Below are 115343 nucleotides of genomic sequence, written 5' to 3'. Positions count from 1 at the left end.
ACGGGCGCAAGCCGTTCGTCATCGCGTCGATCGTCGTGTTCACGGGCGCGTCGGTGCTGTGCGGCGCGGCCAACAACATGCTCTTCCTCGTGCTCGCGCGCGGCCTACAAGGCATCGGCGGCGGCATGCTGGTCGGCACCGCATTCGCCTGCATTCCTGATCTGTTTCCCGACTCGGTCGTGCGTCTGCGCTGGCAAGTGCTGATGAGCTCGGCGTTCGGTATCGCGAACGCGGTGGGACCGTCGCTCGGTGGTTTCCTCACGCAGTATTACGGCTGGCGCTCGGTTTTCTATGTGAATCTGCCTGTCGGCCTGCTGTCGCTGTTCTTTGTCTGGCGCTTCCTGCCGCATCTGCGTCATGTCGAACACGAAGGCAAGATGCGGCTCGATTGGCCCGGCGCCGTGTTGATCGCCGTGGCGCTCGGCTCGCTGCAACTGTTCGTCGAATTGCTGCCGAAGCATGGCGTGACCTTGAGCGCGTTGGCGTTGCTCATCTTGAGCGTCGCGTCGGCTTACGCGTTGTGGCAATGGGAAAAGCGCTGCCCGACGGCGATCCTGCCGGTCGACATGTTCCGCAACCGCAGTCTCGCCGCGCTCTTCACGCTGGCCGTGCTGGGCGGCTTTTCGATGTTCTCGCTGCTGTTCTACGCGCCGTTGCTGTTCCAGGGCGGCTTCGGCATGTCGCCGAAAGAAGCGGGCCTCGTCATTACGCCGCTGGTCGTGTTCATCACGATCGGCAGTATCGCCAATGGGCGCATCGTCTCGCGCGTGCGCAATCCGAATCTGATGCTGTATATCGGCTTTACGCTGCTCGCGCTGGCGTGCCTCGGCGTGGTCGTCGCGACGCGCGCCATGCCGCAATGGCTGTTGATGTCGTTCATGATCGTCGGCGGTTTGGGGCTCGGTTTCGTCATGCCGAACCTGACGATCTTCGCGCAGCAAACGGCCGGCCGCGAACACCTCGGTATCGCGACGGCGCTGCTGCAGTCGCTGCGGATGATCGGCGGCATGATCGGCACGGCGCTGACCGGCACGTTGGTCAGCCATATGTATGCGAGCGGCGTGCGCAGCGCGTTGGACAACGATCACGCGTCGCACTGGTTCGCGGATCTCGGCGACCCGCAAATTCTCATCAATCGCGATGCGCAAACCACTTTGCTCAGCCAGTTGACGCATGCTGGCCACAACGGCGCGATGCTGCTCGAGAGCGCGCGAGAAGCGCTCGTGTCAGCGATTCATCTGGGTCTCGCCATGGCGGCGATCATCGCCGTGGTGTCGGTCTGGCAAAGCCGCCGTGTGCCGCCGATCAAACTCCAGCGCAAGCTCGAACCCGTGATTCACGCGGACTGATTTTTCGACTCACCGTTTTACAGACAGATCATGGAAGAACAGGACCGCGTCGCCGTCATGCAGCAATTCGGCCGCACATATCGGGCGTTCATGTCGGCTTTCGAGGCGCACGTCGGCCATCCGTTGCCGCGTTGGCGCATTCTGCTCGCGCTGCACGAGCAGGCTGGCGAGTCGTCGCAGAAGCGGCTGGTGGAGCGCTTGCGCGTCGATCCGGGCGCGTTGACACGGCAACTGAAAACGCTGGAAGGTATGGGCTGGATCGCTCGCAGCATGGATACGCGCGATAACCGCGTGACCAACGTGCGCCTGACCGAAGCGGGCCAGTCGGCGACGGAAGCCAGCTTGCCGCGTCGCAACGCGTTTATGCATGACACGATAGCCGTGTTGCCGGACGACGCGCTGAACGCGCTGTCGGGTGCGCTGAAAATGCTCGAGGCGAGGATCAGCGAAGTGGCGGCGACGGCCAGCGCAGTTGAGGCTGTCGCTCAAACATCCGAGACAGTGGGCAGTGAAGCGCCACGCCAGCCTTGATTTGCCGGACGGGCACGGTTAAACAAAATCACCTCGCCGGAGCGGCGCGAAAAACCCGCCCTTCCGCAACGCCACGAAAGGCGCGCCTCGTTGCCCGAGAACGCGCCGTTCGCAAAACCCATCAGAAGAACGTTTCAATCACTTCCGTGACGCGATACGCCGGATCGACCACCAGCACCTGACGCCATTTGTCGAACGTCAGACACGGATGCGAGATGTCGAACGCGATCATGTCGCCCACTTTCAGGTCAGCGCCTGCGGGAATCCGCAGATACGCGTGCTGGTCCATCAAGCCGAAAATCTCCCAGCCTTCGTTTGCCGCGATGTCACGCGGAGCTTCGTTGCCGGGACGATAGTGGCGCGCCGGTTCCGGCATGCCGGCGTCGAACGCGGAATCGCGCTTGCCGAGACCGATGATCGCGCGATCCGGTTCCGGAATCGACTGTACATACGCCCACAATTGCAGCGCGGGAAGCAGCCCTTCGCCCATTTTCTTCGCGACTGGATTGCGCGCGAAAATTTCCGTCTGCGCCTTGCGATAGATGCCGACGTCGTGCGTCAGATAGCAGCCGGGACGCAATACGACCTCGACCTTGCCGGTCTCCGACGCCTTCACGAATTCTTCCGCGACCACGTCGTACCAGGCCGAACCCGCGCCCGACAGCACCGCCGGCGTGCGCGCAAAACGGCCTTGCTCGACGAGTTCGCGCGTGACCGCGACCGCGCTTTGCAGAAACTCGCGCACTTCGTGTTCTTCCTTGAGCACGCCTTCATACAACTCGACGCCAGCGAGCTTCAGCGTGTCGGGATAACGTGCAATCGCCTCGAGCACTGCGTTGCGCTGCGCCGCGTCGCGCACGCCCGTGCGGCCACCCGGCACGCCGAGTTCGAGCAGCACTTGCAACTGCTTGTTGACCGACTTGAAAAACTCGCCCAACTGCTCGACGCCTTCAACCGAATCGACGAGACAGAAGAATTCGAAATCCGAATCGCTCAGCAACTCGGCAACCATCATCATGTTGTGACGGCCGACCAGCTGGTTGGCCATGAGAACACGCGAAACGCCGCCGTGATAAGCCGCGCGCACCTGATGCGCGGTGGCGAGCGTGATGCCCCACGCGCCGTTTTCGAGCTGACGGCGAAACAGCTGCGGCGCCATGGTGGTCTTGCCGTGCGGCGCGAGCTTGACACCGTATTCCGCGACGAATGCCTGCATCCACTTGAGGTTGTGCTCCACGCGGTCCGCGTACAGCACGGCGGCCGGCAGGCTCACGTCTTCGTTCAGCAGGTTCCACTCGAGGCGCGCGGCATCCGTGAGTTGGATACTGGTGCCCGGAACCATGCCCAAGCCCTTGCTATGAGGATCAATCGTTGCGCCCTGATAGTTTGTAACTTTCATGTCTCCCTGCTCCATCGTCCAGTTAAATTGAATCAAAGTTGACTTTACCATGTTACCGAAAGTACGATGGATGAAGAAATGTTATTTAGTACCACGGTCGGGCGGAAGCGGGTTATAAGCCTTCGCGCGGCCTCCCACAGTCTGCAATGAACTTAACCGCCGAACCGCTGGCTTTCGACATCGTCGCGCGCATTGCCGAATGCGCGCCGGAACTGCGCTCGGCCGAACGCAAGGTCGCCGCGCTGATTCTCGACGATCTGACGGGCGCCTCGCGCGCCAGCATCGGCGCGCTCGCGCAGCAGGCGGAGGTGAGCGTCGCGACGGTGACGCGCTTTGCCAAGGCGGTCGGCTGCCGCGACGTGCGCGAGCTCAAACTGCGGCTCGCGCAGGCGGCCGCCGTCGGGCAGCGTTTCCTGAAGGCCGGCGGTCCGAACGACGCGCCCGAGCCGATCGCGACCCGCGTGTTCGACGAATTGCAAACCGCGCTGGCGCACAACCATCAGTTGCTGCGCCAGGCGCCGCTCGGCGACGCGGCCGCCGCCTTGCGCGGCGCGCGCATGATCTACGTGTTCGGCATGGGCGGCGGCTCGACCGCGCTCGCCGACGAGATGCGCTTCCGGCTCGTGCGTCTCGGGCGGCCCGTGGCGACCTATCAGGACGGCTTGCTGCAACGCATGGTGGCGAGCACCGTGTCGCGCGAATGCGTGGTGATCGCGCTCTCCACCACCGGGCGCGTGCCCGAGATGGTCGAGAACTGCAAGATCGCGCGCAGCTACGGCGCAACCGTGATCGCGCTGACCGCGCCGGCTTCGCCATTGGCGCGACTCGCCGATTGGGTGATTCCGATCGTGGCCTTTGAAACTGATTTCATTTACAAGCCGTCGTCGTCGCGCTACGCGATGATGATGGCGCTCGATGTGCTCGTCACCGAACTTGCCGTCAGTCAGGGTGACGAGAGCCGCGAATTGCTGCGCCGCATGAAACATGCACTCGACACGCACCGCGGCGGCGGCGATCGACAACCGTTAGGAGACTGATCCATGCACTCGCATCCCGAAGCCGCCGACACGCTGATCGTCGGCGCGCAACTGTATGACGGCACGGGCGCGCCGCCTGTCGAACGCGACGTCGCGGTTCGTGACGGCCGCATCGTCGCGATCGGCAATCTGTCGAACTGGCTCGCCGAAGAAGTGATCGAGGCCGAAGGCCGCGCGCTGGCGCCGGGCTTCATCGACGTTCACACGCACGACGACACGCACGTGATCCGCTCGCCACAAATGCTGCCGAAGATCACGCAAGGCGTGACGACGGTGATCGTCGGCAATTGCGGCATCAGCGCGTCGCCGGTTGCGCTGAAGGGCGATCCGCCCGATCCGATGAACCTGCTCGGCGAGCGCGACGCATTCCAGTATCCGACCTTCGCCGCGTATGTCGAAGCGGTGAACGCGGCGCAGCCGGCGGTGAACGTCGGCGCGTTGATCGGGCACACGGCGTTGCGCAGCAACCAGATGGACCGGCTCGACCGCGCGGCCACGCCGCAGGAAATCGACGGCATGCGCGCGCAGCTCGAAGAAGCGTTGGCCAATGGCGCGCTGGGTCTGAGTTCAGGGCTCGCATACGGCTCGGCGTTTTCGGCGCCGACTGAAGAAGTGATGGCCTTGGCCGAACCGCTCGCCGCGGCCGGCGCGTTGTACACCACGCACATGCGCACCGAATTCGACGCGATTCTCGACGCCATGGACGAGGCGTATCGCGTGGGCCGTCACGCGCACGTGCCGGTGGTGATTTCGCATCTGAAGTGCGCGGGTCCGTCGAACTGGGGACGCAGCGAGGAAGTGCTGAATTCGCTCGAAGGCGCGCGCCGTCTGCAGCCGATCGGTTGCGATTGCTATCCGTACAACCGTAGTTCGTCGACGCTCGACGTGAAGCAGGTGACGGGCGACATCGACATCACGATTACGTGGTCCGAGCCGCATCCGGAGATGGCGGGCAAGCTCGTGAAGGAGATCGCGGCAGAGTGGGGCGTCTCGCAGCAGGAAGCTGGCAAGCGTCTGCAACCGGCGGGCGCGGTGTATCACAACATGTCCGAAGAGGACGTGCGGCGCATCCTCTCCCATCCCGCGACCATGGTCGGCTCAGACGGGCTGCCGAACGATCCGCTGCCGCATCCGCGCTTGTGGGGCGCGTTTCCGCGCGTGCTCGGCCACTACGCGCGCGACGCGGGCTTGCTGCCGCTCGAAGAGGCGGTGCGCAAGATGACCAGCTTGTCGGCGCGTCGCTTTGGTCTCGCGCAGCGCGGCGAGGTGCACATCGGCTATCACGCCGACCTGGTGCTGTTCGACCCGGCCAAGGTGCGCGACGCGGCGACGTTCGAGAACCCGCAGCAGGCCGCCGACGGCATCGACGCGGTGTGGGTGAACGGCGTCTTGACGTATCGCAATGGCGAAGTGACGGGCGAGCGCGCCGGGCACTTCGTGGCGCGCGGCGCGGCATCGAAGGGTGACGCGCACGGCGCGTTCTGATTATTTGCCCGATTGCATGATTAATTGATTGATTGCGGCGCGCGCGGCGATTCTGCCGGACGCGTGCCGGACTTTTTGAGGAGTGTGATGATGAAGCGATATGGTGTTGAAGGCGGGAAGGGAACGGGCGGTCAGCATATGCCGTTTGCGCGTGCAGTCGAAGCGGACGGCTGGCTGTTCGTGTCTGGACAGACGCCGATGGAAAACGGCGAAGTGATCAATGGCGGCATCGTCGAGCAATCGCACAAGGCGATTCAGAACGTGTTCGCGATCCTGAAGGAAGCCGGCTATGGCGCGGAGCATGTGGTCCGCTGCGGCGTGTGGCTGGATGACCCGCGCGACTTCGCGTCGTTCAACAAGGTGTTCCGCGAGTATTTCGGCGAGAACCCGCCGGCGCGCGCCTGTGTCGTTTCTTCGATGGTGATCGACTGTCGCGTTGAGGTGGACTGTGTGGCTTATAAGAAGCCCACGGCCTAACTCTGAATACTTAGCCAGTTTCATTCGCCGCGGAATCGCATCGGATTCCGCGGCGAACAAGCTGCTATTTACTGCCGCGCCAGCCGCATATTGTCAGGCATCGGCAAGTTGTAATTCGTGCGGAACGGATTGATATCCAACCCGCCGCGCCGCGTATAACGCGCATACACCGCGAGCTTCACCGGCTTGCAGGCCTTCAGCACATCGATAAAAATCCGCTCGACACACTGCTCGTGAAAACCAGTGTGATTCCGATACGAGATGATGTAGCGCAGCAAGCCCGCGTGATCGATCTGCGGGCCCACGTAATGAATCTGCACGCTGCCCCAATCGGGCTGCCCGGTCACCGGGCAATTCGATTTCAGCAAGTTGGAGAACAGTGTTTCTTCGACCGGTGCCTCATCCAGCGCCGCTTTCAGCAAGGACGCGTCCGGCTGATAAACGTCGGTATCGAGATCCAGCCGATCCAGCGACAAACCCTCGAATTCTTCCATCTGCAATTTGCCGAACTCATACGGCGCGGCCAGATGAACGGACACGCTCGCACCGCACGACGCGGACACATCGCGCTTGATCGTGTCGCGCACCGCCTCCATCGACCCGAACGCGGTCTGCGCGAATGAGCCGAGGTAGAGCTTGAACGATTTCGACTCGACGATATTCGGCGAATCCGCCGGCACGAAGAACGTCGCCACCGCGATTTGAGGTTTGCCGCGCGCATTCAGCCACGACAACTCGTACGCATTCCAGATGTCCGTGCCGAAGAACGGCAACTGCGCGCCGATGCCGATCGCCTCGCGCGCATTTTTTCGCGCGATCGGAAACAGCAAAGAAGCGTCGTATTGTTCGGTGTAAGTGGAGGCCTTACCCAGCGGTGATTGTTCGGGTGTCATGATGCGTTCACGATGCCACTCAGCACGTGCCCCGTCGCCGTCACGACGCGGGCCGATTCGCAGTGGCCAATTTGGTCGTCGAAGAAAAAGTCCGGCTCGAACTCGCGCAGGAATGCGCTCTTGTCGAGGCCGCCGAGGAACATCGCTTCGTCGATTTCGATGTTCCACGCCATCAAGGTGCGGATCGCGCGCTCGTGCGCGGGCGCTGAGCGCGCCGTCACCAATGCCGTACGAATATGCATCGGCGCGGCTTCATCCGCGAGTTTTTGCAGCCGGTGCAGCGCTTCGAGCAACGGCTTCAAGGGGCCATCCGCGAGCGGCAGATCCTTGTTGTGAATCTCGTGGCCGACAAAAGCGCGCAAGCCGTCCTTCTGGAATACGCGCTCGGCTTCGTCGGAAAACAGCACCGCGTCGCCGTCGAAGGCAATGCGGATTTCGTCCGGATACTTGCTCGCCATTCTCGCCGATTCGGGCAAGACTCGCGCGGCGGGAAATCCGGCGGCCAGCGCGTCGCGCACGTCCTGCTGATTCGCGGACAGAAACAGCGACGCGTTCAACGGCTTCAGATAGCCGAACGGCGCGCGTCCGCGCGTAAACACTCCGCGCTCGATGGCGAGCCCATGCTCGCGGCACGAGTGGAACGCGCGCAGTCCGCTGATCGGATCGCTGCGCGAAAGAATCACCACTTCGACGCGATGACCGCTGGTGTTCAAGGCCAGCAGCTTGCGGATCAGCGGAAACGCCACACCCGGTTTGGCGGGCACGGTCAGGCGGTCGCGCTGCAACGCTTCATAGGCCTGCAGGTTGCCTTCCTCGTACACGCGGTTCTCTTCCTCGAAGTCGAACAGCGCGCGCGACGAGATTGCCACCACCAGTTTGTCGACAAGCGAAAGAGCCATCTGCGCGTTTCAGTCCTAAGTAATCAAGCGAGGAACAGGCGATACACCGGATTCTGCGTCTCTTCCCAGTTCGGATAGCCGAGCGTGGCGAGAAACTTGTTGAACGCTTCATTCTCGCTGTCCGGCACCTGGATGCCGACCAGAATCGAACTATAGTCCGCGCCCTGGTTGCGATAGTGGAACAGGCTGATGTTCCAGTTCGGCGCCATCGACGAGAGGAATTTCATCAGCGCACCCGGACGCTCGGGAAACTCGAAGCGGAACAGACGTTCGTCGTGTGCCAAAGGCGAGCGCCCGCCGACCATGTAGCGGATGTGCTGCTTGGAGAGTTCATCGAACGTCAGGTCGACGGTGGCGAAGCCGTGCGCTTCAAACGCGCCCGCGATCTGCGCCGACTCGCTGCGATTCCTGATCTGCACGCCCACGAAGATATGGGCGGAGTTCGCGTCCGCAATGCGGTAATTGAATTCGGTGACGCTGCGCGTGCCCACCAGTTCGCAAAAACGGCGGAAACTGCCACGCTCCTCGGGAATCGTCACGGCGAACACCGCTTCGCGCGCTTCACCGACTTCGGCGCGCTCGGCCACGAAGCGCATGCGGTCGAAGTTCATGTTCGCGCCCGACGTGATCGCGATCAGCGTCTGGTTCTCGATGCCTTCGCGTTCCGCATACTGTTTCGCGCCAGCCACTGCGAGCGAGCCGGCGGGTTCCAGCACGCTGCGGGTGTCCTGGAAGACGTCCTTGATCGCGGCGCATAACGCGTCGGTATTCACGAGCAGCACGTCGTCGAGATATTCGCTGCACAGGCGGAAGGTTTCTTCACCGACCAGTTTCACCGCCGTGCCGTCCGAGAACAGACCCACTTCGTTCAGCGTGACCCGCTCACCGGCTTTCAGCGACGCCGCCATCGCGCACGAATCATCGGTCTGCACGCCGATCACCTTGATCTCCGGGCGCACCGACTTCACGTACGCGGCGACGCCCGCGGCCAGTCCACCGCCGCCGATCGGCACGAAGATCGCGTGAATCGGGCCCTGATGCTGGCTGAGAATCTCCATCGCGACGGTGCCCTGGCCGGCGATCACGTACGGATCGTCGAACGGATGCACGAAGGTCAGGCCGCGCTCTTCCTGCAGTTTCACTGCGTGTCCGTAGGCGTCGCTATACGATTCGCCGAACTGCACGACTTCGACAGTGGGACCGCCGTGCGCGCGCACCGCATCGACCTTCACCTGCGGAGTCGTGACAGGCACGACGATGATCGCCTTCACGCCCATACGGGCCGCCGACAGCGCCACGCCCTGCGCATGATTGCCCGCCGACGCCGTAATCACCCCACGCTCCAGCGCTTCGGCCGGAATATGCGCCATCTTGTTGTACGCGCCGCGCACCTTGAACGAGAACACCGGCTGGTTGTCCTCGCGCTTCAGATAAACCGGATTGCGCAGACGTGCCGACAGATTCGGCGCGCGTTCGAGTTCGGTCTCGCGGGCCACGTCGTAGACGCGCGCGGTCAGGGTTTTTTTCAGGTAGTCGTGGGAAGCCATGCGGGTGGCGCGGAGCGCTTGGTGAGACGGGAAAGGGTCAATGATAGCGCCAACGGTGTACGCTCAGGCCCTCGGCTGATGCACTGGCGCCGCGCCGTACAGCGCCGCCCGACCGTTCGGTTGGTCAATCCGGCAGGTGGGCGCCACCTTACGATTCGCCACGAAAGTGCCCAAACCCCCGCCGCTGTTCCGATTTCAGCCGTCAACGCGTGGCGGGATCATGCGGTAGAATTCCATTTTGGAATAAGGATCGGAAGATGCACTGGCAGCCTCGGATCGCCCACTTGATGCCCGCCCCGCGTGAGTCTTGCCCCGCGGCGGAGCGTCACGTCCGCCACGCACGATCGTGTAGTTATATCTGAGCGCCGCGAAGCGACCGGTGTGGGTTTGGCCGTCGGTCGTGCTTCGCTCCCCAAGAAGATTTCCAGCATTGCGCGCCACGCGCACCGTCAGCCGACGCCTCATCGATGAGCGCGCCGGGTTGACCTACCGAGTCGTCCGAACATGAACGCACCTCAAGTTTTCGATCCGCACGGGGCCGCCGCCGCGGTGGCCACCGATCCCGAAGCGCGTCTGCGCGAAATTCCCTACAACTACACGTCGTTTTCCGATCGCGAAATCGTCATCCGTCTGCTCGGCGACGAAGCCTGGGCCGTGCTTGCCGAATTGCGTGCGGAACGCCGCACCGGCCGCTCGGCACGCATGCTGTACGAAGTGCTCGGCGACATCTGGGTAGTGCGCCGCAATCCTTACCTGCAAGACGACCTGCTCGACAATCCGAAGCGCCGCGCGATGCTGATCGAAGCGCTGCATCACCGTTTGAGCGAGATCGAAAAGCGCCGCCGCGCCGATCTGACCGAACACGGCGATGAAGCGGGCATCGATCGCGCCGCTCGCGTGGAAACGCTGGTGCAGGCCGCGCGCCGCGCCGTCGACGAATTCGCCAGCGAATTCCAGAAGACCTACGATCTGCGCAAGCGTGCGACCAAGGTTCTGGGCAAGGTCACGGAAAAGGACAACATCAAGTTCGACGGCCTATCGCGCGTCTCGCACGTGACCGACGCGACCGACTGGCGCGTCGAATACCCGTTCGTTGTGCTCACGCCGGATACCGAAGCCGAGATCGCCGGCATGATCAAGGCGTGTTTCGAACTCGGTCTGACCGTGATTCCACGCGGAGGCGGCACGGGCTACACAGGCGGCGCGGTGCCGCTCACGCCGTTCTCGGCCGTCATCAATACGGAAAAGCTCGAACAACTCGGCGCGGTCGAAATGACCGAATTGCCAGGCGTCGACCGTAAAGTCGCGACAATTTTCTCCGGCGCGGGCGTGGTTACGCGCCGCGTGACCGAAGCGGCCGAGCAGGCCGGCTTCGTGTTCGCCGTCGATCCGACCTCGCTGGATGCATCCTGCGTGGGCGGCAACGTCGCGATGAACGCGGGCGGCAAGAAGGCGGTGTTGTGGGGCACGGCGCTCGACAATCTCGCCTGGTGGCGCATGGTCGACCCGGAAGGGAACTGGCTCGAAGTCACGCGCCTCGAGCACAACATGGGCAAGATTCACGACATTGAAGTCGCGCGTTTCGAGCTCAAATGGTTCGACGGCAACTACGCGCCGGGCGAAAAACTGCTGCGCACGGAAGCGCTCGACATCAAGGGCCGCGTGTTCCGTAAGGAAGGTCTCGGCAAGGACGTCACGGACAAGTTCCTCGCCGGTCTGCCGGGCGTGCAGAAGGAAGGCTGCGACGGGCTCATCACCTCCGCGCGCTGGGTGCTGCACAAGATGCCGGCGCACACGCGCACTGTCTGCCTCGAATTCTTCGGCCAGGCACGCGACGCGATTCCGAGCATCGTCGAAATCAAGGACTACCTCTTCGAAACGTCGAAGCAGGGCGGCGCGATTCTCGCCGGCCTCGAGCATCTGGACGAGCGCTATTTGCGCGCGGTCGGCTACGCGACCAAGAGCAAGCGCAACGCGTTTCCGAAGATGGTGCTGATCGGCGACATCGTGGGCAACGACGCGGACGCGGTCGCGCAAGCCACCTCGGAAGTCGTGCGCATGGCCAACGGCAAGAGCGGCGAAGGCTTCGTCGCGGTCAACGCCGAGGCGCGCAAGCGTTTCTGGCTCGACCGCAGCCGCACGGCCGCGATCGCCAAGCACACCAACGCGTTCAAGATCAACGAAGACGTGGTGATCCCGCTCGATCGCATGGGCGAGTACACGGACGGTATCGAGCGCATCAACATCGAGTTGTCGATCAAGAACAAGCTGCAACTGGTCGACGCGCTCGAAGCGTTCTTCCAGGCCGGCAAGCTGCCGCTCGGCAAGAGCGACGACGCCAACGAAATTCCGAGCGCCGAACTGCTCGAAGACCGCGTGCAGCAGGCGCTCGATCTGCTCAAGCGCGTGCGCACGCGCTGGGAATTCCTGCGTGACAAGCTCGACCTGTCGCTGCGTGAGGCGCAGCACTATCTGGTCGGTCTCGGCTACGAAGCGCTGGCGGAGAAGTTCGCCGACCGCGCGGATGCGCAGCCCGACGCCACCGTGTTCCATGTCACGCAGGACCGTACGATCCGCGTGTCGTGGAAGCAGGAGATCCGTGCCGAACTGCGGCAGATCTTCAACGGCGGCGAGTTCAAGCCGATCCTCGACGAAGCCCAGGCGATCCACAAGCAGGTGCTGCGTGGCCGCGTGTTCGTCGCGCTGCATATGCACGCGGGCGACGGCAACGTCCACACGAACCTGCCGGTCAACTCCGACAACTACGAGATGCTGCAGGACGCCCACACGGCGGTCGCGCGCATCATGAAGCTGGCGCGTTCGCTCGACGGCGTGATCTCCGGCGAGCACGGCATCGGCATCACCAAGCTCGAATTCCTCACCGACGAGGAGATCAGCGAATTCCGCGCTTACAAGCAGCGCGTCGATCCGCATGGCCGCTTCAATGCGGGCAAGCTGCTCGAAGGCGCCGACCTGCGCAACGCCTACACGCCGAGCTTCGGCCTGATGGGCTATGAATCGCTGATCATGCAGCAGTCCGATATCGGCGCGATTTCCGAGTCGATCAAGGACTGCTTGCGCTGCGGCAAGTGCAAGCCGGTGTGCGCGACCCACGTGCCGCGCGCGAACCTGCTGTACAGCCCGCGCAACAAGATTCTCGCCACTTCGCTGCTGGTTGAGGCGTTCCTGTACGAAGAGCAGACCCGCCGCGGCGTGTCGATCAAGCACTGGGACGAGTTCAACGACGTCGCCGATCACTGCACTGTCTGTCACAAATGCGTGACGCCGTGTCCGGTGAAGATCGACTTCGGCGACGTGACCATGAACATGCGCAACCTGCTGCGCAAGATGGGCAAGAAGAAGTTCAACGCGGGCAACGCGGCCGGCATGTTCTTCCTCAACGCGACCAACCCGCAGACCATCAACCTCGCGCGCACCGCGATGATGGGCATCGGCTACAAGGCGCAGCGCCTCGGCAACGACGTGCTGAAGAAGTTCGCGAAGAAGCAGACGGCGCACCCGCCGGCAACCGTCGGCAAGCCGCCGGTCACGCAGCAGGTGATCCATTTCATGAACAAGAAGATGCCGGGCAACCTGCCGAAGAAGACCGCGCGCGCGTTGCTCGACATCGAGGACAACAAGATCGTCCCGATCATCCGCAATCCGAAGACGACCACCGCCGACACGGAAGCGGTGTTCTACTTCCCGGGCTGCGGCTCGGAGCGGCTGTTCTCGCAGGTCGGTCTCGCCACCCAGGCCATGCTGTGGGAAGCGGGCGTGCAAACCGTGCTGCCGCCGGGTTACCTGTGCTGCGGCTATCCGCAACGCGGTTCGGGCCAGTACGACAAGGCCGAGCAGATCGTCACGGACAACCGCGTGCTGTTCCACCGCGTCGCCAATACGCTGAACTACCTCGACATCAAGACGGTGGTGGTGTCGTGCGGCACGTGCTACGACCAGCTCGCCGGGTACGAATTCGAGAAGATCTTCCCGGGTTGCCGGATCATCGACATTCACGAGTTTCTGCTGGAGAAAGGCATGAAGCTCGACGGCGTGAACGGCGTGCGCTACATGTACCACGACCCGTGCCACACGCCGATCAAGACGATGGACCCGGTCAAGCTCGTCAATCAGCTGATGGGCTCGGAGAAGGACGGCTACCAGATCGAGAAGAACGATCGCTGCTGTGGCGAATCCGGCACACTCGCGGTCACGCGTCCGGATATTTCGACGCAGGTCCGCTTCCGTAAGGAAGAGGAGATCCGCAAGGGCGCGGCGAAGCTGCGCGGCATTCCGCTCGTCGCTGAAGCGGGCGCGAACGGGATCAATCCGGCCAATGCATCGGCCGGCTCGGCGGGTGCGCCGAACGGCTCCGTGCTCAAGGCCGGCGACGGCCCGCAGCCGAAGGGCGCCACCGACGTGAAGATCCTCACGAGCTGCCCGTCTTGCCTGCAAGGTCTGTCGCGTTACAACGAAGATGCGGGCATCGAGGCGGATTACATCGTCGTCGAGATGGCACGTCACGTGCTCGGTGAAGACTGGATGGTCGACTACGTGCAGCGTGCGAACAATGGCGGAATCGAGCGCGTGCTGGTTTAATGGCACGACCGACGATTTTTGCCTGAGGACGACGATGGATTGCGTTTTTTGCCGTGAAGATGGCGGCGATGTGCTGTGGCACGACGACACCTTGCGTGTCGTCCTCGCCGACGAACACGATTACCCGGGCTTTTGCCGGGTCATCTGGAACGAGCATGTGGCCGAGTTTTCCGACCTCGACGGAAACGACCGCGATCGCGTGATGAAGGCCGTGTATGCGGTCGAGCGCGCGATCCGGCGCATCCTGCAGCCGGTCAAGGTCAACCTGGCGAGCCTTGGCAACCAGGTTCCGCACGTGCACTGGCACGTGATTCCGCGTTTTTCGAACGACGCCCATTTTCCGCTGCCCATCTGGGCGCCGCGCCAGCGCACGGTGTCCGAAGCCATGCTGTCGTCGCGCCGCGCGCAAGCCACCTTGCTGCGCGAAGCGGTGCGGCAGGAAATCGAACAGGCGCTGGGTTGAGCGACCGCGCACCTATCGTGTCGTGCGTTTGCGGCCGAGGGAGCAGGGAAACTTGAGACGGCGTTTTCTATGAGGTCAATATGAGTGGACTGACTCCCGATACTCCGGTGCCGACCGGCGTGGTCGTGCATTCCAAATCGCGTGTGCTCGAATTGCAGTACGCAAACGGCGAATCGTATCGCCTGCCGTTCGAACTGCTGCGCGTGTATTCGCCGTCGGCGGAAGTGATGGGCCACGGGCCCGGCCAGGAAACCCTGCAGACCGGCAAGCGCGACGTGACGATCACGATGATCGAGGGCGTCGGCAACTATGCCCTGCAGCCGACTTTCTCGGACGGACACGCCACCGGCATCTATTCGTGGGACCTGCTGTACGACATGGCCGTGCGCCAGGATGAACTCTGGCGCGACTATCTCGCCAAACTTCAGGCGGCCGGCGTCGACCGCGATACGCCTATGGTTCAAGCCGGCGCTGCGCACGGGCACTGTCACTGATACGATTCGCCCCGATCGCCGCACTGATGCGGCGCAACATTCAGAATACGCGAAAGGACAAGCGCGATGAGCAAAACCCACTTCGGCTTTCAATCGGTCGACGAACAGGACAAGGCGCAGAAGGTGGCGGGCGTGTTCCACTCGGTTGCCGCCAACTACGACTTGATGAACGACCTGATGTCGGGCGGGTTGCACCGGGCGTGGAAGATGTTCACGATCGCCCAGGCCAACGTGCGGCCGGGCTACAAGGTGCTCGATATCGCGGGCGGCACGGGCGATCTGTCGAAGGCCTTCGCGAAGCAGGCGGGCGAAACCGGCGAAGTCTGGCATACCGACATCAATGAATCGATGCTGCGCGTGGGGCGCGACCGCTTGCTGGACAAGGGCGTAATCACGCCGGCGCTGCTTTGCGACGCCGAGAAAATCCCCTTTCCGGACAATTACTTCGATGTGGTCACGGTGGCATTCGGCCTGCGCAACATGACGCACAAGGACGTCGCGCTGGCGGAAATGCGGCGCGTGCTGAAACCGGCGGGGCGTCTGCTGGTGCTGGAATTTTCGAAGGTATGGGATCCGCTCAAAAAGGTCTACGACGTCTATTCTTTTAAGGTGTTGCCGTGGTTGGGCGAACGCTTTGCGAAAGATGCCGAGAGCTACCAATACCTCGCGGAATCGATCCGGATGCATCCGGACCAGGAAACTTTGAAAACAATGATGGAACAAGCAGGCCTGGACGGCGTCAAATATTACAATTTGTCAGCTGGCGTGGTAGCTTTACATGTGGGGACCAAATACTAGGGTTCCTAACCCATCGATTTTTAAAGGAAAGTACGAAAATGTCCGATTCAGGTGTGTTATCTCCCCGTAAGGTTGGGCGGTCGCTGGTGAGAAGAATCGGACTGATCGCGATGGTCGGCCTGATCATGGCCGGCTCCCTCGCTTCGCTCGATGCGGAAGCTCGCCGCATGGGCGGTGGCCGTAGCATCGGCCGTCAGTCGAATAGCGTGACGCAGCAGTCCGCGCCGTCGCAACCTTCCCAAGGCAATCAGGCCATGCAGCAGCGTGCGCAGCCGGCACCGGCGCCCGCGCCGACACCTGCCGCGCAACCTAACCGTTCGCGCTGGCTCGGGCCGATCGCCGGTTTGGCGGCCGGTCTCGGCATCGCCGCGTTGCTGTCGCACTTTGGCCTGGGCGGCGCGTTCGCCGGCGCCATGGCCAATATCATCGTGATTGCGATTATCGCGATGATCGGTATCTGGCTGATCCGCCGCTTCATGGGCCGCAAGCGCGACTCGGCGCAGCCGGCGTACGCGGGCAGTTCGCCGTCGCTCAACTCGGTTGGTACGGGCTACTCGCAGGAACCGCGCTATAACGCGCCGCCCACCGGCTCGTATCTCGAACCGCAAGGCAATCCGCTGAGCACGCCGACCATCAACGCCGTGCCTGTGGTACCGGCCGGCTTCGACTCGGAAGCGTTCCTGCGTAACGCCAAGGTCTACTTCGTGCGTCTGCAAGCCGCATGGGACGTCGGCAACATGGACGACATCCGCGAATTCACCACGCCGGAAATGTTCGCCGAGGTGAAGGTCGATCTGTCGTCGCGCGGTGCGCAGACGAATCAGACGGACGTGGTGCAACTGAATGCCGAGTTGCTCGGCGTGGAAGAGCGCGCGAACGAATACTTCGCCAGCGTCCGCTTCTCCGGCCTGATTCGCGAAGCGCCGGGCGCGGCGGCCGAGCCGTTCGTCGAAGTCTGGAACCTGTCCAAGGCGAACCGTGCCGGCGAAGGCTGGCTGCTGGCCGGCATCCAGCAGGTCACGCAGCACTGAAACAGGCGGTGCGATAGAGGCCGCGCGACGGATCAGCGCGTTCTTGAATCGCACCTGGCGTTGGCCGTTCGGCATAGCAAGCCGCAAAGCGAACGGACGTTACAATAGGAACCCGCGCGGGCACCTCGCTCGCGCGGGTTTTTTCTTGCCACTTTCAATGACCCTCGCCGCCAAGCCCTTCGCTGCTGCTGTCAATCATCTGCTCGCCCGCGAATCGTGGGCTCGTGAGCGCCTCGCCCCCTACGCGGGCAAGACCGCGAGACTGTCATGTCCGCCGGTCGTGTTGATGCTGCTGGTGCAACCGGACGGCTATCTGAGCGCGGTTGCCGCCACCGAGGCGCAGCAGTTCGACGTGACCATCTCGGTGCCCTCCGACGCGTTGCCCGCTTTCGTGCAAGGCGGCCAGGCGGCGGTGATGAAGCACGTGAAGATCGAAGGCGACGCCGAATTCGCCACCGTGATCGCCAAGCTCGCCGAACATCTGCGCTGGGAGCCGGAAGAAGATCTGGCCAAGCTCATCGGCGACGGCCCGGCGTGGCGGGTGGCGTCGGTCGTGCGCACGGTCGGCGAACATGTGCAGCGCACCGGGCGCAATCTGCTCGACACCGCCGCCGAGTATCTGCTCGACGAGAATCCGCAACTGGTGCGCCGCGCCGCGCTGGAGGATTTCAACGTTGAACTGGCCCGCGCGCGCGACGCACTGGCGCGCGTGGAAAAACGCCTCGAGCGTCTTGAACAGAAGGTCGAAGCCCGCGGCGCCGATGCGCCGGGCGGCGCCGCCACGTCGCGCGGCACGCGCTAGTCACCGGGCACAACTATGCGTTTTCTGCGTTTCCTCAAGATTTTTTTCACGGTCATCCGCTTCGGTCTCGATGAGATGATGCTCAGCCGCATCAACGACCGGCGCGTGCGTCTGCTGCTGCGTATCACCACCATCGGGCGCAAGTTCGATGCGCCGCCGGGCGTGCGTTTGCGGCTCGCGCTCGAAAGCCTCGGGCCGATCTTCGTCAAGTTCGGGCAGGTGTTGTCCACGCGGCGCGACCTGCTGCCGGTGGATATCGCCAACGAGTTGGCGAAGCTCCAGGATCAGGTGCCGCCTTTCGATTCGGCGGTGGCGATCGGGCTGGTCGAGAAGTCGCTCGGCGCGCCGGTCGACGTGCTGTTCGACGACTTCGAGCGAGTGCCGGTGGCGAGCGCCTCGATCGCGCAGGTGCACTTCGCCACGGTGAAGGCGGGGCAGCACGCCGGCAAGGCCGTCGCCGTGAAGGTGCTGCGCCCGAACATGCTGCCGGTGATCGATTCCGACCTTGCCTTGCTGCGTGACATCGCCGTGTGGGCCGAGCGGCTGTGGGCCGACGGCAAGCGCCTGAAGCCGCGTGAGGTGGTCGCCGAATTCGACAAATATCTGCACGACGAACTCGACCTGATGCGCGAGGCGGCCAACGGCAGCCAGTTGCGGCGCAACTTCGCCGGGCTCGACCTGCTGCTGGTGCCGGAGATGTACTGGGAGTTTTGCACGCCCACGGTGCTGGTCATGGAGCGTATGGTCGGCGTGCCGATCAGCCAGGTCGAGACGCTGCGCGCGGCCGGCGTCGATATTCCGAAGCTGGCGCGCGAAGGCGTCGAGATTTTCTTCACCCAGGTGTTCCGCGACGGCTTTTTCCACGCCGACATGCACCCGGGCAACATCCAGGTGAGTCTCGATCCGGCCCACTTCGGCCGCTATATCGCGCTCGATTTCGGCATCATCGGCGCGCTGTCGGACTTCGATAAGAACTACCTCGCGCAGAACTTCCTCGCGTTCTTCAAGCGCGACTACCATCGCGTCGCCACGCTGCATCTGGAGTCGGGCTGGGTGCCGCCGACTACCCGCGTCGAAGAACTCGAGAGCGCGATCCGTGCCGTGTGCGAGCCGTACTTCGACCGCGCGCTGAAAGATATTTCGCTCGGCCAGGTTCTGATGCGCCTGTTCTCGACCTCGCGCCGCTTCAACGTCGAAATCCAGCCGCAACTGGTGCTGCTGCAAAAAACCATGCTGAACGTGGAAGGCCTCGGCCGCTCGCTCGATCCCGAACTGGATCTGTGGAAGACGGCCAAGCCTTATCTCGAACGCTGGATGAACGAACAGATCGGCGTGCGCGGCTGGTACGAGCGCCTGAAGATCGAGGCGCCGCAGTGGAGCAAGACGCTGCCGCAGTTGCCGCGCCTGATTCATCACGTGCTGGCCGAGCGCCACGACAACAAGCGCGGCACGAACGACGACATGATTCTCCAGATTCTGCTGGAGCAGAAACGCACCAACCGGCTGTTGCAAAGCTTGCTGCTGTTCGGCGTGGCGGTCGGTGTCGGCGCGGTGCTGGCGCGGGCGTTTCTGGTGCTCGCTTACGGCGGTTGATTGCGATCCCTGCGAGGTAACCAATGAGCGACCCGACCCAACCCTCCGCGCCCGACTTCGAGAGCCGCGACCCCAACTCGCCCGAGTTCTGGAACGAGCGTTTCGAGCGCGGGTTCATGCCGTGGGATCAGGCGGGCGTGCCGTCCGCGTTTCAGTCGTTTGCAGCTCGCCACAGCGGCGCGGCCGTGCTGATTCCAGGTTGCGGCAGCGCGTACGAAGCGGTCTGGCTGGCCGGACAGGGCAACCCGGTCCGGGCGATCGACTTTTCACCGGCCGCCGTCGCGGCGGCGCATGAGCAGTTGGGCGCGCAGCACGCGCAACTGGTGGAACAGGCGGATTTCTTCACGTATGAGCCGCCTTTCACGCCGGCCTGGATTTACGAGCGCGCGTTCTTCTGCGCGCTGCCGCTCGCGCGCCGCGCGGACTATGCACGACGGATGGCCGAGCTGCTGCCCGACGGCGCGTTGCTCGCGGGCCTCTTTTTCATCGGCGCGACGCCGAAAGGGCCGCCGTTCGGCATCGAGCGCGCGGATCTCGACGCGCTGCTCACGCCGTATTTCGAGCTGATTGAAGACGAAGCGGTGCATGATTCGATTGCCATTTTCGCGGGACGTGAGCGCTGGCTAACCTGGCGCCGCCGCGCCTGACGATGCGGCTGCGGCGCTCCACGGCAACGCGCGCCGTACTTGATTCGGCCGCGGCCGCCCCCACTTAAGCGAGCGGCGGCTGCGTCGAGCGCTTGTCCCCAAAATCCGGGGGAGGGGAATCGTTTGCGGCTATAATTCAAGGCTTTGCAAGCGTTTACTAGATTTCAGTAGGGAAAAGATCATGCCGATCTACGCTTATCGTTGCGAATCGTGCGGCTTCGGGAAGGACGTGCTTCAGAAGATCAGCGACCCCCAGTTGACGCAGTGTCCCGAGTGCGGGAAAGACACATATCGCAAGCAGGTCACGGCTGCAGGCTTCCAGTTGAAGGGCTCCGGCTGGTACGTGACCGATTTTCGCGGCGGCAATGGCGGCAAGAGCGCGCCTGCCAAGCCCGACGCCAACGGCGCCTCGAATGGCGCTTCGGGCGAGAACGCGGGCGCCAATAACGGCGCCGCGCAATCCGACGCGGCGCCGGCCAGCAGCACGGCTGCAACGCCGTCCGCGCCTGCTGCCGCACCGGCCGCTTCGGCGAGTTCGAGCGATTCCGGCAGCGCCTAGCAGGACTGCCGCCCTTCGGGGCGGCGCACACGCCGCACGTTGGGCTTCGGCCCGCGCGGCTTTCTGGCGGTACACATGACGACGAAAAAAACGACGCTCAAATCGGTGTTCCTGACTGGCCTGCTGGTGCTGGTGCCTTTGGCCATCACACTGTGGGTGCTCGGTCTGATCATCGGCACGATGGACCAGACGCTGTTGCTGCTGCCGCGCGCGTGGCAGCCGGAGCGCCTGTTCGGCTTTCGCCTGCCCGGCCTCGGCGCAGTGCTCACGCTCGCCTTCATCTTTGTCGTTGGACTGTTGACGCAGAACTTCATTGGGCAGAAGCTCGTGAAGTGGTGGGAAGTCGTGGTCGCTCACATTCCGGTGGTCGGCCCGATCTACACCAGTGTCAAGCAGGTGTCCGATACCCTGCTGTCGAGCAGCGGCAACGCGTTTCGCAAGGCGCTCCTGATCGAGTACCCGCGCCGCGGCTCCTATACGATTGCGTTTCTGACCGGCATTCCGGGCGGCGACGTCATCAACCACCTGAAAGAAGATCACGTCAGCGTGTATGTGCCGACTACGCCGAATCCAACTTCCGGCTTCTTCCTGATGGTGCCCAAGAGCGAAGTGATCGAACTCGACATGACGGTCGACGCCGCGCTCAAGTACATCGTCTCGATGGGCGTCGTGGCGCCGTCCGCGCCGCCGGCGCCGGTGCGCCGCACGACAGTCGAGCCTCCGCTGTAACGCGGCACGTAGCGTTTTAATGCCACGCGCCGTTCAACCAATGCAAAACGAAAGACAAACATCATGTCGATGAGATCTCAATACTGCGGTCTGGTGACCGAAGAACTGCTGGGCCAATCCGTCTCGCTGTGCGGCTGGGTGAGTCGCCGCCGCGACCATGGCGGCGTCATCTTCATCGACCTGCGCGATCGCGAAGGCCTCGTTCAGGTCGTCTGCGACCCGGACCGCGCGGAGATGTTCAAGGCGGCCGAAGGCGTGCGCAACGAGTTCTGCCTGCAGATCAAGGGCGTGGTTCGTGCCCGTCCGGAAGGCACCACGAACGCGGCGCTCAAGAGCGGCAAGATCGAAGTGCTGTGCCACGAGCTGATCGTGCTGAACCCGTCGATCACGCCGCCGTTCCAGCTCGACGACGACAACCTGTCGGAAACCACGCGTCTCACGCACCGCGTGCTGGACCTGCGCCGTCCGCAGATGCAGCACAACCTGCGTCTGCGTTACCGCGTCGCGATCGAGGCGCGCAAGTACCTCGACTCGCTGGGCTTCATCGACATCGAAACGCCGATGCTGACCAAGAGCACGCCGGAAGGCGCGCGCGACTACCTCGTGCCGTCGCGCACGAACCCGGGCCAGTTCTTCGCGCTGCCGCAGTCGCCGCAACTCTTCAAGCAACTGTTGATGGTGGCGAACTTCGATCGCTACTATCAGATCGTCAAGTGCTTCCGCGACGAAGACCTGCGCGCCGACCGTCAGCCGGAATTCACGCAGATCGACTGCGAAACCTCGTTCCTGTCGGAACAGGAAATTCGCGATCTGTTCGAAGACATGATCCGTCATGTGTTCAAAGAAACGATCGGCGTCGCGCTGGACGAGAAGTTCCCGGTCATGCTGTATTCGGAAGCCATGCGCCGCTTCGGTTCGGACAAGCCGGACCTGCGCGTGAAGCTCGAATTCACAGACCTCACGGATGCGGTCCGCGACGTCGACTTCAAGGTGTTCAGCACGCCGGCCAACACGAAAGACGGCCGTGTCGCGGCAATTCGCGTGCCGAAGGGCGGCGAGCTCTCGCGTGGCGACATCGACAGCTATACGGAATTCGTGCGCATCTACGGCGCGAAGGGCCTCGCGTGGATCAAGGTCAACGAAGTGGCGAAGGGCCGTGACGGTCTGCAAAGCCCGATCGTCAAGAACCTGCACGACGAAGCGGTCAAGGCGATCATCGAGCGCACCGGCGCGCAAGACGGCGACATCATCTTCTTCGCGGCGGATCGCGCGAAGGTGGTGAACGACAGTCTCGGCGCACTGCGTCTGAAGATCGGCCATTCGGAATTCGGCAAGGCCAATGGTCTGGTCGAGTCCGGCTGGAAGCCGCTGTGGGTGGTCGACTTCCCGATGTTCGAATACGACGAGGAAGATAACCGCTACGTCGCCGCGCATCACCCGTTCACTAGCCCGAAGGACGAGCACCTCGAGTATCTGGAAACGGATCCGGCGCGCTGCCTCGCGAAGGCCTACGACATGGTGTTGAACGGCTGGGAAATCGGCGGCGGCTCGGTGCGTATTCACCGTGAAGAAGTGCAGAGCAAGGTGTTCCGCGCGCTGAAAATCAACGCGGAAGAAGCGCAAGCCAAGTTCGGCTTCCTGCTCGACGCGCTGCAATACGGCGCGCCGCCGCACGGCGGTATCGCGTTCGGTCTGGACCGCATAGTCACGATGATGGCCGGCGCCGATTCGATCCGCGACGTGATCGCGTTCCCGAAGACGCAACGCGCACAGTGTCTGCTCACGCAGGCACCGAGCGAAGTGGACGAGCGCCAGTTGCGCGAGTTGCACATCCGTCTGCGTCAGCCGGAACCGAAGGTGTAATGGCTTGAGGCCAGTCAGTGCTGTCTGAAAAACGACAGCGGAAGCAATCGAAAAAGGCGCGTCATGCGCCTTTTTCGTTTTTTGCGTTACAGTCGATGCAACTGCGTTCGACCGTTTCCTGGACCAATCTCCGACATGTACCGCGCAAGCGTTGCGCCCAGTTTTCACGCCATGCCGAAACCGCCGAAGATTCCGCAATCCGTACTCGTCATCATCCATACGCCCGCGCTTGACGTGCTGCTGATCGAGCGCGCCGATCACGCCGGTTTCTGGCAGTCGGTCACGGGTTCCAAAGACCGGCTCGATGAGCCGCTCGCCGAGACGGCGACGCGCGAGGTCGGCGAAGAGACCGGCATCGTGGTGGGCAGCGCGCAAGTGCCGCATAGCGCGTTGTTCGATTGGCAATATTCGATCGAATACGAGATCTACCCGGAGTTCCGCTATCGCTATGCCGAAGGCGTGATCCACAACACCGAGCACTGGTTCAGCCTGCAAGTGCCGGAGCAACTCGAGGTCACGCTGGCGCCGCGCGAGCACACCGCATTTCTGTGGCTGCCGTATGACGAGGCGGCGTGGCGCTGCTTTTCGTCGTCGAATGCCGATGCGATCCTGCAGTTGCCTAAAAGGCTGCATGGGCGGTTCAGTGGGCGTCCCGACGTTGGGCATCCCACGGAGCGTGGCCGGTGAGCGTCGGCGGCGCGCGCCGCTTCGCCCGACTGCGGCAATCGCTGCTCGGCCGCCGCTATTGGCAGCGTTACCGCTTCACCAGCGGCAACGACGTCAAGCTGCTGCGTTCCGGCGATGAGTTCTTCAGCGCGCTGATCGCGCGTGTGGATGCCGCGCAGAGCGACGTGGTGCTCGAAACGTATATCTTCTGCTACGACAACGCCGGGCAGGCGGTCAGCGCCGCGTTGCTGCGCGCCGCCGCGCGCGGCGTCAAGGTGCGCGTGATCACCGACGGCATCGGCACCGAGCGTTTGCCGATGTTTAACGAGTGGCCCGTCGCCGGCATCGACCATCGCATCTACAACCCGCACCTGTTCGGCCGCTTCGGCTTCTCGCGCACGCATCGCAAACTGGCGGTGATCGACGATCAGTTCGCGTACTGCGGCGGCATCAATATCGTCGACGATTACGAGAACAATGGCGAGAAGCTGCCGTACCGGCGCTGGGACTTCGCGGTCGAATTGCACGGGCCGGTGGTCGCCGATATCCGCCAGGCGTTCGAGGTGCAGTGGCGGCGGATTCGACTTGGGCATCGGCCGATCGAGTCCATGGAGCCGGACCTCGGGCCGAAGACCACGGCCTCGCTCGGCAGCCTGCGGCGCAGGCGCCGGCGTCGTAACGAGGAATTGTGGGCGGGCGGTCAGCCCTGTGTAGCGTTCGTCGCGCGCGACAACCTGATCAACCGGCGCGCTATCGAGAAAGCGTATCTGGCGGCGATCGGCCAGGCGCGCACCGAAGTGCTGCTCGCCAATCCGTATTTCATGCCGGGGCGCAAGCTGCGGCGCGCGCTGGTGTTCGCGGCGCGACGCGGTGTGGTGGTGAAGCTCATCATCGGGCGCAAGGAATTCAAGGCGCTCGATTACGCGGTGCCGTTTCTCTATCGCGCGTTGCTCAAGGCCGGCGTGCAGATCGCCGAGTACGAGAAAACGCTGCTGCACGGCAAGGTCGCGGTGGTGGATTCGAACTGGGCGACGGTCGGCTCGTCGAACCTCGACGCGCTGAGCCTGATGCTCAACAACGAAGCCAATGTGGTGCTGGTGAACGACCCGTCGATCGACGCGTTGCGTGAAGCGATCCTCGTCGCCTTCAAGGACTCGCGCCGTATCGACGAAGCGCGCTACGACGCCCGGCCGGCCGGTGAGCGCGCGCTCAACTGGCTCGCCTACACGACCTACCGGGCCGTGATGAAGTTGCTGACGGTGGGTGGCTACGACTGACTCGCGGAAATGCGTTTGCGACCAACGCCTAGTAGGCACGAAGCGGCTCGAGCGCAATGCTTGGGCCGCTTTGCTTTGCATCGAAGGACGGCGGGCCGCAGTGATCGCCGTCGATACTTCGGCAGCCCATCTTGCCGCGGCGATGGGTAAAGCCCCGGTCTAGCTGCTCAACCGTTTCGCGGGAAGCTGGCGCTGGCTGTATGGCGGGGACGACAGCCCGTGGTATCCCGGATTGCGTCTTTTCACCCAGATGCGGCGTGGTGACCGCAACGATGTGCTGACGCGAGCTGCCGCGGCGCTTACGCAAACTTTCCCAGCGCACGACAACGCGTCCTGACGCGATCTTCTTTCATCCTCCATGTTCCGATCGAGCAAGCCTGACACGGCGGCAACGCCACGTCAGGCCTGCGTCTAACGAAACTATCGACGGCCATTCCACCCGGCAATCCCAGCACCGCGTCGTCCTTCCAATACCCGCGATACGTCAAACGCTTCTGCATTCGCACCGACTTGCTGCATCATGTCGGCCGGCTGCGTTAATCAGAAGAAAGCGTGCACTTAGGCGGGCAACCCCTGTCTCAAGGCAAACTTCAGGCAAACGCCTCTAAAAAATCTCATTCCTCTGATTGACGGATGCCGCAGAATTGAAACCAGGTTAGAAACCGGTTTCTAATAAAGTCCTTGTTTCGCGGACGGCGGCACTCAATAATAGTACGGCCGTTCGATTTTTCTTTCGGTCACATTAGAACGGTAAAAAGCTATGCGAAAAGGCGAACAGACGCGAGCCGCAATTCTCGACGCAGCACTTGACCTGGCAAGCCGCGACGGACTGGAAGGTCTGACGATCGGGCTGCTGGCTGAGCGCATGCAGATGAGCAAAAGCGGGGTGTTCGCGCATTTCGGGTCGCGCGAGGACTTGCAGGTCGAAGTCGTGCGCGAATATCACCGTCGTTTCGAAGACGAGGTGTTTTTCCCGAGTTTGCGCGAGCCTCGTGGATTGCCGCGCTTGCGCGCGATGATTTCCCGCTGGATCGAGAAGCGCATTCAGGAAGTCACCACCGGTTGCATCTACATCAGCGGCGCCGTCGAGTACGACGACCGCGCGGATAACCCGGTGCGTGAGCAACTGGTGTCGAGCGTGACGGTCTGGCGTGCGGCGCTCACGCGCGCGATTTCGCAGGCAATGGAAGAAGGGCATCTGCGTGCCGACACCGATCCGCAACTGATGCTGTTCGAACTGTACAGCTTCACGCTCGGTCTGCATCACGACGCGCGCTTCCTGCACTTGCCGGATGCGGTGCGTCTCACGTGGGCCGCGCTGGAAAAATTGATTGTTTCGTATCAAAGCGAAAGCCGTTAGCAGCGCCGCCGCCAATCAGGCGGATTCAGCGGCGCAGAAAGCTCCGATCCACGGACTCGGCTAACGGCCTGGCTTCTTGTCAAACTTGGGAGAGAGTCATGGGACAGTACGCCGCGCCGCTGCGCGACATGCAATTCGTGTTGCACGAACTGCTTAACGTCGAAGCCGAAATCAAGCAGATGCCGAAGCACGCGGATCTCGATGCCGACACCATCAATGCGGTGCTCGAGGAAGCCGGCAAGTTCTGCTCGGAAGTACTGTTCCCGCTCAACCACAGCGGCGATCAGGAAGGCTGCACGTACGCCGGCGACGGCGTCGTGACCACGCCGAAGGGCTTCAAGGAAGCCTACAAACAATACGTCGAAGCCGGTTGGCCCGCACTGGGTTGCGATCCGGAATATGGCGGCCAGGGCCTGCCCGCGTTCGTCAACAACGCGCTGTATGAAATGCTGAACTCGGCGAATCAGGCGTGGACCATGTACCCGGGCCTCTCGCACGGCGCGTACGAATGTCTGCACGCGCACGGCACGCCGGAGCTGCAACAGCGCTATTTGCCGAAGCTGGTCGCGGGCGTCTGGACCGGCACGATGTGTCTGACCGAGCCGCATTGCGGCACCGACCTCGGCATTCTGCGCACCAAGGCCGAGCCGAACAGCGACGGCTCCTACGCGATCAGCGGCACGAAGATCTTCATCTCCAGCGGCGAACACGATCTCGCGGAGAACATCGTTCACCTGGTGCTCGCGCGTCTGCCGGATGCGCCCAAGGGCACCAAGGGCATTTCGCTTTTCATCGTGCCGAAGTTCGTGCCCAACGATGCGGGCGAACCGGGTGAGCGCAACGGCGTGAAGTGCGGCTCCATCGAACACAAGATGGGCATTCACGGCAACGCCACCTGCGTGATCAATCTCGACAACGCCAAGGGTTGGCTCGTCGGCGAGCCGAACAAGGGCTTGAACGCGATGTTCGTGATGATGAACGCGGCGCGCCTGGGCGTCGGCATGCAGAGCCTCGGCCTGACCGAAATCGGTTACCAGAACTCGCTGACGTACGCGAAAGAGCGTCTGCAAATGCGTTCGCTGACCGGCCCGAAGGCGCCCGAAAAGGCGGCCGACCCGATCATCGTGCACCCGGACGTGCGCCGCATGCTGCTCACGCAGAAGGCCTACGCCGAAGCCGCGCGCGCCTTCTCGTACTGGTCCGCGCTGCATATCGACAAGGAACTGTCGCACGCTGACGAATCGGTGCGCAAGGAAGCCGCCGACCTCGTCGCGCTGCTGACGCCGATCCTGAAGGCGTTCCTGTCGGACAACGCGTTCGAGAGCACCAATCACGCCATGCAGATCTACGGCGGCCACGGCTTTATCGCCGAGTGGGGCATGGAGCAGTACGTGCGCGACGCGCGCATCAACATGATCTACGAAGGCACCAACGCGATCCAGGCGCTCGACCTGCTCGGCCGCAAGATCCTCGGCGACATGGGCGCGAAGATGAAGAAGTTCGGCAAGCTGGTGTCGGATTTCGTCGAAGCGGAAGGCGTGAAGCCGGAGATGCAGGAGTTCATCAACCCGCTCGCCGACATCGGCGAAAAGGTGCAGAAGCTGACGATGGAAATCGGCATGAAGGCCATGCAGAACCCGGACGAAGTGGGCGCCGCCGCCGTGCCGTATCTGCGCACCGTCGGCCATCTGGTGTTCTCGTATTTCTGGGCCCGCATGGCACGCGTCGCGCTCGACAAGGAAGCCTCGGGCGATCCGTTCTACAAGGCGAAGCTCGCCACGGCTCGCTTCTACTTCGCCAAGCTGCTGCCGGAAACGGCGATGACGATTCGTCAGGCACGCGCCGGCTCGAAGTCGATGATGGACCTCGAAGAAGCGCTGTTCTAAGCCGCTGTTTTCAAGCGCCAGGCAAACACATCAAGGCAGGCGCCGCGCGTGTCGAACCCGCGGCGCCTGCCGTCAGCCACACATCGCGAAGCGTCCCATGAAGCTTCGCGACATCGCATAACTCCCCGGAGGAACGACGTGAGCAATCTGATCATTCGCAAGGTAGCCGTGCTCGGCGCCGGCGTGATGGGCGCGCAGATCGCCGCGCACCTGATCAACGCCAAGGTGCCCGTGCTGCTGTTCGATCTGCCTGCAAAAGAAGGCCCGAAGAACGCGATCGCGCTGAAGGCGATCGAGAACCTGAAGAAGCTGTCGCCGGCGCCCTTCGGCGTGAAGGACGACGCGCAATACATCCAGCCCGCGAACTACGACGACGACATCGAAAAGCTCGCCGAATGCGACCTCGTGATCGAAGCGATCGCCGAACGCATGGACTGGAAGCACGACCTGTACAAGAAGGTCGCGCCGCATCTAGCGCCGAACGCGATTTTCGCCACCAACACGTCGGGTCTGTCGATCACCGCGCTCTCCGATGGTTTCTCGGATGAACTGAAGGCGCGCTTCTGCGGCGTGCACTTCTTCAATCCGCCGCGCTACATGCACCTGGTCGAACTGATCCCGACCGCGACCACGCGCCCGGAAATCCTCGATCAACTCGAGTCGTTCCTGACCAGCGTGGTCGGCAAGGGCGTCGTGCGCGCGAAAGACACGCCGAACTTCATCGCCAATCGCGTCGGGATTTTCTCGATCCTCGCCGTCGTGACCGAAGCCGCCAAATTCGGCCTGCGTTTCGACGAAGTGGACGACCTGACGGGAGCGCGTCTGGGCCGCGCGAAGTCGGCCACGTTCCGTACCGCCGACGTGGTCGGTCTGGACACGATGGCGCACGTCATCAAGACGATGCAGGACACGCTGAAGGACGACCCGTTCTTCCCGGTCTACGAAACGCCGGCCGTGCTGGCCGAACTCGTGAAGAAGGGCGCGCTGGGTCAGAAGACCGGCGGCGGCTTCTACAAGAAGGAAGGCAAGGCGATCAAGGTGCTCGACCCGAAGACGGGTGAGTACGTCGACGGCGGCGCCAAGGCGGACGAACTGGTCGGCCGCATTCTGAAGCGCCCGCCGGCGGAACGTCTGAAGCTGCTGCGCGAATCGCAGCATCCGCAGGCTCAGTTCCTGTGGGCGATTTTCCGCGATGTGTATCACTACATCGGCGTGCATCTGGAATCGATCGCCGACAACGCGCGCGACGTCGATCTGGCGATCCGTTGGGGCTTTGGCTGGAACGAAGGTCCCTTCGAAGGCTGGCAGACGGCCGGCTGGAAGCAGGTCGCCGAATGGGTGCAGGAAGATATCGCGGCCGGCAAGGCGCTCTCGAACGTGCCGCTGCCGTCGTGGGTGCTGGAAGGTCCAGTGGCCGAGCAGGGCGGTGTGCATACGAACGAAGGTTCGTGGTCGCCGGCTTCGAAGACCTTCGTGCCGCGCTCGTCGCTGTCGGTCTACGACAAGCAGGTGTTCCGTGCACCGCTGGTCGGCGAAACCGCTGATCCGAAGACCTACGGCAAGACGCTGTTCGAAACCGACGCTGTGCGCGCCTGGGTCGACGATCGCGCCGGCGAGAACGACGTGCTGATCGTGTCGTTCAAGAGCAAGATGAATACGATCGGACCGTCGGTGATCGACGGTCTGACGCAGGCGATCGAACTGGCCGAAAAAGACTACAAGGGTCTCGTGGTGTGGCAGCCGACGTCGCTGAAACTCGGCACGCCGGGCGGCCCGTTCTCCGCGGGCGCCAACCTCGAAGAGGCAATGCCGGCGTTCATGATGGGCGGCGCGAAGGGCATCGAGCCGTTCGTGAAGAAATTCCAGCAAGGCATGCTGCGCGTGAAGTACGCGAGCGTGCCGGTAATCTCGGCCGTGTCGGGCATCGCGCTCGGTGGCGGCTGCGAGCTGGCGCTGCATAGCGCGAAGCGGGTCGCGCACATCGAAAGCTATCTCGGTCTGGTGGAAGTCGGCGTGGGTCTCGTGCCCGCGGGCGGCGGCCTGAAGGAAGCGGCATTGCGCGCGGCTGAAGCCGCGACGCAAGTGGGCGCGACCAACGACCTGCTCAAGTTCGTGCAGAAGTCGTTCGAAAACGCGGCGATGGCGAAGGTCTCGGCCTCCGCGCTCGACGCCCGCGCGATGGGCTATCTGAAGCCGTCCGACACGATCGTCTTCAACGTGTTCGAACTGCTCGACGTCGCGAAGAAGGAAGCGCGCGCGTTGTCGGCGTCGGGTTATCGTCCGCCGCTGCGTGTGACGCAGGTGCCGGTGGCCGGCCGTTCGGCGATCGCGACCATCAAGGCGTCGCTCGTCAATATGCGCGATGGCCGGTTCATCAGCGAGCACGATTTCCTGATCGCGAGCCGTATCGCGGAAGCGGTGTGCGGCGGCGACGTGGAGGCGGGCAGTCTGGTCGATGAAGAATGGCTGCTACAACTCGAGCGTCGTGCGTTCGTTGATCTGCTCGGCACGCAAAAGACGCAGGAACGGATCATGGGCATGCTGCAAACCGGCAAGCCGGTGCGTAACTAAGCGACCAACGCGATAAGACTGCATGGGACCAGAGTAAGCGCTAAAGCGCTAACTCTGGTCGACCGCGATGAGACTGCATGGGACCAGAGTAAGCGCTAAAGCGCTAACTCTGGTCGACAAAGGAGCTTCAAATGGCAAAGCAATTGCAAGACGCATACATCGTCGCCGCGAGCCGTACGCCGATCGGCAAGGCGCCGCGCGGGATGTTCAAGAACACGCGCCCGGACGAACTGCTAGTGCACGCGATCAAGTCAGCCGTGGCGCAAGTGCCCGGCCTCGACACGAAGGTGATCGAAGACGCGATCATCGGCTGTGCGATTCCGGAAGCGGAACAAGGGCTGAACGTCGCGCGCATGGGCGCGCTGCTGGCCGGTCTGCCGAATAGCGTCGGCGGCGTGACGGTGAACCGCTTCTGCGCATCGGGCCTGACCGCGCTCGCCATGGCCGCCGACCGCATCCGCGTCGGCGAGTCGGACGCAATGATCGCGGGCGGCTGCGAGTCGATGAGCATGGTGCCGATGATGGGCAACAAGCCGTCCATGTCGCCGCATATCTTCGATCGCAATGAAGACATCGGCATTGCCTACGGCATGGGCCTGACAGCGGAGAAAGTCGCCGAGCGCTGGAAGATCAGCCGCGAGGCGCAAGACGCGTTCTCGGTCGAATCGCACCGCCGTGCGATCGCCGCGCAGCAAGCCGGCGAGTTCAACGACGAAATCGCCGCCTACACGATCACGGAGCGCTTCCCGGATCTCGCCACCGGCGAAGTCCGCGTGAAGACCCGCGAAGTGTCGCTCGACGAAGGTCCGCGCGCGGAAACCTCGCTCGAAGGTCTGGCCAAGCTGCGCGCGGTGTTCGCCAACAAGGGTTCGGTGACGGCGGGCAACAGCTCGCAGACGTCGGACGGCGCGGGCGCGTTGATCGTGGTGTCGGAAAAAATGCTGAAGGAATTCAACCTGACGCCGCTCGCGCGTTTCGTCAGCTTCGCCGTGCGCGGCGTGCCGCCGGAAATCATGGGCATCGGTCCGAAGGAAGCGATTCCGGCCGCACTGAAGGCCGCCGGCCTGAAGATCGACGACCTCGACTGGATCGAGCTGAACGAGGCATTCGCCGCGCAATCGCTAGCGGTGATTCAGGACCTCGGTCTCGATCCGGCGAAAATCAACCCGCTCGGCGGCGCGATCGCCCTCGGCCATCCGCTGGGTGCGACGGGCGCGATTCGTGCGTCGACCGTGGTGCATGGCTTGCGCCGCCGTAACTACAAGTACGGCATGGTGACGATGTGCGTCGGCACGGGCATGGGCGCGGCGGGCATCATCGAGCGCCTGTAAGCATGTTCACCCCGGCGTTCACTCCGGTGGTCGCTTCGGTTCCAGAGGGAAGCCCAAGGGCGACCCGCTAAGAACCGCGGAACGGTTCGCAGGCCACCCAGCTTGCGAACCGTTTTTACATTTTCAGCAGGAGGACGAGGAGATGACGATGGATATCCTGGTCGAGCGCGCCGACGGCGTGCTGACGATTGCCTTCAACCGGCCCGACAGGAAAAACGCGATTACGGCCGCGATGTACCAGACGATGGCGGACGCGCTGGTCGAAGCGCAAGGCGACGCGTCCGTGCGCGCCATCCTGATTCGCGGCAGCGCGGGTATTTTCAGCGCCGGCAACGATCTCGAAGATTTCATGAAGACGCCGCCGATGGGCGAAAACGCGCCGGTGTTCCAGTTCCTGCGCGCGATCAGCTCGGCGGAGCAGCCGGTGGTGGCGTCGGTGGCGGGGCCGGCGGTCGGCATCGGCACGACCTTGTTGCTGCATTGCGACCTGGTCTACGCGGCCGACACCGCGAGCTTCTCGCTGCCGTTCACGCAACTCGGCCTCTGTCCGGAAGCGGCGTCGAGCCTGCTGTTGCAGCGCGTGGCCGGCTACCAGGCGGCGGCGGAGAAACTGCTGCTCGGCGAAGCATTCGACGCCGCCGAAGCGCTGCGCATGGGTTTCGTGAATCGCCTGCTGCCCGCGGTCGAAGTCGACGCGTTCGCTGTTTCGCAAGTCGCGAAGCTGGCTGCGTTGCCGGCTTCGTCGCTGCGCGTGACGAAAAGTTTGATGAAGCGCGCGAGCCATCAGGAATTGCGAACGCAGATGTCCGAAGAAGCCGTGCATTTCGGCAAGATGCTGCTCGCGCCCGAAGCACGCGAGGCGTTCAAGGCGTTCTTCGAGAAGCGCAAGCCGGACTTCCGGCAATTCGACTGAGTGCCGTGCCTGAGCGCGTCGGGCGCTTAGGTATGCAGCCGCTTCAACCGCTCAAGGCTGCGCCGGCTGCAACGTATCGTAGTCGACGTAGCTTTTCTCGCGGCAGAAGCTCACCAGCCGCACGCCCGCCTTGCGGGCAATCGCAATCGCCAGCGACGACGGCGCCGAGATCGTGGCGACCATCGGCACGTCGACGCGCGCGGCCTTGCGCACCAGCTCGTAGCTGGCGCGGCTCGACAGAAACACAAAGCCTTCCCTGGTATCGACGCGATCGAGCACGAGCTGGCCGATCAGCTTATCGAGCGCATTGTGGCGGCCGACGTCTTCGAACGCATAGCGGATCGCGCCCGCCGCGTCGCACCACGCGGCGGCGTGCAGGCCGCCGGTCAGCCGCGTCAGCGCCTGATGCTCGGGCAATTCGCGGGCGGCGCGCGCGATCGCGTCCGGCGCGAGCCGTTGCAGAAAACCGGTGTCCGGCACACGCTCCGGTTCCAGATCCAGCAGATCGATGCTTTCGATGCCGCACACGCCGCAACCGGTGCGCCCGGCGAGCGCGCGACGCTTTTCCTTCAACGCGACGAACGCCTGCTGCACCACCTGTAACTGCACTTCGGCATGCGGCAATTCGCCGTCATCATGCAGCTCGACCTCGATGTCCTGAATGTCGCTGCCGCGCCCCACGATCCCTTCTGAAATCGCGAATCCGACCGCGAACGCCTCCAGATCGCGCGGCGTGCACATCATCACCGCGTGCGAAATGCCGTTGAAGACGAGCGCGACCGGCCACTCCTGACCGACGTGGTCGGTGACGGTTTCGACCGCCGCGCCGCGGTGCCGGCGCACCTGGCGCTCCACGGCGCCCGGCTGCCCGGCTGTTTCCAGTTCGTTCAAGCTAGTTCACTCCTTTGCCATGCTGCGCGCGTGTGGGCGGTTGGCGGCCCGGTATGTTGCCGCCGGCCATGCCGCCGTCGCGCGAATAAGGTTCTAAAATACCCCAAGCTGGGCTTGCGTGTTGCCCGCCATCCACGAGGGACATTGTCATGGGACTCAACGAAGCACCGCTTCTGTTCAACTTCGAGGTCGAGTCTTCGGAGAATTTCACCTACATCCCGATGTCGGTACGCTTCAATCTCGACCGGTTCGGGCTGCGCATCTCGCTCGATCAATGGCAAACGCTGCCGCTCGAAGACCGCAAGCTGCTGGCGCGTTTCCCGGTCGAGGAAGACGCGGAGATCGAGCCGAATTTCGATCATGCCCTGTTCGAAATGCTGCGTACCCACGCGAACATCGAGCCGGAGTGGTTCACGCCCGAGGACGCGCCCGCCTGGCGCCGCACGGACAGTGTGCCGGACGGCATCGCGCATCAGGCGCAACTGGCCGGTCTCGCCGCGCCGGGCGTCGCCCAGTGGGCCGAACTGGAGCCTTTCAAGCGCTACGTGCTCGCCAAGCTGTCGCGCAAGCCGGAGGCCAATCACGACTTCGTCCCGGCCATGAAGGAATTCGGCGCGGCCGGCTAGGCGCGGCCGGCTAGGCGCGGCCGGCTAGGCGCGACCCGCCAGTTTTTTTCACTCGTTACCCTCAATCTGTTCCGAACTCTGCCGTTATCCATGGGTTGGCGCGTAAAGAGTCTCGGTATCGATGCGGCCCGACGCATCGAAAGCGACCGCGCGCTCCCGCCCGTAGAACGATTGACGTTCGGAACCCATGACTCCTTTTTTATCGAAGCGGCTGCTGATCAACCTGGCGGTCGTTGCCGCGGCGATCGGCGCGAACGCGTTCGTCGCTTATACGCAGATTTGCGGCCAACGCGACGCTGATGCGCGCATGCTGCGTTCGACGAGCGTGCGCGAGGATCTCGACGCCTACCGGGCGGTGCTTGACGGCGGCCTTGCCGCGCTCGGCCGCTTCGAGGCGTCGGGCGAGGCGGCGCCGGCTGGCGCGGCCACCGCCATGGCGACCACGCTCGCGGGTCTGGAGCGCGATCTGCGCCGTGAACTGGCCGGCGAGCCCGCCATGCTCGACGCACTCGCGAAGCTGAGCGCGGACAGCCACGCGTTGCAACACGACATTGACGACGCGCTGCTCCAGAGCGGCAATGCCGTGCCGGACGCCTCGCGTGCGTGGGCGGCCTCGACTTACACCCATCTCGGGCTCGGCCTGGATCGCGTCGAAGACGGCCTCGCGGCACTGCGCGGCGCGGAGAGCCGCGCCTTGCAGGCGTCGCTCGCGGCCTCGGCGAGCGAAACGCAGCGGGCCATGTTCCTGCTGATCGTGACCATGCTGGGCGGCAGCGTGCTGCTGATCTTCACGTTCGGCGCCCGCGAAAACAGCGCGCGCGAGAAGCTGCGCACCGTGCGCGCGCTCGGCCGCCACGACGAACGCTTTCGCGGCCTGTTCGACGACCATCCGGTGCCGATGTACATCTTCGATCGCGAGACGCTGCGTTTTCTCGCCGTCAACGCGGCCGCGATCCAGCAATACGGCTACACCGAAAGCGAATTTCTCGGCATGACGATTCGCACGATCCGGCCGAACGGCGAAATCTCGCGTCTCGAATCGCATATGCAGCGCAGCGACGCGGGCCAGCACGGCCGCACCATGGCGGGCATCTGGCATCACCGGCGCAAGGACGGCTCGACGATCAGCGCCGACATTTCGTATCACGCGCTGAACTTCATGGGCCGCGCCGCGTTTTTCGTGCTGGCCGACGACGTCACCGACCAGATCAACGCCGAAGCCGAAGCGCACCGTTCGAACCAGATGCTCGAAGCGGTGATCGACAATATTCCGCAGCGCATTTTCTGGAAGGACATGGAGTCGCGCTATCTCGGCTGCAACATGGCGTTCGCGCGCGATGCAGGGCTCGCATATCCCGAGCAGGTGGTGGGCAAGAGCGACGCCGACATGCCGTGGCGCGACTTCTCGACGCTGCTGAACGACCACGACAAGGAAGTGGTGAGCACCGGCGTGCCGAAGATGAACTTCGAAGTCGATCTGGTGATCGACGGCGTGCACCGCACCACGGTCACGAGCAAGCTGCCGTTCACCGACGGCGACGGCCGCGTGATCGGCGTGCTCGGTTCCTACACGGACATCACCGAGCGCAAGCGCGCCGATCTTGCCTTGCGTCTGCAAAGCCGCGCGCTCGATGCCAGCGTCAACGCGATTCTGATCACCGCGCCGTCGCCGACCGGCAATCTGATCGAGTACGTGAACCCGGCGTTCATGCGCATTACCGGCTATGACCCCGCCGAGGTGATCGGCCACGATTGCCGCGTTCTGCAGCGCGACGACCGCGAGCAGGAAGGCGTCGCGCTGATCCGTCAGGCGCTCGCGGCGAACCGCGAAGTCAGCGCGGTGGTGCGCAACTATCGCAAGGACGGCGCCCTGTTCTGGAATCAGCTTTTCATCGCGCCGGTGCCGAATCAGGAGGGGGTGATCACGCATCACATCGGCGTGATCAACGACGTGACCGATCTGATGCGCTATCAGGAACAGCTCGAATACCAGGCCAACTACGACAGCCTCACGCGCCTGCCGAACCGCAATCTGCTGCGCGACCGCTTGCAGCATGCGTTGATCGTCGCGCAACGGCATCACAAGGGCGTCGCGGTCGTGTTCATCGATCTGGACGGCTTCAAGAACGTCAACGACAGCCTCGGCCACAGTGTCGGCGATCGTCTGCTGAGCGTGGTCGCCGAGCGTCTCGCGCGCTGCACGCGTACCAGCGACACGGTGGCGCGGCACGGCGGCGACGAGTTCGTGATCGTGATGACCGACACCGTCGACGAACAGTCGCTGATCGCGTGGATGGAGCGGGTGCGCGCGTCGATCTCCGAGCCGGTGTGGCTCGACGGCACCGAGCTGTATGTTGGATGCAGCATGGGTGCGAGCCTGTTCCCGCAAGACGGCGAGGACGCCGAAACGCTGATGAAGAAGGCCGACCTCGCGATGTATCGCGCGAAGGACATGGGCCGCAACACGTTCCAGTTCTATCAGCCGGAGATGAACGCGAGTGCGGGCGCGCGCCTGAATCTGGAGCGGCGTTTGCGCCGTGCTTTGCGCGACAACGAATTCCTGTTGCACTACCAGCCGCAAGTGGATATCGAGAGCGGACAGATTGTCGGCACCGAGGCGCTGGTGCGCTGGCGCGATCCGGAAGTCGGACTGGTGCCGCCGTCGTCGTTCATTCCGGTCGCGGAAGAAAGCGGGCTGATCGGGCCGCTCTCGGAGTGGGTGCTGCGCGAGGCGTGCCGCCAGAACAAGGCCTGGCAGGACGAGGGTTTGCCGCCGGCGCGGGTTTCGGTGAATCTGTCGGCGCGGGTGTTCCAGCAACGCGATATCGCCAAGCTGGTCATGCAGGTGCTGGCCGAGACCGGCCTCGAGCCGCAGTACCTCGAACTCGAATTGACCGAAAGCACCATCATGCGCAATGCCGAAGAAGCGGTGTCGATGCTCAACGAACTGCATGCGCTCGGCATCGGCCTTGCCATCGACGACTTCGGCACCGGCTATTCGAGCCTCAGCTATCTGAAGCGCTTCCCGGTGGATCGGCTGAAGATCGACCGCTCGTTCGTCTCCGACATCGGCGTGTCGGGCGACGACGAGACGATCACCTCGGCGATCATCGCGCTCGCGCATTCGCTGAAGTTGCAGGTGATCGCCGAAGGCGTGGAGACGTCCGCGCAACTCGACTTCCTGAAAGAGCGCGCGTGCGACGAGATGCAAGGGTTCTACTTCGCGAAGCCGTTGTCGACGGACGCAATTTCCGAGTTGCTGCAAGGCGCCGTGGGGCGCGAGCTCGCGACGGTTTGAGCGCTCGCGCGGCGGCGCTTACTCTGCCGGTGTGTCCAGGAAAACCGGCAGACCTTCCGCCAGTTCGGAGAACGACTGCAGGAAGGGATGCTCCGTCTTGCTGACCATCCCCGGCAGCATCATCTGCGTGAAGTGCCAGGCGACCGCCACGGTGACGTCGGCTGCGTCGAACTGGCTGGCTTCGATCGGCAGCGCCGCCGCCGCGAGCTCGCGTTCGAGTTCGGCGTAAGCGGCGAACAACTGCGTGCTCACGCGATCCACCCACGGCTCATGCTGCTTCTCCGCCGGCCGCAGATTGCGTTCGTAGACGATCTGCACGCTCTTCTCGCACGCGGCGAGCGCGAGGCCCGTGAGGCGGGCGGCGCGCAAGGCGGCGTCGGGCCGCGTCGGCAACAGCCGCTGGTTCGGCCCGGCGAGCGTGGCGAGGTACTGGAGAATCACCGTCGAGTCCATCACGGTCTGCCCGTTGTCGGCGATCAGCGTGGGCGCCTTGACGACAGGGTTGATTCTCGCGAACTGGTCGTAGGTGCTGAACACCGAGATCGACTCGTGCTCGAAGTCGAGCTTCAGCAACTTGAGGCAGATAGCGACCCGGCGTACGTAGGGCGAATCCAGCATTCCGATCAGTTTCATCTCATTCCCGTTAGAACATCTATCATGGCGCGCCCGAGCCTCGTGGCCGCGTGGTTCCCCTGCCTACATGGGGCAGGGCGCATCGAACCGATAGATTAAGCATCTCCGCACTGCAAAAAAAGCGACAATTAACGACGATTTACGTCAGAATTTCTTACATGAAGCCGATCCCGCCGTTGACCGCGCTGCGCTGTTTCGAGGCCGTCGCTCGCCTGGGCGGCGTCACGCAGGCCGCGCGCGAGTTGCATGTCACGCACTCGGCGGTGAGCCAGCAGATCAAGGTGCTGGAAGATTCGATGGGCGTCGCGCTCTTCATGCGTGCGGCGCGCGGGCTGCGGCTGACCGAGGAAGGACGGCTCTACGCGCTCGACATCCGCATGGCGCTGCGCGACATCACCCATGCGACACGCCGCGCACAGGCGCGCCCACATGAGAGCGAACTGGTGATCACCACCTTGCCTTCGTTCGCTCAGCATTGGCTCGTGCCGCGCCTCGCCAGTTTTCGCGACGCGCATCCGTACTACCGGATCCGCTTGCAAACGAGCTTGCAGGTCGAGGATTTTCGCCAGGGCGCGAGCGACATCGGCATCCGCATGGGGCAGGGGCATTGGCCCGACGTCGCGCAACAGAAACTGTTCGACGACGAGATGGTGGTGGTCGCCGCTCCGCATTTCGCACTGGCGCCGCATGGCCGCTTGCCCGTCACCGCCGAGGACGTGTTGGCCTGTCCGCTGCTCTCGAGTCCCGATACGCCGTGGCATGACTGGTGTCAGGCAGCTCAGGTGGCGGAGCCGGCCGAGGGAGCCGTGGTGCTGTCGGCGAACGACTCGAATATCGTGATCGGCGCCGTGCTGCAAGGCCAGGGCGTCGCGCTCGAAAGGCGCAGCCTGGTCGCGTATGCGCTGGCGCGTGGCGAGCTGGTGCAGATCACCGATATCCGCGTGCCGTACCGTTATCCCTACTGGCTGGTCTGGCAGCAACGCGAAATGCTCAATGCCTCGCAGGCGCATTTCGCGCAGTGGATCGAAGGGCAGGTCGACGCTTATCTGCGCAGCAACGGCGCGCCTGCGGTCTCGAGTCGTGCGGGTTAGCGCGGAATCGTGCGCGTAATCGATTTGCGCGGGCGTTTCGGTCGGATATATTCGTAATTCCCGACTCAGACTGCGCTGGGAACCACGAAGCACCGATTCACGCGGCGTTGCGCCCGATTTTCGCTGCTCGCACCAGGTCATGGGCGGAGCCAGTGACCTTATACCAAGCCTGAAGAAACCGAGGCGCCGCGGCGCCTCGTTTTTTTACCGCGACCCGCTCAATCCAGCAGCGGCAACGCGCGCGGGCGCCGGTCGCTATCGGTGGCGACGTAGGTCAGCGTGGCTTCGGTGACCTTCACGAGATCTTCGGTGAGGCTCATGCGCTGCGCGTAGACCTCGACCGCCACCGTGACTGACGTATTGCCCGTCTTGACGATGTCCGCGTAAAAGCTCAGCAGATCGCCGACGAACACCGGCTGCTTGAACACGAACGAATTGACCGCGATGGTCGCTACCCGCCCGTTGGCGCGGCGGCTTGCCGGAATCGAGCCGGCAATGTCCACTTGCGCCATGATCCAGCCGCCGAACACGTCGCCGTGGACGTTCGCGTCCGAAGGCTGCGGCACCACGCGCAGCGCGCAGTGCTTTTGCGGGAGTTGAAGAATATCGGTCATCGGGGCACCCTTGAGAAACGTGTTGGCTCGGTCGGCTCGACCGGCAGGCGGGGCATTTCACGACAACGGTACGGCACGCACCGCGCGGCCAACGTGCCACCCACGGCGGGCCAACCCATGAAAAGCGGCGCCAGCCGGCTTCTGCGACAATAGAAAGATCAGGAATTGTACGGGAAAGCGCCCAGCCGGGTCGCGCGACCAAAAGCAGTATGCCGAGCCGGCATGCCGCGGTCGCCGCGCCGCTGCGAACTCCGGCATCTCCACACTCTCCCCAGCCGATCTCCATGCGCCGCACGCCCTCGTCCGAACCCTCGCCGATCTCCACCCAGCCGCGCAACGACTGGCAGACGATCCTGTCGCTGCTGCCGTATCTCGCCACGTATAAATGGCGGGTCGGTTTTGCGCTGAGCTGCCTGATCGGCGCGAAGGTCGCCAACCTCGGCGTGCCGATCGTGATGAAGCGGATCGTCGACAGCCTCGCCTCGGTGCAGCATCTCACCGCGCTCGGCCGTGCTCACGATTCGCCGGCCATCGTATTGCTGGGCGGCGTCGGCCTGCTGGTGGTCGCGTATGCGGTGGTGCGGCTGTCCACGTCGCTGTTCACCGAACTGCGTGAGATTCTGTTTTCGAAGGTGACCGAAAGCGCGGTGCGCCAACTCGCGCTGAAAGTGTTCCGCCATCTGCATGCGCTGTCGTTGCGCTTTCACCTCGAACGGCAGACGGGCGGCATGTCGCGCGACATCGAGCGCGGCACGCGCGGCATCACGCAACTGATCTCGTACTCGCTTTACAGCATTCTGCCGACGCTCGTCGAAGTCGGGCTCGTGCTCGGCTTTTTCGTCGTCAAGTACGAGGCGTATTACGCAGTGGTCACGTTCATTGCGCTCGCCGTCTACATCGTCTTCACGGTGAAGGTCACGGAGTGGCGCACGCATTTTCGCCGCACAATGAACGATCTCGATTCGAAGGCGAACTCACGCGCGATCGATTCGCTGCTGAACTACGAGACAGTCAAATACTTCGGCAACGAAGAGTGGGAAGCGAGCCGTTACGACGAAAACCTCAAACGCTATCGCACGGCGGCGATCAAGTCGCAGCGCTCGCTGTCGGCGCTGAACTTCGGGCAGCAGGCGATTATCGGCACGGGGCTCGTGTTCATTCTGTGGCGCGCCACGCAAGGCGTGATGGCCGGGCGTCTCACGCTCGGCGATCTGGTGCTGATCAACACTTTCATGCTGCAGCTTTATATTCCGCTGAATTTTCTCGGCGTGGTGTATCGCGAGTTGAAGCAAAGCCTCACCGACATGGACCGCATGTTCACGCTGCTCGGCGCCGCGCGGGAAGTGCCCGACCTGGAAGGCGCGCCCGCGCTGCGCGTGAACGGCGCGCAGGTGCGCTTCGAGCGCGTGAACTTCGCGTACGAACCGGCGCGCCAGATTCTGCACGACGTGAGCTTCACGATTCCGGCGGGCACCACCACCGCAGTGGTCGGCCATAGCGGTTCGGGCAAATCGACCCTCGCGCGGCTGATGTTCCGCTTCTACGATCTTGACCGCGCGACGGGCGGCGCGATCACCATCGACGGTCAGGATATTCGTGACGTCACGCAGGATTCGTTGCGCGCGTCGATCGGCATCGTGCCGCAGGATACGGTGCTGTTCAACGATTCGATCTACTACAACATCGCCTACGGCCGTCCCTCGGCAACGCGCGAGGAAGTGATCGCGGCGGCGCGCGCGGCGCATATTCACGAGTTCATCGAAGGGCTGCCGAAAGGCTATGAAACGCCGGTCGGCGAACGTGGCCTGAAGTTGTCCGGCGGCGAAAAGCAACGCGTGGCGATTGCGCGGACCATCCTCAAGAATCCGCCAATCCTGTTGTTCGACGAAGCGACCTCCGCGCTCGATTCACGTTCCGAGCGCGCGATTCAGCATGAGCTCGATCAGATCGCCCGCGAGCGCACGACGCTGATCATCGCGCACCGGCTTTCGACGGTGGTGCACGCGCAGCAGATCATCGTGATGGACAAAGGGCGGATCATCGAGCGCGGCACGCATGCGGAACTGCTGCGCGCGAACGGCCTGTTCGCGCAGATGTGGGCGTTGCAGCAGCAGCGCGCGGCCGAGGCGCCGGAGGCGGTGGAAGCAGTGGGTGCGGGAGAGGGTGGGCAATAAAACTTGTGCGGTGGTTTTTTGCGTTGTCGCTCGGCAATGCAGCGTGATGCGAAATTCTGGCGCCGAACGCGTCGCGCTCAACGCGTGCGCAAACGCTGATCGAGCTCGCCCAACTGCGCCGGCGTGCCGACGTTCTCCCACAAGCCCTCATACAACTCGCCGCTCGCGAGACCGCGTCCGATCGTGTCGCGGTAATACGGCGTGAGCGCGCGCCGCGTGCCGCGCGGCAGATCGCGGAACATGCGCGTGTCGTACAGCCCGATGTTGCCGAACGTGAACCGTGGTCGGGCGTCGAGCGAGAGCGCGCCGCCAACCAGACCGAAGTCGCCATTCGGATGAAACGCCGGGTTCGGCACCATCACCAGATGCATGCCCGGCTCGCGCAAGGCCCGCAATCTTTCGGCGTGTACATTCAGCGTGGCGTAATCGAAGTCGGCGTACACGTCGCCGCTGACCGCGACGAACACTTCGCTCGCGCCGTCATCCTCCAGCAGCGGCAACGCCTGCACGATGCCGCCCGCGGTCTCCAGCGCCTCGTTCTCGGCCGAGTAGCGCAACTGGACTTGCCAGCGCGAGCCGTCGCCGAGCGTGGCTTCGATCTGCTCGCCGAGCCACGCGTGGTTGATCACAATGGTTCGAAAGCCCGCAAGCGCGAGCCGTTCGATCTGCCACACGATCAGCGGCTTGCCGCCCACGTCGAGTAAAGGCTTGGGGCATGTGTCGGTCAACGGACGCATGCGCTCGCCGCGGCCCGCGGCGAAAATCATCGCTTTCTTCAGGGACATCGTCATCGGTCAGAAGGTGTAGCCGACTTCGTTCGCGCGGCCCTCGAGATCGTCGAGGAGCTTCGCGAACGGACGCAGCGGTGCATAGCGCTCGGCAACCTTGCGCGCATAGCCGATGAAACGCGGCAGATCCTTCATGTAGTGCGGTTTGCCGTCGCGATAGTTGATCCGGCAAAAGAGCCCCAGCACCTTGATGTGCCGTTGCAGACCCATCCATTCGATCTGGCGGTAGAACTCGCCGAAATCAGGATCGACCGGCAGGCCGGCTTTTTTCGCCCGCTCCCAGTAGTACACGAAGCAATCCAGCTCGAACTCTTCGTCCCAGCTCAGGAACGCATCGCGCAACAGCGAGGCGACGTCGTAGGTGATCGGACCGTACACCGCGTCCTGGAAGTCCAGCACGCCCGGGTTCACCGGATTCGGCTCGGCGGCGAGCATCAGATTGCGCGGCATGAAGTCCCGCAGCATGAACACCTGCGGCTGCGCGCGGGCGCTCGCGATCAGCAGCGCGAACGTGCGATCGAGCACGCCGCGTACCTTTTCGTCCGCTTTTTCGTCCGTCCCGCGGCCCAGATGCCGGCCGAGGAACCACTCCGGCATCAACTCCATCTCGCGGCGCAGGAAGGCTTCGTCGAACGGCGGCAGCACGTCTTCGCGCGAGGTGAGTTGCCAGCGGATCAGCGCGTCGAGCGCGTCGCGCATCAGCGCACGGGCACGGCGCGGGTCGTCCGCGTTTTGCGCTTCGGTCAGCGCGCCGAGGTACGAAGCCGTGCCCAGATCGGTGACGAGCATGAAGCCGGCCTCGAAATCGACCTCCAGCACGCGCGGCACGTGCACGTCGGCGGCCGCGAGCAACTGCGCGACCTGCACGAATTCGCGGCACTTTTCGGGCGGCGGGGCATCGACGGCGATCAGCGTGCCGTTGCTTTCGCCTTCCGCCGCCTTACCGGCCAGGCGGAAATAGCGGCGAAAACTGGCGTCGGACGAAGCCGGGACAAGTGTGTCGAGCTCGAGCGCATAGCGCGCCACGTGGCCTTTCAGCCAGGCTTTGAGCAGTTCGAGACGGGTATCGGTGGAGTCTTGTGATGAGGGCAGCGTCATGAAAACCGGCGGCAAATTCAGAGGGGCAACGTCTTGCCATATAATACCCCACGACTTTTTTGACGCGGCTCACGCCAGCTTTCGCGTATTCCGCTTTACCGCCCGCCTCATCGTTCGACAGATTGTAAATATTGATGTGCAGCCGACTGTCACGGTCGGGGTGTGCAGGCGGTGGACCGTGACTGCAGATGCTGACGGACGAGCCGATTCGCCAAACGATACATGCCGCCTAGACAGCTTTCCCAAACGACTCCCTCTTGTGCCGTTGTGCCGCGCAAAAGGCGGCTCGTCGCGGCGTTGATCGCCGTTCCGGGCCTGATGCCCGCGCTTGCGCACGCCCAGTTGGTGGGGGAAGCCGCGCAGCCGCAACCTATCGACGCGCCCTGGGGCATGCAGCTTGCCCCGCAGCTGGAAGAACGTCCGTTGCAGCAGGGCCAGAAACCGGCCACGTTCGTGCTCGGCGACACGACCACCGGCACCACCGACCAGGACATGGCCGCCAAGGGCTCGGCCGAGGTGCGGCGCAATACGGTCGTGATCAAGGCCGACGCGCTGCATTACGACCAGGATACGGATATGGCCGACGCGTACGGCCAGGTCCACGTAGTCAACAACGGCAATTCGTTCGTCGGCCCGGAAGCGCACATGCGCGTGGATTCGAGCGAAGGCTTCATGACCGCGCCGAAGTACCACTTCAACGTGACCGGTGGCTCGGGCAGCGCGGAGCGCGTCGACCTGCTCGACAACGAGCGCTCGGTCTTCACGAAGGGCACCTACACGGCCTGCGCGTGCGCGGACGATCCGGCCTGGTACATCAAGGGCAGCGAGTTCGATTTCGACACCGGCGCGGACGAAGGTGTCGCCTACAACGGCGTGCTGTTCTTCCAGGGCGTGCCGGTGTTCGCCTCGCCCTGGCTGTCGTTCCCGCTCTCGGGCGAGCGGCGCAGCGGGATTCTGCCGCCCACGTTCTCGCTGAGTTCGTCGAACGGCTTCGAACTGTCGGTGCCGTATTACTTCAACATCGCGCCGAATCGCGATCTGACGCTCACGCCGCGTCTGATCTCGAAACGCGGTGTGCAGACGCAGGCGTCGTTCCGTTACCTGTCGCCCACGTATTCCGGCTCGATCACCGGCGAGTTCCTGCCGGACGACCATCTGACCAAGACCAACCGCTACGCGCTGTACATCCAGCACAACCAGAACTTCGGCAACGGGTTCGGCGGCTACATCTACTACAACAAGGTTTCGGACAACACGTATCCGGAAGATTTGTCGTCGTCGGTCAATCAGTTCATGAACGGCACCCAGCTCCTGTATCAACAGGAAGCCGGGTTGACCTACAACAATGGCCCGTGGTCGGTGCTCGCGCGCGAGCAGCACTGGCAGACGCTGACGCCGTCGGTCGCGCCGTACGGCCGCGAGCCGCAGTTGAACGTGAAGTACGCGAAGTACAACGTCGGCGGCTTCGACTTCGGCGCGGAAGCCGACTACACGAATTTCCGCATCACCACCGCGGACATGACCGAAGGTCAGCGGGTGATGTTCAACCCGTACATTTCGTATTCGGTAGTCGGGCCGGGTTACTTCGTCACGCCGAAGGTGCAGTGGCACTTTGCGTCGTACAACCTGCGCAATATCGGCGACGACGTGCCGGTCGGCACGCCGAAGAATTTCACCGAATCGATCCCGACGCTGTCGTTCGACACGGGCCTGATCTTCGACCGTTCGGTGCGGATCTTCGGCGAGGATTACATCCAGACGCTCGAGCCGCGCCTGTACTACGTGTACACGCCGTTCCGCAATCAGGAATCCGCGCCGCTGTTCGACACCGCCGACTCCGACTTCGGGCTGGCGGAAATCTTCACGCCGAACACCTTCGTCGGCAACGACCGGATCGCCGACGCGAACCGTCTGACGGCTGCTCTCACCACGCGCTTCATCAACGCGGCAACGGGCGACGAACGGGCGCGATTCGTGATCGCGCAGCAGTATTACTTCCAGGACCAGCGCGTCACGCTGCAGCCTACCCAGACCAGCGCGCAGGCCACGCACTCGGACCTGATCGCCGGGGCGTCGTTCAAGCTCGGCGCCGGTTTCGCTTCGGAAACGGCGTTCCAATATAATGCCGACAACAACCAGTTGGTGAAGACGAGCGTCGGCTTCGGGTTCAGTCCGGCCACCGGCAAGGTGATCAACGTCGCGTACCGCTACACGCGCGCGAACACCACGCTGGACAACCAGCCGATCAATCAGGTGCTGATTTCGGGCCAGTGGCCGCTCACGCACCGGGTGTACGGCGTGGGCCGGTTCAATTACGACCTGGGCGGCCACCGGATCGTCGACGGTCTGGTCGGCCTGCAGTACGACGCCGACTGCTGGACGCTCGGGGCCGGGATCCAGCGCTACGCGAACGGTCTGAACACCTCGGGGCAGAATCAGTCGAGCACGCGGTTCCTCGCGCAGTTGACGTTCAAGGGCTTGTCGAGCGTCGACAACGGGCTGATGACCGCATTCCGCGCCAGCGTGGCGGGCTATACGCCGTTGCCGCCGCCGCCGCCGCCGGAGTCGCGGTTCACCAACTACGAATGACGCATCGTTTGACGAATGGCGCATCATTTATAAAGTGCGAAAAGACGGGCCAGGCGCGCCCGACATCATTGGAGTATCTGTGGCAATCATGAAAAAGCTTCGCTTGGCAACGCTTGCGGCCGGTATTGCCGCCGCGGCGTCTTTCCTGTCGGTTGCGCCGGTGCAGGCGCAGGCGCTGGGCGGCAGTAGCGGCCAGACGGTCGACACCATTGCCGCAGTGGTCAACAACGGTGTCATCACGCGGCGCGAGCTCGACGAACGCATGAGCCTGATCACCCGCCGCCTGAACCAGCAGAACGCGCCGGTCCCGCCGATGGACCAGTTGCGCCAGCAGGTGCTCAACCAGATGGTGCTGGAACGCATCCAGTTGCAAAAGGCCAAGGAAGACGGCATCAACATCGACGACGCCACCGTGCAAAAAACGCTCGAACGGCTTGCCGCGGCGAACAACCTGTCGCTCGACGTGTATCGCTCGCGCATCGAGGCGCAAGGCGTGCCCTGGAGCACGTTCACCAGCGACGCGCGTACCGAACTGACGCTCTCGCGTCTGCGCGAGAAGGAAGTGGACAGCAAGGTCACGGTGTCGGACGCCGAAGTCGCGAACTACATCGCCAGTCAGCGTGGCCCGAACGCCGGCCTGACGAGCGATCTGCATCTGCAGCACATTTTCATCAAGGCGCCGCTGAACGCGTCGGAGACGGATATCGAAGCGGCGCAGCAGAAGGCGCAAGCATTGCTCGCCGAAGCCAAGGGCGGCGCCAACTTCGAAAAGCTGGCGAAGTCCAATTCGCAGGCGCCGGATGCATCGAAAGGCGGCGACACGGGTTTCGCTTCACCGTCCAAGCTGCCGCCTGAATTCGTCAAGGCCGCTTCGACAATGCGTCCCGGCGAAGTCAATCCGGATCTGATCCGCACCAACGACGGTTTCGAAATCGTGCGTCTGGTCGATCGCCGCGCGGGTCAGGGCGCCAGCTCGGATGCGCCGAAGCTCGTGCAAACGCACGTGCGTCACATTTTGCTGCGCGTCGGCGACGGCATGTCGGAACCGCAAGCGCGTCAGAAGCTGCTCGAAATCAAGAGCGAAATCGCTTCGGGCGGCGACTTCTCGAAATTCGCACACACTTACTCGCAAGACGGTTCGTCGTCGCAAGGCGGTGACCTCGGCTGGATCAGCCCGGGCGAGACGGTGCCGGAATTCGAGCGCGCCATGAACAGCCTGCAGGACGGCCAGATCAGCGACCCGGTTCGCAGCGAATACGGCTACCACCTGATTCAGGTGCTGGGCCGCCGCGAATCCGAAGGTTCGGTCTCGCAGCAGATGGATCTGGCGCGCCAGGCCATCGGTCAGCGCAAGGCGGAACAGGCTTACGCCGACTGGTTACGCGAACTGCGCGATACCGCGTACGTGGAAGTGAAGCCCACTCAGTCGAGCATGCAATAACTGTCATGACAAGCGCCGCCCAGTCCGCCCGCCCACCATTGCAGATCGCGATCACGACCGGCGAGCCCGCCGGCGTGGGCCCCGAATTGACGGCGCAGGCACTGGCGGGCGCGGCGGCGCATTGGCCCCACGCGCAGTTCACCGTGTTGGGCGACGCGGACCTGCTCGCCGAACGCGCGCGTGCCGTCGGTGTCGATTGGAGCGCACTGGTGGCGGATGGCAAGCGCGTGCGCTTGCAACACCGGCCGCTCGGGGCGCCTGCCGTCGCGGGCAAGCTCAACGCGGCCAACGGCCGCTACGTGCTCGATCTGCTCGACAGCGCGATCGATGGCGCGCTAGCCGGCACGTTCGACGCGATCGTCACCGCGCCGCTGCAAAAGAGCACCATCAACGATGCCGGCGTGCCCTTCACCGGCCACACCGAATATCTCGCCGAGCGCACGCACACACCGCGCGTGGTGATGATGCTGGCCGGCACCGGCAAGCGTCCGTTGCGCGTCGCACTGGCGACCACGCATCTGCCGCTCAAGGATGTCTCCGCCGCGCTTTCGATCGAAGGCATTGTCGAAACGCTGCGCATCATCGATCACGATTTGCGGCACCACTTCGGTTTGCCCGCGCCGCGCATCCTCGTGACGGGGCTGAACCCGCATGCGGGCGAAAACGGTTATCTGGGCCGCGAGGAAATCGAAGTCATCACGCCGGCGCTGAACCTCGCGGACGCTCAAGGCATCGACGCGCGCGGTCCGTATCCGGCCGACACGCTGTTCCAGCCGCGCTATCTGGATGAGGCCGACTGCGTGCTGGCCATGTTCCACGACCAGGGCCTGCCGGTGTTGAAGTACGCCACGTTCGGGGAAGGCATCAATGTCACGCTCGGTTTGCCGATCATCCGCACCTCGGTCGATCACGGCACCGCGCTCGATCTGGCCGGCACGGGCCGCGCCGACGCGGGCAGTCTGATCGCCGCGATCGAGACGGCGGTGTCGATGGCGCAGCACCGCCGCGCGGGCTGATTCGGCGCTGTCGCGCGGCCTGTGCGCGGCGTCTCGCTGGTATCCTGCCGCTAGCTATGTATGCGGCATGGCGAGCACATGTCGAGCAAGCGCGCGCCGCTCAGCAGGTTCCTTTTCTTAAGCAGTTCTCTTTCTTAGCGTTTCTTCGATGTCCACCAGCAGACAGCAACAGGGCCGGCACCAGGGTCATATCGCGCGCAAGCGTTTCGGTCAGAATTTTCTGGTCGACATGGGCGTGATCGATTCGATCGTCGATGTCATCCGGCCGCAACGCGGCGAGCGTATGGTCGAGATCGGGCCGGGCCTCGGCGCGCTCACCGAACCGCTGATCGAGCGTCTGGCGACGCCGGAAGCGCCCTTGCACGCCGTCGAACTGGATCGCGATCTGATCGGCCGTCTGAAGACGAAATTCGGCGGCCTGCTCGAACTGCATGCGGGCGACGCGCTCGCGTTCGACTTCGGCTCTTTGGCCGCGCCCGGCGACAAGGCGTCGCTGCGCATTGTCGGCAATCTGCCGTACAACATTTCGAGCCCGCTGCTGTTTCATCTGACGTCGTTCGCGCATCGCGTGATCGATCAGCACTTCATGTTGCAGAACGAAGTGGTCGAGCGGATGGTGGCGGAGCCGGGCACCAAGGCGTTCAGCCGTCTTTCGGTGATGCTGCAATATCGCTATGTGATCGACAAGCAACTCGACGTGCCGCCCGAAGCGTTCAACCCGCCGCCGAAAGTCGATTCGGCGATCGTGCGGATGATTCCGTACGAGCTGCATGAACTGGCGCCGGTGGACGAGCGCGTGCTCGGCGAAGTGGTGACGGCCGCGTTCTCGCAGCGTCGCAAGATGTTGCGCAACACGCTCGCTGCGTATCGCGATTCGGTGGATTTCGAGGCGCTCGGCTTCGACCTGCAACGTCGCGCCGAAGATGTGCCGGTGGCCGAGTACGTGCGCGTGGCGCAGATCGTGGCGGCCAAAGCCTAAGTCTTGCGGCTTGGGCTCTGACGGGCCGAGGCTCTAGATCGTCACCCGCTTCGCAGGTGCGTTGACCAGCGCGATGCCGGTCAACACCAGCACCGCGGCCATCAGAAAGCGCAGGCTGAACGATTCGCCGAGCAGCAGCACGCCGAAGGTCACGCCGAACAGCGGCGTGAGGAACGAGAACACTGACAGGCGCGACGCGATATAGCGTGTCAGCAGCCAGAACCACACCAGATAGCTGACGAACGCCACGATCACCGCCTGATACGCGAGGCTCACCACTGCCAGCGGCGTGACGGTGGCCACATGCGCCTGGCCGAGCCCGAGCGCAAGCGCGAGGAGTACCACGGCCGAGACCGTCAGTTGATAGAACAACGTCTTGCTGGCGCTCGATTGAGCGAGGCGCGTGGCGCGCACCACCACGGTGGTCGCGGCCCACGCGACGCCGGCCAACACACCGAGCGCGTCGCCCACAACACCCGTGAGCAGCGAACCGCGCGCGGCGTGGCCGTGCAGGAAGCCGTCCGCGAAGGCGAGCGACATGCCCGCGAACGCCACGACGATACCGAGCCACTGAATCCGCCGCATGCGCTCGCCGTCGACGAACCAGTGCAGCCCGAGCGCCGTGAAGCATGGCGCGGTGTACAGAAAGACCGCCATGCGCGACGCGCTGGTCAGCGTCAGGCCGAGAAAAATGCACACGAACTCGCCCGCGAACAGCACGCCCGCGAGCAGGCCGGCGCCCAGGGTGCCGTCGTCGCGAAAGAGCGGCGTGCCGCGTGAGCGCGCCCAGCCCCATACCAGTACCGCCGCAATCGCCGAACGCACGCCCGCCTGAAAGACCGGCGGCAGCGTCGCGTTGGTGCTCTTGATCGCCACTTGCTGGAGACCCCAGATCGCGCACAGGCCGATCATCAACAGGATGGCGAAGCTATCCGGGGAGCGGCGTGCGGGCAGGGCGGAGGTGCTCATGGGGTGGGTCGAGTCGGGAACAGCCCGTACGATATCAAACCTGCCCGAGCCGCCCGCCGATGACCCCACCGCCTACGCGTGCTTCTTACGGGCCGAAAGCAAGCCGGCAAGCGTTTTTGCTGACTTAACAACACCTGCTTCAGACTAATTTCGCACGGGTGCCGTTTCGCGATAAGGTTCAGCCACAAACGTTTCGTCAGGACATTCAAGGCACGAACTATCCGCGCGATGCGCAGCCTGTACGAGGAGAAGGCATGAAGAACGTAGGCAGGTGGGCAGCGGCCGCGGTGCCCGCGGCATTGGCGTCGTTGGGGTGTCAGATGGCGCACGCGCAATCCAGCGTGACGCTGTACGGCGTGGTCGACGAAAGCGTGCGCTATCTGACTCACGTCAACAAGGCGGGCGATTCGTCGATCGGACTCGGCACCGGCGGCATGACGCAAAGCCGCTGGGGGCTGAAGGGCGTCGAGGATCTCGGCGGCGGCTGGTCTACCTTCTTCAAACTCGAAAACCGCATCTATATCAACACCGGACAAAGCGATCCCACGCTGCCGTTTTTCAATGAAGCGCAGGTCGGCGTGCGTTCGGATTCGTACGGCCAGATCATTCTCGGCCGTCAATACAACGTCGTGATCGAAGGCGTTACGGTGGCTGGCTACGGCAGCAATTCCTGGATCCCGTACGACTTCAGTTTTCAACCTGAAATCACAATGACGGGCGGCATCTGGACCAGCAACCAGGTGCAATATCAGGCGAGATACAACGGCTTCACGTTCGCGGCCGGCTACGCGTTCGGTGGCAACGCGGGCAATTCCTATGGCAGTCAGATCGGCGCGGCCGCGGCTTATAAGCCGGTAGGCGGTCCGTTCAGCGTCGGCGGCGCGTACGAAGTGTCGAAAGATTCGGTCAACGGCGCGGCCGCGAAGACGTGGACGTTCGGCGGCTCGTATACGTGGAACCTCACGCGCTTTTCCGCCGGCTACATCGTCAATCAGAACGACCCGGGCTTTTCGAATTTCGCCAACGGGCCGTTCACCGCGCCCGTGCTGGCGGCGCTCAAGTACACGGACTTTGCGCGGCGCCGCATGATCATGGGCGGCATCACGCAACAGGTCAGCAACAAGTGGCATTTCGCCGCGAACGTCTGGCGCACGCTGCAGGACGGCAAAACCGCCGCGCAGGACGGCTCCGCGTGGCAGTACCAACTGGTCGCCGACTACAACCTGTCCCGCCGCACGGACGTCTATCTGGAAGGCGATTATTCGCTGTACCGCGGCGACCTGATCGGCGCGCAACTGCAGGGCGTCAACAGCGTCGGGCTCGCGCAGAAGGGTTCGCAGATCGGCTTGATGGCAGGCGTGCGGCATCAATTCTGAGTACTGATTCACCGAGGGCACTCTCTGCAGCGTCGCGGGATTCCGGGTACATTGACGGTCTCGTTACCACGCAACAGGGAGTGCATAATGCGCCTTCTTCACACTATGCTCCGGGTCGGCGACCTGGACCGTTCGATCGCCTTCTACACCGAACTGCTCGGCATGAAACTGCTGCGCCGCGATGATTATCCGGACGGCAAATTCACGCTGGCATTCGTCGGTTACGAAGATGAACGCAACGGCACCGTGCTCGAACTCACCCACAACTGGGACACGCCCACCTACGACCTCGGCACCGGCTTCGGCCACCTCGCTGTCGAAGTGGAAGATGCATACGCCGCATGTGACAAAATCAAGGCACAAGGCGGTACGGTCGTGCGCGAAGCCGGCCCGATGAAACACGGCACGACCGTGATTGCTTTCGTCACGGACCCGGACGGCTACAAGATCGAGTTCATCCAGAAGAAGAAATAAGGCAGGCGGCAGGGCGAGGTCGAACAATGAATAACATCAATCCCTACTTCAAAGAACTCGACGAGATCCACGTCGAAATCGAAGCCCTGTTCGACGGTTCCGCGGACGAAGGCGCGCTGCAGCGAATCATGGCGCGCTTCGCGCCGCAGTTCACGCTGGTCATGACATCGGGCATCGCGCTGGATCACGCCGGCCTGCGCGAGATTTTCTCGAAGCTGCACGGCGCGCGTCCGGGCTCGCAAATCGCGATCCGCGACAAGGAGATCGTCGCTGAGTACCCGTCAGGCGCGGTGGTGAAATATCGCGAGTATCAGCGCGACAACGCCGGCAACGCAAACGTGCGGCGCTCCACGGCGGTGATGGATCTCGACGCGCATGGCAAGGTGACGTGGCGTCATCTGCAGGAAACCTTCTGCTCCGAATGAGCGGCAGTGCGTGACAAACCGGCGCTTCAGGCTGAAGCGCCGGTTTCATTCAAAGCGTGAGGAAGGCCTCAAAGCGTTGGCAGCAATTCCGGCGGATGCGACTTCAACGTCTGGCGCGCTTCGCGGAATTCCGGAAAGATCGATTCGACTGTTTGCCAGAAGCGTGGGCTGTGATTCATTTCACGCAGGTGCGCGAGCTCGTGCGCGACCACGTAATCGATGATGGAAAGCGGGAAGTGAATCAGCCGCCAGTTCAGGCGAATCTTGCCGTCACTCGAACAACTGCCCCAACGCGTCGCCGCTGACGAGAGCGCGTATGCGCGATAGTTCACGCCCAGTTTCTCCGCGTAAATCGCGAGGCGCTCGCCGAACAAGCGCTTCGCTTCACCCTGCAGCCAGCCTTGCACGCGATCCTTGATCTGCTGCGGATCCGCCTGCAAGGGCAGCGGCACTTGCAACGCCGCATCTTCCGCGCTGAATGCGAGCGTGCCTTGCGGCGCGCCGAGTTTCACGCGCACCGGCTGACCGAGATACGGCACCTCGGCGCCGTCTTTCCAGTCGACCTTCGGCAACGCGCGCTGCTCGACACGCGTCTGCCACTCGATCAGCTTCGTGAAAATCCAGCGCTGCTTTTCGGTGATCGCGGTTTCGATATCGGCGAGCGTGACCCAGCGCGGCGCGGTGATCGTCAGACCGGTGCTGTCGATCGCAAAGCCGATCGAGCGGCGCGCCGAACGCTTGAGCGCGTAATGGAGCGTGCGTGAGCCGATCGCGAGGCTGCGCAACTTGCTGCCATCCGGCGCAAGCGGCACGGCCGGCTGCTGGCCGCCTGGCGAACTCTGCGAAGCACCGGGCGTTGGTGCGGAAGGTGAAGGGGACGACGACGTCGACCCCGGCTCGGCGAAGAGCGGGAGATCAAGTTGCCGGTTATCGAGCGCCGCAGCGGGCTGTGGCGTGGGAGACTTCTGCATCGGATTCGGCTTCGCGCAAATACGCCTTCGAGGGCGTGGGCGCGTCAGATTGGTGCGGCGGCGGAACTGCTTTCCGCCGCGCGGTACGCGGTAGGATCGATGCGACGCATTTCAGCTTCGATCCACTGTTCGACGCGCGTGTTCACTTCATCGGGCGTGAGCCCCGTCGTGTCGATCGGCTTGCCGATCGACACTGTGACTATACCCGCATATTTGAGAAACGAGTTGCGAGGCCACACACGTCCTGCGTTGTGCGCGATCGGCACGACCGGCGCGCCGGTGGCCGTCGCGAAACGCGCGCCGCCGGTTTTGTACTTGCCTTGCTTGCCGGTCGGCGTGCGCGTGCCTTCCGGAAACATGATGACCCAGGCGCCTTCCGCCATGCGTGCCTTGCCTTGCTTGATGACCGATTCGAACGCGTACTTGCCTTCCTTGCGATCGATATGAACCATCTTCAGCATGCCGAGCGCCCAGCCGAAGAACGGCACGTACAGCAGTTCGCGCTTGAACACGTAGCACAGCGGCCGCGGCATCAGCGCCGGAAACGCCAGCGTTTCCCATGCCGATTGATGCTTGGAGAGCAGCACGGCGGGACCGTTGGGCAGGTTCTCGAAGCCTTCGATGTTGTAGCGGATACCGTTGAGCCAACGCACCGTATGCAGCGTCGCGCGACACCAGCCGGCGGCCATCCAGTAGCGATTGTCGGCGCGCATGAACGGGAATGCGATGAAGCATGCAGTCGCGTACGGCACCGTGAACAGAACGAAGTAGATCAGCAGAAGCAAAGAACGGATGAAGCGCATCGGCGTGGTCAGTGAGGGATGGGGACGCGCGTGGCGCGCGTCACTCTTGAGCGTCGGCGAGGAAGTCGAGTGCGAATGCGCGCAGGTCGTCGTGCACGATCGTGCCTTCGGGCAAGCCGCCGGCCGCAAGTGTTTTGCGGCCCTTGCCGGTCAGCACCAGATGAGTCGGATGGCCGAGCGACGCGCCTGCTTGCAGATCGCGCATGGCGTCGCCGACCACCGGCGTATGTTCCGGGTCGACCTCGAAGCGCTCGGCGATCATCTTCAACATGCCGGGCTTAGGCTTGCGGCACTCGCAATGATCTTCCGCCGTGTGCGGGCAGAAGAACACCGCGTCGATGCGCCCGCCGACCGCTGCCGCCATGCGATGCATTTTCAGATGCATCGCGTTGAGCGCGTTCATGTCGAACAGGCCGCGGCCGATGCCCGACTGGTTGGTCGCAATCGCCACGCGATAGCCGGCCTGGTTCAGACGCGCGATGGCTTCGAGCGAACCGGGCAGTGCGACCCATTCGTCCGGCGACTTGATGAACGCGTCGGAGTCGACGTTGATCACGCCGTCGCGGTCGAGGATCACCACTTTTTTGGTTGGCATGGCGCGGGGCTCAGGCGGCGAGTCGGGAAATATCGGCGACGCAGTTCATCTGCTGATGCAGTGCGCCGAGCAAGGCCAAACGGTTGGCGCGCAATGCCGGATCTTCGGCGTTGACCATCACGTCGTTGAAGAACGTGTCGACCGGTTCGCGCAACGCGGCGAGCGCGGTCAACGCGCCCGTGTAGTCGCGTGCGGCCAGTTGCGATTGCACGCGCGGCGCGACCTGTTCGAGTTGCGCATGCAAGGCTCTTTCCGCCGCTTCGATGAGCAGCGTGGCCTGCACGCCGCCGGTCGCCGCGCCTTCCGACTTCTTCAGGATGTTCGAGATGCGCTTGTTGGCCGCCGCGAGCGAGGCCGCTTCCGCCAGCGACGTGAATTCACGCACGGCATCCAGACGCGCGACGATGTCGTCCAGACGCGTGGGGTTCAGCGCCAGCACCGCGTCGATTTCGCCCGGCGCATAGCCGCGCTCGCGCAGCAGACCGCGCAGGCGGTCCATGCTGAACTCGTAAATGGCTTGCGTGGAATCGGCGACGTTCGGCACCGCGGCGAATTGCGCGTAAGCGGTACGCAGCAGTTCGACCAGATCGATCGGCAGTTGCTTCTCGACGAGAATGCGCAACACGCCGAGCGCGTGACGGCGCAACGCGAACGGGTCTTTCTCGCCCGTGGGTTGCAGGCCGATGCCCCAGATGCCGACCAGCGTTTCCAGCTTGTCGGCCAGTGCGACGACAGTGCCGGTTGCCGTGGAGGGCAACGCGTCGCCGGAGAAACGCGGTTGATAGTGCTCCGAGCACGCGAGCGCGACTTCTTCCGGCTCGCCGTCGTGGCGCGCGTAGTACGTGCCCATCGTGCCTTGCAACTCGGGGAATTCGCCGACCATGTCGGTGATCAGGTCGGCCTTGGCCAGACGCGCGGCGCGCTTCGCGAGCACCACGTCGGCGCCGATCAATCCGGCGATCGCGCCGGCCAGCGCTTCGACGCGTTCCACGCGTTGCAGCGCCGAACCCAGCTTGTTGTGATACACGACGTTCGCGAGCAACGGCACGCGGTCCGCGAGCGGCTTCTTCTTGTCCTGCTCGAAGAAGAACTTCGCGTCCGCCAGACGCGGACGCACCACGCGTTCGTTGCCTTCGACGATATCGCCCGGCGTGGACGTCTCGATGTTCGACACGATCAGGAAGCGCGAGCGCAGCTTGCCGTTCGCATCGGTCAGCGCGAAATATTTCTGGTTGGTCTGCATGGTGAGGATCAGGCATTCCTGCGGCACTTGCAGGAATTCGTCCTCGAAACGGCACGCGTAGACCACCGGCCATTCGACCAGCGACGTCACTTCGTCCAGCAGCGATTCCGGCATCACCACCTGGTCGCCGTCGGCTTGCGCGAGCAGATGCGTGCGGATGGTTGCCTTGCGGTCGGCGAAGTTCGCCACCACGTGGGCTTTGTGCAGCAGCGTCTCGGCGTACGAGTCCGCGTGCTGGATCTGCACGAAGCCTTCGGAGAGGAAACGATGGCCGAGCGTGGTGTCGTCGGCGTCGATGCCGAGCGCGCTCACCGGCACGATCTGTTCGCCATGCAACGCGGTCAGTCGATGCGCCGGACGCACGAACTGAACGTTGGTGCCGTCCGGGCGCTGATACGTCATGACCTTCGGGATCGGCAGCTTGCCGAGCGTTTCGTCGAGCGCGTTTTGCAGGCCGTCGGCGAGCGTGGCGCCGGGCGCGGCGTAGCGCAGAAAGAAGGCTTCGGCCTTGCCGTCCTGCGCGCGCTCCAGGTCGTTCACCGAAAAATCGGGGAAGCCGAGCGCGGCGAGTTTCTTGGCGAGCGGCGCGGTGGGCTGGCCGTCTTTATCCAGCGCGACGGAAACCGGCAGCACCTTTTCGCGCACGTGTCTTTCCGGCGCAACCGCGCGCACGTTCTTGATCGTGACGGCGAGGCGGCGCGGCGTGGCATAACGTTCGAACGACAGTTCGCCTTCGACCAGGTCGCGCGCCGCGAGGCGCTGCGCAATGCCTTCGGCGAAGGCGTCGCCGAGACGCGCGAGCGCCTTCGGCGGCAGTTCTTCGGTCAGCAGCTCGACGAGCAGGGTAGCTTGATGGGGTTGAGTCATGTGTTGATGTTCTCGTCAGTCCTGGTCGATCTTGCGTTCGACTTTCAGCGGCGGCGCCCAGGCGGGCATCGCGGCGTCCTGTTCGTCGGTCGTGAGGCCGGGCACGCTGTGCACCGGATTGCCGAGCATCGGGAAGCCGAGCTTTTCGCGCGAATCGTAGTAGGCCTGCGCGACCAGCTTCGACAGCGCACGAATGCGGCCGATATACGCCGCGCGTTCCGTGACCGAAATGGCGCCGCGTGCGTCGAGCAGGTTGAACGTGTGACCGGCCTTCAGCACCAGCTCGTAGGCGGGCAGCGCGATCTGCGCTTCGATCATGCGCTTCGCTTCGGCTTCGTAGCTATTGAAGATCGAGAACAGCAACTCGACGTTCGCATACTCGAAGTTGTAGGTGGACTGTTCGACTTCGTTCTGGTGGTACACGTCGCCATAAGTCAGGCGACGCAGTTCCGGGCCGTTCGGGCCTTGTTCTTCCCATTCGGTCCAGACGAGGTCGTAGACGTTCTCGACCTTCTGCAGATACATGGCGAGGCGTTCGAGCCCGTACGTGATTTCGCCGAGCACGGGTTTGCAATCCAGGCCGCCGACCTGCTGGAAGTACGTGAACTGGGTCACTTCCATGCCGTTCAGCCACACTTCCCAGCCCAGACCCCAGGCGCCGAGCGTGGGGTTTTCCCAGTCGTCTTCAACGAAGCGCACGTCGTTCTGCTTCAGGTCGAAGCCGAGGGCTTCGAGCGAGCCGAGGTACAGATCGAGGATGTTTTCCGGCGCAGGCTTGAGCACCACCTGGTACTGGTAGTAGTGCTGCAGACGGTTCGGGTTCTCGCCGTAGCGGCCGTCTTTCGGGCGGCGCGACGGTTGCACATACGCCGCGCGCCACGGCTCGGGGCCGACCGCGCGCAGGAAGGTATGGACGTGGGACGTGCCCGCGCCGACTTCCATGTCGATCGGCTGGAGCAACGCGCAACCCTGCTTGTCCCAGTAGGACTGCAAGGTCAGGATGATTTGCTGAAACGTGAGCATGAAGTGCCTTTCGGGCATGGGGCCGCGCCGTGAGCGCCGAAGCGCGCCGGGCGGCCGTGGAGCGAAGTGCTAAACCGTAGATTTTAACGGAAAGGGAGGGGGGTGTCCGTTTTGCGGGGTCGGACGGGAGTTCGAGTGTGCTTTAGACGACAAAGGGCCGCGTGTGGCGGCCCTGCGTCGTACCGGGCGCGTCGGCGGGCGGATCAGGTCGCCGCCAGCTCCATCTTCGGCGAGAACGAATCGCTTTGCGCCACCGGCCAATACTTCTCGAACAGCGAGTAGCGGTAGTGACCGTTGAGCAGATCGTTCGGTTCGAGATACTTCAGCAGCTCCGACATCAAACGCACCTCATGCGACGACACGCGCCGCACGATGTGATGCGCGCGCAGTTCCGCCGGATGCTTCAGTCCCGCGGCCTGAATGATTTCCTTCAGCGCATGCAGCGTGTTGTGATGGAAGTTGAACACGCGGTCGGCCTTGTCCGGAACCACCAACGCGCGCTGGCGCACCGGGTCCTGGGTCGCCACGCCGGTCGGGCAGCGCCCCGTGTGGCAGGTCTGCGCCTGGATGCAGCCCATTGTTATGGACCCTAAAAAGCAACTAATGCCTTCGATGTGACTGAGTAAAGGCATCCATAATAGTTAAGCAACTATTTTCAGCCGAAGGACGCCGCTTTGGTCTACATGGCCATGGGCACTAACTGCCGCACCCATGGCCATGCGACAGCGTGCTCAAAGTCTGCTGCGTCAAGGGTTCGCTACGCCGGGCTTACGCCCGCCCTTGACCCAGCAAGACGCTAGGCGATGACCGCCTCTTCAGCGAGCTGACGCCGCAACAACGAACCGAGCGCGGTGCTCCGATGATTTGCGCGCGGCAGAGCCTGCACCGCCCGGCGAGCAGCTCCTTCGTCACCCACGAGAATCACCTGGCTCTGTGCTCGGGTAATGGCTGTATAGATAAGTGTCCGGTCGAGAAGCCGATTGCCAGTTATTGGCACGATGATTCGTGGCCATTCTGACCCTTGGGCCTTATGCACCGTGAGGGCGTAGGCCAACTCCAGGTCATCGAGGAGCGCCTCGGTGACCGGCCGACGCCCTCCATCGTCCCATGCAATCCAGGCGATTGCGTGACCGGCGGCGTCGCCGTTGTCGTCGAACAGCGCGCGCGGCTCGTGCTCAATCTGCACGAGTCGACCAAGCGAGCCATTTTGAAGGCCGATGTCCCAGAGATTGCGTGTGCAAACGACAGGGTCACCCAAGCGGAATCCCGTATCCACCCGACAGTCGAACTCATCGCTCCACAGTGTGAGCTTTTCGGTATCTCCCGTGAGCGCGGCTTGGCAGAGCTTGTTGAGTGCCTTCACTCCTTCCGGGCCGTTTTTACGGGGAGCAAGAATCTGGGTTTGCTCGGGTGCCTCTCGGTACAAGTCGAGAACCGTTGACGCTATAGGGAACGTCGGCTCACCGTCGTCGATGACCAGGCGGGGCTTGCGATGCAGGAACGCTATCGGTGCCGATTTGACATCAGGAAGTTCGGGCCAGATTCCATCGCGAATGCACGTCGCCGCTTGCGCGATAGCGCCTCCGTATCGCTTGGCGACCTTCAGTTCGACGGAGGGGATGCCCGGCTGATTCACGAGCGCGTGCAGTACCAGACCTGGACCAACGGGCATCAACTGGAACGGGTCGCCGGCGAGCAGCAGGCGAACATGTGCCGGCAGCATCGAACAGAGCCGGTACATGGAAATGATATCCACCATACTGGCCTCGTCCACAACCACCACGCAGGGACCCTCGAGGTCCTCTTCCTTCGTGTTCTTCAGCAGGCCAGCGAGCGTTCTTGCTGGCCGGTTGCTGGCCTCCTGCATGCGTTTCGCCGCTCGGCCCGCGAGCGCTGCTTGAAACACGTGCACGCCTGCTTCGTCGTAGACACGGTAGAGTGCCTTCAGGACGGTTGTCTTGCCCACTCCCGCACCGCCCGTGATGAGCACCAGACGACCCGCAGCTGCGGCGTGGACGGCGGCGCGCTGCTCATTGTTCAGGGTCAGTTTTTCTTCGGCCTCGTACGAAACAATGATGGCATCGACGCGAGGCACGTCAAGCAGGCGTAGTCCGTCTTTGTCGTCAGCCAGCCGGCTCGCAAGAGCGCCGGCGACCGACGTTTCCATGACATAGGCGCCGAGCTGATGAAGTTGACCGTCCGCGCCGACGACATAGCTTCCATTTTGCCGCCCCGAGACCAACGCCGCAGACGCGAGCCCGCGCCACGAGAACTCCTCAGACTGCGCCCCAAGGACGGCCGCCAGGCGTACCATCACCATCTGCTGGCTGACAGCGGTGTGGCCGTCAGCGAACAGGCGGTAGAGAACTTCTTCGATGGCGCCCTGTAGACGTCGAGGGTCATCCTCGGCAACCTCGAAGTGTTCGCGCGCGAACCTGTCCGTGGTGTTCCAGTTTGCCGAGAATGACAGCAATCGATACGGGTCTTCCTCGATAGCGTTGCGAGTCTCGGCGCCGAAGTGTGCAAGCAGCTTCCTGCCTAGCGAAACGCTGAATCCGCGCTTGTGTAGCCACTGAAGCGTTCGTGCATCACCGTAGAGCCGCCACGCCGCAACAAGCCGCTGCGCTATCTCCTGGCTCACGCTCTTCACCGTAGCAATCGTTGCAACGTCGCCGGCATCGAGTACATCATAAAGACGCTCTCCAAAGGCTTCCCACAGCCGCCGCGCCTTCGCTGTACCAATGCCGATGAAGCCTTCGCCCTCTGAGAGCAGCGTAATGAGATGCTCGCCAGAAGGCAAAGCTAGCTCAAGGTCTTCAGCCTCAATCTGTTGCTCGAGTATCCGGAAACCATTGACCGTTCGCGGGCGAGGCGATGCGTCACCCTTTACGCGCCACCACTGCCCAATCTGCACTGATGCGTTGGCGAGCAGGCGATTAGGAGCGACGATGACGAAGCTCTCACGCGCATCAAGGACGCTCCCGGACTCGTCAACCGCAATTCCATAAAAGATGCACCCTCCGCGTCCCAGCGGATTGTCGCTGCGGATTGAGGTGACCCGTAATAGGCGTGTGTCAGTCATCGAGGCAAACGACCGGTGAGGACTAGCGCCTCGTGCAATGCTTCATATTTCGCAAGACGCTGCCGCAGGTCTGCGATTTCGGCCTTCTGGCTGGCGTTTTCGGATTGAAGTCGCCGCAGGCTCTCCGCGTCTCGCACGGCTTGATGATGGCTAGGCTCGCGCATGGGTATAACTTCGTGGGGCTCATCAGCCGGATTTGCCGCTTCCGGTAGCACGCCTCGCGAACGAAGCTCGTCCTCAAGCACCCGTAGGGTATCTTTGATGCGCGGATTCTGGCTCAATACCGATTTTGCGAAACCGCATTCTCGAGCTATCTCGGTTCGCGAGAGCACGCCACGGATGACGATTTGTCGGAAGTCTGCGTCGCTCTTGCTCGCAACCCACACGCTGAACACACCAACGTACTGCTCAGCTAGTTGTTTTCCGCTTGCCATGTATCCCTTGTACCGGTGGTCAGGAATTGCGCCAATCGACGACTGTTACCGTCCATCTACGAGGCAGGCTCATCTGACGTCCCAGCTGACAGTGAGCGTAGCGCGATGATATGGTGTTTCTCGAGCAATACATTCCCGGTAACGACTTGCCTGACACGCTCCTTGTGTAATTGAAGGCCGCAATTCGCGAGATGGTTCGGCTCGAACAACTTATTGAGCGCCTCCCTGGCTGCCGACGATAGACGCGCTGGTTCGTCGGCGTTAGTAGGCAACGCCGCCGTACCGCCGAACCCCACGCGAATCAGGTCATCAACCGGGATTCCGGGGATTGACCGGAGGCCTGCTTCGATGCGATTGCGTGCGGCTATCGCTTGGTCGCGCTCTTCCTTCAACAACTGTACGTATGCGCGAATCGTCTCGTCGGCAATCAAGGGTTCCGACGTTACTCTGTCACCGCGAGCGGCAAGCTTCTGCCCCGACTGCCTGAGTTCCACATATCGATGGAGAGTCTCCTTCGAGTTGCGAATGGACTGCGCTTTCGGCCCGGACCAGTCCCGGTCGAGGCAATAGCGTTCAATCGCAGAAGGAGATATCTGGAGTCCCTGCTCCTCCAGATAGTCGCAAGCTCTTTTGATTCGTTCCAGTGATTCGCGCTGACGTGGGTTCGACGACATCGCGACTAATTCGCTGTAGACGGTGTCAATCGTAGCGAGCTTGTTCATCCGAATAACTCCTCGCCTTCGTCATCAAACGCATGGTGGTCCTGCCCGCCAACGTCCGCTACCAACGTTGCCAGACGACTTGCGCCGTGACGGTCCGCGAGGGCCTCGGGAGTAGCATGTTCCTCAAGCACTTTGAACGCGTTGGCCAGTCCGGGATACGAGTTGAGCTGTCTCTTTCCGTTCAGAACCTCGTCAAGTTCATGTCCGCGCACTTGCTGGAGCAGCAAGGCGGAGAGAAGGTTCCCGGCCTCGTGCGCTTGTTGTTCGTTGAGTCCCAGAAGGAACGGCTTGATGCCGTTGGCGACCATCATCTTGGACAGAATAGCGTTTTTCTCGAGTTCGGCTTCGCGATTCTTGAAGCCGGTGGTGAATTCGCTCATCTGGGTTATCTGGTCAAGCAGCGCGAACTCATGTGCCTCCTCGAGCGTCACTTTCAGTTCCAGCGGACTGCTAGCTGTCAGAATCGGAACCGGGACGGCTTTGTCAGTTCCCTCTACGCGCTCTTTGGTTGCGAGGTACTCATCCATCAATGCGACAGATTTCTCCGCGTATCGATACCTGGCCGCCCACTCGTTGATATCGATTTCGAGCTCGCGATTCAGGATGTCAACGCGGTCGCGCAGTTCTCGAGCCTTCCGTTGGTTTCCTTCGTCTTCCGCGTCGATGCGTTGGTCATTGAGGCTGGCAACTTCAAGACCCTTCTTACGAATTGTGTACGCGAGGTTGTTCACTGCTGCGACTTGGCCCAGCAAATGTGCTGGCCCCGTGAGCCAGAAGCGGCAGAGGCCGCATCTTTTCCCGCCCGGGACCGCAGCATATCGATTCTGTGCGACGCTTTCCACGGGGCCGCCTTCGCTGCAGGATGTCCCCGGGCAGATGCCTTCTGACGTGATGGTCATGATGCCGGTTTTGTCCTGCAACGCCTGGAAGCCGGCGCCCACACCCGTGCCTTCCTGTCCGAGCATGAAGGGTGCGAATTCGTCAAGATAATCGGCAAATAGCTCCGAGCCAACAAAGTCTTCATCATTCAGCATGCGCTCGTGGGCAAGCTCAAGAAACCGACGCAGCTTCGCCGGGGAATACTTTAGGTAGTGCAGCGTCATTACGAGCGTCGCGTGTCCGGCAACGAATTGCGACACGACCTCGAGCGGCACTCCAGCCTCGATGAGATTTGTGATACCACTGACGCGCAGGGAATGAAGGTCGACGGTCCACGTGAGACCCCCCTTGCCATTATCGGTTACGAGCTTCAGCTTGTGACCATATTTCCGCTCTATGCGCTTCTGTGCTTCTGCCAGTACCTGGATATAGAAGCGTTTCAGCTTGGGATAGCTAACCGGCTGAATCTGGTCGGGGTTACGAGGGTCGCGAAACAGCGGAGCGATTTGCGGGCCGACGACGTCGTTTGGTCGAGGCGCCTCTCGAACTTCCTTTTGATACGCAATGTAGGGGACCGGTGCTTTCAGTGCAGGTAAGTAGCGTTTCTGCCAGTCGATGGACAATTGAAGAAGCCCGGCAAGCTGTTCCGACACGTAGGGAATAACATAACCAATCTGCTTGGTGTTGTATTCGGCTGTCTTGTTCGTGTTAATCCACAACGTGAGCCACGCGTTTGCTCGCAATCCGTCGCGCTCCAGTCGTAGGACGCCCTCGCGTCGGCCAGGGATGGCATCCTTCGATGGATTGGGCACGGACGCGTTCGTTGATGGGTCGTAGACGAACTCATCAAAGACTCCGATGTCCAGCCACCGCGCCTGATGGCTACGAATCGGCGTGTCGAACAACGTATAAAGGCATACGGCGGGGCCCGGATAGAAGACCCATTTATAGTCACCGTTGGCGCTATCCAGCACGTGGACTGACGATATCTTGTTACGTCTCGGGAACTCGAAGTCATTGTCGAGAATGACCTCCTTCAACTCCTTGATGACGTAAGGCGGAAGGGAGTCCCGCTCCGTCTTGCTAGGGGAATCGTCTTTGCCGGTCGAGTCCGATGTGAAGATAGGGTTTTTGAATGTATGGCTGTCAGAACTTCCGGTTGCTACAAGGAAATCATTGAACCAGTCGAAGAAGCGTCTCACCGACGACAGCGTATCGTTTCTGAATTTTGCGGATTCGTAATTCGCCCGCAAATGTTCGAGAAACGTGTTGCTGTTACGCAGGGATGCATCGTAAATGTGCTTGCTGCGCACTATGCTCAACGGGCCAGTGGGCGGCTCAAACAGGGTACAAATGAAGTCGCCAAATATGTTGAGCCGGTTCACCTTCGACGATATTCTGGCGGTGTTAAGCGAGTCTATGTATCCGCGAAACGCGTCTGCCCACGCAGTTAGTTCTGGGCGGTCTGTTGCGAGCCACCGGAACTTACCATCGACTCGACGCTTTTCCGGGGCGACATTGTTGCGGGGTCGTCGCTTGATTTCGACGGCATGTTCGGGGTTGGCGACGTTGAACCGCTGCAAAAGAGCCGTCGTGACGAAGCGTAGTCGCCCTCGGGCCTTGCTACTCTTCTTGTCCTCCTCGGTCGGAAACCTGTCGCACAGTACCTCATAGTAGTCGTCGATATGCGAGGGCGATAGGTCTTCGTGACGCGAGATATCCGAGACGGCGAAGAACGTGCACGTGTGCGACCATGCAAAGTCAGCCGACGTATTCGGGGGAAGCATGTAGACCGTTTTGATGAGCGCAGCTCGCGGACCGGCATATCTGGCGTCAGTCAACGTAAGCCATTTGGCGGGCGTGGGCCACGTCGAGACGAGGAACGGAAATAGATAGAGACCCTTCGCCCATAGCATCGTCAAGAGTTCAAGATACCTGTACGGGTATTCAGCCGCTGTCGTGCTCAGCGGTCCCGTGATGCTTTCAATGAAGGGCCTTACGCTCCCACACTGCTCAAGCATCTCATGGAAGGCGGGGCCGATGACGTTCCTCGGTTGCAGTAACACGGCCTTTAACTCCAACAGGGAATTGGGCTTGTGCGTTGCAACGAGCGAGCGTTGTTCCTCTATCGGAAGCGCGCGGATGTGTTGCATCAGCGGCTTACCACGCAGTTCGGAGCCGGCCATGGTTTGCAAATACATGGCCTTAAAGTATTGAGTGTTGTTTGTACGAGTGCTTTCGAATACGCGTAGGTGGTTCCCGTCCTTCGACCGGGACAGCATGGTCTCGTCCCAATAAATGTCAATTCTAGTGCGCTCATACTCAGCGATGAACTCGTGCATCTCGTCCATTGAGATTTCGTCCAAGAGCGCCCACTCGGTGTCGTTCGTATTGAACGCGACCAGCTTCCCTGACCCAGGTGCTTTGTGGAATCGGACCGTCATTGGAGTCTCATTTGGAAAGTAACAGGCGTTGAGCGTCAAGGAACGACGGCAATTCAGAGGCGAGCCTCGCCTGACCCTTGCGCAACTCATCCCGGGCTACATCACCTGTTAAGTTGTAGTAGACCTTCGTGGATAAAAGACTGTCGTGGTGCATAAGCATCTGCGTTGTCTCGATAGGTAGACGCAGTTGCGAAGCACAGAAGTAACCATAAAAGTGCCGTCCACCGTGAAGATGGACGCCTTCATCTGTCGTCGATAAGCCAATCCTGCGCGCCGCGCGTTCGAACGCTTTTGTCATGTTTGACAGCTTCGCGGGCATTCCGAAGTGACGACCACTTCGCTCGTTGACGAAGTAATAGGGATGGTCGTCTCGAACATGTCGACGAATCGATGTCATGTACTCAGCATGCAGCTTGGCAAAGTACCGTCCCATCTCTGGTAACAACCATTGGACCTCCGATTGTTGCCGGCTGCCGTCATCGAGAGACATACCTTTCCAGCCAGCATGTAACGGATGCCGCTGAGCAAGCACGTTGCGCGGACCTGAGAAGTAGCGCTCCTTCAGGAAGGTCGCCCGGTTTCCTGTCCGGTGGCCGCGAAGGGCGTCGGCCCATTCGTAGGTACTGGTTTCTGGATGCCCTAACGTGACTTGCGCCGTGCCGTCTGGCCGAATTTTGACGTCCGTCACAAAGAGATGAAGAGGCTCCGACGCTCGAACGCCGCCGAAGAAGAGAAGAAGAAAGTAGAGCCGGTCACGGACAGATGGTGTCGCGCGGATAAGCGGAAGTACCTTGTCAGGCGGGAAGTATTTTTGACGGTAGTCGGGCTTCGGGCGTTTTGCCTTAACGCGGAACGTGGGTTGATTTACGATGCCTTTCCCTGCATCGGTCGCTGGCACTAAGTGCGCCAGAGAATCCCAGTCTTTTCGATGTCGCAGCGCCGCGTAAAACTCACGCTGCTCTTGCACATTAAGGTCGGAGACCAACTTTCGTTCACGGGGATTCGCCGGAACGTGTCCGAAGTTATTGGCACACCACTCAGAGAAAGCGCTGATATTTCGGACATCGTCGACAGCAGTCTTCTTGCGGACAGCGTCCCATCCCAGATGCTTGTGCCCGTGTTGACGAGCCTCATAGAACTTCGAAAGCATGAAACCCAGTCCCTCCGGGGACAGCGGTTTCCCACCCTCTACAAGTTGATAGTAGTCGTAGAAGCGACCAATCGCGGAGATACCTTTCAGCAGTCCCGCTGGACTCGCCTCATCCATCAGTAATCGGTTACGCGCCCACGCCAACGCGTACAGACTGATTTCCCCATCCACCAAAAACAAGAAAGGGATGCTCATCCCGATGGCGCCTTCCGCAATCGGGATATCGACCACAGAATGGAGGGTGCGTTGAACGATGGCAGCCTCTTAAAAGTATAATAGTAAAAGGTAGATAACAAATTATCACGACAAACTAAGACCTGCAACAAATTTGTGCAGCTTCAGGAGAAAGCAAGCGGGCTGGGGCGATGTCGGGAACCCGCTGGAGACAAGTCGATGCTTCGACTGCCAAATAGTTGAACAAGTACAGGGGTGATAACCACCGCGAACATGAAGCCGCGCGCCGCGTTGACCCAGTCCGCGCCGATCGCGAGTGTCTTGGTGATGTCGAACGCGGTGATCATCTTGCCGCTCGCGCCGATGCGGATACGCTGCCGCAAGCCGATGCCCACCAGCGTGTTGTGCACCAGCAGCAGACCTTCCTGCAAGGGCACGCCGACGTGGTCGGTGAATTCGAGCGGCGCCGCGCCCGTGCCGCCTTCCGCGCCGTCCACGACGATGAAGTCCGGCAGGATGCCCGTCTCCAGCATCGCCTTGGCAATGCCGAAGAATTCCCACGGATGCCCGATGCACAGCTTGAAGCCGGTTGGCTTGCCACCCGACAGCGTGCGCAGACGGTCGACGAATTCGAGCAGGCCGCGCGGCGTCGAGAACTCGGAGTGCGTGGCCGGCGAGATGCAGTCGCGGCCCATCGGCACGCCGCGCGTCTCCGCGATTTCCGGCGTGATCTTGGCGGCCGGCAGCACGCCGCCGTGGCCCGGCTTCGCGCCTTGCGAGAGCTTCACCTCGATCATCTTCACTTGCGGCTCGGCGGCTTGTTTCGCGAACTTCTCCGCGCTAAAGCTGCCGTCGTCGTTGCGGCAACCGAAGTAGCCCGAGGCGATTTCCCAGATGATGTCGCCGCCGTGCTCGCGGTGATATTTCGACATCGAGCCTTCGCCGGTGTCGTGCGCGAAGTTGCCTTTCTTCGCGCCGAGGTTCAGCGCCATGATCGCGTTCGCTGACAGCGAGCCGAAGCTCATCGCCGAGACGTTGAAGATCGACATCGAATAAGGCTGCGCGCGATCCGGTCCGACGACGATGCGAAAGTCGTGATTCTCGAGCGTGGTAGGTGCGAGCGAGTGGCTGATCCATTCGTGCGCGATCGCTTTGACGTCGAGTTCGGTGCCGTACGGACGGCTGTCGACGTCGTTCTTCGCGCGCTGATAGACGATGCTGCGCTGGGCGCGCGAGAACGGTTTTTCGTCCGTGTCGCCTTCGACGAAATACTGGCGGATCTCCGGGCGGATGAATTCGAACAGAAAACGGAAGTGGCCCCACAGCGGATAGTTGCGCAGGATCGCGTGGCGCTGCTGCGTCAGGTCGAACAGGCCGAGCGCGACCAGTGCGAGCGGCACGATGATCCAGAACCACGAAATGTGCTGCGTGGCGGCCAACGCCGCGCAGACGGCGAACAGCGCGGCGGCGCACCACATGGCCAGATAACGTCGAGAAAACATGGGGACTCCAGTGCAGTGAGGATCGTCACGGCGGGATCGCCAGCGCTGCCGGCGCAGACGGAATCCGCCGCAAAGGAAAACGAGCGACTGCTTGTTATGGTGAAGCTAGCTGCGGTTTGAAGAGCGAACGCGTGGATGCCACGCGCAGCGCAGATTGAAACGTGAAAGCGAAGCGTGCGGCGCCAGGCCGGGTTGCCGCACGATTGGACGTCTGGATCAACGGGCGGTCAGCAGCGCCGCTTTTTGCGGCTCACGCGCGACCGGCCGCCCGGTGACCGCATGTTCGATGATGCCGCCGCCGAGGCACACGTCGCCATCGTAGAGCACCGCAGATTGCCCCGGTGTGACAGCCCATTGCGCCGCGTCGAAATTCAGCTCGAAGAGGCCTTCGCCGCTGCCCGCTCTGCTAAACGTGCATGGCGCATCCGCTTGCCGGTAACGGGTCTTCGCGCCGCACGCAAAGCCGTCCGCCGGCGGCTCGCCCACCACCCAGCTGGTATTGCCCGCGGACAGCGTATGGCTGAGCAGCCACGAGTGATCATGGCCTTGGGCGACATACAGCGTGTTCGACGGAATGTCCTTGCCGGCGACGAACCACGGCTTGCCGCTGCCGTCCTTGCTGCCGCCGAGGCCGATGCCCTTGCGCTGGCCGAACGTGTAGAACGCGAGGCCGATATGTTCACCGACCACTTTGCCGTCGGTGGTTTTCATCGGGCCGGGCTTGGTCGGCAGATAGCGGTTCAGGAAGTCGCGGAACGGCCGTTCGCCGATAAAGCAGATGCCGGTCGAGTCTTTCTTCTTCGCATTGGGCAGCGCGATCTGCTCGGCGATTTCGCGGACTTTGGTTTTCGGAATCTCGCCGAGCGGAAACAGCGTCTTCGACAACTGCGCCTGATTCAGCCGATGCAGGAAGTACGACTGGTCTTTCGTATGGTCGAACGCCTTCAGCAGTTCGAAGCGGCCGTCGTTCTCGCGCACGCGCGCATAGTGGCCGGTCGCGATGGTTTCCGCGCCGAGCGACATGGCGTGGTCGAGGAAAGCCTTGAACTTGATTTCGGCGTTGCAGAGCACGTCCGGATTCGGCGTGCGGCCGGCCGAGTATTCGCGCAGGAATTCGGCGAACACGCGGTCTTTGTATTCGGAGGCGAAGTTGACCGCTTCGACGTCGATGCCGATCAGGTCCGCCACCGAGACCACGTCGATCCAGTCCTGCCGCGTCGAGCAGTATTCGCTGTCGTCGTCGTCTTCCCAGTTTTTCATGAACAGGCCGACCACGTCGTAGCCCTGTTCCTTCAGCAGCCATGCGGTAACCGACGAATCGACGCCGCCCGACATGCCTACTACGACTTTCTGCTTGCTCATAAGATGCTCACTGGGTGCTGCGTGACTTCATGGATCGTGGGTTGGCCGCTCGTTGCGGCTATCTTTTTTGCCCGACCGAATGCGTGTGCACGAAGTCGAGCGGGAAACGCCGGCCCGCGAGGTAATCGTCGAGACATTGCATGACGAGCGGCGTGCGGTGCCGTTCGGGACAGCCGCGCAATTCGTCGGCGCTCATCCACAACGTGCGGACGATGTCGGGGTCGAGGGCGCGCTGCGGATCGGCTGCGCCGCCGGTGCCGCAATAGGTGAAGCGCAGGTAGGTCACGCCCTCACTGCCGGGCCGCTCGAAATGGGTCATGTACATGCCCACCAGCGCCTCGGGCGCAAACGGGTGGGCGGTTTCCTCGAGCGTTTCGCGGATCACCGCTTCCACCAGCGTCTCGCCGGCTTCCAGATGGCCCGCGGGCTGGTTCAGGCGCAGGCCGTCGACGGTATGCTCCTCGACCACGAGAAAACGCCCGTCACGCTCGACGATGGCCGCGACGGTGACGTGCGGCAGCCAGGTTTCCGGTTTCATGGGTGCGCATTTTACCGTTTATGGGCCTCGCCTGCCGGGAAGCGGCCGGCCGGCGACGGGCGGCCGGTTGCGGGTGACAGGCACGACCGGCGGGCCGGCCGCTCGCCGTCCGCGACGTCGGGCCGGTCCGCCGGGCACCCCCGGATTGTCCCCGATTTCTGCGCACCCCCCTGTTTCGGTTAAAGTGAGGCGTTAGCCGTTGCACTCGCAAGCCGGCGGGCCTCGTCGGCCGATCTGTCGTAAAACAGGAAGTCGAGGAGGAACAAGATGCACATCGGAGTGCCAGCCGAGACGCGCGCGCACGAAACCCGCGTCGCCGCGACGCCCGAAACGGTCAAGAAGTATGTGACCCAGGGCCACCGGGTCACGATCCAGAGCGGCGCCGGGACCGGCGCCAGCTTTCCAGACGATGCCTTTACGGCCGCCGGCGCGGAGATCGTCGATGCGGCGACCGCTTTTGGCGCTGAACTCGTCCTGAAGGTTCAGTCGCCCACCGATGCCGAGTTGCCGTTGCTTAAACGCGGCGCGACGCTGGTCGGCATGCTCGATCCGTTTAATACCGAAAACTCATTAAAGCTGGCGACAGCGGGCGTGACCGCGTTCGCGCTCGAAGCCGCGCCGAGAACCACGCGCGCGCAGAGTCTGGACGTGCTGTCGTCGCAGGCGAACATCGCGGGCTACAAGGCGGTTTTATTGGCCGCTACGCTCTATCCGCGCTTCATGCCGATGCTGATGACCGCAGCGGGCACCGTGAAAGCGGCGCGCGTGCTGATTCTCGGCGCGGGCGTGGCCGGTTTGCAGGCGATCGCGACCGCCAAGCGCCTGGGCGCCGTGATCGAAGCCTCCGACGTACGTCCAGCGGTGAAAGAGCAGATCGAATCGCTCGGCGCGAAGTTTCTCGACGTGCCCTACGAAACCGACGAGGAGCGCGAAGCCGCGCAGGGCGTCGGCGGCTATGCGCGGCCGATGCCGCCTTCGTGGCTCACGCGCCAGTCCGCGCTGGTCCACGAACGGGCCAAACAGGCCGACGTGGTGATTTCCACCGCGCTGATCCCTGGCCGCGCCGCGCCGACGCTGATCTCGGTCGAAACCGTGCAGGCGATGAAACCCGGCTCCGTGCTGATCGACCTCGCCGCGGGCCGCGGTGCCGAGTACGAAGGCCAGCGCGGTGGCAACTGCCCGCTCACTGAAGCGGACAAGGTCGTCATCAAACACGGCGTGACCATCGTCGGCTATACGAATCTCGCTTCGATGGTGCCCGCCGACGCGTCCTCGCTCTACGCACGTAACCTGCTCGACTTCCTGAAGCTGATCATCACGAAGGAAGGCGCCCTGAATATCGATCTCGCGGACGATATCGTCGCGGCCACGCTGCTGGCCCGTGACGGCGAAGTCACGCGCAAGGCTTAAGGAGAGCGGCGATGGAAGTCATCAACCACACCGTCATCAACCTGATCATCTTCGTGCTGGCGATCTACGTCGGCTACCACGTGGTCTGGAACGTCACGCCCGCGCTGCACACGCCGCTGATGGCCGTGACCAACGCGATTTCGGCGATCGTGATCGTCGGCGCAATGCTCGCCGCGGGCCTGACCTTGGGCACCCCCGGCAAGTTCTTCGGCACGCTCGCGGTCGCACTGGCGGCAGTGAACGTGTTCGGCGGCTTTCTCGTCACACGACGAATGCTGGAGATGTTCCGCAAGAAAGAACCGAAGAAGCTCCCCGCCGCTGCCAAGGAGAACGCGTAATGAGTCTGAACGTCGTCACGCTGCTTTATCTGGTCGCGTCGGTCTGCTTCATTCAGGCGCTCAAGGGGCTGTCGAATCCGAAGACGGCGCGCATTGGCAACACCTTCGGCATGGTCGGGATGGCGATTGCGATCGTTACGACCATCGCGCTCATCGTCAAACAGGCTAACGGGCTCGGTTCGAATCTTGGGCTGGGGCTTGGTTTGCTGCTGGTCGCGCTGGTGATCGGCGGCGCGATCGGTGCGTTCGTCGCCGCGCGCGTCGAGATGACCAAGATGCCGGAACTGGTCGCGGCAATGCACTCGCTGATCGGTCTCGCTGCCGTGTGTATCGCGTATGCGGTGGTGTCGGAGCCGTCGGCGTTCGGGCTCGTCGATCCGGAGAACACGACGCCGGGCTTCCTGCCTTACGGTAATCGGGTCGAACTGTTCATCGGAACGTTCGTCGGCGCGATTACGTTCTCCGGTTCGGTGATCGCGTTCGGCAAGCTCTCGGGCAAGTACAAGTTCCGGCTGTTCCAGGGCGCGCCGGTGGTGTACGGCGGCCAGCATCTGATCAACCTGCTGCTCGCGCTCGCGATGCTCGGCTTCGGCGTGATCTTCTTCCTCACGCAATCGTGGCTGCCGTTCATCATCATGACGGTGATCGCGTTCGTGCTGGGGGTGCTGATCATCATCCCGATCGGCGGCGCGGATATGCCGGTGGTGGTGTCGATGCTGAACTCGTACTCGGGCTGGGCGGCGGCGGGCATCGGCTTCTCGCTGAACAATCCGATGCTGATCATCGCAGGCTCGCTGGTGGGTTCGTCCGGTGCGATCCTCTCGTACATCATGTGCCGCGCGATGAACCGCTCGTTCTTCAACGTGATTCTCGGCGGCTTCGGCAATGAACCGGGTGCGGCTGCGGCAGGTGGGTCGGCGGAGCAGCGTCCGGTGAAATCCGGTTCGGCTGACGATGCCTCGTTTATGCTCGGCAATGCTGAAACCGTGGTGATCGTGCCGGGTTATGGTCTGGCGGTCGCGCGGGCGCAGCATGCGTTGAAGGAGCTGACCGACAAGCTGGTCGAGAAGGGCATCGAGGTGAAGTACGCGATTCACCCGGTGGCCGGACGGATGCCGGGGCACATGAACGTGCTGCTCGCCGAAGCCGAAGTGCCGTACGACATGGTCTATGAAATGGACGACATCAACGGCGAGTTCGGTCAGGTCGACGTGGTGCTGGTGCTCGGTGCAAACGACGTGGTGAATCCGGCCGCGAAGAACGATCCGAAGTCGCCGATCGCGGGCATGCCGATCATCGAGGCGTACAAGGCGCGTACGGTCATCGTGAACAAGCGCTCGATGGCAGCGGGCTACGCCGGGCTCGACAACGACCTGTTCTACATGGACAAGACGATGATGGTGTTCGGCGATGCGAAGAAGGTGATCGAAGACATGGTGAAGGCGGTGGAATAAGCCTGCGCGCAAGGAACGAGATCGCGGTTTGCCTCGCAGCGGCGAACCGCGATCCTCACTTCGGCTTCGCATTCACATGCCGCAACAGGTCCGCGAGTCGCCTGCCTTCCTGATCTGGATATTGTTCGAGCACCTGAAGATTCTGAATCTTCTCCAGCCCGAAATTGCGGAAATCGCTCCGTAATTCACACCACGCACCGAGCGTCCAGCGCGCGCCCCAATAGGCGAGGGCGAGCGGCCAGACACGACGCTCGGTCGCCGCGCCATTCACATCGACATAGGCAAAGCTCACCACATGCCGCGTGTCGATCGCGCGATGCAGCGCGTCCAATTGCGCGGAAAAATCCCCTTTGATGTGAAACGATGGCGCGAAGACCGCGAGCCTTTCCAGCGTCGCGCGCTTGTCGGCGGGCATGGCCGAGGCGATCTTGGCGAGCGCTCCGCGCGCGCCGCCCGCGAATCCGGCGCCGCCCCACGACTCGAGCATGCGCGCGCCCGCGGCGAGCGCGGCCAGTTCATCGGCGGTGAAGGTGAGCGGGGGCAAACTTGCCGCGCGGCTCAGACGGTAGCCGATACCGGCTTCGCCTTCGATCGGCACCCCTGACAGTTGCAGATCGCGCACGTCGCGATAGACCGTGCGCAGCGAGATATGCAGCCAGTCGGCGAGTTGTTGCGCAGTGGTCAGACGCCGTCCGCGCAGCAGTTCGGCGATCTGGAACAGGCGGTCGGCGCGGCGCGTCATCGTGGGCGTCTTGTAGAAGAGGACGGGGACAGTCCCGCGATGATAGCGCCGCATGCCGCGCTCCGGTCGGCGTTCGTGCGCGGTGCTCGCCGGCCGCCGCGCACGAGCGTTGTGTTGCGTTTAGCCGTTGGTCCGCGAGTGCAGGCCGAGGCGGTTGCCTTCCGTATCGGTGAAGAACGCGATATAGCCGATGTCCTGCGGCAGTTTGATCACCGGACCGTCGGTCTTGCCGCCGGCTTGCTCGACTCGCGCGAGGGTAGCGTCGACGGTCGGTTGCGCGTTCAGATAGACGAGCACGCCGTCTTCGGTCGGGGTCATCGACGGGCTGTGGACGATCGCGCCGCCGGTCGCCGGCTCCTCGTAGCCGAACACGGCGATCGGCTGGCCGCCGACTTCCTGGACATTCAGTTTGACGTCGAGCGCCGCTTCATAGAAACGGACGGCGCGATCGAAATCGACGGATGGAATCTCGAACCATGCAACAACTTTGGATGATGCGGACATGTCACTCTCCTGTGGATTGCGGGTAAGCCGTGTAAGGCGCCGGATGGCGTGAGAAGGAGTGTGCGGGGGTGCTACTGACAGCGTGGTGTCAGTAGGAGGTGGCAGGAGCGATGAATGAGGCGCTGCAAAAAACGGACGGCACGCAAGCCACAGGCGAAAAAAAACCGCGGAGCCAGTCCGCGGTTTTCGTCGTCATACTCCCTGTCAGACGCAGCGCACCTCACGCCGCCGGCGTGTCGCTCTGCGGACGCTGCCGCACGCTGCCCGCGATCAGATCGAAGCGGAACAGACGGCATTCGAGCGCGCCGTTAAAGAGCGGCGTCTTGGTCGATTCACGCAGACGCAACTGGCCCGGCAGCTTGCGATCCGATGTCAGGATGAATGCGTGCCAGCCGGTGAAGCGCTGCTTGAGCGCATCGCCGAGCGACTGGAAAAATTCGCTGTCCGGCGTTTCTTCCTGCGCGCGACGAAAACCCTCGTCTTCGCGGCTCTCACGATTGCCGCGGCCTTCGCGAAGCTCGCCGCGGGCATTGCGCCCGCGCACTTCGATCCGTTCGCCATACGGCGGATTGGCGACGAGTATGCCTGCGGCGGACGTCGGCGGCGTCATGCCGCGCGCGTCGACCTGTTTGAGGGGAATCGACGGCAAGCCGGCGCGCTGGAAGTTGGCGCGCGCCTTGTCGAGCATGTCGCCGGAAATATCGCTGCCGAAGATTTGCAGATCGGCGCGCGAACTGCGCGCGGCGTGCTTCGCGTCGAGCGCGGCGGCCTTGAGTGTTTGCCAGGTTTTGGCTTCGTATTGCTTGAGCTTCTCGAAGCCGAAGCGCCGTTCCGCGCCCGGCGCAATATTCAGCGCCACCTGCGCGGCTTCCGCGAGGAATGTGCCGCTGCCGCACATCGGGTCGTACAGAGGAGTGCCGGCGGTCCAGCCGGTCAAACGCAGAATGCCTGCGGCCAGATTCTCGCGCAGCGGCGCTGCGCCCTTGTCGAGGCGCCAGCCGCGCTTGAAGAGCGGATCACCCGAGGTGTCGAGATACAGCGTGCAGTCGGTGGCGGTGAGAAAGGCGAACACGCGCACGTCGGGCATGGCGGTGTCGATGCTTGGACGCGCGCCGCTGACTTCGCGCAGACGATCGCAGATGGCGTCCTTGACGCGCAGCGTCGTGAATTCCAGGCTGCGCAGCGGCGATTTGATCGCCGTGACGTCCACGCGCAGCGTTTCGTTCGCCGAAAACCATTGTTCCCAACGCTGTTCGACTGCGAGCGCATAAATGTCCTGCTCGCTGCGATACGGGCGATGCGCGATTTTCAGCAGCACGCGGCTCGCGAGACGCGAATACAGGTTGGCGGCCATGCCGGCGGCCCAGCCTCCGCGGAAATGCACGCCGCCCGGCACTTGTGCGCCGGCCGTGAACGGGGCGCCGTTCAGGTGTTGGGCGGCAATTTCGGCGAGTTCAGCCGCAAGCGAGGCTTCAAGGCCGCGCGGGCAAGGGAGGAAGAAATCGAAGGACATTGAGGTTGCCGGAAGGCGTTGGATAAGGCGCTATTGTACGCGGTCGGGGTGTTGTGCTTTTGCATGGGTGCCTGCGTGGCGGTTTTTGTGGTGTTGGCCTTTCCTCGAATTCACGGTGGTCTATTGGCGTTGCCCCTGTGCGGGGCGGCACCTACTTTCTTTGCCGCGGCAAAGAAAGTAGGCAAAGAAAGCCGCTTCACACCGCCAGCTCATAAGCGGGTGTCTCGCGCAGTCGCGGGAGTGGTACATCTGGAATCTGTGTTCTCGCGCATTCCGCGTGAGTGACAAGGCGCTCATTCTTCCGGCGGCGCTGCGCGCGCTGCGCGGTAATCATCAGCCAGCGGCTGCGTTTGCTCGGCGGCGTTCTCACCTCACGCGGTGTCGTGGCATACCATCGCGCCACGCAATCTCACGTATTTTCGGCATTTCACCGAGGCGAAGCCGATGGCCCCGTCGCGCCCAAACGAAGGCCCTGTTTTCAAGCAGACCGTTCCGGCGAGCGCGCAGCGCGAGGCGGGAAGTATGAGTGCCTTGTCACTTACGCCGAATGTGCGAGCCGACAGATTCCAGATGGACCACTATTCCCTCCAAGCCAGGGGACCCGCTTAAGAGTTAGCGGTTCAAGCCGCTTTCTCTTGCCTACTTCTCTTTGCGGCCGGCAAAGAGAAGTAGGTGCCGCCCCGCACAGGGGCAACGCCAATAGACCACCATGAATTCAAGGAAAGGCCAACACCGCGAAGACCACAGCCAAATCAAATCGCTGCGGCGAACGAAAAACCTTCAACTGCCGGCGACAGCCGCTCCACCCGCAGAAGGACAAGGCGGCGTAGCTACAGCCGCAACTTTGCCAGCGGACGCACCCTTACCCTGCGGAGCCGAAGCCGCCATAGCCTGCACAGCCGAAGCAACTTGCGCGGAGATTTCCTGCAACGCCCGCCGATGCCCCTCAACCAGCGCGTCATACCCACCGCTAACCGGCTCACTCACCACACTCCGGCAAGTCATCACCGCAGTACTGCGCACAGCCCGCACGCTCCACACCGCATCGATCAACGCATGCGAACCGGGCCATGACTCGAACCGCTGCACATTCATGCTGACCCGATACACCGGCGTCCCATCCGGATAAGCGGTCCCATACACATCGATCGTGTTGAGCTGCTGCGTCAGACTCGTCGACAAAGCCCGGCGGATCTCGTCGCCCGGCAGCGAGGCCCAGCGCTCTTCTTCGAGCACTTTGACCTGCGTCGGTCCCGTCTGCACGACCAGCTGATTCTTCGACACCTGCGGCGGCACGTCGATCGGCGCAACTTCGATCAGCCACGCCGGCGCGGCCGAGGTCCGGGCACTGACCGGCGCGACGGAGCCGGAAGTACTGTCGGCACCCAGCGTATAAAAGCGGCTCGAAGGCGACGAGCACGCCGCCAGCGCCACGAGTCCGGCCAGAGCGCCGGCAACAAAAGCGCCGCGCACGAGCCCGCGCGGCGGGCGGGGGAGCCGGGCAAACATCATGGTTTATCTCCTGATTTACCGCGCAACAGCGATTCGGGGTGACGTTCCAGATAATCCGACAGCGCATTCAGCGACTGCAATGTGTGCGTCAATTCCTGCAATGCCTGATGAACATCCGACTGCAACGGCGAATCCTGCTGCAACGTCGCCTCGGCCGAACCGAAGGTCTGCTTCGCCGCGGCGAGGGTGTCGCGGGCCTGCGGCACGACTTCCTTGTCGAGTCGCGTGAAGAGTTGATCGGCGTTCTTCAGCGCGCTGTTGAGGTTGTTGCCTATCTGATCGAACGGCACCTTGTCGAGCTTCTTCGCAATGTCGGCGACCTGAAGCTGCAACTCGTCGAGCGTGTTCGGAATCGTCGGCAGTTCGAGCGGATCGCTCGCCACGTCGACGGTCGCCGGCGGCGCCTTCGGGAAGATATCCAGCGCGACATACAACTGGCTCGTGATCAGATTGCCGGTGCGCAACTGGCCGCGCAAACCGTGCTTGACGAGCTGTTGCAGGAGCGTTTGACCGGCGAGCGTGCCCGGCACCGGCGCGGTCTCGCGGAAGCGCTTGCCGAGACGGTCGGGGTACAGGTTCATGGTCACCGGCATCGTGAAGCTGCGCGTTTTCGGATCGTAGTCGATGCTGATGTTGGTCACCTGGCCCAGCACGATGCCGCGGAAATCGACCGGCGCGCCGACCGACAGCCCACGCAGCGACTGGTTGAAATTCATCACTACGCGCAACGGCACGCCGTCCGGTTCGCGCATCGCATCCGCTTCGTCGGAGCCGAGCCGGAACGTCATGTTGTTCGGCGCCTGCGCGCCCACGCCCTGGCCCGGCGGCGACTGGAACGACAAGCCGCCCACGATCACCGTGGCCAGCGACTGCGTGTTCAGCTTGAAGCCGCTGGAATCAAGCCGCAGATCGACGCCGCTTGCATGCCACCAGCGCGAATTGGTGCCGACGTACTGGTCGAACGGCGCGGACACGAAGACCTGCATGGTCACGCCGGTGCCGTCCTTGTCGAGCGAGAAGCCGACCACCTGGCCGACCTGCACGCGCCGGTAGAAGATCGGCGAGCCGATGTCGATCGAGCCGAGCGAGTCGCCGTGCAGGACGAACTGGTGGCCCTTCTGGTCGCCGGTGATCGGCGGCGGCGTTTCGAGGCCGACGAAATTCTTCTCGCTATCGGGCGAGTGCCCGGCGTCCGCACCGATGTACGCGCCCGAGAGCAGCGTAGTGAGACCCGACACGCCGCTCGCGCCGACGCGCGGCCGCACCACCCAGAAACGTGAATCCTTGACCGCGAAATCTTCGCCTTCCTTGGTCAATTGCACCTGCACCAGCACGTGGGACAGATCTTTCGACAGCGTGATGGTCTTCACCGAGCCGACATCGACGTCCTTGTACTTCACCTTGGTCTTGCCAGGTTCGAGGCCTTCGGCGCTGATGAAGCTGATCGTGATGGTCGGGCCTCTTTGGGTCACCGATTTGATCACGAGCGCGATGCCGATCAGCGCGGCGATCAGCGGAATCACCCAGACGAGGGAAGGCAGCCAGCGGCTGCGCGGCTCAATTTCAGGGTCTGGGAGTTGGGGCGGAAGCTTCGGTCCGTTCGAATCGTTGCGCGGCGCATCGGAGGCGGGCGTCGGTTCTTGCGGGCTAGTCATGTTTGAGATCCTGAGGTTTTTGGGTACTGCCGTTCACGCCGCCTTCCACGTCATCCCAGATGAGTCGGGGATCGAATTGCATGGAGGCCATCATGGTCAGAATCACCACTGAGCCGAAGGCGATCGCCCCGGGGCCGGCCGTAATGACGGCAAGCGATTTGAAGCGCACCAGCGCGACGGTCAGCGTGACGACGAACACGTCGAGCATCGACCAGCGCCCGATCCGCTCGACCATCCGGTAAAGCGTGGTGCGCTGGTCGGGCCGCCAGCGCGAATGGCGCTGCGCCGTGACGGTGAGCAGCACGAGCACGCTCAGCTTGAGCATCGGTACCATGATGCTGGCGATGAACACGATCACCGCCAGCGGCCAGTCGCCCGAGGTCCAGAAATAGACGACGCCGCTCATGATGGTGTCGTCTTCGGAACCGAGCAGCGACGAGGTGTGCATCACCGGCAGCAGATTCGCGGGAATATACAGGAGCGCGGCGGCGATCAGCAGCGCCCAGGTGCGCATGAGGCTGTCGGGGTTGCGCGAGTGCAGGCGCGAGCCGCAGCGTCCGCAATGCTGCGGCGTGACGGAGCGGATGCGCGGTTCGACGCGTCCGCACGCATGACAACTGAGCAGGCCCGCGCGTTTCGCGGTGACGTATTTCATGGCGTGCTCATCCTCGGCGTCGCACCGATGGCGCCGGCGGCGCGGCCGAGGGCAAGGCGGACGGTGCAGTCTGCACGTCGGGCGCTGCCGCGGCGTGCACCTCGGGCGGCGCGGGCGGTCCGGCGACCGAACTGACGGCGGCCGCCGCGCTATCGGCGGAGGTGCGCGGCAGCGGCCGCTGGTTGCGGGCGCCGAGTTCGTCGGCGAGGTCCCACAGAATGCGCGGATCGAACGTGACCACCACCGCGAACATCAGCGTGAGCACGCCGAACGCGAACAGCGCCGCTTCCGGAATCACGCGCGCGAGGCTGACCATCTTCACGATCGTGATCAGCACGCCGAGCATGAACACTTCGATCATGCCCCACGGGCGCACGAACTGAATGGCGCGCAGCACCTGGTTGAAGGCGGGCGGCACATAGCCTGCGCGCAGCGGGATCAGCACATAGAGCAGCGCGACGAGCTCGGTCAGCGGAAACAGAATGGTCGAGCAGAACACCATGATCGCGACAATCTGCATCTCCTCGCCCCACAGCGCGACGAGCGCGCCGAACAGCGTGGTCTGCGAGGTAATGCCGTTGGCTTCGAGTTCGACGATCGGGAAGCCCTGCGCGATCAGGAAAGTGATCAGCGCGCCGAGCGTCATCGCGCTGATGGCGTCGAGCTTGCGGGACACGCCGCGATAGAGCGTCGCTCCGCAACGCGGACAGCGCGCGACCGTGCGCCCGACAAGCCGCGGCTTGCGGAACAGCGTATCGCATTCATGGCACGCGATCAGATTGTCATGGTCCATAGGGCAAAGGGCCGACGGTGTGAGGGGAAGCGTGCAATGCCCGTTCTACGGCAGGTCTGATAAAAGGGTGGGGTAATAGTACCAAAACGCGCCCGGCCGTCGCACAGACCGTCGCACGGGCTGCGGACCGTGGGCCGCGACGGTCTTTTCGGCGGACCGTTGATCCTACATGGATTCGGTATAACTCTGACACCCTCCGTCCCCAATTGTTCAATACGGGGGGCATGTCGCTGGAGTGGCCGGTCCGCGGCATATCAGCGGGCCGCAGCCAGTTTTTTCCGGTTGGGGTAGCATGGCCGCCTTGGCGCGTGCCGCAGCAGGCATGGTCCGATCGTACGCGCCGATGCGCTGCGCATCGGTACCTGGAATAGCAGTGCGGGCTGCGCCGTTAACCTCACTTAGCTTGCGTTGACCTGTCATGGCACTCAATCCTTCATTCAGCAGCCGGGAGTCGTACACGCGGACTGCCATCGCCTTGCATTGGCTGATCGCGTTGCTGATCGTGTGCGGCTTCGCGCTCGGCTGGGTGATGACCGATATCCCGGGCTTCACGCCCACCAAGCTGAAGTACTTCTCGTGGCACAAATGGATCGGTGTGACGGTGTTCGCGCTCGCCGTCCTGCGCATTCTGTGGCGCGCCACGCACGCGGCCCCCGTGATGCCGCGCCGCATGCCGGTCTGGCAGCGCGGCGCCGCGCATCTCGTGCACCTGCTGCTGTACGTGCTGATGATCGCGATTCCCGCCTCGGGCTATCTGTATAGCTCGGCGGCCAACATACCGGTGGTGTACCTCGGGCTGATTCCGCTGCCGCGCCTGATTGCGCCGGACCCGCATCTCAAGGAACTCCTGAAGAACGTGCACATCACGCTGAATTACACCTTGCTCGTGCTGGTCGCGTTGCACGTCGCGGCCGCGCTCAAGCATCAATGGCTGGATCGCGACGGCCTGCTCTCGCGCATGCTCCCTTTCCTCAAATAAGGACAACCATGAAGGTCTCGTTTTATCGCTACATGCTCGCCGCTTTCGCCGCGACCTCGCTGACGGTGGCCGGCAGCGCTCTCGCGCAAGTCGACGTCGCAAAGAGTTCGGTGACGGCCACGTCGAAGCAGATGAACGTGCCGGTGGAAGGCAAGTTCGGCAAGTTCAACGCGCAGCTCAAGTTCGATCCGGCCAAACCGGCCGACGGCACCGCGCAGCTCAGCATCGACGTGGCCAGCTACGACCTCGGCGACGAAAGCTACAACGACCAGGTGCGCGGCAAGGACTGGTTCGACGCGAAGACCTATCCGAGCGCCACCTTCGTCTCGAGCGCGATCGCGCCGGCCGGCGGCAACCAGTTCAAGGTGACCGGCAAGCTGACCATCAAGGGTAAATCGCAGACGGTGGTGGTGCCGGTCACGGTGTCCCAGCAGGGCGCCGTGCAAACCTTCGACGGGTCGCTGCCGATCAAGCGCTCGCAATTCGACATCGGCACCGGCGAATGGAAGGACACCTCCGTGGTCGCTGACGAGGTCGTCATCAAGTTTCATATCGTTGCAGCACACAAGTGATGTGTGCCGCGCCGTTCGGGCGCGGCAGCCTTTTTTCCAGAACCCAGGAGCTTGAATTGAAAACATCCATGTTGATCGCCGTCGGCGCGCTGGCTTCTTCTTTCTCGTTCGGCGCGTTCGCGGCCGCGGATACCTATCAGCTCGACCCGACCCACACGTATCCGAGCTTCGAGGCGGATCACTTCGGCGGCCTCTCGGTGTGGCGCGGCAAGTTCACCAAGAGTTCCGGCACGGTCACGCTCGACCGCGCGGCGAAAACCGGCACGGTCGACGTGACGGTCGATCCGGCGTCGATCGAAACGGGCAACGGCAAGCTCGACGAGCATCTGAAGTCGAACGAGTTCTTCGACGTCGCCAAGTATCCGTCGGCGACTTATAAGGGCACCGACATCAAGTTCGACGGCGACAAGCCGGTCGAAGTGATCGGCAACCTGACGATGCACGGCGTCACCAAGCCGCTGAATCTGAAGATCGATTCGTTCAAGTGCATGCCGCATCCGATGCTCAAGCGCGAAGTGTGCGGCGTGGAAGCGAGCGCGCATTTCAGCCGCGCCGACTACGGCATGGATTTCGGCACCAAATACGGCTTCAGCATGGATACCAAGCTGCACATTCAATCCGAAGGCATCAAGCAATAAGGGCCTAACGCGTCTTTTGAGTTGGGCTATTGAGTTGCGCGGCGCATTGCGCCGCAACAAAAAAACCGCTTCGTTCGCTTTTGCGATGAAGCGGTTTTTTCTTGGCCGTCTGACACGCTGGAAGCCTTATGCGGCGGCATAGCGCAATTTCGCACTCGCGTCGTATTAATTTTTCGGGTACATAGAGCGCAGGCACCGTATTGGTTGTGCGCGCATCCAGTCGGGCGTTTCAGGCGTCAGCCAACATGAATAATATTTCGCGCGACTTGGAGATCTGCATGAATGCAACGACGGCAGCAAGCCTGGCGGGGAGCCGGCAGAATTCGTGGCGCGCGGTGATCGCGGCCTCTATCGGTAACGCGCTGGAATGGTTCGATCTGGTGGTGTACGGGTTTTTCGCGGTGATCATCGCGAAGCTGTTTTTCCCGGCCGGTAACGACACGGTCTCGCTGCTCCTCACGCTCGGCACATTCGGCGTGTCGTTCTTCATGCGGCCGCTCGGCGCGATCGTGATCGGCGCATACGCTGACCGCGCCGGCCGCAAGGCGGCGCTCACGCTCTCGATCCTGCTGATGATGGCCGGCACGCTGATCATCGCGATCCTGCCGACCTATCAAAGTATCGGCCTCGCCGCGCCGGTGATTCTCGTGTTGGCGCGTTTGATGCAAGGTTTTTCGGCCGGCGGCGAGTTCGGCAGCGCCACCGCGTTTCTCGCGGAGCATGTGCCGGGGCGGCGCGGCTTCTTCGCGAGCTGGCAGGTGGCGAGCCAGGGGCTCACTACGTTGCTCGCCGCCGGCTTCGGTGTGTTGCTCACCGGCAAACTCTCGCCGGAGCAGATGGGTTCCTGGGGCTGGCGCGTGCCGTTCATTTTTGGTCTGCTGATCGGGCCGGTCGCGTGGTACATCCGCACGAAGCTCGACGAGACGCCCGAGTTTCTCGCGGCCGAAACGACCGAGACGCCGCTGCGCGACACCTTCACCAGCCAGAAATTGCGCCTCCTGATCGCGATCGGCGTGGTGGTGCTCGGCACGGTCTCGACCTATCTGGTGCTGTTCATGCCGACATTCGGCGTGAAGCAATTGGGATTGGCGCCGTCCGTCGCGTTCGCGGCGATCGCGCTGACCGGTTTGATCCAGATGGTGTTCTCGCCGCTGATCGGCCATCTGTCGGACCGGCACGGACGCACCACGATCATGCTGACGTCGGCGCTGCTGCTGCTTGTCCTCATCTACCCGGCCTTCGTGTATCTGGTCGCGCATCCGACCTTCGGCACCTTGATCACCATGCAGATCGTGTTCGGCTTTCTGATGACCGGCTATTTCGCGGCGCTGCCAGGACTGCTCTCGGAGATGTTCCCGGTGCAAACGCGCACGACCGGCATGTCGCTGGCTTATAACATCGCAGTGACGATCTTCGGCGGCTTCGGGCCGTTCATCATCGCGTGGCTGATCAGCTTTACGGGCTCGAAGGCCGCGCCGAGTTACTACCTGATTTTCGCCGCGATCGTGAGCCTCGTCGCGCTGATGGCGGCGCGGCGTAAGCTAGGCTTTCGCTGAAGCGGACGCCTTCTGACGCTGCTGCGGGATAGAGCAGTGTGATGGCGGAGCAAGGGCGGCGGTAAACGCAAAAGGCCGGTTCGCGATGAACCGGCCTTTTGCATTGCGAGGTCTGAAACTACGCCAGAATCAGACTTGCGCGCCTGCGTTCGGATCGTCGGAATCGGTGCGATCCTTCTTGTCCTTGATCAGATCTTCGCGCTTCACGCCGAACCACATGGCGAGCGCCGCGGCGACGAACACCGACGAGTAGATACCGAACAGAATACCGACCGTCAGCGCCAAGGCGAAGTAGTGCAGCGTCGGGCCGCCGAACAGGAACATCGACAGCACCATCATCTGCGTACAGCCGTGGGTGATGATGGTTCGCGACATCGTGCTGGTGATCGCGTGGTTGATCACCTCGATCACGGTCAGCTTGCGCTCGCGGCGGAAGGTCTCCCGAATCCGGTCGAAGATAACCACCGATTCGTTCACCGAGTAGCCGAGCACTGCCAGCACCGCGGCCAGCACCGACAGCGAGAACTCCCACTGGAAGAACGCGAAGAAGCCGAGAATGATGATCACGTCGTGCAAGTTCGCGATCACGCCGGCCACCGCGTACTTCCATTCGAAGCGGAACGACAGGTAGATCACGATGCCGACCACCACACAGGCCAGCGCGAGCAGGCCGTCGGTGGCGAGCTCCTTGCCGACCTGCGGGCCGACGAACTCGACACGCTGCAGTTGTACCTGCGGAGTCTCGGCCTTCAGCGCGGTCATCACCTGATCGCTCTGTTGCGCGGACGTATAGCCCTGCTTGAGCGGCAGACGGATCAGCACGTCGCGCGAGGTGCCGAAGTTCTGCACCTGGGCGTCGGCATAACCGAGTTTGCCCAGCGTGCCGCGCACCGGCTCCAGCGGCGCGGCGCCCGGATACTGCACTTCGATGACGGTACCGCCGGTGAACTCCACCGACAGATGCAGCCCGCGATGCACTAGGAAGAACACAGCAGCAAGGAACGTCAGCAGCGAGATCGCGTTGAAAATCAACGCACGCTGCATGAACGGAATGTCTTTGCGAAAACGGAAAAATTCCATGGTCTTGTTCTCCGGGACTCAGCGGGATGAACCCGGTTTCTGCGGCGTGCTCGAGGAACCCGGCGACGAACCTGTCGACGAACCCGGCGCGTTGCGGCGGCGCACGGTCGGCTTGCCGGCACGTGCTTGCGCGACCGCTGCCTTGGCCTTCGACGGCTTGGCGGTGACCGCGGCGACGGCTTGCGCGGTGTCGGTCGCGGCGTCTTCGCTGCCGAGGTAAGCGGCCGAGCCCGCGGGCACCGTATCCGGACGCCACACCTGGCCGATGGCCAGCGACTTCAGCTTCTTCTTGCCGCCGTACCAGAGGTTGACGATGCCGCGCGAGAAGAACACGGCCGAGAACATCGACGTCAGAATGCCGATACAGTGCACGATCGCAAAGCCGCGCACCGGCCCTGAGCCGAACGCGAGCAGTGCGATACCGGCGATCAGCGTGGTGACGTTCGAGTCGAGAATCGTCGCCCAGGCGTGCGCGTAGCCGTTCTGGATGGCCAGTTGCGGCGGCGCGCCGTGGCGCAGTTCTTCACGCACGCGTTCGTTGATCAGCACGTTCGCGTCGATCGCCATACCGAGCGCGAGCGCGATAGCCGCGATACCCGGCAAGGTGAGCGTGGCCTGCAGCATGGACAGCACGGCGATCAGCAGCAGCAGGTTGACCGACAGGCCGATCATCGAGATCACGCCGAACAGCATGTAGTACGCGATCATGAAGACGGCGATCGCCGCGAAGCCCCACACCACCGAGTGGAAGCCCTTCTTGATGTTGTCCGCGCCGAGGCTCGGGCCGATCGTGCGTTCTTCGATGATGTCCATCGGCGCGGCCAGCGAACCGGCGCGCAGCAGCAGCGCGAGGTCGGCGGCGCCTTGCGGCGTGGCCTGGCCGGTGATCTGGAAGCGGTCGCCCAGTTCCGACTGGATCGTCGCCACCGTCAGCACTTCGCCCTTGCCCTTTTCGAACAGCACCATGGCCATCGGCTTGCCGATGTTGTCGCGCGAGATGCTGGCCACCGCGCGGCCGCCGGCCGAATCCAGACGGATGTTGACGGAAGGACGTTGATGTTCGTCGAAGCCCGCCGACGCGTCGATAATCCGGTCGCCCGTGAAGATGATCTGCTTGCGCAGCAGCACCGGCGTCTGATTGCCTTGCGTGAACAGCTCGTCGCCCGGCGGCACCGGATCGTTCGGATTCGGATGCGTGTTGACCGGATCGGCGAGGCGCGCTTCGAGCGTGGCCGTGCGGCCGATGATGTCCTTCGCCTTCGCCGTGTCCTGCACGCCCGGCAGTTCGACCACGATGCGGTCCGAGCCTTGCTGCTGGATCACCGGCTCGGCCACGCCGAGTTCGTTCACGCGGTTATGCAGCGTGGTGATGTTCTGCTTGAGCGCGGCGTCCTGCACGGCTTTCTGCACCGCCGGCGTGAACGTGCCGACCAGTTGCACGCCGCCGTCCGGGCCGGGCTGCGAGGCCCACTGGAGTTCGCTGATGCCGCGGCCCAGTTGCTTGGTTGCGTTGTCCGCCGTCGCCTGGTCGGCGAAATTGATCACCACCGACTGGTTGACGCGGTTCACACCGCCGTCGCGGATGTTCTTGTCACGCAGCAGCGTGCGCGCGTCCGAAGCGTCCGAATCGAGCTTCTTGTTCAGCGCGCCGGCCATGTCGACCTGCAGCAGGAAGTGGACGCCGCCGCGCAGATCGAGACCGAGGTACATCGGCAGCGCGTGCAAAGCGGTCAGCCAGCGCGGCGACGCGCTTTGCAGGTTCAGCGCCACGACGAACTGCGGGTCGGTCGGGTCGCTGTTCAGCGACTTCTGCAGCAGGTCCTTCACGCGCAATTGCGTGTCGGTGTCCGGCAGACGCACGCGGATGTTCGCGTTGGTCGCCGAGTTGTCGAAGGTGACGTCGTCCGGCTTGATCTGATTCGCGGCGAGCGCAGCTTCGACCGCCGACAGCGTGGTCGAGTCTAGCTTGACCGTGGCCTTGCCGCTCGACACCTGCACCGCCGGCGCTTCGCCGAACAGATTGGGCAGCGTGTACACGAGGCCGATGACCAGAGCCACCAGCATCACGGCGTATTTCCAGAGGGGGTAGCGATTCATGAGTGGTCCAACGGGAAGGTTGGCTTGGAAGCGATGCGTCCGGCGATGAGCGCGGGCGATTCAGCGTAGTTCTGCGAGAACCGCCGGCGAGGCCGCGCCGGACGCGAGAGAGCAGGCCTTACAGCGACTTGATCGTGCCCTTCGGGAGAATCGTCGTGACCGACGCTTTTTGCACGGTGATTTCCGTGCCTTCCGAGATTTCGACGCCGACGTAAGCTTCGCCCACCTTGGTCACCTTGCCGACGATGCCGCCATTCGTCACCACTTCATCGCCCTTGGCCATGGCGGCGAGCATGTTGCGATGTTCCTTCTGGCGCTTCATTTGCGGGCGAATCATGATGAAGTACAGCACGCCGAACATCAGGATCAGCGGCAGGAAGCTCATCAGGTTCGATTCAATGCCACCTGTTGCTGTGCCTTGGGCGAAGGCATTGGAAATGAACGACACGTTGGTCTCTCCGTTATAAGTCAAAACGATCAAAAAAATCAGCCGGTTATTCTACCACCGGCCTGACGCGCCTCGGCGCGGCGAATCAGCTTTGCGATCAACCGTTTAAAGCCTTTTTCGCTGTCCGCGAAAGTTGATTGTAAGGTTTTCCTTGCGAGGCGGACGGATTCTTCGGCTGAATCCGTTGCCCCGCGCCGTCATGGCGCCTCGGCGGTGCCGCGCGCGCGGTTCTCGTGAAAGCGTTTGCGGAAGGGCTCGAACATTTTCGCGTCGATGGCGTCGCGGATTTCCTGCAGCAGTTCGAGGTAGTAATGCAGGTTGTGAATCGTGTTCAACTGCGCGCCGAGGATTTCTCCTACACGATGCAGATGGTGCAGGTAGCCGCGAGTGAAATTTCGGCAGGTGTAGCAGCCGCATTGCTCGTCGAGCGGGCGCAGCGAATTCTTGTGCGCGGCATTGCGGATCTTGACGTCGCCGAAACGCGTGAAGAGCCAGCCGTTGCGCGCATTGCGGGTCGGCATCACGCAATCGAACATGTCGATGCCGGCGGCGACGCCCGCCACCAGATCTTCCGGCGTGCCGACGCCCATCAGGTAGTGCGGCTTGTTGGCGGGCAGCTTCGGGCCGATGTGGTTCAGCACGCGCATCATGTCTTCCTTCGGTTCGCCGACCGACAGGCCGCCGATCGCCAGGCCGTGGAAATCTTTCTCCGCGAGCCCCGCCAGCGACTCGTCGCGCAAGTCTTCGAACATGCCGCCCTGAACGATGCCGAACAGCGCGTTCGGATTGCCCAGCTTGCGGAATTCGTCGATGGAGCGCTGCGCCCAGCGCATCGACATACGCATCGAATCGGCCGCTTCCTTGTGCGAGGTCGGCACGTTATTGGTCGCGTACGGCGTGCATTCGTCGAACTGCATGACGATGTCGGAGTTCAGCACTTTCTGGATCTGCATGGACACTTCAGGCGACAGGAAGAGCTTGTCGCCGTTGATCGGCGACGCGAACGTGACGCCATCTTCGGTGATCTTGCGCAGTTCGCCCAGCGAAAAGACTTGAAAGCCGCCCGAATCGGTGAGAATCGGTTTCTTCCAGCCCATGAAGCCGTGCAGGCCGCCGTGCGCCTCGATCGTTTCCAGACCCGGGCGCAGCCACAGGTGGAAAGTGTTGCCGAGGATGATCTGCGCGTGCATTTCCTCCAGCTCGCGTGGCTGCACGGCCTTCACGGTGCCGTAGGTGCCGACCGGCATGAAGATCGGCGTTTCCACCGCGCCGTGATTCAGCGTGACTCGGCCGCGGCGGGCCAGCCCGTCGACGCCGAGTAGTTCGAAATTGAGGCCCTTGTCAGGGCGCTCGAAAGTCGCGTCGTGCGACTGATGACCGTCGGTCATGAAATAACTCCTGTGCTACCGGAGAACAGTCCGGCGCAATGTTGAAACGCCGCCGGAAGGGCTCGCGGCGGCTTGAGGAACTGCAAAAACTGAAGGCGTCTCTGACTTCAAGCGTCGCGCCGCGTGAGCAGCATCGCGTCGCCGTAACTGAAGAAGCGGTAACGCTGCTCGATTGCATGGCGATACGTCTCGCGAATCGTTTCGACGCCCGCGAACGCCGACACGAGCATCAGCAGCGTCGACTTCGGCAGATGGAAATTGGTGACGAGCCGGTCGACCACGCGGAATTTATAGCCCGGTGTGATGAAAATGTCGGTTTCCGTGCTGGCGGCGGCAAGCGGTCGGCCCGCGGTTTCGGCGTCGCGCGCGGCGGCTTCGAGTGCGCGCATCGAGGTCGTGCCCACCGCGATCACGCGGTTGCCGCGCGCGCGGGTCGCCGCGATCTTGTCGGCGAGCGATTGCGGCAGGTGATACCACTCGCTGTGCATCTTGTGTTCGGCGAGATTCTCGACCCGCACGGGCTGGAACGTGCCCGCGCCGACGTGCAGGGTCAGCGTCGCGCGTTCCACGCCTTTGGCGTCTAGGCGGGCCAGCAGCGCGTCGTCGAAATGCAGGCCGGCCGTGGGCGCGGCGACCGCGCCTGGATTCTGCGCGAACACCGTCTGATAGCGGGTTTCGTCGGTCGAGTCGGGATCGTGCTCGATGTACGGCGGCAGCGGCAGGCGGCCGAACTGCTCGATCAGTGTCAGACAGTCGCCGGGAAAATGCAGCGTGTAGAACGGCTCGACGCGCTCGCCGACCGTGACGTCGAAAGCATCGGCCAGGCGGATCGTGGTGCCCGGCTGCGGGCTCTTGCTTGCACGAATCTGCGCGAGCGCGGTGCGCTCGCCGGTGAGGCGCTCTACCAGCACTTCGATCTTGCCGCCACTGGCCTTCTGGCCGAGGAAGCGCGCCTTCAGGACTTTGGTATCGTTGAAGACCAGCAGGTCGCCGGCTGCGATGCAGTCGGGCAACTCGGCAAAGCGGCGGTCGATCAGGCGTGCCGGGCCGGTGGCGTCGGCTGGATGATCCACCTCGAGCAGACGGCTGGCGCTGCGCTCGGGCAGCGCGACTTGCGCGATCAGCTCGGGAGGCAGATCGAAATCGAAATCGGAAAGCGTCAACATGCGAACGACTGGAAGCGAAAAGAAACTGAATTGAGCCGAAGCCGGAGCCGGGCGGCTATGATTGCGGGACGCCAGAGTGGCCCGCGAGCCCGCGCGCTGTATGGCGCCGAACCCTTTGACAGCCGATATTGTACTTGCGAAGCAGCCCATGCCTTTGTCCGACCGCCGATTGCCCTCCGCTACCGATGAAGTGAGCGCCGAGCCCAAGCGCCGCGTCTCGCGCGGCAAGGCGGTGGCGGCGTCAAGCGAAGCAGGCGCGGGCGTGGCGCTGGACCGCGAAACTACGGTTCCTGACAGCGGCGCACCGGGTGACGAGCTCGCTGATACATCTGGCGACCAGCGCGCCGGCAAGCCTGCCGACATATTCGGCGACAAACCCGCCGGCAAGGCCACGCCCAAGGCCTCCGCGAAATCGTCCGCGAAGCCCGCGGCCAAGGCCGCCGAAAAAACCGCCGACAAGCTCGCCAAACTCGGCCTCACACGCGACATCGACCTCGTGCTGCATCTGCCCATGCGTTACGAGGACGAAACCTCGCTGACGCCGATCGGGCATCTGCTGCCGGGCGGCATTTCGCAAACCGAAGGCGTGGTGTTCGACAACGAGATTGCCTATCGTCCGCGCCGTCAGTTGCTGGTGAAACTGCGCGACGACGCCGGTGACGAACTCGTGCTGCGCTTTCTGAATTTCTACGGCTCGCAGGTCAAGCAGATGGCGATCGGCGCGCGGCTGCGGGTGCGTGGTGATGTGCGCGGCGGTTTCTTCGGCATGGAGATGGTGCATCCGGCCGTGCGCGTGGTCGACGAAGACACGCCGCTGCCGCAGGCGCTGACGCCGGTCTATCCGAGCACCGCGGGGGTGACGCAGGCATATTTGCGCAAATCGATCGACAACGCGCTATCGCGCACTTCGCTGCCGGAGTTGTTGCCCGAGGCGGTCGCGCGGACGTTTATGGAGCCGCTCGGCGTGCCGTCGCTGATGGACGCCGTGCGCACGCTGCATCATCCGGGCGCGCAGTCCGATGAGACCGCATTGATCGACGGCACGCATCCGGCCTGGGTGCGCATCAAGTTCGAGGAATTGCTTGCGCAGCAGATGTCGCTCAAGCGCGCGCACGACGAGCGCCGCACGCGCGCCGCGCCGGCCATGCCGCGCCGCAAGCTGGGCGACGAATCCGCGCTGGTGGCGCGCTTGCTGAAGGCGCTGCCGTTTTCGCTGACGGCGGCGCAGGAGCGCGTCGGCGGCGAGATCGCGCTCGATCTGACCCAGCCTCATCCGATGCAGCGGCTCCTGCAGGGCGACGTCGGCAGCGGCAAGACGATCGTCGCCGCGCTGGCCGCGGCACAAGCCATCGACGCCGGCTACCAGGCCGCGCTCATGGCGCCGACCGAAATCCTCGCCGAACAGCACGCGCGCAAATTGCGCGGCTGGCTGGAGCCGCTCGGCGTGAGCGTCGCGTGGCTGGCCGGCAGTCTGAAGACCAGGGAAAAGCGCGCCGCGATCGAAGCCGCCGCGCTCGGCACGGCGCAACTCGTGATCGGCACGCACGCGATTATCCAGGACGCGGTCGAGTTTGCGCGCCTCGGGCTCGTGATCGTGGACGAACAGCATCGCTTCGGCGTGGCGCAGCGGCTCGCGCTGCGGGCCAAGGCGCAGAACGCGGCCGATGGCGCAAGCGACTTCCAGCCGCATCAATTGATGATGTCCGCGACGCCGATTCCGCGCACGCTCGCAATGACCTATTACGCCGACCTCGACGTCTCGACCATTGACGAATTGCCACCGGGACGCACGCCGATCCTGACGAAGCTCGTGTCCGACGCGCGGCGCGAGGAGGTGATCGGGCGCGTGCGCGAGGCCGCGCTGACGGGGCGGCAGGTGTACTGGGTGTGTCCGCTGATCGAGGAAAGCGAGACCTTGCAGTTGCAGACCGCGGTCGAGACGTATGAGACGCTGGTGGCCGCGTTGCCCGAGTTGAATGTCGGTCTGGTGCATGGGCGTCTGGCGCCGGCTGAAAAGGCGGCCGTGATGGATGCGTTTACTCGCAATGAGGTGCAGTTGCTGGTGGCGACGACGGTGATCGAGGTGGGTGTCGATGTGCCGAATGCGTCATTGATGGTGATCGAGCATGCTGAGCGGTTTGGGCTTGCGCAGTTGCATCAGTTGCGGGGACGGGTGGGGCGTGGGAGCGCGGCTTCGGTTTGCGTGCTGCTTTACACCGGGCCTTTGTCGATGACCGCGCGGGCGCGGCTGCAGACTATGCGGGAAACGACTGATGGTTTTGAGATCGCGAGGCGGGATCTTGAGATTCGTGGACCGGGGGAGTTTTTGGGGGCGCGGCAGTCGGGGGCGGCGATGTTGAGGTTTGCTGATCTTCAGAATGATCAGTGGTTGATTGAGCCTGCGCGGGAGGCTGCGGCGGTTTTGCTGGAGAAGTTTCCTGAGATTGTGATGCAGCATTTGGCGCGGTGGTTGGGGGCGCGGGAGCAGTATTTGAAAGCGTGAAGGTGGGTGTTTTGCCTGCGCGGCGCTTTGGTGGTGGTTTTTGTGGTGTTGGCCTTTCCTTGAATTCACGGTGGTTTATTGGCGTTGCCCCTGTGCGGGGCGGCACCTACTTTCTTTGCCGCGGCAAAGAAAGTAGGCAAAGAAAGCCGCTTCAAACCGCCAACTCATAAGCGGGTGTCTCGCGCAGTCGCGGTAGTGGCGCATCTGGAATCTGTCGTCTCGCGCATTCCGCCCTGGTGACAAGGCAGTCATTCTTCCGGCGGCGCTGCGCGCGCCGTCGCGGTACTTCATCAACCAGCGGCTGCGCTTGCTCGAGCCGTCCACTCTCCACCGCGTATCGCGTCATATCGCCGCAGCACCCCGGACCCGTATGCTTTTGGCATTTCGCCGAGGCGAAGCCGACGGCCCCCTCCGCACTCAACCGAAGCCACAGTTTTCAAGCAGACCGCTCCGGCGGGCATAGTGCGAGGCGGGAAGTATGACTGCCTTGTCACTCACGCGGAATGCGCGAGAACACAGATTCCAGATGTGCCACTACCGCGACTGCGCGAGACACCCGCTTATGAGCTGGCGGTTTGAAGCCGCTTTCTTTGCCTACTTTCTTTGCGGCAAGCAAAGAAAGTAGGTGCCGCCCCGCACAGGGGCAACGCTAATAGACCACCGCGAATTCAAGGAAAGGCCAAAGCCCAAAGCCAGCGCCCCGCGCAAAAAAACCAAATGGTTGGCGAACCGACCCTATAGGTGTATAACTAGAACCTATCGAATTCACCGCACTGATTGGTCCCCTAATGACGCTCACCGAATTGAAATACATCGTCGCGGTCGCCCGCGAGCGGCACTTCGGCCGGGCCGCCGAAGCGTGTTTCGTCAGCCAGCCGACACTGTCGGTGGCGATCAAAAAGCTCGAAGACGAGCTCAACGTCCAGATCTTCGAGCGCGGCACCAGCGAAGTGAGTGTCACGCCGATCGGCGAACAGATCGTCACGCAAGCTCAACGCGTTCTCGAGCAGACGCTCGCCATCAAGGAAATCGCCAAACAAGGCAAAGACCCGCTGGTCGGGCCGCTGCGCCTGGGCGTCATCTATACGATCGGGCCGTACCTGCTGCCCACGCTCGTCAAACAGATGATCAAGCGCGTCCCGCAAATGCCCTTGATGCTGCAGGAGAATTACACGCTCAAGCTGATCGAACTGCTCAAGCAAGGCGAAATCGACGTCGCCATTATGGCGCTGCCGTTTCCGGAAACGGGCCTGATGCTGCGCCCGCTGTACGACGAGCCTTTTGTGGTCGCCTTGCCGTCCGGTCACGCTTGGGAAAACCGCCTGAAAATCGATGCCGACGATCTGAAGCAGGAAACCATGCTGCTGCTCGGCAGCGGTCACTGCTTCCGCGACCACGTGCTGGGCGTTTGCCCGGAACTGATGCGCTTTTCGCAAAACGCGGACGGTATCCAGAAGACCTTCGAAGGGTCGTCGCTGGAAACCATCCGTCACATGGTGGCGAGCGGTGTCGGCATTACCGTGCTGCCGCGCATGTCGGTTCATGAAGTCAAACCGCACGCCGGCGGCATCGATTCGGGGCTGCTCAGCTACGTCGCTTTCGACGAACCCGTGCCGGATCGCCGCGTCGTGCTGGCCTGGCGCAAGAGCTTCACGCGCATGCCCGCCATCGAGGCCATTTGCGACGCCATCAGCTCCTGCGATCTGGCGGGTGTCAAGAAGCTCGATTTGCCGGTCGCCGTCAACTAACCAGCGCACCGAGAAGCCGGCTCGCTGCGCACACGTCCAGCGACCGGCCTTGGCGCCCGCCCGAGGCGCCGATAGCCACAAGTCCTATCGAATAGATAAAATTAATCGAAAGCAGTATTTCGATAGTATTGTTATAGTTTCCTCCATGGATCGCCCGATCCCATAAGACCCGGAGGAAGCCATGACGCATTCCAAGCCGCAACAAATCCACGCCTTCATCGCTCAATCGGCCGTCGTGCCGCGCGGTTTTGTCGCGTCGATGCTCAGCGTGCGTACCGTCGCGTTGTCCCTGCTGGTCGATCGGGCCTTGTCCGCATAACGCATGAGCCTCTGGCATCTGTGTGCCGCGCCGCTCCCCACAATCAGTTTCGATAAAAGCCAACCAGGAGTCACGCATGACCGAACGTAAGCTCACCAGTGCCGCCGGCGCACCCGTCGCCGACAACCAGAATTCGATGACCGCCGGCTCACGCGGTCCGGTTGTTCTGCAAGACGTCTGGCTGCTCGAAAAACTCGCTCACTTCGATCGCGAAGTGATTCCGGAACGCCGTGTCCACGCAAAAGGTTCGGGCGCATTCGGCACGCTGAAGGTCACGCACGATATCTCGCGCTACACGAAGGCGAAGGTGTTCGCGCAAGTCGGCAAGGAAACGCCGCTCTTCATGCGCTTTTCGACGGTGGCCGGCGAGCGCGGCGCAGCCGACGCCGAACGCGACGTGCGTGGCTTCTCGATCAAGTTCTACACGGAAGAAGGCAATTGGGACGTGGTCGGCAACAACACACCGGTGTTCTTTATCCGCGATCCGCTGAAGTTTCCGGACTTCATCCACACGCAAAAGCGCGACCCGTACACCAACATGCGCAGCAATGTCGCGGCGTGGGATTTCTGGTCGCGTCATCCGGAGTCGCTGCATCAGGTGACGATTCTGATGAGCGACCGCGGCATTCCGCAGAATTACCGGCAGATGCACGGCTTCGGCTCGCACACGTATTCGTTCATCAACGCCGACAACGAGCGTTTCTGGGTGAAGTTCCATTTCAAGTCGATGCAAGGCATGGAGAACTTCACCGATGCCGAAGCGGCACAAGTGGTGGCGCAAGACCGCGAAAGCGCGCAACGCGATCTGGTCGGCAACATTGACGCGGGCAACTTCCCGAAGTGGCGTTTCGCGATTCAGGTGATGCCGGAAGCGCAAGCCGCGACGTATCGCTTCAATCCGTTCGACATCACGAAAGTGTGGTCGCAGAAGGACTATCCGTTGATCGACGTCGGCACGATCGAGCTGAATCGCAACGCACGGAACTATTTCGCGGACGTGGAGCAGGCGGCGTTCACGCCGGCCAACGTGGTGCCGGGTATCGGCTTCTCGCCGGATCGTCTGTTGCAGGGCCGTCTGTTCTCGTACGGCGACACGCAGCGCTATCGCCTCGGCATCAATCATCACCAGATTCCGGTGAATGCAGCGCGCGTGCCGAGCCCGCATTCGTTCCATCGCGACGGCGCGATGCGCACGGACGGCAACCTCGGCGGCAACGTGAATTACGAGCCGAACCGCTTCGGCGATTTCGCGCAGGACGCCAACGCGTCCGAGCCGCCGCTCGCGGCGGGCGCTGTGGATCGCTACGATCATCGCCTGGACGACGACTACTACACGCAGCCAGGTATGTTGTTTGCGCTCTTCGATGCAACTCAGCGCGAGCGCCTGTTCGGCAACATCGCACGCCATATCGACGGAGTGCCGCAGGAGATCGTTGCACGCCAGATCGAGCACTTCCGTCGCGCCGACCCGGCTTACGCGGAAGGCGTGATCGCGGCGATGGCCAACCTCGCGGAACGCAATAAGAAGTAAGCAGCAATCGCGCAGTAGAAGTCATGCAGCAAAGCGGGCGCATCTGCGTCCCGCTGGTACCGATACGAACCGAAGGAGCACGATCATGACGCAGATGATGATAGCCGCGCTGGGCGGCGCGTCAGCCGCAAACAGCGCGCAACGGCACGCATTGTTGGCGCGCAGGGCGGTGGGCTTTGCGATCTTCGCGAGCGGAGTCGCAGTGATCGTCGCGCAGGCGCTGCAACACGCGCTCGGCGGCTGATCCAAGCCGCCGCCGTGATGCGGCAAGTGGCCACGCGTCATACGAACGCAGCGGTTTTCAGGCTAAACTGTCGAGCGTTCGAGCTGTCGAGTTTGCTATCCGCAGACCGTCACTTTGCCGACCGGTTCGTATCACTCTTCAAAGGAGTCATCATGGCCAAAAAAGAAGCCGCAGCAGCCGTACAGCACGTCAATATCGGGATCAGCGACAAGGATCGCAAGAAGATTGCAGAAGGTCTGTCGCGCCTGCTCGCCGACACCTATACGCTGTACCTGAAGACCCACAACTTCCACTGGAACGTGACGGGTCCGATGTTCAATACGCTGCACCTCATGTTCGAAACGCAGTACAACGAGCTCGCGCTGGCGGTCGATTCGATCGCTGAACGGATTCGCGCGCTGGGCGTGCATGCACCGGGCAGCTACAAGGATTTCGCCAAGCTGTCGTCGATTCCGGAAGCGGACGGCGTGCCGGCCGCGGAAGAAATGATCCGCCAACTGGTGGAAGGTCAGGAAGCCGTCGTGCGTACCGCACGCGCGATTTTCCCGTCGACGGAAGCCGCCAACGACGAGCCGACCGCCGACCTGCTGACACAACGCATGCAAACGCACGAAAAGACCGCGTGGATGCTGCGCTCGATGCTGGCTTAAGCATTAGCGCGCAAGGCCTCTCGTTTCGACGTAGGCGTCTGCGTCTTCGGTAAAGTGCGACACCAACAAAGCCTCCCTGCACGGGAGGCTTTGTTTTTTGCAGCGCGGGCTCGGTCGGTCCTGCCCGCCCGGGAGCGACCCGTCGTCCGCTTCCCGTAAAATAGCCGCACCGTCTTCGCACTTTCACCGACTCCGCCCATGTTTGCCCGACTTCCCCTGTATTTGCGCCTCGTGCGCATGGACAAGCCGATCGGCAGCCTGCTGCTGCTGTGGCCGACGCTCAACGCGCTGTGGATCGCCTCCGACGGTCATCCGACGTGGCCGCTGCTGGTGATTTTCATCGTGGGCACGGTGCTGATGCGCTCGGCGGGCTGCGCGATCAACGATTACGCGGATCGCGACTTCGATCGCTACGTGAAGCGCACGGAGAATCGTCCGATCACGTCGGGCAAGATCAAGGCGTGGGAAGCGGTGGCGCTGGCGGCCGCGTTGTCGTTGCTGGCGTTTCTGCTGATCCTGCCGCTGAATACGCTGACCAAGGAACTCTCGGTGGCGGCGCTTTTCGTCGCCGGTTCGTATCCGTTCACCAAGCGGTTCTTCGCGATTCCGCAGGCGTATCTGGGGATCGCGTTCGGCTTCGGCATTCCGATGGCGTTCGCCGCGATACAGGACCACGTGCCGTTGCTCGCGTGGGTGATGCTGCTGGCCAATGTGTTCTGGTCCGTGGCGTACGACACCGAATACGCGATGGTCGACCGTGACGACGACATCAAGATCGGTATCCGCACGTCGGCGCTGACGTTCGGCCGCTTCGATGTGGCGGCGATCATGATCTGTTACGCGGCGACGCTAGGGATTTACGTCGGCATCGGCGTGCTGCTCGGCTTCGGCGTGCTGTACTGGCTGGGATGGGCGGCGGCCGCGGGCTGCGCGATCTATCACTACATGCTGATCCGCGACCGTGAACGGATGGCGTGCTTCGCCGCGTTCCGGCATAACAACTGGCTGGGCGGCGCGCTGTTCGTCGGCATCGCCGCGCATTACGCGGCGGGGTCGTTTTAGTTTTGTTGCGCGATTTTACGCTGGCCTTTGCGTTTTCTATCGGCGGGTGCCGCCGCGGATTGAATGGAAGTGCTACCGCGGTCAGTTCTGCCGCGCTGCTTACTTCGCGTCCGGCGCCGTAGACGCCGCGCCGGTTCGAATCGGCGCGCGGCGTGCCACAACGTGCTTCCCTTCCTGAAGTTTCCCGACTGCCTCGCACCGCGCGAGCGCGCTCACTGCTTGCCGAACTCGTCCCCCATTTCCTTGGCGCGCGCATCGGCGGCGAGCACGCCGCGCACGATCGCATCCTTGATGCCGCTCGCGTCGAACGACGCCAGCGCCGCCGCCGTCGTGCCGCCTTTGGACGTCACACGTTCGCGCAGCACGCTCGGCGGCTCGTCGGAATTCGCCGCCAGTTGCGCCGCGCCGGTGAAGGTCGCCACGGCCAGCGCGCGACCCTGCGCTTCATCCATGCCGAGCTGGCGGGCGGCTTCCTGCAACGCCTCGATGAAATAGAACACGTAGGCCGGTCCGCTGCCCGAGATCGCGGTGACGGCGTCGATCTTCGCTTCGTCGTCGAACCAGACCGTTTCGCCGACCGCCCCTAACACTTGCGACGCGAGCGCGCGGCCCGCTTCGTCGACGCTGCCGGTCGCCACCAGTCCCGTCACGCCCATGCCGATCAGCGCCGGCGTATTCGGCATGACGCGCACGATACGGTTGTGGCCATTCAGCCAGCGCGACATGTCGCTCATGCGGATACCCGCGACGATACTTACCGCCAGTTGCGATGCATTCAGATGCGGCGCCACCGCCTCGGCCACGCTCTTCAGAATCTGCGGCTTCACCGCCAGCACGACGGCGTCGTACGCGGCGAGCGCGGCATCCGCGGCGGCGCCGGTCTTGATGCCGAATTGCTGCTCGTTGCGCTTGCGCGCGTCTTCGTTGGGATCGATTGCGTAGAGGTCAGCGGGTGCGACGCCACGCTTGATGAGGCCGCCGAGCAACGCGGCAGCCATGTTGCCACCGCCGATAAAAGCAATTTTCATGATGTTCCGAAGGAAGTGCCGTGAAGAGCCCAAAGAGCCTGAAAAGGCCCGCAAGGGTCAGTTAGAGTAGTCTCGCGCGCCGAAGATCGCAGTGCCGACGCGCACGATCGTCGCGCCTTCCAGCACGGCGGCCTCGAGGTCGCTCGACATGCCCATGGACAGCGTGTCGAGTTCGAGTCCGTCGTTGCACAGACGCTCGAACAACTCACGCAAGTGCCGATGCGGCACACGTTGTTCGTCGATGCCGCCGGCCGGCTCGGGAATCGCCATCAGGCCGCGCAAATTCAGCTTCGGCAGGGCGGCGATCGCCTGCGCGACTTCCACCGCCTCGGGAACGCTCACGCCGCTCTTCGACGCCTCGCCGCTGATGTTGACCTGCAGGCACACGTTGAGCGGCGGCAAATTATCGGGACGCTGCTCCGAGAGCCGCTGCGCGATCTTCAACCGATCGACCGAATGCACCCAATCGAACTGCTCGGCGACCGGCCGCGTCTTGTTCGATTGCAACGGACCGATGAAGTGCCATTCGAGCGTAGCGCGCAGATCGGCGAGCGTCTCGATCTTGGTGAGGGCTTCCTGCACGTAGTTTTCACCGAACGCGCGCTGGCCGCCGTTGTAGGCGGCGCGTACGTCTTCGGCGGGGAAGGTCTTGGAGACCGCGAGCAGATGGACCGAACGCGTATCGCGTCCGGCCACATGCGCGGCCATGGCGATGCGCTGCTGCACCGCCTCGAGGTTGTGAATCAGATCGGGCATGTCGGAACCGGAAGTCCAGCGAGAGTCGATTACCCGATTATACGGACAGCATGTGCTCGATCAGTTCGATCCAGTGCGCGACCGGCGTCGACGTGCCGCTTTGCAGATGCGCAATGCAGCCGACGTTCGCCGACACGATCACCTGCGGCTCCTGCGCCTGCAGCCGCTCGAGCTTCTGATCGCGCAGCGCATACGAGAGCTTGGGCTGCGTCAGCGAGTAGGTGCCGGCCGAGCCGCAGCACAGATGATTGTCGGCGGGCAGGCGCACTTCGACACCCAGCGCGGTCAGCAAATGCTCGACCTTGCCGCGTATCTGCTGACCATGCTGCAACGTGCAAGGCGGATGAAACGCCACGGTGTGCACCGAGCGGCGGCGCGTGACCGAGATCAGCGCTTCTTCGAACTCCGGCAGGATCTCCGCGACGTCGCGCGTCAATTCCACCACGCGGCGCGCCTTCTCCGCATACGCCGGATCATGCCGCAACAGGTGCGCGTATTCCTTGACCGTCGCGCCGCAGCCGGACGCGTTCATGACGATCGCCTCCACGCCCTGTTCGACGTAGGGCCACCATGCGTCGATGTTGGCGCGCAAATCGTCGAGCGCTTCGTCGTTGTAGCCCAGATGCAGACGGATCGCGCCGCAGCAGCCCGCATCCGGCGCGATCAGCATTTCGACACCGAGCGCGTCGAACACGCGCGCGGTGGCGATGTTGACGTTCGGCATCATCGACGGTTGCACGCAACCCGCCAGCATCAGCATCTTGCGCGGATGTTTGGCGGTCGGCCATTCGAGCGGACGCTGCCGCGCCGGCACTTTGTCGCGCAGCTTCTTGGGCAGCAACGGGCGAAAATGCTGGCCGATCCGCATGGTCGGCGTGAACAGTGCGCTGTTCGGCACGAAGCTCGCGAGCATGCGGCGCACCAGCCGTTGACTGAACGGGCGCGTGACTTTTTCTTCGGTGATCTTGCGGCCGATTTCCACCAGTCGGCCATATTGCACGCCGGACGGGCAGGTCGTTTCGCAGTTTCGGCAGGTCAGGCACCGGTCGAGATGGACCTGGGTGCTGCGCGTGACCGGCGCGCCTTCGACCATTTGCTTGATCAGATAGATCCGTCCGCGTGGGCCGTCGAGTTCGTCGCCGAGTATCTGATACGTCGGACAGGTGGCCGTGCAGAAACCGCAGTGCACGCAATTGCGCAGGATGCCGTCGGCTTCGTCGCCGTCGGGCGTGTTGCGAATGAAGTCCGCGAGGTTGGTTTGCATCGCGTCGCTCAGAAGTCGGGGTAGAGACGGCCGCGATTGAAGATGCGGGCCGGGTCGAAAGCGGTTTTCAGGCCGCGATGGATTTTCATCAGCGGCGCGGGCAGCGGGGTGAACACGCCGGCGCCGCGGTCGTAGCCGTGGCCGGTGCGGAAGATCGTGGCGTGGCCGCCGGCCTGCTTGGCGCTGATGCGCACGGTCTGCGCGTCGGTGTCGGTGATCCACCAGCGCTGGCCGCCGCCCCATTCCATGAGTTGCGCGCCGGGCAGTTGCAGCGGCTCCGTGATCGAAGGCAGCGCGAGGCGCCACAGTGCGGCCCGCGGCGGAATGGCGGCGAAGAACGAGTCGGTCTGTTCGCGCAGGCCCGCCCAGAAGCGTTCGGCTTCGACCGCATCGACGACTTCGCCGCCGAGCGCCATCTTCGCCGACTTGACCGCGGCCTCGGCGCCGGCGAGGCGCACGGCCAGCGTGCCATGGCGCCAGGCACTCGCGGTAATCGGCAGCGGGCGGCCGCCCCATTCGTTGAGCTTACGGACCGCGTCGGTGCCGTTCATGTCGAATTTGAGCGTGGCTTCGGCCTGCGGCAACGGCAGTACCTTGATCGACAGTTCGAGAATCAATCCCAAGGTGCCGAGCGAGCCGGCCATCAGGCGCGAGACGTCATAGCCCGCGACGTTCTTCACCACCTGGCCGCCGAAATGCAGCTTCTGCCCCTGGCCGTTCATGATGACGGCGCCGAGCACGAAGTCGCGCGCCGCGCCGGCCGATGGGCGGCGCGGACCGGCGATGCCCGCCGCGATGCAGCCGCCGAAGGTGGCCTGCGGCCCGAAATGCGGCGGCTCGAAGGCGAGCATCTGATGATGGTCGGCGAGCGCGGCCTCGATCTCCAGCAGGGGCGTACCCGCGCGCGCGGTAATGACCAGCTCCGCGGGATCGTACGCGATGATGCCGCGATAAGCGCGCGTGTCGAGGATGTCACCTTCCAGCGTCTGACCGTACCAGTCTTTGGTGCCGCCGCCACGGATGCGCAACGCGCGCCCCTCGGCGCTGGCCGAACGCACACGTTCCGACCACACGGCGACGATGTCGTCCTCTTCCATGGTGTCCTGCTTCGTTGTGTTTCGTTTGATTGTACCGGGCGGGGGCCCGCTGGCAACCAGGAGCGGACCCGCATCGGGTAATCAGGGTGAGAGCAGGAAAACCGGCGCTCACGCGAGCTATGCGTGATGCGTCGGCGGGCACGGCACAGCGTTAAAACCGCGGCAGCTCCGGATGCGGCAGCAAGCCACCGCGCACGTGCATCTTGCCGTATTCGGCGCAGCGTGCCCGCGTGGGAATGCCTTTATCGGGGTTGAGCAGGCCGGGCGCGTCGAAAGCCCGCTTGACCGCGTGGAACGTGTCGCGCTCTTCGGGCGAAAACTGCACGCACATCGAATTGATCTTCTCGATGCCTACGCCGTGCTCGCCGGTCACCGTGCCGCCCAGTTCGACGCACGTTTCGAGGATGTCGGAACCGAACGCTTCGGCCCGGTGCCACTCGTCCTGGTCGTTGCCGTTGAACAGGATCAGCGGATGCATGTTGCCGTCGCCCGCATGGAACACGTTGATACAGCGCAGGTTGTAGGTCTTCTCCATCGCCTCGATGCGCGCCAGCAGCGGCCCGATACTGCGGCGCGGCACCGTGCCGTCCATGCAGTAATAGTCGGGTGAAATGCGCCCGGCGGCCGGGAACGCATTCTTGCGGCCGGACCAGAAGCGCAAGCGCTCGTTCTCCGAGCGGGAAATCTGGATGCGGGTGGCGCCCTGTTCGCGCAGCACCGCGGTCATGCGCACGATTTCATCGGCGACTTCTTCGGGCGTGCCGTCCGATTCGCACAGCAGGATGGCCGCCGCTTCGAGATCGTAGCCCGCGTTGACGAATTCCTCGACGGCGCGCGTGGCCGGCTTGTCCATCATCTCCAGCCCCGCCGGAATGATGCCCGCCGCAATGATGCCGGCGACCGCGTCGCCCCCTTTCACGACGTCGTCGAAACTGGCCATGATGACCTGCGCCGTTTGCGGTTTCGGGATCAGCTTGACGGTGACTTCGGTGACGATCGCAAACATGCCCTCGCTGCCGATCAGCACGGCCAGCAGATCGAGACCGGGCGCGTCGGGGGCGAGCGAGCCGAACTCGACGATTTCGCCTTCCATGGTCACGGCGCGCACGCGCATCACGTTATGCACCGTGAGGCCGTATTTGAGGCAGTGGACGCCGCCCGAATTCTCCGAGACATTGCCGCCGATCGTGCAGGCAATCTGCGATGACGGGTCCGGCGCGTAATACAAACCGTAAGGTGCGGCGGCTTCCGAGATGGACAGGTTGCGCACACCCGGCTGCACCGTGGCGGTCCGCGCGTACGAGTCGACCTCGACGATCTTGCGGAAGCGCGCAAGCGATACCACCACGCCGTGCCGGATCGGCATGGCGCCGCCGGACAGACCGGTGCCCGCGCCGCGCGGCACGATCGGCACGTCGAGGCGATGGCAGATCTGCACGATGCGCTGCACCTGCGATTCCGTCTCCGGCAACGCGACCGCGAGCGGTAGACGCCGGTAGGCCGCGAGACCGTCGCATTCGTAGGCGACGGTGTCTTCTTCGCGATACAGCAAACAATGGGTCGGCAATACGGCCATCAGCGCCTGCACGACTTCGCGCTGGCGCTGGGCGAGTACTTCGGCCGTCAGTTCAGCGGGTGCGTTCATGTGACTTGTCTCCTCGTGCCTTTCAAGTCCAACGCGGCTGGTTCTCTCATGCAGCCGCGCCTGAATACGCGTCATGCTGCCCAGGTGAAGATCTTGCCCGGGTTCATCAGATTGTGCGGATCGAGCGCGTGCTTGATCGAGCGCATGGTATCCACCGCGACTTCACCGTGCTCTTCGAGCAGGAAACCCATTTTGTGCAGGCCGACGCCATGCTCGCCCGTGCAGGTGCCGTCCATACGCAGCGCGCGTTGCACGATGCGATGGTTCAGACGTTCGGCTTCGACGAGTTCTTCCGGCTTGTTGGGATCGATCAGGATCGCGACGTGAAAGTTGCCGTCGCCGACATGGCCGACGATCGGGCAGGGCAGCGGCGACGCTTTCAGATCCTGTTCCGTTTCCTCCACGCATTCCGCGAGACGCGAGATCGGCACGCAGACGTCGGTTGTGACCGCGCGGCAGCCGGGTTTCAGCTGCAGCATGGCGAAATAGGCGTTGTGGCGCGCATTCCACAGACGGCTGCGGTCCTCCGGACGCGTCGCCCATTCGAAGCCTTCGCCGGCATTCTGCGCGGCGATCTCCTGGACCAGTTCGGCCTGCTCTTTCACGCTCGCCTCGGTGCCGTGGAATTCGAAGAATAGCGTGGGCGCTTCACGCAGCGTCAGATTCGAGTGGCGATTGATCGAGCGGATGGCGAGCGAGTCGACAAATTCGACGCGCGCAATCGGCACGCCCATCTGAATCGTTTCGATGACCGCGCGCACCGCATTGCCCATGGACGGGAACGCGCACACGGCTGCGGACACCGCTTCTGGTTGCGGGTACAGGCGCACGGTGATTTCCGTGATCACGCCGAGCGTGCCTTCCGAGCCGACGAACATGCGTGTGAGGTCGTAACCCGCGGACGACTTGCGAGCCCGCGTGCCGGTTTTGATCACGCGGCCGTCGGCCAGAACCACGGACAGCCCGAGCACGTTCTCGCGCATCGTGCCGTAGCGCACGGCGTTGGTGCCCGACGCGCGCGTGGCCGACATGCCGCCAATGCTCGCGTCCGCGCCCGGGTCGATCGGAAAGAACAGACCGGTGTCGCGCAAGGCCTCGTTCAGCTGCTTGCGCGAGATGCCGGGTTCGACCGTGACCGTCAGGTCTTCGGCGTTGATCGACAACACCCGGTTCATTTCCGACAGATCGATCGACACGCCGCCTTGCACGGCGAGCAGATGTCCTTCGAGCGACGAGCCGTTGCCGTAGGGGATGATCGGTACGTTGTACTGGCCGCACAGTTTGACGACGGTTTGCACGTCTTCAGTCGTGCGCGCGAAGACGACGGCATCGGGCAGTTGCGGGTCGAATGGCGATTCGTCACGGCCATGATGGGTGCGCACGGCTTCGGACACGGACACGCGATCGGCGAAGACGGCTTTGAGCGCGCTCAGCAACTCGGCGGGAAACGGCCGGCGCAGCGGGGCCGGCGGCACGGGATGATTCACGCATGTCTCCTGGTATTTGGGGCGGTGCTGGTTTGCAGCATGTGTTTCATTTTACGCCGATCACCCGTGGGCCGGCGTTGCAGCCGGCCAGCGCTTCTATAATGGCGGCGACTTCACGATGCGCGCAATATGGATAAACGCGGTGCCCGATGTGCCGCTGCGGATCTATGTCGGGCCATGGCGCGGCGCATCGTCATTGAATGCATGGGAGACTTTATGGGCAACCGTTTGAGCAAGATCGCCACCCGCACGGGCGACGACGGCACCACCGGTCTCGGTGACGGCAGCCGTGTGCGCAAAGACAGCGCGCGCATCGCCGCGATCGGCGACGTGGACGAACTCAACTCGAACCTCGGCGTGCTGCTGTGTGAAACCTTGCCGGACAAGGTGCGGACAGCGCTCGTGACGATCCAGCATGATCTGTTCGACCTCGGCGGCGAGTTGTGCATTCCCGGCCACACGATGATTACCGACCGGCAACTCGCGCAACTCGACGACTGGCTTGCCGACTACAACGCGGCTTTGCCGCCGCTGAAGGAGTTCATTCTGCCCGCTGGCTCGCGTGCGGCCTCGCTTGCGCATGTGTGCCGCACCGTGTGCCGCCGTGCCGAACGGGCGATTGTTGCGTTGGGTGAGCACGAGACTATCAACGCCGCGCCGCGCCAGTACGTGAACCGGCTTTCCGATCTGCTGTTCGTGCTCGCGCGCGTGCTCAATCGCGTGGACGGCGGCACCGATGTGCTGTGGCAACACGAACGCAGCGCAGGCTAAAGCCTGGTAGCCGCTGCAATAGGCGTAAGACCGCGCCACGACGCATGCAGCGTCAGCCGCATTGACGACCCCCTGCGTTAGCCAACCGCCAGCGTGACCGGCTTGCCGATCCGGCTCATCATTTCCACCAAAGTGTCGATGGTGAACTTGGTGGTCTTCTTGTTGACCACGTCGGACACGCGCGGGCGAGACACCATCAGAATCTCGGCCGCCTCGGCCTGCTTCAAATGATGCTGTTCGATCCAGGTGGACAGTTCCGTCATGAGCTGCTCCTTGAGCAGCCGCGTGTCGTTGATCTGTTTTTGCGATGCGGCGTGCAGGCGTTTCGCCTCTTCAGCGGAAAAGCCGAGTTCGAGGAACAGATTGGCGCCCGGCTTGGTTACGTGACGAATTTTGGTGTCGATCGTCATTTGTTAAGTGTTCCTATTGTTAACGATGGCGCGATACCGCGTTTTGGCAGTCTTCCTGTCGTGCGGACCGAGCACCATTCGTCCGTTCGGCCAACAAAAAGCCCGGCTCATCGAGCCGGGCTTCTCCGTGCATCCACTGCTGCAGTCAGCGTGGGTTCAGTTGCCGCTGCCGCGTGCCACACGGCGTTGCTTGACCGCGTCGGCGAGGCCTTCGAGCACGGCGACGCTTTCATCCCAGCCGATGCACGCGTCCGTGATGCTCTGGCCGTACGTCAGCGCGCAGCCTTCCTGCAGATCCTGGCGGCCCGCCACCAGATGCGATTCCACCATGACGCCGACAATCCGTTCGTCGCCCGAAGCAATCTGACGGCCGATATCCGCGCACACTGGAATCTGGTTCTCATGCTTCTTCGAGCTGTTCGCGTGGCTTGCATCGATCATCAGACGCGCGGCGAGGCCGGCCTTGCCGATGTCCGCGCACGCGGCGTTGACGCTGTCCGCGTCGTAGTTCGGCGTCTTGCCGCCACGCAGGATGATGTGGCAGTCCTCATTGCCCGCGGTCGAGACGATCGCCGAGTGGCCGCCCTTGGTGACCGACAGGAAATGGTGCGGCTGCGAGGCGGCCTTGATCGCGTCGACGGCGATCTTGACGTTGCCGTCCGTGCCGTTCTTGAAGCCGACCGGGCACGACAGGCCCGAAGCCAGTTCGCGGTGCACTTGGGATTCGGTGGTCCGCGCGCCGATCGCACCCCACGAGATCAGGTCGGCGATGTATTGCGGGCTGATCATGTCGAGGTATTCGGTGCCGGCCGGCAGGCCCAGTTCGTTGATGCGCAACAGCAGTTCGCGCGCGGTGCGCAGGCCGTCGTTGATCTTGAAGCTGTTGTCCATGTGCGGGTCGTTGATGAGACCCTTCCAGCCCACCGTCGTGCGCGGCTTTTCGAAGTACACGCGCATCACGATTTCGAGTTCGCCGGCGAAGCGTTTGCGCTGCTCGATCAGACGCCCCGCGTATTCCATCGCTGCCTTGGTATCGTGAATCGAACACGGTCCGATGATCACGATCAAGCGATCTTCCATGCCGTGCAGAATGCGATGCATCGCGGTGCGCGAGTTGTAGATCACGTCGGACACCGTTTCGTCGCAAGCGAATTCGCGGATCAGGTGAGCGGGCGGTGTGAGTTCTTTCAATTCGCGGATGCGGACATCGTCGGTGTTGTGCGGGGGCATCTTGTTCTCCAATCGGTTCGTAGCGTGTTCGCGCGGGCAATCAGGGTTGCGATGAAGCAGCGATGCCAGAGCGGACGACCATCAAAATTAAAGTTTTAAAGGCATGAGGCGAAAAAAAACCGCCAGGCTAGCTGGCGGTTTTTCGGGAATTCTCGGTGTCCTGCGTGCACTAACACCCCTCTCGATCCGCCAGCGGTCTGAGATGCCAAAAAAAGTAAAAATAAAACTTGGCGGACATGACGAATGAGGTCGCAGGTCAAAAAGGGTGAGTGACTTTATAACCCGGGCAGGCGGCACTTGCAAGCTGCGGGGCGTAAAAATGCGGAAAATCCGCATACTTCGCGCAATACGTGCACGAAGTATGCGCTTGCTGCCGAATCAGGCCGTGCCGCCGACCGTCATTCTGTCGATCCGCAGCGTGGGTTGGCCGACGCCCACCGGCACGCTCTGGCCTTCCTTGCCGCACACGCCGACGCCCGAATCGAGCTTCATGTCGTTGCCAATCATGCTGACGTACTTGAGCGATTCCGGGCCGCTGCCGATCAGCGTCGCGCCCTTCACCGGGTACGTGACCTTACCGTTTTCGATCATGTACGCCTCGGACGCGGAGAACACGAATTTGCCGTTGGTGATGTCGACCTGGCCGCCGCCGAAGTTCACCGCATACAGCCCGTTCTTCACGGAAGCGATGATTTCCTGCGGATCCTTGTCGCCGTTGAGCATGTATGTGTTGGTCATGCGCGGCATGGGCAGCGCCGCATACGACTCACGGCGCGCGTTGCCCGTGACCGGCATCTTCATCAGACGCGCGTTCAGCGTGTCCTGGATGTAGCCCTTCAGAATGCCGTCTTCGATCAGCGTGGTGCACTGGGTCGGATTGCCTTCGTCGTCGATATTGAGCGAGCCGCGGCGGTTCGGCAGCGTGCCGTCATCCACCACGGTGACGCCCTTGGCGGCAACCTGCTCGCCGATCCGCCCCGCGAATGCCGACGAACCCTTGCGGTTGAAGTCGCCTTCCAGGCCGTGGCCGATCGCTTCGTGCAGCAGCACGCCGGGCCAGCCCGGTCCGAGCACAACGGTCATCGCGCCGGCCGGAGCGGGGCGCGCGTCGAGGTTCACCAGCGCCGCATGGACGGCGTCGTCGACATAGCCCGACAGCACTTCGTCCGTGAAATAGGCGTAATCGAAGCGGCCACCGCCGCCGCCGCTGCCGATTTCGCGCCGGCCGTTCTGCTCGGCGATCACCGTGACCGAGACACGCACCAGCGGACGAATATCCGCCGCGAAACCGCCGTCGCTGCGCGCGACCAGCACCACGTCGTATTCGCCGGCGAGGCCGGCCATGACCTGCTGGATGCGCGGATCGCGGCCGCGCGCCATCTGTTCGATACGTTCGAGCAGCTTGACCTTGGCCGTCGCGTCGAGCGAATGCAGCGGATCGGCCGGCAGGTACAGATCGCGCCCGGCGATGCCGGTCAGCGACGACGCCACCTTGATCTTCTGCTTGCCGCCGCCCGCCTTGGCGATCGAGCGGGTGGCGAGCGCCGCCTGGCGGATCGCTTCGGGCGACAGGTCGTCCGAATAGGCGAAAGCCGTGCGGTCGCCCGATACGGCGCGCACGCCGACACCCTGGTCGATGCTGAAGCTGCCGGACTTCACGATGCCTTCTTCGAGACTCCACGCTTCGCTGCGCGTGTACTGGAAATACAGGTCCGCGTAGTCGATCTTGTGCGTGAAGATTTCGGCGAGCGTGCGGGTGAGCAGGGATTCGTCGAGACCGTAGGGCGTCAGGAGGATGTCCTTGGCGGTGGCGAGATTACGGATACCGGGTTCGATGATGTTCATGCGAAGTATGTTCTGCTCGATACGAAGGATTCGGTTAGCGCCTCTGTCACACACTATGTGAGTAGGAGACGCCGCAGTTTCAATGTCACGCGGATGGATTTATCAACTGGGTCAGAGGAGTCAACTGAGCACACGATGACGCCAGGCGGGCAGACTCTGTCGCACTTCGTCGATGCGCGCACGCTCGAGATTGCCGGCGACCACGCCTGCGCCTTCGTCGCGCACCGCGACGATTTCGCCCCACGGGTCGATCAGCATGCTGTGGCCCCACGTACGGCGGCCGTTTTCATGTTTGCCGCCTTGCGCCGCGGCCAGCACGTAACACTGGTTTTCGACCGCCCGGGCGCGCAGCAGCATCTCCCAATGCGCGCGGCCGGTCGTGTAAGTGAACGCCGACGGCACCACGATCAGCGCGCAGTCGCCCATGCGCCGGTACAGCTCCGGAAAGCGCAGATCGTAGCAGACCGACAGGCCGACGCGGCCGAACGGCGCCTCGAAGGTGCGGACTTCGCCGCCGGGGCAGATGGTGCGTGCCTCGTCGAACGATTCCTCGCCCTTTTCGAAGTTGAACAGGTGGATCTTGTCGTAGCGCGCGGCCTCGTTGCCTTGCGGGTCGAACACCAGCGTGGTGTTCAGCACGCGCGAGGCTTCGGGCGACATCAACGGCAGCGTGCCGCCGATCACCCAGATCTGGTGGCGGCGCGCGGCGTCGGCGAGAAAGCGCTGGATCGGACCGTCCTGATAGGGTTCGCGCACGACAAGTTTGTCCGTATCCTTGAAGCCCATGAAGCAGAAGTATTCAGGCAGCAGGACGAGTTGCGCGCCGTCGGCGGCGGCTTCGGCAATCAGGCGCCCGGCTTCGGCGAGATTGCGCTCGCGATCCGGTGTGCTCACCATTTGCAGCGCGGCGACACGGAATGCGCTTTCCAGGGAACCGCTGGAGACGGTTGACGAGACGTGTGTTTCGCTCATGAGCGTTTCGAAAAACTCCCGGCAAGACGGCGGCGCGAATGGCTTGCGCCGCATACGTCGTTCTAGGCTGGCTCGGGCCGCCGCTGCGGCACAGTGCCTGTCTGACCAAACAAAGGGCCGGATGCAGGCTCAGTGCGCGTCCACGGTCGAAGCCGGAGCGTCCATCTTACCGCGATCGCTCTTCACCCGCTCAACGTGCGGTTTCGACCACGAACCGGTGATCGCGTAATCGCGCGCGAACGCGTGCGAGACCGTCTGGCTGAAGGCCACATCGGCCACCAGCGCGCCCAGCCCGAGCAGCGGATTGATGACCGCCGCGGCAATCACACCGGCACCGGCGCTGACCGTTGGCACGATCCGCACGTGCAGGTCCTGGGTTTCTTGAGCGAGATCGACCGAGCCTTTCATCTCGGCGCGCGCGGGTGCGGTCACCATCTCGAAGTTCTCGGTGCGGCCAATGCCGTTGTGAACCTGCGCGGTGCCGGTGACATGATCGAACGGCAGGCCTTCGCCGATCACGTCGTGGAAATTCATGGTGGCGAAGCGCGCGAGGCTTTGCAGGCTGAGCACTCCCAGCAGCTTCGCGACGCCCGGATCGACCTTGAGAATCTCGCCGTGACGCAGATCGACGGCCAGATTGCCGTTAAAGGTCGGATAGTCGATCTTGGTCGGGCCGCCTTGCCACACCACCTTGCCCGAGAGCGAACCGCTGCCCGCCTTGAGCGTGCGCGGCTGGCCGAAGCGCTCCAGCAGCGCGCCGGCGTCCTTGATATCGAGCTTGAAATCGAACACGGTGCGGCGCGGCGTGGCTTCGTCGGCGCTGTTGCCGAGGCCGGTCGAGGTGCGCCAGTTCGCGGTGGCGGTCAGCGTAGCCGCGGGGTTGGTGATGTCGAGCTTGTCGAGTTGCCAGACCGGCACGCCGTCTTCGTCGAAGTTGTGCGCGTCGACTTCGAGGCGGCCAATGTTGCGGTCGCGCACGATCAACTCGTTGACCACCAGATCGATGGTCGGCATGTTCTGCGCCGGCGCCGAGATCGCCTGGCCGAGCACGTCCTTGTCGGTCGCCGACGGAATCACCACGCGGGCAAAGCGCGCCTGTAGCGTGCCCGGCGACTCTTTCGTCGCGCCCGGCAGCCATGACACATGGCCCGACACCTGGTTCGAGGCGATGTTCGCCTGCCATGTGCGGTCCGTATGCGATGCGCCGACGATCACGCTGTCCCAGTGCCGTTTGAGCAGCGTCAGCGTGTCGATGTGCAACGCGAAGCGGCTCGGCAGGAATTGCGCGACGGTCGGGTTCTGCACAGCCGGCGTCACGGCGGCGGCCGCTTCTTTACTGCGTATTTGCGTGATCAGCGCGCGCCACGCGTCCGCGTCGAATTCGTCCAGGTCGACGGCGGCGATCACCCCTTCGGACGGCAGGTCGGCGGGCTTGTTCACGCCGATTGCGCCGCGCACGACCGTCGGCGTCGTTTTCGGCTGATAGCGCAGCAGATAGGTGGCGGCGACCGGGCCGAAGGTGAGATCGGCGCGCTCGATTCCCGCTTCGCCCGGTGCGGCGGACGGGCTGACGGCGAAACGCAGCGGCATCGGCGTGCCGACCGGCTTGTTGAAAGGCGCGGGGAAGTCGAGCGCGAGGCCGGTCAGATCGGAGTGCGCCGTCACTTCGGGCAGCTGTCCTTTGGCGCCGCGCACGTTGAGCGCGTAGGGCGCGCTGCCGCTCATGCGCGTCAGCACCTGCGCGCCCGGCCCATGCAGATTGAGGCCGCGTGCGGCGTCGACGGCGATATGGCCGCCGAGGTCGAGCGCATAGGTGCCGTCCTTCTTCAACCCGCCGTTCGCATGCACGTCGCCGCCGAGGAATTGCCCGGAGAGCCGGTCCACCTGCGCCGTGTGCTCGGTGAAATGCACCTTGCCCTTCAGTTGCGACAGCGGCGGCACGTTCTCGACGCTCAGGCGATTGTTCTGGAAGCCAACCGCGCCTTCCACGGCGATGTGCGGCTTCGGCGTACGCGGCACCGTCAGCTGGAGCGCGAGCGACGCCGGCCCTTCGGCGCGCACCTTCTCGGTTTCATGCTTCGCCATGATGCCGAGCGAGCTGGCGTTCACATAGTCGAGCATGTCGGCGAGCGGCCCGTGGCCATCGCCCTTGATGACAAGGCTCGACGCCTTGGTGCCGAGGTCCTCGATCCTGCCGTTGACGCCGATCAGCGCGACCTGCTTGTAATGCGCCCGGTCGATGTCGAAGCGCAGCACGTTCTGCTTGAGCTCGAACACGCCGTCGATGCCGTCGAGCGCGGGCCACACGTTCGGCGTGCCGTTCTTCATCTTGCGCGGCGGGAAGGGTGTCGGATCGAACTTGCCGCCCTTGAACGGCGCAACGATATGGAACTGCCCGGCGCTCGGATCGCGCGAGTAGGGAAATTTGGTGAGATCGCCGTGAATCTCGATGGTCGCGCCGTGCGACATGCCGGCCTGCAAGCCGTGGCCGAGATAGATGCGCAGCTTTTCGCTGATGCTGGTCGGCAGATAGCGGACGATGCGCGACACCTGCGCGCGCTGGAAGTCGGCTTTCAGATCGAGCGAGCCGCGTCCGTGGCCGGGGTTGCTGTAGTCGGCGGAGGCGGTGGCCGCGGCGTCGGCGTTCGAGACGCCGAAATCGGCCAGCTTCACGGTGAAGGCCGGGCGGTTCTCGCCCGGCGCTTTCGGCGCAATGGTCCAATCGGCGCGGCCATGCAGATGGTCGAGCTTCAGGCGCGGGTCGTCGAACACGCCCGGCAGCGTAATGGCAACGTTGGAGGTGTTGAGCAG

General features: G+C 63.1%; 94 protein-coding genes and 3 pseudogenes (2 of these 97 cut by a window edge). 50 read left to right on the top strand and 47 right to left on the bottom strand.

Translation table 11 applies throughout. The features are described from left to right. Positions 1-1349: the 3' portion of an MDR family MFS transporter gene (locus B0G74_RS17420; protein ID WP_132376083.1), read on the top strand. The gene continues 247 nt to the left of window position 1, outside the view; the window shows 1349 of its 1596 coding nt (coding positions 248-1596); its start codon lies off the left edge, out of view; it ends in the stop codon at positions 1347-1349. A gap of 30 nt (positions 1350-1379) precedes the next feature. After that, positions 1380-1880 (top strand): MarR family winged helix-turn-helix transcriptional regulator, encoded by a 501-nt coding sequence (locus B0G74_RS17415; RefSeq protein WP_132376082.1) that lies wholly within the window; start codon positions 1380-1382, stop codon positions 1878-1880. A 121-nt stretch (positions 1881-2001) separates the two neighbouring features. On the opposite strand, the gene B0G74_RS17410 is transcribed toward B0G74_RS17415, so the two are convergent. Then, positions 2002-3279 (bottom strand): amino acid deaminase, encoded by a 1278-nt coding sequence (locus tag B0G74_RS17410; protein ID WP_132376081.1) that lies wholly within the window; start codon positions 3277-3279, stop codon positions 2002-2004. Between the two features lie 146 nt (positions 3280-3425). On the opposite strand from B0G74_RS17410, the gene B0G74_RS17405 reads away from it, so the two are divergent. From B0G74_RS17405 to B0G74_RS17395, 3 genes are all read left to right on the top strand, one after another. Next, positions 3426-4316: a MurR/RpiR family transcriptional regulator gene (locus B0G74_RS17405; protein WP_132376080.1), complete on the top strand. Its 891-nt coding sequence runs from the start codon at positions 3426-3428 to the stop codon at positions 4314-4316. Between the two features lie 3 nt (positions 4317-4319). Continuing rightward, a complete protein-coding gene (locus B0G74_RS17400; RefSeq protein ID WP_132376079.1) occupies positions 4320-5801 on the top strand; it encodes a D-aminoacylase in 1482 nt (493 codons plus the stop codon). A 90-nt stretch (positions 5802-5891) separates the two neighbouring features. Further along, a complete protein-coding gene (locus tag B0G74_RS17395) occupies positions 5892-6278 on the top strand; it encodes a RidA family protein (protein ID WP_007179354.1) in 387 nt (128 codons plus the stop codon). Positions 6279-6346: 68 nt separating this feature from the next. On the opposite strand, the gene queF is transcribed toward B0G74_RS17395, so the two are convergent. From queF to ilvA, 3 genes are read right to left on the bottom strand one after another with little or no spacing between them, the layout of a single operon-like run. Next, positions 6347-7171 (bottom strand): NADPH-dependent 7-cyano-7-deazaguanine reductase QueF, encoded by an 825-nt coding sequence (queF, locus tag B0G74_RS17390; RefSeq protein WP_132376078.1) that lies wholly within the window; start codon positions 7169-7171, stop codon positions 6347-6349. Next, on the bottom strand, positions 7168-8070 hold the full coding sequence (locus B0G74_RS17385; protein ID WP_132376077.1) for a 5'-nucleotidase: 903 nt from the start codon (positions 8068-8070) through the stop codon (positions 7168-7170). The genes queF and B0G74_RS17385 overlap by 4 nt, the downstream gene beginning before the upstream one ends. Positions 8071-8093: 23 nt before the next feature. Further along, positions 8094-9659 carry a threonine ammonia-lyase, biosynthetic gene (gene ilvA / locus B0G74_RS17380; protein ID WP_279388611.1) on the bottom strand — a complete coding sequence of 522 codons (1566 nt, stop codon included), beginning with the start codon at positions 9657-9659 and terminating at the stop codon, positions 8094-8096. Between the two features lie 462 nt (positions 9660-10121). Between ilvA and B0G74_RS17370 the strand changes: the two genes are divergently transcribed. From B0G74_RS17370 to B0G74_RS17280, 19 genes and pseudogenes are all read left to right on the top strand, one after another. Next, positions 10122-14216, top strand: a complete 4095-nt coding sequence (locus tag B0G74_RS17370) for an FAD/FMN-binding oxidoreductase (protein ID WP_132376075.1) — start codon at positions 10122-10124, stop codon at positions 14214-14216. Positions 14217-14250: 34 nt separating this feature from the next. Beyond that, entirely contained in the window at positions 14251-14679 is a 429-nt protein-coding gene (locus B0G74_RS17365; RefSeq protein WP_132376074.1) for an HIT family protein, read from the top strand. Between the two features lie 80 nt (positions 14680-14759). Beyond that, positions 14760-15173, top strand: coding sequence for a DUF971 domain-containing protein (locus tag B0G74_RS17360; protein WP_132376073.1), 414 nt, complete (start codon positions 14760-14762; stop codon positions 15171-15173). A 66-nt stretch (positions 15174-15239) separates the two neighbouring features. Next, positions 15240-15971, top strand: coding sequence for a bifunctional demethylmenaquinone methyltransferase/2-methoxy-6-polyprenyl-1,4-benzoquinol methylase UbiE (gene ubiE / locus B0G74_RS17355; protein ID WP_064265554.1), 732 nt, complete (start codon positions 15240-15242; stop codon positions 15969-15971). Positions 15972-16009: 38 nt separating this feature from the next. Then, positions 16010-17002, top strand: coding sequence for a TIM44-like domain-containing protein (locus tag B0G74_RS17350; protein ID WP_132376072.1), 993 nt, complete (start codon positions 16010-16012; stop codon positions 17000-17002). Between the two features lie 157 nt (positions 17003-17159). Beyond that, complete coding sequence (locus B0G74_RS17345) at positions 17160-17804, top strand: SCP2 sterol-binding domain-containing protein (protein ID WP_132376071.1); 645 nt, start codon at positions 17160-17162, stop codon at positions 17802-17804. Between the two features lie 15 nt (positions 17805-17819). Continuing rightward, entirely contained in the window at positions 17820-19397 is a 1578-nt protein-coding gene (ubiB, locus tag B0G74_RS17340; protein WP_132376070.1) for a ubiquinone biosynthesis regulatory protein kinase UbiB, read from the top strand. 23 nt (positions 19398-19420) lie between these two features. After that, a complete protein-coding gene (locus B0G74_RS17335) occupies positions 19421-20044 on the top strand; it encodes a thiopurine S-methyltransferase (protein WP_132376069.1) in 624 nt (207 codons plus the stop codon). A gap of 181 nt (positions 20045-20225) precedes the next feature. Next, entirely contained in the window at positions 20226-20603 is a 378-nt protein-coding gene (locus B0G74_RS17330; protein WP_132376068.1) for a zinc ribbon domain-containing protein, read from the top strand. A 75-nt stretch (positions 20604-20678) separates the two neighbouring features. Beyond that, positions 20679-21332 (top strand): DUF502 domain-containing protein, encoded by a 654-nt coding sequence (locus B0G74_RS17325; protein WP_012431717.1) that lies wholly within the window; start codon positions 20679-20681, stop codon positions 21330-21332. Positions 21333-21395: 63 nt separating this feature from the next. Then, complete coding sequence (gene aspS, locus B0G74_RS17320) at positions 21396-23195, top strand: aspartate--tRNA ligase (protein WP_132376067.1); 1800 nt, start codon at positions 21396-21398, stop codon at positions 23193-23195. Positions 23196-23366: 171 nt separating this feature from the next. After that, positions 23367-23882, top strand: coding sequence for a dihydroneopterin triphosphate diphosphatase (gene nudB / locus B0G74_RS17315; protein ID WP_132376983.1), 516 nt, complete (start codon positions 23367-23369; stop codon positions 23880-23882). Further along, on the top strand, positions 23879-25138 hold the full coding sequence (clsB, locus tag B0G74_RS17310; RefSeq protein WP_132376066.1) for a cardiolipin synthase ClsB: 1260 nt from the start codon (positions 23879-23881) through the stop codon (positions 25136-25138). The genes nudB and clsB overlap by 4 nt, the downstream gene beginning before the upstream one ends. A 100-nt stretch (positions 25139-25238) precedes the next feature. Next, positions 25239-25475, top strand: a pseudogene (locus B0G74_RS46680) (hypothetical protein); the annotation flags it as partial. Positions 25476-25898: 423 nt separating this feature from the next. Then, positions 25899-26498 carry a TetR/AcrR family transcriptional regulator gene (locus B0G74_RS17300; protein WP_106282004.1) on the top strand — a complete coding sequence of 200 codons (600 nt, stop codon included), beginning with the start codon at positions 25899-25901 and terminating at the stop codon, positions 26496-26498. A gap of 98 nt (positions 26499-26596) precedes the next feature. Next, entirely contained in the window at positions 26597-28384 is a 1788-nt protein-coding gene (locus B0G74_RS17295; protein WP_132376065.1) for an acyl-CoA dehydrogenase C-terminal domain-containing protein, read from the top strand. Positions 28385-28522: 138 nt separating this feature from the next. Continuing rightward, a complete protein-coding gene (locus B0G74_RS17290; protein ID WP_132376064.1) occupies positions 28523-30955 on the top strand; it encodes a 3-hydroxyacyl-CoA dehydrogenase/enoyl-CoA hydratase family protein in 2433 nt (810 codons plus the stop codon). Positions 30956-31086: 131 nt separating this feature from the next. Beyond that, positions 31087-32286, top strand: coding sequence for an acetyl-CoA C-acyltransferase (locus tag B0G74_RS17285; RefSeq protein ID WP_132376063.1), 1200 nt, complete (start codon positions 31087-31089; stop codon positions 32284-32286). Between the two features lie 142 nt (positions 32287-32428). Beyond that, positions 32429-33199 (top strand): enoyl-CoA hydratase, encoded by a 771-nt coding sequence (locus tag B0G74_RS17280; protein WP_132376062.1) that lies wholly within the window; start codon positions 32429-32431, stop codon positions 33197-33199. 51 nt (positions 33200-33250) lie between these two features. On the opposite strand, the gene fdhD is transcribed toward B0G74_RS17280, so the two are convergent. Further along, positions 33251-34090, bottom strand: a complete 840-nt coding sequence (gene fdhD, locus B0G74_RS17275) for a formate dehydrogenase accessory sulfurtransferase FdhD (protein WP_132376061.1) — start codon at positions 34088-34090, stop codon at positions 33251-33253. A 149-nt stretch (positions 34091-34239) separates the two neighbouring features. Between fdhD and B0G74_RS17270 the strand changes: the two genes are divergently transcribed. Next, positions 34240-34716 (top strand): nitrate reductase associated protein, encoded by a 477-nt coding sequence (locus tag B0G74_RS17270; RefSeq protein ID WP_132376060.1) that lies wholly within the window; start codon positions 34240-34242, stop codon positions 34714-34716. Between the two features lie 187 nt (positions 34717-34903). Then, the gene (locus B0G74_RS17265; protein ID WP_132376059.1) at positions 34904-38014 is read left to right on the top strand and encodes an EAL domain-containing protein; all 3111 of its coding nucleotides are present in this window, start codon (positions 34904-34906) and stop codon (positions 38012-38014) included. An 18-nt stretch (positions 38015-38032) separates the two neighbouring features. Here the strand turns inward: B0G74_RS17265 and B0G74_RS17260 are convergent, their stop codons facing one another. After that, positions 38033-38647 carry a glutathione S-transferase family protein gene (locus B0G74_RS17260; RefSeq protein ID WP_132376058.1) on the bottom strand — a complete coding sequence of 205 codons (615 nt, stop codon included), beginning with the start codon at positions 38645-38647 and terminating at the stop codon, positions 38033-38035. Between the two features lie 158 nt (positions 38648-38805). On the opposite strand from B0G74_RS17260, the gene B0G74_RS17255 reads away from it, so the two are divergent. Further along, positions 38806-39738 (top strand): LysR substrate-binding domain-containing protein, encoded by a 933-nt coding sequence (locus tag B0G74_RS17255; protein WP_132376057.1) that lies wholly within the window; start codon positions 38806-38808, stop codon positions 39736-39738. Between the two features lie 218 nt (positions 39739-39956). Here B0G74_RS17255 and B0G74_RS17250 read toward each other — a convergent pair whose 3' ends face one another. Then, the gene (locus B0G74_RS17250; protein ID WP_132376056.1) at positions 39957-40352 is read right to left on the bottom strand and encodes an acyl-CoA thioesterase; all 396 of its coding nucleotides are present in this window, start codon (positions 40350-40352) and stop codon (positions 39957-39959) included. Between the two features lie 284 nt (positions 40353-40636). Here B0G74_RS17250 and B0G74_RS17245 point away from each other — a divergent pair, with 284 nt between their 5' ends. Beyond that, positions 40637-42526, top strand: a complete 1890-nt coding sequence (locus B0G74_RS17245; protein ID WP_132376055.1) for an ABC transporter ATP-binding protein/permease — start codon at positions 40637-40639, stop codon at positions 42524-42526. A 77-nt stretch (positions 42527-42603) separates the two neighbouring features. Here the strand turns inward: B0G74_RS17245 and murU are convergent, their stop codons facing one another. Together murU and B0G74_RS17235 are read right to left on the bottom strand one after the other, a co-directional pair. After that, the gene (gene murU / locus B0G74_RS17240) at positions 42604-43317 is read right to left on the bottom strand and encodes an N-acetylmuramate alpha-1-phosphate uridylyltransferase MurU (protein ID WP_132376054.1); all 714 of its coding nucleotides are present in this window, start codon (positions 43315-43317) and stop codon (positions 42604-42606) included. 3 nt (positions 43318-43320) lie between these two features. Next, a complete protein-coding gene (locus B0G74_RS17235) occupies positions 43321-44412 on the bottom strand; it encodes a phosphotransferase (protein WP_132376053.1) in 1092 nt (363 codons plus the stop codon). Positions 44413-44634: 222 nt separating this feature from the next. On the opposite strand from B0G74_RS17235, the gene B0G74_RS17230 reads away from it, so the two are divergent. From B0G74_RS17230 to rsmA, 4 genes are all read left to right on the top strand, one after another. Continuing rightward, positions 44635-47001 carry an LPS-assembly protein LptD gene (locus B0G74_RS17230; RefSeq protein WP_132376052.1) on the top strand — a complete coding sequence of 789 codons (2367 nt, stop codon included), beginning with the start codon at positions 44635-44637 and terminating at the stop codon, positions 46999-47001. Positions 47002-47080: 79 nt separating this feature from the next. Continuing rightward, positions 47081-48442 carry a peptidylprolyl isomerase gene (locus B0G74_RS17225; RefSeq protein ID WP_132376051.1) on the top strand — a complete coding sequence of 454 codons (1362 nt, stop codon included), beginning with the start codon at positions 47081-47083 and terminating at the stop codon, positions 48440-48442. Positions 48443-48447: 5 nt separating this feature from the next. Further along, complete coding sequence (gene pdxA, locus B0G74_RS17220) at positions 48448-49458, top strand: 4-hydroxythreonine-4-phosphate dehydrogenase PdxA (protein WP_132376050.1); 1011 nt, start codon at positions 48448-48450, stop codon at positions 49456-49458. Between the two features lie 148 nt (positions 49459-49606). Continuing rightward, the gene (gene rsmA / locus B0G74_RS17215) at positions 49607-50437 is read left to right on the top strand and encodes a 16S rRNA (adenine(1518)-N(6)/adenine(1519)-N(6))-dimethyltransferase RsmA (protein WP_132376049.1); all 831 of its coding nucleotides are present in this window, start codon (positions 49607-49609) and stop codon (positions 50435-50437) included. A 33-nt stretch (positions 50438-50470) separates the two neighbouring features. Here the strand turns inward: rsmA and B0G74_RS17210 are convergent, their stop codons facing one another. Further along, positions 50471-51406, bottom strand: coding sequence for a DMT family transporter (locus tag B0G74_RS17210; RefSeq protein ID WP_132376048.1), 936 nt, complete (start codon positions 51404-51406; stop codon positions 50471-50473). A gap of 254 nt (positions 51407-51660) precedes the next feature. On the opposite strand from B0G74_RS17210, the gene B0G74_RS17205 reads away from it, so the two are divergent. The 3 genes from B0G74_RS17205 (at position 51661) to B0G74_RS17195 (ending at position 53681) form a co-directional block, all read left to right on the top strand. Then, on the top strand, positions 51661-52782 hold the full coding sequence (locus tag B0G74_RS17205; protein ID WP_132376047.1) for a porin: 1122 nt from the start codon (positions 51661-51663) through the stop codon (positions 52780-52782). An 87-nt stretch (positions 52783-52869) separates the two neighbouring features. Further along, positions 52870-53256, top strand: coding sequence for a lactoylglutathione lyase (gloA, locus tag B0G74_RS17200; RefSeq protein ID WP_132376046.1), 387 nt, complete (start codon positions 52870-52872; stop codon positions 53254-53256). 26 nt (positions 53257-53282) lie between these two features. Further along, positions 53283-53681 carry a hypothetical protein gene (locus tag B0G74_RS17195; protein WP_132376045.1) on the top strand — a complete coding sequence of 133 codons (399 nt, stop codon included), beginning with the start codon at positions 53283-53285 and terminating at the stop codon, positions 53679-53681. A gap of 68 nt (positions 53682-53749) precedes the next feature. Here the strand turns inward: B0G74_RS17195 and B0G74_RS17190 are convergent, their stop codons facing one another. The 14 genes and pseudogenes from B0G74_RS17190 to B0G74_RS17125 all read right to left on the bottom strand — a co-directional run bounded on the left by B0G74_RS17190 (position 53750) and on the right by B0G74_RS17125 (position 71470). After that, positions 53750-54652 carry a SprT family zinc-dependent metalloprotease gene (locus B0G74_RS17190; RefSeq protein WP_132376044.1) on the bottom strand — a complete coding sequence of 301 codons (903 nt, stop codon included), beginning with the start codon at positions 54650-54652 and terminating at the stop codon, positions 53750-53752. Positions 54653-54696: 44 nt separating this feature from the next. Beyond that, the gene (locus tag B0G74_RS17185; protein WP_132376043.1) at positions 54697-55455 is read right to left on the bottom strand and encodes a lysophospholipid acyltransferase family protein; all 759 of its coding nucleotides are present in this window, start codon (positions 55453-55455) and stop codon (positions 54697-54699) included. A 40-nt stretch (positions 55456-55495) separates the two neighbouring features. After that, positions 55496-56050 carry a D-glycero-beta-D-manno-heptose 1,7-bisphosphate 7-phosphatase gene (gene gmhB, locus B0G74_RS17180; protein ID WP_132376042.1) on the bottom strand — a complete coding sequence of 185 codons (555 nt, stop codon included), beginning with the start codon at positions 56048-56050 and terminating at the stop codon, positions 55496-55498. A gap of 10 nt (positions 56051-56060) precedes the next feature. Continuing rightward, positions 56061-58160 carry a glycine--tRNA ligase subunit beta gene (glyS, locus tag B0G74_RS17175; protein ID WP_132376041.1) on the bottom strand — a complete coding sequence of 700 codons (2100 nt, stop codon included), beginning with the start codon at positions 58158-58160 and terminating at the stop codon, positions 56061-56063. Between the two features lie 15 nt (positions 58161-58175). After that, positions 58176-59183, bottom strand: a complete 1008-nt coding sequence (gene glyQ, locus B0G74_RS17170; protein ID WP_132376982.1) for a glycine--tRNA ligase subunit alpha — start codon at positions 59181-59183, stop codon at positions 58176-58178. Positions 59184-59386: 203 nt separating this feature from the next. Then, positions 59387-59761 (bottom strand): annotated as a pseudogene (locus B0G74_RS17165) (glutamate synthase-related protein); the annotation flags it as partial. A 218-nt stretch (positions 59762-59979) separates the two neighbouring features. Continuing rightward, positions 59980-62265 carry an AAA family ATPase gene (locus B0G74_RS17160; protein WP_132376040.1) on the bottom strand — a complete coding sequence of 762 codons (2286 nt, stop codon included), beginning with the start codon at positions 62263-62265 and terminating at the stop codon, positions 59980-59982. After that, the gene (locus B0G74_RS17155) at positions 62262-62699 is read right to left on the bottom strand and encodes a VPA1267 family protein (protein ID WP_132376039.1); all 438 of its coding nucleotides are present in this window, start codon (positions 62697-62699) and stop codon (positions 62262-62264) included. The genes B0G74_RS17160 and B0G74_RS17155 overlap by 4 nt, the downstream gene beginning before the upstream one ends. Before the next feature lie 56 nt (positions 62700-62755). Next, positions 62756-63421: a gamma-mobile-trio protein GmtX gene (gene gmtX / locus B0G74_RS17150; RefSeq protein ID WP_132376038.1), complete on the bottom strand. Its 666-nt coding sequence runs from the start codon at positions 63419-63421 to the stop codon at positions 62756-62758. Then, positions 63418-66651, bottom strand: a complete 3234-nt coding sequence (locus tag B0G74_RS17145) for a VPA1269 family protein (RefSeq protein WP_165923875.1) — start codon at positions 66649-66651, stop codon at positions 63418-63420. Before B0G74_RS17145 ends, gmtX begins: the two co-directional genes overlap by 4 nt. A 100-nt stretch (positions 66652-66751) precedes the next feature. After that, the gene (locus B0G74_RS17140) at positions 66752-68089 is read right to left on the bottom strand and encodes a site-specific integrase (protein ID WP_132376036.1); all 1338 of its coding nucleotides are present in this window, start codon (positions 68087-68089) and stop codon (positions 66752-66754) included. 242 nt (positions 68090-68331) lie between these two features. Beyond that, positions 68332-69570 (bottom strand): annotated as a pseudogene (locus B0G74_RS17135) (FMN-binding glutamate synthase family protein); the annotation flags it as partial. Between the two features lie 216 nt (positions 69571-69786). Beyond that, on the bottom strand, positions 69787-70932 hold the full coding sequence (mnmA, locus tag B0G74_RS17130) for a tRNA 2-thiouridine(34) synthase MnmA (RefSeq protein WP_132376035.1): 1146 nt from the start codon (positions 70930-70932) through the stop codon (positions 69787-69789). 58 nt (positions 70933-70990) lie between these two features. Beyond that, positions 70991-71470 (bottom strand): NUDIX hydrolase, encoded by a 480-nt coding sequence (locus B0G74_RS17125; protein WP_132376034.1) that lies wholly within the window; start codon positions 71468-71470, stop codon positions 70991-70993. 267 nt (positions 71471-71737) lie between these two features. Between B0G74_RS17125 and B0G74_RS17120 the strand changes: the two genes are divergently transcribed. From B0G74_RS17120 to B0G74_RS17110, 3 genes are read left to right on the top strand one after another with little or no spacing between them, the layout of a single operon-like run. Further along, positions 71738-72880 (top strand): Re/Si-specific NAD(P)(+) transhydrogenase subunit alpha, encoded by a 1143-nt coding sequence (locus B0G74_RS17120; RefSeq protein ID WP_132376033.1) that lies wholly within the window; start codon positions 71738-71740, stop codon positions 72878-72880. 11 nt (positions 72881-72891) lie between these two features. Beyond that, positions 72892-73218 (top strand): NAD(P) transhydrogenase subunit alpha, encoded by a 327-nt coding sequence (locus B0G74_RS17115; RefSeq protein WP_012431753.1) that lies wholly within the window; start codon positions 72892-72894, stop codon positions 73216-73218. After that, the gene (locus B0G74_RS17110; protein ID WP_132376032.1) at positions 73218-74672 is read left to right on the top strand and encodes an NAD(P)(+) transhydrogenase (Re/Si-specific) subunit beta; all 1455 of its coding nucleotides are present in this window, start codon (positions 73218-73220) and stop codon (positions 74670-74672) included. Before B0G74_RS17115 ends, B0G74_RS17110 begins: the two co-directional genes overlap by 1 nt. A gap of 55 nt (positions 74673-74727) precedes the next feature. Here the strand turns inward: B0G74_RS17110 and B0G74_RS17105 are convergent, their stop codons facing one another. The 7 genes from B0G74_RS17105 to B0G74_RS17070 all read right to left on the bottom strand — a co-directional run bounded on the left by B0G74_RS17105 (position 74728) and on the right by B0G74_RS17070 (position 82046). After that, entirely contained in the window at positions 74728-75468 is a 741-nt protein-coding gene (locus B0G74_RS17105) for a YafY family protein (protein ID WP_132376031.1), read from the bottom strand. Between the two features lie 66 nt (positions 75469-75534). After that, on the bottom strand, positions 75535-75918 hold the full coding sequence (locus B0G74_RS17100; protein ID WP_132376030.1) for a VOC family protein: 384 nt from the start codon (positions 75916-75918) through the stop codon (positions 75535-75537). Positions 75919-76138: 220 nt separating this feature from the next. Then, entirely contained in the window at positions 76139-77431 is a 1293-nt protein-coding gene (locus tag B0G74_RS17095; RefSeq protein WP_132376029.1) for a class I SAM-dependent RNA methyltransferase, read from the bottom strand. 780 nt (positions 77432-78211) lie between these two features. Continuing rightward, the gene (locus B0G74_RS17085; RefSeq protein WP_132376027.1) at positions 78212-78943 is read right to left on the bottom strand and encodes a PqiC family protein; all 732 of its coding nucleotides are present in this window, start codon (positions 78941-78943) and stop codon (positions 78212-78214) included. Further along, on the bottom strand, positions 78940-80598 hold the full coding sequence (locus B0G74_RS17080) for an MlaD family protein (RefSeq protein WP_132376026.1): 1659 nt from the start codon (positions 80596-80598) through the stop codon (positions 78940-78942). Before B0G74_RS17080 ends, B0G74_RS17085 begins: the two co-directional genes overlap by 4 nt. Continuing rightward, positions 80591-81253, bottom strand: a complete 663-nt coding sequence (locus B0G74_RS17075) for a paraquat-inducible protein A (protein ID WP_132376025.1) — start codon at positions 81251-81253, stop codon at positions 80591-80593. Before B0G74_RS17075 ends, B0G74_RS17080 begins: the two co-directional genes overlap by 8 nt. A 7-nt stretch (positions 81254-81260) precedes the next feature. Continuing rightward, positions 81261-82046: a paraquat-inducible protein A gene (locus B0G74_RS17070; RefSeq protein ID WP_132376024.1), complete on the bottom strand. Its 786-nt coding sequence runs from the start codon at positions 82044-82046 to the stop codon at positions 81261-81263. 418 nt (positions 82047-82464) lie between these two features. Here B0G74_RS17070 and B0G74_RS17065 point away from each other — a divergent pair, with 418 nt between their 5' ends. From B0G74_RS17065 to B0G74_RS17050, 4 genes are all read left to right on the top strand, one after another. Beyond that, positions 82465-83025 carry a cytochrome b gene (locus B0G74_RS17065; RefSeq protein WP_132376023.1) on the top strand — a complete coding sequence of 187 codons (561 nt, stop codon included), beginning with the start codon at positions 82465-82467 and terminating at the stop codon, positions 83023-83025. A gap of 8 nt (positions 83026-83033) precedes the next feature. After that, complete coding sequence (locus B0G74_RS17060) at positions 83034-83597, top strand: YceI family protein (RefSeq protein WP_132376022.1); 564 nt, start codon at positions 83034-83036, stop codon at positions 83595-83597. Positions 83598-83665: 68 nt separating this feature from the next. Beyond that, positions 83666-84235, top strand: a complete 570-nt coding sequence (locus B0G74_RS17055) for a YceI family protein (RefSeq protein WP_132376981.1) — start codon at positions 83666-83668, stop codon at positions 84233-84235. A gap of 278 nt (positions 84236-84513) precedes the next feature. Continuing rightward, on the top strand, positions 84514-85791 hold the full coding sequence (locus tag B0G74_RS17050) for an MFS transporter (protein WP_132376021.1): 1278 nt from the start codon (positions 84514-84516) through the stop codon (positions 85789-85791). 129 nt (positions 85792-85920) lie between these two features. Here the strand turns inward: B0G74_RS17050 and secF are convergent, their stop codons facing one another. The 5 genes from secF to queA all read right to left on the bottom strand — a co-directional run bounded on the left by secF (position 85921) and on the right by queA (position 91970). Next, positions 85921-86871, bottom strand: a complete 951-nt coding sequence (gene secF / locus B0G74_RS17045; RefSeq protein ID WP_132376020.1) for a protein translocase subunit SecF — start codon at positions 86869-86871, stop codon at positions 85921-85923. Positions 86872-86889: 18 nt separating this feature from the next. Further along, entirely contained in the window at positions 86890-88968 is a 2079-nt protein-coding gene (gene secD, locus B0G74_RS17040) for a protein translocase subunit SecD (protein WP_132376019.1), read from the bottom strand. 118 nt (positions 88969-89086) lie between these two features. Then, positions 89087-89416: a preprotein translocase subunit YajC gene (yajC, locus tag B0G74_RS17035; protein WP_007179286.1), complete on the bottom strand. Its 330-nt coding sequence runs from the start codon at positions 89414-89416 to the stop codon at positions 89087-89089. A 197-nt stretch (positions 89417-89613) separates the two neighbouring features. After that, positions 89614-90804 (bottom strand): tRNA guanosine(34) transglycosylase Tgt, encoded by a 1191-nt coding sequence (gene tgt, locus B0G74_RS17030; RefSeq protein ID WP_132376018.1) that lies wholly within the window; start codon positions 90802-90804, stop codon positions 89614-89616. Positions 90805-90911: 107 nt separating this feature from the next. Beyond that, the gene (gene queA, locus B0G74_RS17025) at positions 90912-91970 is read right to left on the bottom strand and encodes a tRNA preQ1(34) S-adenosylmethionine ribosyltransferase-isomerase QueA (RefSeq protein ID WP_132376017.1); all 1059 of its coding nucleotides are present in this window, start codon (positions 91968-91970) and stop codon (positions 90912-90914) included. A gap of 148 nt (positions 91971-92118) precedes the next feature. Here queA and recG point away from each other — a divergent pair, with 148 nt between their 5' ends. The 7 genes from recG (at position 92119) to ubiA (ending at position 100027) form a co-directional block, all read left to right on the top strand. Beyond that, on the top strand, positions 92119-94473 hold the full coding sequence (gene recG, locus B0G74_RS17020) for an ATP-dependent DNA helicase RecG (RefSeq protein ID WP_132376016.1): 2355 nt from the start codon (positions 92119-92121) through the stop codon (positions 94471-94473). A 788-nt stretch (positions 94474-95261) separates the two neighbouring features. Continuing rightward, positions 95262-96221: a LysR substrate-binding domain-containing protein gene (locus tag B0G74_RS17010; protein ID WP_132376015.1), complete on the top strand. Its 960-nt coding sequence runs from the start codon at positions 95262-95264 to the stop codon at positions 96219-96221. A 181-nt stretch (positions 96222-96402) separates the two neighbouring features. Continuing rightward, positions 96403-96540: a hypothetical protein gene (locus B0G74_RS45810; RefSeq protein ID WP_165923874.1), complete on the top strand. Its 138-nt coding sequence runs from the start codon at positions 96403-96405 to the stop codon at positions 96538-96540. A gap of 76 nt (positions 96541-96616) precedes the next feature. After that, a complete protein-coding gene (locus B0G74_RS17005; protein WP_132376014.1) occupies positions 96617-98071 on the top strand; it encodes a catalase in 1455 nt (484 codons plus the stop codon). 85 nt (positions 98072-98156) lie between these two features. Next, entirely contained in the window at positions 98157-98315 is a 159-nt protein-coding gene (locus B0G74_RS45805) for a hypothetical protein (RefSeq protein WP_165923873.1), read from the top strand. Between the two features lie 152 nt (positions 98316-98467). After that, positions 98468-98965: a Dps family protein gene (locus tag B0G74_RS17000; protein WP_132376013.1), complete on the top strand. Its 498-nt coding sequence runs from the start codon at positions 98468-98470 to the stop codon at positions 98963-98965. Positions 98966-99163: 198 nt separating this feature from the next. Continuing rightward, on the top strand, positions 99164-100027 hold the full coding sequence (gene ubiA / locus B0G74_RS16995) for a 4-hydroxybenzoate octaprenyltransferase (protein WP_132376012.1): 864 nt from the start codon (positions 99164-99166) through the stop codon (positions 100025-100027). A gap of 212 nt (positions 100028-100239) precedes the next feature. Here ubiA and proC read toward each other — a convergent pair whose 3' ends face one another. The 6 genes from proC to B0G74_RS16965 all read right to left on the bottom strand — a co-directional run bounded on the left by proC (position 100240) and on the right by B0G74_RS16965 (position 107304). Next, positions 100240-101055 carry a pyrroline-5-carboxylate reductase gene (gene proC / locus B0G74_RS16990; RefSeq protein WP_132376011.1) on the bottom strand — a complete coding sequence of 272 codons (816 nt, stop codon included), beginning with the start codon at positions 101053-101055 and terminating at the stop codon, positions 100240-100242. 57 nt (positions 101056-101112) lie between these two features. Continuing rightward, on the bottom strand, positions 101113-101811 hold the full coding sequence (locus B0G74_RS16985) for a YggS family pyridoxal phosphate-dependent enzyme (RefSeq protein ID WP_132376010.1): 699 nt from the start codon (positions 101809-101811) through the stop codon (positions 101113-101115). Positions 101812-101848: 37 nt separating this feature from the next. Next, positions 101849-103075, bottom strand: a complete 1227-nt coding sequence (glcF, locus tag B0G74_RS16980; RefSeq protein WP_132376009.1) for a glycolate oxidase subunit GlcF — start codon at positions 103073-103075, stop codon at positions 101849-101851. An 8-nt stretch (positions 103076-103083) separates the two neighbouring features. Further along, positions 103084-104172 (bottom strand): glycolate oxidase subunit GlcE, encoded by a 1089-nt coding sequence (gene glcE, locus B0G74_RS16975; RefSeq protein WP_132376008.1) that lies wholly within the window; start codon positions 104170-104172, stop codon positions 103084-103086. Between the two features lie 151 nt (positions 104173-104323). Beyond that, the gene (locus B0G74_RS16970; RefSeq protein ID WP_132376007.1) at positions 104324-105817 is read right to left on the bottom strand and encodes an FAD-linked oxidase C-terminal domain-containing protein; all 1494 of its coding nucleotides are present in this window, start codon (positions 105815-105817) and stop codon (positions 104324-104326) included. Between the two features lie 71 nt (positions 105818-105888). Next, complete coding sequence (locus B0G74_RS16965) at positions 105889-107304, bottom strand: FAD-linked oxidase C-terminal domain-containing protein (RefSeq protein ID WP_132376006.1); 1416 nt, start codon at positions 107302-107304, stop codon at positions 105889-105891. A gap of 216 nt (positions 107305-107520) precedes the next feature. Here B0G74_RS16965 and B0G74_RS16960 point away from each other — a divergent pair, with 216 nt between their 5' ends. After that, positions 107521-108075, top strand: a complete 555-nt coding sequence (locus B0G74_RS16960; RefSeq protein ID WP_132376005.1) for a cob(I)yrinic acid a,c-diamide adenosyltransferase — start codon at positions 107521-107523, stop codon at positions 108073-108075. Positions 108076-108152: 77 nt separating this feature from the next. On the opposite strand, the gene B0G74_RS16955 is transcribed toward B0G74_RS16960, so the two are convergent. From B0G74_RS16955 to B0G74_RS16935, 5 genes are all read right to left on the bottom strand, one after another. After that, the gene (locus tag B0G74_RS16955) at positions 108153-108485 is read right to left on the bottom strand and encodes an XRE family transcriptional regulator (protein ID WP_116142847.1); all 333 of its coding nucleotides are present in this window, start codon (positions 108483-108485) and stop codon (positions 108153-108155) included. Between the two features lie 156 nt (positions 108486-108641). Further along, positions 108642-109715, bottom strand: a complete 1074-nt coding sequence (gene aroG, locus B0G74_RS16950; protein ID WP_012431785.1) for a 3-deoxy-7-phosphoheptulonate synthase AroG — start codon at positions 109713-109715, stop codon at positions 108642-108644. Positions 109716-110093: 378 nt separating this feature from the next. Further along, positions 110094-111560 carry a metalloprotease TldD gene (gene tldD, locus B0G74_RS16945; protein WP_132376004.1) on the bottom strand — a complete coding sequence of 489 codons (1467 nt, stop codon included), beginning with the start codon at positions 111558-111560 and terminating at the stop codon, positions 110094-110096. Between the two features lie 120 nt (positions 111561-111680). Beyond that, positions 111681-112532, bottom strand: a complete 852-nt coding sequence (locus B0G74_RS16940) for a carbon-nitrogen hydrolase family protein (RefSeq protein WP_132376003.1) — start codon at positions 112530-112532, stop codon at positions 111681-111683. 129 nt (positions 112533-112661) lie between these two features. After that, positions 112662-115343, bottom strand: partial view of a YhdP family protein gene (locus B0G74_RS16935; protein ID WP_132376002.1) — the 3' portion only. Its footprint extends 1503 nt past the window's final position; 2682 of the gene's 4185 nt are visible here — the last part of the coding sequence; its start codon lies beyond the right edge, outside the window — the gene reads right to left on this strand; the stop codon is at positions 112662-112664.

The sequence above is a fragment of the Paraburkholderia sp. BL9I2N2 genome (assembly GCF_004339745.1).
Classification (GTDB): Bacteria; Pseudomonadota; Gammaproteobacteria; order Burkholderiales; family Burkholderiaceae; genus Paraburkholderia.
Note: the sequence above shows the minus strand (reverse complement) of the source record. Positions and strands in the feature narration are given on the sequence as shown.

What these genes read in the sequence shown, in the direction of transcription:
- B0G74_RS17115 (WP_012431753.1), top strand. Translation starts at nt 72,892, where the DNA reads ATGGAAGTCATCAACCACACCGTCATCAACCTGATCATCTTCGTGCTG.
- proC (WP_132376011.1), bottom strand. Translation starts at nt 101,055, where the DNA reads ATGAAAATTGCTTTTATCGGCGGTGGCAACATGGCTGCCGCGTTGCTC.
- rsmA (WP_132376049.1), top strand. Translation starts at nt 49,607, where the DNA reads ATGTCCACCAGCAGACAGCAACAGGGCCGGCACCAGGGTCATATCGCG.
- B0G74_RS17155 (WP_132376039.1), bottom strand. Translation starts at nt 62,699, where the DNA reads ATGGCAAGCGGAAAACAACTAGCTGAGCAGTACGTTGGTGTGTTCAGC.
- secD (WP_132376019.1), bottom strand. Translation starts at nt 88,968, where the DNA reads ATGAATCGCTACCCCCTCTGGAAATACGCCGTGATGCTGGTGGCTCTG.
- B0G74_RS17280 (WP_132376062.1), top strand. Translation starts at nt 32,429, where the DNA reads ATGACGATGGATATCCTGGTCGAGCGCGCCGACGGCGTGCTGACGATT.
- mnmA (WP_132376035.1), bottom strand. Translation starts at nt 70,932, where the DNA reads ATGAGCAAGCAGAAAGTCGTAGTAGGCATGTCGGGCGGCGTCGATTCG.
- glyS (WP_132376041.1), bottom strand. Translation starts at nt 58,160, where the DNA reads ATGACTCAACCCCATCAAGCTACCCTGCTCGTCGAGCTGCTGACCGAA.
- B0G74_RS17145 (WP_165923875.1), bottom strand. Translation starts at nt 66,651, where the DNA reads ATGGACGAGATGCACGAGTTCATCGCTGAGTATGAGCGCACTAGAATT.
- B0G74_RS17385 (WP_132376077.1), bottom strand. Translation starts at nt 8,070, where the DNA reads ATGGCTCTTTCGCTTGTCGACAAACTGGTGGTGGCAATCTCGTCGCGC.
- B0G74_RS17300 (WP_106282004.1), top strand. Translation starts at nt 25,899, where the DNA reads ATGCGAAAAGGCGAACAGACGCGAGCCGCAATTCTCGACGCAGCACTT.
- B0G74_RS17160 (WP_132376040.1), bottom strand. Translation starts at nt 62,265, where the DNA reads ATGACTGACACACGCCTATTACGGGTCACCTCAATCCGCAGCGACAAT.
- B0G74_RS17360 (WP_132376073.1), top strand. Translation starts at nt 14,760, where the DNA reads ATGAGTGGACTGACTCCCGATACTCCGGTGCCGACCGGCGTGGTCGTG.
- pdxA (WP_132376050.1), top strand. Translation starts at nt 48,448, where the DNA reads ATGACAAGCGCCGCCCAGTCCGCCCGCCCACCATTGCAGATCGCGATC.
- nudB (WP_132376983.1), top strand. Translation starts at nt 23,367, where the DNA reads ATGCCGAAACCGCCGAAGATTCCGCAATCCGTACTCGTCATCATCCAT.
- B0G74_RS17410 (WP_132376081.1), bottom strand. Translation starts at nt 3,279, where the DNA reads ATGAAAGTTACAAACTATCAGGGCGCAACGATTGATCCTCATAGCAAG.
- B0G74_RS17110 (WP_132376032.1), top strand. Translation starts at nt 73,218, where the DNA reads ATGAGTCTGAACGTCGTCACGCTGCTTTATCTGGTCGCGTCGGTCTGC.
- B0G74_RS17075 (WP_132376025.1), bottom strand. Translation starts at nt 81,253, where the DNA reads ATGAAATACGTCACCGCGAAACGCGCGGGCCTGCTCAGTTGTCATGCG.
- tgt (WP_132376018.1), bottom strand. Translation starts at nt 90,804, where the DNA reads ATGACCGACGGTCATCAGTCGCACGACGCGACTTTCGAGCGCCCTGAC.
- B0G74_RS17060 (WP_132376022.1), top strand. Translation starts at nt 83,034, where the DNA reads ATGAAGGTCTCGTTTTATCGCTACATGCTCGCCGCTTTCGCCGCGACC.
- aspS (WP_132376067.1), top strand. Translation starts at nt 21,396, where the DNA reads ATGTCGATGAGATCTCAATACTGCGGTCTGGTGACCGAAGAACTGCTG.
- B0G74_RS17405 (WP_132376080.1), top strand. Translation starts at nt 3,426, where the DNA reads ATGAACTTAACCGCCGAACCGCTGGCTTTCGACATCGTCGCGCGCATT.
- B0G74_RS17255 (WP_132376057.1), top strand. Translation starts at nt 38,806, where the DNA reads ATGAAGCCGATCCCGCCGTTGACCGCGCTGCGCTGTTTCGAGGCCGTC.
- B0G74_RS17260 (WP_132376058.1), bottom strand. Translation starts at nt 38,647, where the DNA reads ATGAAACTGATCGGAATGCTGGATTCGCCCTACGTACGCCGGGTCGCT.
- glcF (WP_132376009.1), bottom strand. Translation starts at nt 103,075, where the DNA reads ATGCAAACCAACCTCGCGGACTTCATTCGCAACACGCCCGACGGCGAC.
- B0G74_RS17285 (WP_132376063.1), top strand. Translation starts at nt 31,087, where the DNA reads ATGGCAAAGCAATTGCAAGACGCATACATCGTCGCCGCGAGCCGTACG.
- B0G74_RS17000 (WP_132376013.1), top strand. Translation starts at nt 98,468, where the DNA reads ATGGCCAAAAAAGAAGCCGCAGCAGCCGTACAGCACGTCAATATCGGG.
- B0G74_RS17265 (WP_132376059.1), top strand. Translation starts at nt 34,904, where the DNA reads ATGACTCCTTTTTTATCGAAGCGGCTGCTGATCAACCTGGCGGTCGTT.
- B0G74_RS17005 (WP_132376014.1), top strand. Translation starts at nt 96,617, where the DNA reads ATGACCGAACGTAAGCTCACCAGTGCCGCCGGCGCACCCGTCGCCGAC.
- B0G74_RS17295 (WP_132376065.1), top strand. Translation starts at nt 26,597, where the DNA reads ATGGGACAGTACGCCGCGCCGCTGCGCGACATGCAATTCGTGTTGCAC.
- B0G74_RS17335 (WP_132376069.1), top strand. Translation starts at nt 19,421, where the DNA reads ATGAGCGACCCGACCCAACCCTCCGCGCCCGACTTCGAGAGCCGCGAC.
- B0G74_RS45810 (WP_165923874.1), top strand. Translation starts at nt 96,403, where the DNA reads ATGACGCATTCCAAGCCGCAACAAATCCACGCCTTCATCGCTCAATCG.
- B0G74_RS16940 (WP_132376003.1), bottom strand. Translation starts at nt 112,532, where the DNA reads ATGAGCGAAACACACGTCTCGTCAACCGTCTCCAGCGGTTCCCTGGAA.
- B0G74_RS17415 (WP_132376082.1), top strand. Translation starts at nt 1,380, where the DNA reads ATGGAAGAACAGGACCGCGTCGCCGTCATGCAGCAATTCGGCCGCACA.
- B0G74_RS17080 (WP_132376026.1), bottom strand. Translation starts at nt 80,598, where the DNA reads ATGACTAGCCCGCAAGAACCGACGCCCGCCTCCGATGCGCCGCGCAAC.
- B0G74_RS17070 (WP_132376024.1), bottom strand. Translation starts at nt 82,046, where the DNA reads ATGGACCATGACAATCTGATCGCGTGCCATGAATGCGATACGCTGTTC.
- secF (WP_132376020.1), bottom strand. Translation starts at nt 86,871, where the DNA reads ATGGAATTTTTCCGTTTTCGCAAAGACATTCCGTTCATGCAGCGTGCG.
- B0G74_RS17395 (WP_007179354.1), top strand. Translation starts at nt 5,892, where the DNA reads ATGAAGCGATATGGTGTTGAAGGCGGGAAGGGAACGGGCGGTCAGCAT.
- tldD (WP_132376004.1), bottom strand. Translation starts at nt 111,560, where the DNA reads ATGAACATCATCGAACCCGGTATCCGTAATCTCGCCACCGCCAAGGAC.
- B0G74_RS16985 (WP_132376010.1), bottom strand. Translation starts at nt 101,811, where the DNA reads ATGCCCGATCTGATTCACAACCTCGAGGCGGTGCAGCAGCGCATCGCC.
- B0G74_RS17050 (WP_132376021.1), top strand. Translation starts at nt 84,514, where the DNA reads ATGAATGCAACGACGGCAGCAAGCCTGGCGGGGAGCCGGCAGAATTCG.
- queA (WP_132376017.1), bottom strand. Translation starts at nt 91,970, where the DNA reads ATGTTGACGCTTTCCGATTTCGATTTCGATCTGCCTCCCGAGCTGATC.
- ubiB (WP_132376070.1), top strand. Translation starts at nt 17,820, where the DNA reads ATGCGTTTTCTGCGTTTCCTCAAGATTTTTTTCACGGTCATCCGCTTC.
- B0G74_RS17370 (WP_132376075.1), top strand. Translation starts at nt 10,122, where the DNA reads ATGAACGCACCTCAAGTTTTCGATCCGCACGGGGCCGCCGCCGCGGTG.
- B0G74_RS17125 (WP_132376034.1), bottom strand. Translation starts at nt 71,470, where the DNA reads ATGAAACCGGAAACCTGGCTGCCGCACGTCACCGTCGCGGCCATCGTC.
- ubiE (WP_064265554.1), top strand. Translation starts at nt 15,240, where the DNA reads ATGAGCAAAACCCACTTCGGCTTTCAATCGGTCGACGAACAGGACAAG.
- B0G74_RS17140 (WP_132376036.1), bottom strand. Translation starts at nt 68,089, where the DNA reads ATGAGCATCCCTTTCTTGTTTTTGGTGGATGGGGAAATCAGTCTGTAC.
- B0G74_RS17235 (WP_132376053.1), bottom strand. Translation starts at nt 44,412, where the DNA reads ATGACGCTGCCCTCATCACAAGACTCCACCGATACCCGTCTCGAACTG.
- queF (WP_132376078.1), bottom strand. Translation starts at nt 7,171, where the DNA reads ATGACACCCGAACAATCACCGCTGGGTAAGGCCTCCACTTACACCGAA.
- aroG (WP_012431785.1), bottom strand. Translation starts at nt 109,715, where the DNA reads ATGCCCCCGCACAACACCGACGATGTCCGCATCCGCGAATTGAAAGAA.
- B0G74_RS17010 (WP_132376015.1), top strand. Translation starts at nt 95,262, where the DNA reads ATGACGCTCACCGAATTGAAATACATCGTCGCGGTCGCCCGCGAGCGG.
- gmhB (WP_132376042.1), bottom strand. Translation starts at nt 56,050, where the DNA reads ATGCCAACCAAAAAAGTGGTGATCCTCGACCGCGACGGCGTGATCAAC.
- gloA (WP_132376046.1), top strand. Translation starts at nt 52,870, where the DNA reads ATGCGCCTTCTTCACACTATGCTCCGGGTCGGCGACCTGGACCGTTCG.
- B0G74_RS17100 (WP_132376030.1), bottom strand. Translation starts at nt 75,918, where the DNA reads ATGTCCGCATCATCCAAAGTTGTTGCATGGTTCGAGATTCCATCCGTC.
- B0G74_RS17330 (WP_132376068.1), top strand. Translation starts at nt 20,226, where the DNA reads ATGCCGATCTACGCTTATCGTTGCGAATCGTGCGGCTTCGGGAAGGAC.
- glcE (WP_132376008.1), bottom strand. Translation starts at nt 104,172, where the DNA reads ATGGAAGAGGACGACATCGTCGCCGTGTGGTCGGAACGTGTGCGTTCG.
- ubiA (WP_132376012.1), top strand. Translation starts at nt 99,164, where the DNA reads ATGTTTGCCCGACTTCCCCTGTATTTGCGCCTCGTGCGCATGGACAAG.
- murU (WP_132376054.1), bottom strand. Translation starts at nt 43,317, where the DNA reads ATGACGATGTCCCTGAAGAAAGCGATGATTTTCGCCGCGGGCCGCGGC.
- B0G74_RS16970 (WP_132376007.1), bottom strand. Translation starts at nt 105,817, where the DNA reads ATGAACGCACCCGCTGAACTGACGGCCGAAGTACTCGCCCAGCGCCAG.
- B0G74_RS17205 (WP_132376047.1), top strand. Translation starts at nt 51,661, where the DNA reads ATGAAGAACGTAGGCAGGTGGGCAGCGGCCGCGGTGCCCGCGGCATTG.
- gmtX (WP_132376038.1), bottom strand. Translation starts at nt 63,421, where the DNA reads ATGAACAAGCTCGCTACGATTGACACCGTCTACAGCGAATTAGTCGCG.
- B0G74_RS17270 (WP_132376060.1), top strand. Translation starts at nt 34,240, where the DNA reads ATGGGACTCAACGAAGCACCGCTTCTGTTCAACTTCGAGGTCGAGTCT.
- B0G74_RS17095 (WP_132376029.1), bottom strand. Translation starts at nt 77,431, where the DNA reads ATGTCCTTCGATTTCTTCCTCCCTTGCCCGCGCGGCCTTGAAGCCTCG.
- B0G74_RS17210 (WP_132376048.1), bottom strand. Translation starts at nt 51,406, where the DNA reads ATGAGCACCTCCGCCCTGCCCGCACGCCGCTCCCCGGATAGCTTCGCC.
- B0G74_RS17055 (WP_132376981.1), top strand. Translation starts at nt 83,666, where the DNA reads ATGTTGATCGCCGTCGGCGCGCTGGCTTCTTCTTTCTCGTTCGGCGCG.
- B0G74_RS17120 (WP_132376033.1), top strand. Translation starts at nt 71,738, where the DNA reads ATGCACATCGGAGTGCCAGCCGAGACGCGCGCGCACGAAACCCGCGTC.
- B0G74_RS45805 (WP_165923873.1), top strand. Translation starts at nt 98,157, where the DNA reads ATGACGCAGATGATGATAGCCGCGCTGGGCGGCGCGTCAGCCGCAAAC.
- B0G74_RS17195 (WP_132376045.1), top strand. Translation starts at nt 53,283, where the DNA reads ATGAATAACATCAATCCCTACTTCAAAGAACTCGACGAGATCCACGTC.
- B0G74_RS17325 (WP_012431717.1), top strand. Translation starts at nt 20,679, where the DNA reads ATGACGACGAAAAAAACGACGCTCAAATCGGTGTTCCTGACTGGCCTG.
- B0G74_RS16955 (WP_116142847.1), bottom strand. Translation starts at nt 108,485, where the DNA reads ATGACGATCGACACCAAAATTCGTCACGTAACCAAGCCGGGCGCCAAT.
- B0G74_RS17350 (WP_132376072.1), top strand. Translation starts at nt 16,010, where the DNA reads ATGTCCGATTCAGGTGTGTTATCTCCCCGTAAGGTTGGGCGGTCGCTG.
- B0G74_RS17065 (WP_132376023.1), top strand. Translation starts at nt 82,465, where the DNA reads ATGGCACTCAATCCTTCATTCAGCAGCCGGGAGTCGTACACGCGGACT.
- B0G74_RS17085 (WP_132376027.1), bottom strand. Translation starts at nt 78,943, where the DNA reads ATGATGTTTGCCCGGCTCCCCCGCCCGCCGCGCGGGCTCGTGCGCGGC.
- B0G74_RS17245 (WP_132376055.1), top strand. Translation starts at nt 40,637, where the DNA reads ATGCGCCGCACGCCCTCGTCCGAACCCTCGCCGATCTCCACCCAGCCG.
- B0G74_RS17250 (WP_132376056.1), bottom strand. Translation starts at nt 40,352, where the DNA reads ATGACCGATATTCTTCAACTCCCGCAAAAGCACTGCGCGCTGCGCGTG.
- B0G74_RS17105 (WP_132376031.1), bottom strand. Translation starts at nt 75,468, where the DNA reads ATGCGGCGCTATCATCGCGGGACTGTCCCCGTCCTCTTCTACAAGACG.
- B0G74_RS17345 (WP_132376071.1), top strand. Translation starts at nt 17,160, where the DNA reads ATGACCCTCGCCGCCAAGCCCTTCGCTGCTGCTGTCAATCATCTGCTC.
- B0G74_RS17190 (WP_132376044.1), bottom strand. Translation starts at nt 54,652, where the DNA reads ATGCAGAAGTCTCCCACGCCACAGCCCGCTGCGGCGCTCGATAACCGG.
- B0G74_RS17230 (WP_132376052.1), top strand. Translation starts at nt 44,635, where the DNA reads ATGCCGCCTAGACAGCTTTCCCAAACGACTCCCTCTTGTGCCGTTGTG.
- recG (WP_132376016.1), top strand. Translation starts at nt 92,119, where the DNA reads ATGCCTTTGTCCGACCGCCGATTGCCCTCCGCTACCGATGAAGTGAGC.
- B0G74_RS16960 (WP_132376005.1), top strand. Translation starts at nt 107,521, where the DNA reads ATGGGCAACCGTTTGAGCAAGATCGCCACCCGCACGGGCGACGACGGC.
- glyQ (WP_132376982.1), bottom strand. Translation starts at nt 59,183, where the DNA reads ATGCTCACGTTTCAGCAAATCATCCTGACCTTGCAGTCCTACTGGGAC.
- B0G74_RS17365 (WP_132376074.1), top strand. Translation starts at nt 14,251, where the DNA reads ATGGATTGCGTTTTTTGCCGTGAAGATGGCGGCGATGTGCTGTGGCAC.
- B0G74_RS17185 (WP_132376043.1), bottom strand. Translation starts at nt 55,455, where the DNA reads ATGCGCTTCATCCGTTCTTTGCTTCTGCTGATCTACTTCGTTCTGTTC.
- B0G74_RS17400 (WP_132376079.1), top strand. Translation starts at nt 4,320, where the DNA reads ATGCACTCGCATCCCGAAGCCGCCGACACGCTGATCGTCGGCGCGCAA.